This window comes from Kluyvera sp., from assembly GCF_047971185.1.
Taxonomy (GTDB): domain Bacteria; phylum Pseudomonadota; class Gammaproteobacteria; order Enterobacterales; family Enterobacteriaceae; genus Kluyvera.
The window spans coordinates 57,672-170,694 of the sequence record NZ_JBKDZH010000046.1 but is presented as its reverse complement, the minus strand read 5'-3'; the positions used below and the strand labels follow the sequence as shown (position 1 = coordinate 170,694).

The 113,023-nt window shown below is 56.3% G+C and carries 98 protein-coding genes and 1 pseudogene (1 of these 99 running past the window's edge); 54 read left to right on the top strand and 45 right to left on the bottom strand.

Annotated features, from left to right (window positions below):
• The 3 genes and pseudogenes from hcp to ACK5JN_RS13435 all read left to right on the top strand — a co-directional run.
• Window positions 1-784 (top strand): hydroxylamine reductase (hcp, locus tag ACK5JN_RS13445; protein ID WP_416870652.1); only part of this gene is annotated, 784 nt, incomplete at its 5' end.
• A gap of 10 nt (window positions 785-794) precedes the next feature.
• Window positions 795-1,763, top strand: a complete 969-nt coding sequence (gene hcr / locus ACK5JN_RS13440; protein WP_416870651.1) for an NADH oxidoreductase — start codon at window positions 795-797, stop codon at window positions 1,761-1,763.
• Window positions 1,764-1,821: 58 nt separating this feature from the next.
• Window positions 1,822-2,138: pseudogene (locus ACK5JN_RS13435) on the top strand (integrase core domain-containing protein); the annotation flags it as partial.
• Window positions 2,139-2,254: 116 nt separating this feature from the next.
• Here the strand turns inward: ACK5JN_RS13435 and ACK5JN_RS13430 are convergent.
• Complete coding sequence (locus tag ACK5JN_RS13430) at window positions 2,255-7,210, bottom strand: RHS repeat-associated core domain-containing protein (protein WP_416870650.1); 4,956 nt, start codon at window positions 7,208-7,210, stop codon at window positions 2,255-2,257.
• A gap of 69 nt (window positions 7,211-7,279) precedes the next feature.
• Window positions 7,280-8,476, bottom strand: a complete 1,197-nt coding sequence (locus ACK5JN_RS13425) for a hypothetical protein (protein WP_416870649.1) — start codon at window positions 8,474-8,476, stop codon at window positions 7,280-7,282.
• 715 nt (window positions 8,477-9,191) lie between these two features.
• Between ACK5JN_RS13425 and lysM the strand changes: the two genes are divergently transcribed.
• Window positions 9,192-9,641: a peptidoglycan-binding protein LysM gene (lysM, locus tag ACK5JN_RS13420; RefSeq protein ID WP_416870648.1), complete on the top strand. Its 450-nt coding sequence runs from the start codon at window positions 9,192-9,194 to the stop codon at window positions 9,639-9,641.
• A gap of 433 nt (window positions 9,642-10,074) precedes the next feature.
• Window positions 10,075-12,048, top strand: coding sequence for an alkyl/aryl-sulfatase (locus ACK5JN_RS13415; RefSeq protein WP_416870647.1), 1,974 nt, complete (start codon window positions 10,075-10,077; stop codon window positions 12,046-12,048).
• A gap of 43 nt (window positions 12,049-12,091) precedes the next feature.
• Here ACK5JN_RS13415 and ACK5JN_RS13410 read toward each other — a convergent pair whose 3' ends face one another.
• Complete coding sequence (locus ACK5JN_RS13410; RefSeq protein WP_416870646.1) at window positions 12,092-12,727, bottom strand: helix-turn-helix domain-containing protein; 636 nt, start codon at window positions 12,725-12,727, stop codon at window positions 12,092-12,094.
• A gap of 200 nt (window positions 12,728-12,927) precedes the next feature.
• Between ACK5JN_RS13410 and ACK5JN_RS13405 the strand changes: the two genes are divergently transcribed.
• Both ACK5JN_RS13405 and ACK5JN_RS13400 read left to right on the top strand, forming a co-directional pair.
• Window positions 12,928-14,904 carry an alkyl/aryl-sulfatase gene (locus tag ACK5JN_RS13405; RefSeq protein ID WP_416870645.1) on the top strand — a complete coding sequence of 659 codons (1,977 nt, stop codon included), beginning with the start codon at window positions 12,928-12,930 and terminating at the stop codon, window positions 14,902-14,904.
• A 245-nt stretch (window positions 14,905-15,149) separates the two neighbouring features.
• Entirely contained in the window at window positions 15,150-16,757 is a 1,608-nt protein-coding gene (locus tag ACK5JN_RS13400) for an FAD-NAD(P)-binding protein (RefSeq protein ID WP_416870644.1), read from the top strand.
• A 1-nt stretch (window position 16,758) separates the two neighbouring features.
• Here the strand turns inward: ACK5JN_RS13400 and ACK5JN_RS13395 are convergent, their stop codons facing one another.
• Window positions 16,759-17,193 carry a DoxX family protein gene (locus ACK5JN_RS13395; protein ID WP_416870643.1) on the bottom strand — a complete coding sequence of 145 codons (435 nt, stop codon included), beginning with the start codon at window positions 17,191-17,193 and terminating at the stop codon, window positions 16,759-16,761.
• A gap of 151 nt (window positions 17,194-17,344) precedes the next feature.
• Here ACK5JN_RS13395 and poxB point away from each other — a divergent pair, with 151 nt between their 5' ends.
• The 4 genes from poxB to ACK5JN_RS13375 all read left to right on the top strand — a co-directional run bounded on the left by poxB (window position 17,345) and on the right by ACK5JN_RS13375 (window position 22,656).
• Window positions 17,345-19,063: a ubiquinone-dependent pyruvate dehydrogenase gene (poxB, locus tag ACK5JN_RS13390; protein ID WP_416870642.1), complete on the top strand. Its 1,719-nt coding sequence runs from the start codon at window positions 17,345-17,347 to the stop codon at window positions 19,061-19,063.
• 38 nt (window positions 19,064-19,101) lie between these two features.
• Window positions 19,102-20,103 carry a low-specificity L-threonine aldolase gene (ltaE, locus tag ACK5JN_RS13385; protein WP_416870641.1) on the top strand — a complete coding sequence of 334 codons (1,002 nt, stop codon included), beginning with the start codon at window positions 19,102-19,104 and terminating at the stop codon, window positions 20,101-20,103.
• 9 nt (window positions 20,104-20,112) lie between these two features.
• Window positions 20,113-21,555, top strand: a complete 1,443-nt coding sequence (locus ACK5JN_RS13380) for a DUF2867 domain-containing protein (RefSeq protein WP_416870640.1) — start codon at window positions 20,113-20,115, stop codon at window positions 21,553-21,555.
• An 87-nt stretch (window positions 21,556-21,642) separates the two neighbouring features.
• Window positions 21,643-22,656, top strand: coding sequence for an NAD-dependent epimerase/dehydratase family protein (locus ACK5JN_RS13375; RefSeq protein ID WP_416870639.1), 1,014 nt, complete (start codon window positions 21,643-21,645; stop codon window positions 22,654-22,656).
• A 3-nt stretch (window positions 22,657-22,659) separates the two neighbouring features.
• Here ACK5JN_RS13375 and ACK5JN_RS13370 read toward each other — a convergent pair whose 3' ends face one another.
• On the bottom strand, window positions 22,660-23,499 hold the full coding sequence (locus ACK5JN_RS13370) for an N-acetylmuramoyl-L-alanine amidase (RefSeq protein ID WP_416870638.1): 840 nt from the start codon (window positions 23,497-23,499) through the stop codon (window positions 22,660-22,662).
• Window positions 23,496-23,819 carry a heavy metal-binding domain-containing protein gene (locus tag ACK5JN_RS13365; protein WP_065355648.1) on the bottom strand — a complete coding sequence of 108 codons (324 nt, stop codon included), beginning with the start codon at window positions 23,817-23,819 and terminating at the stop codon, window positions 23,496-23,498. The genes ACK5JN_RS13370 and ACK5JN_RS13365 overlap by 4 nt, the downstream gene beginning before the upstream one ends.
• A 192-nt stretch (window positions 23,820-24,011) precedes the next feature.
• Between ACK5JN_RS13365 and ACK5JN_RS13360 the strand changes: the two genes are divergently transcribed.
• From ACK5JN_RS13360 to artJ, 6 genes are all read left to right on the top strand, one after another.
• Window positions 24,012-24,527: a lipoprotein gene (locus tag ACK5JN_RS13360; RefSeq protein ID WP_416870637.1), complete on the top strand. Its 516-nt coding sequence runs from the start codon at window positions 24,012-24,014 to the stop codon at window positions 24,525-24,527.
• Between the two features lie 311 nt (window positions 24,528-24,838).
• Window positions 24,839-25,567, top strand: coding sequence for an arginine ABC transporter ATP-binding protein ArtP (artP, locus tag ACK5JN_RS13355; protein ID WP_416870636.1), 729 nt, complete (start codon window positions 24,839-24,841; stop codon window positions 25,565-25,567).
• A 17-nt stretch (window positions 25,568-25,584) separates the two neighbouring features.
• Window positions 25,585-26,316: an arginine ABC transporter substrate-binding protein ArtI gene (gene artI, locus ACK5JN_RS13350; RefSeq protein ID WP_416870635.1), complete on the top strand. Its 732-nt coding sequence runs from the start codon at window positions 25,585-25,587 to the stop codon at window positions 26,314-26,316.
• A 6-nt stretch (window positions 26,317-26,322) separates the two neighbouring features.
• Window positions 26,323-27,039, top strand: coding sequence for an arginine ABC transporter permease ArtQ (gene artQ / locus ACK5JN_RS13345; RefSeq protein WP_416870634.1), 717 nt, complete (start codon window positions 26,323-26,325; stop codon window positions 27,037-27,039).
• Window positions 27,039-27,707, top strand: coding sequence for an arginine ABC transporter permease ArtM (gene artM, locus ACK5JN_RS13340; protein ID WP_416870633.1), 669 nt, complete (start codon window positions 27,039-27,041; stop codon window positions 27,705-27,707). The genes artQ and artM overlap by 1 nt, the downstream gene beginning before the upstream one ends.
• A gap of 174 nt (window positions 27,708-27,881) precedes the next feature.
• Window positions 27,882-28,613: an arginine ABC transporter substrate-binding protein ArtJ gene (gene artJ / locus ACK5JN_RS13335; RefSeq protein ID WP_416870632.1), complete on the top strand. Its 732-nt coding sequence runs from the start codon at window positions 27,882-27,884 to the stop codon at window positions 28,611-28,613.
• Window positions 28,614-28,657: 44 nt separating this feature from the next.
• On the opposite strand, the gene ACK5JN_RS13330 is transcribed toward artJ, so the two are convergent.
• From ACK5JN_RS13330 to ACK5JN_RS13260, 15 genes are all read right to left on the bottom strand, one after another.
• Complete coding sequence (locus ACK5JN_RS13330) at window positions 28,658-30,130, bottom strand: ATP-binding protein (RefSeq protein ID WP_416870631.1); 1,473 nt, start codon at window positions 30,128-30,130, stop codon at window positions 28,658-28,660.
• Window positions 30,127-30,849, bottom strand: coding sequence for a response regulator (locus ACK5JN_RS13325; RefSeq protein ID WP_416870630.1), 723 nt, complete (start codon window positions 30,847-30,849; stop codon window positions 30,127-30,129). The genes ACK5JN_RS13330 and ACK5JN_RS13325 overlap by 4 nt, the downstream gene beginning before the upstream one ends.
• Before the next feature lie 84 nt (window positions 30,850-30,933).
• Window positions 30,934-32,418, bottom strand: coding sequence for a sulfatase (locus tag ACK5JN_RS13320; protein WP_416870629.1), 1,485 nt, complete (start codon window positions 32,416-32,418; stop codon window positions 30,934-30,936).
• A 10-nt stretch (window positions 32,419-32,428) separates the two neighbouring features.
• Entirely contained in the window at window positions 32,429-32,755 is a 327-nt protein-coding gene (locus tag ACK5JN_RS13315) for a PTS sugar transporter subunit IIB (protein WP_416870628.1), read from the bottom strand.
• 26 nt (window positions 32,756-32,781) lie between these two features.
• The gene (locus ACK5JN_RS13310) at window positions 32,782-34,125 is read right to left on the bottom strand and encodes a PTS sugar transporter subunit IIC (protein WP_416870627.1); all 1,344 of its coding nucleotides are present in this window, start codon (window positions 34,123-34,125) and stop codon (window positions 32,782-32,784) included.
• Between the two features lie 281 nt (window positions 34,126-34,406).
• Window positions 34,407-35,534, bottom strand: a complete 1,128-nt coding sequence (rlmC, locus tag ACK5JN_RS13305) for a 23S rRNA (uracil(747)-C(5))-methyltransferase RlmC (RefSeq protein WP_416870626.1) — start codon at window positions 35,532-35,534, stop codon at window positions 34,407-34,409.
• Window positions 35,535-35,576: 42 nt separating this feature from the next.
• Window positions 35,577-36,065 carry a YbjO family protein gene (locus ACK5JN_RS13300; RefSeq protein ID WP_416870625.1) on the bottom strand — a complete coding sequence of 163 codons (489 nt, stop codon included), beginning with the start codon at window positions 36,063-36,065 and terminating at the stop codon, window positions 35,577-35,579.
• Window positions 36,066-36,125: 60 nt separating this feature from the next.
• Window positions 36,126-36,971 (bottom strand): putrescine ABC transporter permease PotI, encoded by an 846-nt coding sequence (potI, locus tag ACK5JN_RS13295; protein WP_416870624.1) that lies wholly within the window; start codon window positions 36,969-36,971, stop codon window positions 36,126-36,128.
• Window positions 36,968-37,921: a putrescine ABC transporter permease PotH gene (potH, locus tag ACK5JN_RS13290; RefSeq protein ID WP_416870623.1), complete on the bottom strand. Its 954-nt coding sequence runs from the start codon at window positions 37,919-37,921 to the stop codon at window positions 36,968-36,970. The genes potI and potH overlap by 4 nt, the downstream gene beginning before the upstream one ends.
• 9 nt (window positions 37,922-37,930) lie before the next feature.
• On the bottom strand, window positions 37,931-39,064 hold the full coding sequence (gene potG, locus ACK5JN_RS13285) for a putrescine ABC transporter ATP-binding subunit PotG (RefSeq protein ID WP_416870622.1): 1,134 nt from the start codon (window positions 39,062-39,064) through the stop codon (window positions 37,931-37,933).
• Between the two features lie 123 nt (window positions 39,065-39,187).
• Window positions 39,188-40,300 (bottom strand): spermidine/putrescine ABC transporter substrate-binding protein PotF, encoded by a 1,113-nt coding sequence (gene potF, locus ACK5JN_RS13280; RefSeq protein WP_416870621.1) that lies wholly within the window; start codon window positions 40,298-40,300, stop codon window positions 39,188-39,190.
• A gap of 406 nt (window positions 40,301-40,706) precedes the next feature.
• Entirely contained in the window at window positions 40,707-41,189 is a 483-nt protein-coding gene (locus ACK5JN_RS13275; protein WP_416870620.1) for a YbjN domain-containing protein, read from the bottom strand.
• A gap of 128 nt (window positions 41,190-41,317) precedes the next feature.
• Window positions 41,318-42,220, bottom strand: a complete 903-nt coding sequence (gene rimK / locus ACK5JN_RS13270; RefSeq protein ID WP_416870619.1) for a 30S ribosomal protein S6--L-glutamate ligase — start codon at window positions 42,218-42,220, stop codon at window positions 41,318-41,320.
• 132 nt (window positions 42,221-42,352) lie between these two features.
• Window positions 42,353-43,075: a nitroreductase NfsA gene (nfsA, locus tag ACK5JN_RS13265; protein WP_416870618.1), complete on the bottom strand. Its 723-nt coding sequence runs from the start codon at window positions 43,073-43,075 to the stop codon at window positions 42,353-42,355.
• Window positions 43,059-43,337: a DUF1418 family protein gene (locus tag ACK5JN_RS13260; RefSeq protein WP_416870617.1), complete on the bottom strand. Its 279-nt coding sequence runs from the start codon at window positions 43,335-43,337 to the stop codon at window positions 43,059-43,061. The genes nfsA and ACK5JN_RS13260 overlap by 17 nt, the downstream gene beginning before the upstream one ends.
• 209 nt (window positions 43,338-43,546) lie before the next feature.
• Between ACK5JN_RS13260 and ACK5JN_RS13255 the strand changes: the two genes are divergently transcribed.
• Window positions 43,547-43,810 (top strand): GrxA family glutaredoxin, encoded by a 264-nt coding sequence (locus tag ACK5JN_RS13255; RefSeq protein WP_035894505.1) that lies wholly within the window; start codon window positions 43,547-43,549, stop codon window positions 43,808-43,810.
• A gap of 33 nt (window positions 43,811-43,843) precedes the next feature.
• Here ACK5JN_RS13255 and ACK5JN_RS13250 read toward each other — a convergent pair whose 3' ends face one another.
• Window positions 43,844-44,230, bottom strand: coding sequence for an inner membrane protein YbjM (locus ACK5JN_RS13250; protein ID WP_416870616.1), 387 nt, complete (start codon window positions 44,228-44,230; stop codon window positions 43,844-43,846).
• Between the two features lie 274 nt (window positions 44,231-44,504).
• Between ACK5JN_RS13250 and ACK5JN_RS13245 the strand changes: the two genes are divergently transcribed.
• Window positions 44,505-46,193 carry an aspartate:alanine antiporter gene (locus ACK5JN_RS13245; RefSeq protein WP_416870615.1) on the top strand — a complete coding sequence of 563 codons (1,689 nt, stop codon included), beginning with the start codon at window positions 44,505-44,507 and terminating at the stop codon, window positions 46,191-46,193.
• Window positions 46,194-46,468: 275 nt separating this feature from the next.
• Complete coding sequence (locus ACK5JN_RS13240) at window positions 46,469-47,266, top strand: SDR family NAD(P)-dependent oxidoreductase (protein WP_416870614.1); 798 nt, start codon at window positions 46,469-46,471, stop codon at window positions 47,264-47,266.
• Here ACK5JN_RS13240 and ACK5JN_RS13235 read toward each other — a convergent pair.
• Complete coding sequence (locus ACK5JN_RS13235) at window positions 47,259-47,813, bottom strand: TetR/AcrR family transcriptional regulator (RefSeq protein WP_416870613.1); 555 nt, start codon at window positions 47,811-47,813, stop codon at window positions 47,259-47,261. The genes ACK5JN_RS13240 and ACK5JN_RS13235 overlap by 8 nt on opposite strands.
• A gap of 81 nt (window positions 47,814-47,894) precedes the next feature.
• Between ACK5JN_RS13235 and ACK5JN_RS13230 the strand changes: the two genes are divergently transcribed.
• Entirely contained in the window at window positions 47,895-49,097 is a 1,203-nt protein-coding gene (locus ACK5JN_RS13230; RefSeq protein WP_416870612.1) for an MFS transporter, read from the top strand.
• Window positions 49,097-49,909, top strand: coding sequence for a Cof-type HAD-IIB family hydrolase (locus ACK5JN_RS13225; protein ID WP_416870611.1), 813 nt, complete (start codon window positions 49,097-49,099; stop codon window positions 49,907-49,909). Before ACK5JN_RS13230 ends, ACK5JN_RS13225 begins: the two co-directional genes overlap by 1 nt.
• Window positions 49,910-49,966: 57 nt before the next feature.
• Here ACK5JN_RS13225 and ACK5JN_RS13220 read toward each other — a convergent pair whose 3' ends face one another.
• Window positions 49,967-51,193 carry an MFS transporter gene (locus ACK5JN_RS13220; protein WP_416870610.1) on the bottom strand — a complete coding sequence of 409 codons (1,227 nt, stop codon included), beginning with the start codon at window positions 51,191-51,193 and terminating at the stop codon, window positions 49,967-49,969.
• 272 nt (window positions 51,194-51,465) lie between these two features.
• Between ACK5JN_RS13220 and ybjG the strand changes: the two genes are divergently transcribed.
• Window positions 51,466-52,074 (top strand): undecaprenyl-diphosphate phosphatase, encoded by a 609-nt coding sequence (gene ybjG / locus ACK5JN_RS13215; protein WP_416870609.1) that lies wholly within the window; start codon window positions 51,466-51,468, stop codon window positions 52,072-52,074.
• A gap of 70 nt (window positions 52,075-52,144) precedes the next feature.
• Entirely contained in the window at window positions 52,145-52,903 is a 759-nt protein-coding gene (deoR, locus tag ACK5JN_RS13210) for a DNA-binding transcriptional repressor DeoR (protein ID WP_416870608.1), read from the top strand.
• A 7-nt stretch (window positions 52,904-52,910) separates the two neighbouring features.
• On the opposite strand, the gene dacC is transcribed toward deoR, so the two are convergent.
• Complete coding sequence (gene dacC / locus ACK5JN_RS13205; RefSeq protein ID WP_416870607.1) at window positions 52,911-54,113, bottom strand: serine-type D-Ala-D-Ala carboxypeptidase; 1,203 nt, start codon at window positions 54,111-54,113, stop codon at window positions 52,911-52,913.
• Window positions 54,114-54,345: 232 nt separating this feature from the next.
• Between dacC and ACK5JN_RS13200 the strand changes: the two genes are divergently transcribed.
• Window positions 54,346-54,966: a glutathione S-transferase family protein gene (locus ACK5JN_RS13200; RefSeq protein ID WP_416870606.1), complete on the top strand. Its 621-nt coding sequence runs from the start codon at window positions 54,346-54,348 to the stop codon at window positions 54,964-54,966.
• A 5-nt stretch (window positions 54,967-54,971) separates the two neighbouring features.
• Here ACK5JN_RS13200 and ACK5JN_RS13195 read toward each other — a convergent pair whose 3' ends face one another.
• Window positions 54,972-55,982: a LacI family DNA-binding transcriptional regulator gene (locus tag ACK5JN_RS13195; protein ID WP_416870605.1), complete on the bottom strand. Its 1,011-nt coding sequence runs from the start codon at window positions 55,980-55,982 to the stop codon at window positions 54,972-54,974.
• Between the two features lie 145 nt (window positions 55,983-56,127).
• Between ACK5JN_RS13195 and ACK5JN_RS13190 the strand changes: the two genes are divergently transcribed.
• Both ACK5JN_RS13190 and ACK5JN_RS13185 read left to right on the top strand, forming a co-directional pair.
• Window positions 56,128-57,207, top strand: coding sequence for a 1,4-beta-xylanase (locus ACK5JN_RS13190; RefSeq protein ID WP_416870604.1), 1,080 nt, complete (start codon window positions 56,128-56,130; stop codon window positions 57,205-57,207).
• A 25-nt stretch (window positions 57,208-57,232) separates the two neighbouring features.
• Complete coding sequence (locus tag ACK5JN_RS13185; RefSeq protein WP_416870603.1) at window positions 57,233-58,519, top strand: ABC transporter substrate-binding protein; 1,287 nt, start codon at window positions 57,233-57,235, stop codon at window positions 58,517-58,519.
• A gap of 72 nt (window positions 58,520-58,591) precedes the next feature.
• Here the strand turns inward: ACK5JN_RS13185 and ACK5JN_RS13180 are convergent, their stop codons facing one another.
• Window positions 58,592-60,640, bottom strand: coding sequence for a beta-galactosidase (locus ACK5JN_RS13180; RefSeq protein ID WP_416870602.1), 2,049 nt, complete (start codon window positions 60,638-60,640; stop codon window positions 58,592-58,594).
• 232 nt (window positions 60,641-60,872) lie between these two features.
• Here ACK5JN_RS13180 and ACK5JN_RS13175 point away from each other — a divergent pair, with 232 nt between their 5' ends.
• Together ACK5JN_RS13175 and ACK5JN_RS13170 are read left to right on the top strand one after the other, a co-directional pair.
• Complete coding sequence (locus tag ACK5JN_RS13175) at window positions 60,873-61,955, top strand: LacI family DNA-binding transcriptional regulator (protein ID WP_416870601.1); 1,083 nt, start codon at window positions 60,873-60,875, stop codon at window positions 61,953-61,955.
• 255 nt (window positions 61,956-62,210) lie between these two features.
• Complete coding sequence (locus ACK5JN_RS13170) at window positions 62,211-63,452, top strand: oligosaccharide MFS transporter (protein WP_416870600.1); 1,242 nt, start codon at window positions 62,211-62,213, stop codon at window positions 63,450-63,452.
• Window positions 63,453-63,483: 31 nt separating this feature from the next.
• Here ACK5JN_RS13170 and ACK5JN_RS13165 read toward each other — a convergent pair whose 3' ends face one another.
• On the bottom strand, window positions 63,484-63,867 hold the full coding sequence (locus tag ACK5JN_RS13165; protein ID WP_416870599.1) for a biofilm formation regulator BssR: 384 nt from the start codon (window positions 63,865-63,867) through the stop codon (window positions 63,484-63,486).
• Window positions 63,868-64,111: 244 nt separating this feature from the next.
• On the opposite strand from ACK5JN_RS13165, the gene ACK5JN_RS13160 reads away from it, so the two are divergent.
• On the top strand, window positions 64,112-65,260 hold the full coding sequence (locus tag ACK5JN_RS13160) for a lipase family protein (RefSeq protein ID WP_416870598.1): 1,149 nt from the start codon (window positions 64,112-64,114) through the stop codon (window positions 65,258-65,260).
• Between the two features lie 156 nt (window positions 65,261-65,416).
• Window positions 65,417-66,748 carry a 30S ribosomal protein S12 methylthiotransferase RimO gene (gene rimO, locus ACK5JN_RS13155; RefSeq protein WP_416870597.1) on the top strand — a complete coding sequence of 444 codons (1,332 nt, stop codon included), beginning with the start codon at window positions 65,417-65,419 and terminating at the stop codon, window positions 66,746-66,748.
• 49 nt (window positions 66,749-66,797) lie between these two features.
• On the opposite strand, the gene ACK5JN_RS13150 is transcribed toward rimO, so the two are convergent.
• Together ACK5JN_RS13150 and ACK5JN_RS13145 are read right to left on the bottom strand one after the other, a co-directional pair.
• The gene (locus tag ACK5JN_RS13150; RefSeq protein WP_416870596.1) at window positions 66,798-68,177 is read right to left on the bottom strand and encodes an MFS transporter; all 1,380 of its coding nucleotides are present in this window, start codon (window positions 68,175-68,177) and stop codon (window positions 66,798-66,800) included.
• The gene (locus ACK5JN_RS13145; RefSeq protein WP_416870595.1) at window positions 68,174-70,228 is read right to left on the bottom strand and encodes a TIM-barrel domain-containing protein; all 2,055 of its coding nucleotides are present in this window, start codon (window positions 70,226-70,228) and stop codon (window positions 68,174-68,176) included. The genes ACK5JN_RS13150 and ACK5JN_RS13145 overlap by 4 nt, the downstream gene beginning before the upstream one ends.
• Window positions 70,229-70,476: 248 nt before the next feature.
• Between ACK5JN_RS13145 and ACK5JN_RS13140 the strand changes: the two genes are divergently transcribed.
• The 3 genes from ACK5JN_RS13140 (at window position 70,477) to ACK5JN_RS13130 (ending at window position 72,337) form a co-directional block, all read left to right on the top strand.
• On the top strand, window positions 70,477-71,481 hold the full coding sequence (locus tag ACK5JN_RS13140) for a LacI family DNA-binding transcriptional regulator (protein WP_416870594.1): 1,005 nt from the start codon (window positions 70,477-70,479) through the stop codon (window positions 71,479-71,481).
• Between the two features lie 149 nt (window positions 71,482-71,630).
• Window positions 71,631-72,011: a type II toxin-antitoxin system RelE/ParE family toxin gene (locus ACK5JN_RS13135; protein ID WP_416870593.1), complete on the top strand. Its 381-nt coding sequence runs from the start codon at window positions 71,631-71,633 to the stop codon at window positions 72,009-72,011.
• Window positions 72,008-72,337: a helix-turn-helix domain-containing protein gene (locus ACK5JN_RS13130; RefSeq protein ID WP_416870592.1), complete on the top strand. Its 330-nt coding sequence runs from the start codon at window positions 72,008-72,010 to the stop codon at window positions 72,335-72,337. The genes ACK5JN_RS13135 and ACK5JN_RS13130 overlap by 4 nt, the downstream gene beginning before the upstream one ends.
• 48 nt (window positions 72,338-72,385) lie before the next feature.
• Here the strand turns inward: ACK5JN_RS13130 and gsiD are convergent, their stop codons facing one another.
• From gsiD to iaaA, 5 genes are read right to left on the bottom strand one after another with little or no spacing between them, the layout of a single operon-like run.
• On the bottom strand, window positions 72,386-73,297 hold the full coding sequence (gene gsiD, locus ACK5JN_RS13125; protein WP_416870591.1) for a glutathione ABC transporter permease GsiD: 912 nt from the start codon (window positions 73,295-73,297) through the stop codon (window positions 72,386-72,388).
• A 1-nt stretch (window position 73,298) separates the two neighbouring features.
• Window positions 73,299-74,219 carry a glutathione ABC transporter permease GsiC gene (gene gsiC / locus ACK5JN_RS13120; protein WP_416870590.1) on the bottom strand — a complete coding sequence of 307 codons (921 nt, stop codon included), beginning with the start codon at window positions 74,217-74,219 and terminating at the stop codon, window positions 73,299-73,301.
• Window positions 74,220-74,270: 51 nt separating this feature from the next.
• On the bottom strand, window positions 74,271-75,809 hold the full coding sequence (gene gsiB, locus ACK5JN_RS13115) for a glutathione ABC transporter substrate-binding protein GsiB (RefSeq protein WP_416870589.1): 1,539 nt from the start codon (window positions 75,807-75,809) through the stop codon (window positions 74,271-74,273).
• 23 nt (window positions 75,810-75,832) lie between these two features.
• Complete coding sequence (gene gsiA, locus ACK5JN_RS13110) at window positions 75,833-77,692, bottom strand: glutathione ABC transporter ATP-binding protein GsiA (RefSeq protein ID WP_416870588.1); 1,860 nt, start codon at window positions 77,690-77,692, stop codon at window positions 75,833-75,835.
• Window positions 77,693-77,703: 11 nt separating this feature from the next.
• On the bottom strand, window positions 77,704-78,642 hold the full coding sequence (gene iaaA, locus ACK5JN_RS13105) for a beta-aspartyl-peptidase (protein WP_416870587.1): 939 nt from the start codon (window positions 78,640-78,642) through the stop codon (window positions 77,704-77,706).
• 178 nt (window positions 78,643-78,820) lie between these two features.
• Here iaaA and moeA point away from each other — a divergent pair, with 178 nt between their 5' ends.
• Complete coding sequence (gene moeA / locus ACK5JN_RS13100) at window positions 78,821-80,053, top strand: molybdopterin molybdotransferase MoeA (RefSeq protein ID WP_416870586.1); 1,233 nt, start codon at window positions 78,821-78,823, stop codon at window positions 80,051-80,053.
• Window positions 80,053-80,814, top strand: a complete 762-nt coding sequence (gene moeB / locus ACK5JN_RS13095; RefSeq protein WP_416870585.1) for a molybdopterin-synthase adenylyltransferase MoeB — start codon at window positions 80,053-80,055, stop codon at window positions 80,812-80,814. Before moeA ends, moeB begins: the two co-directional genes overlap by 1 nt.
• Window positions 80,815-80,957: 143 nt before the next feature.
• Here the strand turns inward: moeB and fsa are convergent, their stop codons facing one another.
• On the bottom strand, window positions 80,958-81,620 hold the full coding sequence (gene fsa, locus ACK5JN_RS13090; protein ID WP_416870584.1) for a fructose-6-phosphate aldolase: 663 nt from the start codon (window positions 81,618-81,620) through the stop codon (window positions 80,958-80,960).
• A gap of 133 nt (window positions 81,621-81,753) precedes the next feature.
• Between fsa and ACK5JN_RS13085 the strand changes: the two genes are divergently transcribed.
• From ACK5JN_RS13085 to ACK5JN_RS13070, 4 genes are all read left to right on the top strand, one after another.
• Window positions 81,754-82,656: a glycyl-radical enzyme activating protein gene (locus tag ACK5JN_RS13085; protein ID WP_416870583.1), complete on the top strand. Its 903-nt coding sequence runs from the start codon at window positions 81,754-81,756 to the stop codon at window positions 82,654-82,656.
• Window positions 82,657-82,660: 4 nt separating this feature from the next.
• Window positions 82,661-85,093 (top strand): formate C-acetyltransferase/glycerol dehydratase family glycyl radical enzyme, encoded by a 2,433-nt coding sequence (locus ACK5JN_RS13080; protein WP_416870582.1) that lies wholly within the window; start codon window positions 82,661-82,663, stop codon window positions 85,091-85,093.
• Window positions 85,094-85,315: 222 nt separating this feature from the next.
• On the top strand, window positions 85,316-86,125 hold the full coding sequence (locus ACK5JN_RS13075) for a Cof-type HAD-IIB family hydrolase (protein ID WP_416870581.1): 810 nt from the start codon (window positions 85,316-85,318) through the stop codon (window positions 86,123-86,125).
• A 101-nt stretch (window positions 86,126-86,226) separates the two neighbouring features.
• Window positions 86,227-87,492, top strand: coding sequence for a DUF1479 domain-containing protein (locus tag ACK5JN_RS13070; protein ID WP_416870580.1), 1,266 nt, complete (start codon window positions 86,227-86,229; stop codon window positions 87,490-87,492).
• Here ACK5JN_RS13070 and ACK5JN_RS13065 read toward each other — a convergent pair.
• A complete protein-coding gene (locus ACK5JN_RS13065; RefSeq protein WP_416870579.1) occupies window positions 87,459-88,562 on the bottom strand; it encodes a LacI family DNA-binding transcriptional regulator in 1,104 nt (367 codons plus the stop codon). The two genes, ACK5JN_RS13070 and ACK5JN_RS13065, sit on opposite strands and share 34 nt — an antisense overlap.
• A 299-nt stretch (window positions 88,563-88,861) precedes the next feature.
• On the opposite strand from ACK5JN_RS13065, the gene ACK5JN_RS13060 reads away from it, so the two are divergent.
• A complete protein-coding gene (locus ACK5JN_RS13060; protein WP_416870578.1) occupies window positions 88,862-90,163 on the top strand; it encodes an MFS transporter in 1,302 nt (433 codons plus the stop codon).
• Window positions 90,164-90,177: 14 nt separating this feature from the next.
• The gene (locus ACK5JN_RS13055; protein ID WP_416870577.1) at window positions 90,178-92,577 is read left to right on the top strand and encodes a TIM-barrel domain-containing protein; all 2,400 of its coding nucleotides are present in this window, start codon (window positions 90,178-90,180) and stop codon (window positions 92,575-92,577) included.
• Between the two features lie 72 nt (window positions 92,578-92,649).
• Here ACK5JN_RS13055 and ACK5JN_RS13050 read toward each other — a convergent pair whose 3' ends face one another.
• On the bottom strand, window positions 92,650-94,242 hold the full coding sequence (locus tag ACK5JN_RS13050; RefSeq protein WP_416870576.1) for an ABC-F family ATPase: 1,593 nt from the start codon (window positions 94,240-94,242) through the stop codon (window positions 92,650-92,652).
• A gap of 218 nt (window positions 94,243-94,460) precedes the next feature.
• Between ACK5JN_RS13050 and ldtB the strand changes: the two genes are divergently transcribed.
• Window positions 94,461-95,381 (top strand): L,D-transpeptidase, encoded by a 921-nt coding sequence (gene ldtB / locus ACK5JN_RS13045; RefSeq protein ID WP_416870655.1) that lies wholly within the window; start codon window positions 94,461-94,463, stop codon window positions 95,379-95,381.
• A 109-nt stretch (window positions 95,382-95,490) separates the two neighbouring features.
• On the opposite strand, the gene ACK5JN_RS13040 is transcribed toward ldtB, so the two are convergent.
• From ACK5JN_RS13040 to mntR, 4 genes are all read right to left on the bottom strand, one after another.
• The gene (locus tag ACK5JN_RS13040; protein WP_416870575.1) at window positions 95,491-96,207 is read right to left on the bottom strand and encodes a GntR family transcriptional regulator; all 717 of its coding nucleotides are present in this window, start codon (window positions 96,205-96,207) and stop codon (window positions 95,491-95,493) included.
• 15 nt (window positions 96,208-96,222) lie between these two features.
• Window positions 96,223-97,599 (bottom strand): glycoside hydrolase family 1 protein, encoded by a 1,377-nt coding sequence (locus ACK5JN_RS13035; RefSeq protein ID WP_416870574.1) that lies wholly within the window; start codon window positions 97,597-97,599, stop codon window positions 96,223-96,225.
• Between the two features lie 186 nt (window positions 97,600-97,785).
• Complete coding sequence (locus tag ACK5JN_RS13030) at window positions 97,786-98,898, bottom strand: anion transporter (protein ID WP_416870573.1); 1,113 nt, start codon at window positions 98,896-98,898, stop codon at window positions 97,786-97,788.
• On the bottom strand, window positions 98,895-99,368 hold the full coding sequence (gene mntR, locus ACK5JN_RS13025; protein WP_065355588.1) for a manganese-binding transcriptional regulator MntR: 474 nt from the start codon (window positions 99,366-99,368) through the stop codon (window positions 98,895-98,897). Before mntR ends, ACK5JN_RS13030 begins: the two co-directional genes overlap by 4 nt.
• Window positions 99,369-99,549: 181 nt before the next feature.
• Here mntR and mntS point away from each other — a divergent pair, with 181 nt between their 5' ends.
• From mntS to ACK5JN_RS13010, 3 genes are all read left to right on the top strand, one after another.
• Window positions 99,550-99,675 carry a manganase accumulation protein MntS gene (gene mntS, locus ACK5JN_RS13020; protein ID WP_064548484.1) on the top strand — a complete coding sequence of 42 codons (126 nt, stop codon included), beginning with the start codon at window positions 99,550-99,552 and terminating at the stop codon, window positions 99,673-99,675.
• 256 nt (window positions 99,676-99,931) lie between these two features.
• Entirely contained in the window at window positions 99,932-101,512 is a 1,581-nt protein-coding gene (locus tag ACK5JN_RS13015; RefSeq protein ID WP_416870572.1) for a phosphoethanolamine transferase, read from the top strand.
• A gap of 114 nt (window positions 101,513-101,626) precedes the next feature.
• Window positions 101,627-102,580: a nickel/cobalt transporter gene (locus ACK5JN_RS13010; RefSeq protein WP_416870571.1), complete on the top strand. Its 954-nt coding sequence runs from the start codon at window positions 101,627-101,629 to the stop codon at window positions 102,578-102,580.
• A 74-nt stretch (window positions 102,581-102,654) separates the two neighbouring features.
• On the opposite strand, the gene ompX is transcribed toward ACK5JN_RS13010, so the two are convergent.
• A complete protein-coding gene (ompX, locus tag ACK5JN_RS13005) occupies window positions 102,655-103,164 on the bottom strand; it encodes an outer membrane protein OmpX (RefSeq protein WP_416870570.1) in 510 nt (169 codons plus the stop codon).
• A gap of 354 nt (window positions 103,165-103,518) precedes the next feature.
• On the opposite strand from ompX, the gene rhtA reads away from it, so the two are divergent.
• The 5 genes from rhtA to glnQ all read left to right on the top strand — a co-directional run bounded on the left by rhtA (window position 103,519) and on the right by glnQ (window position 107,800).
• Window positions 103,519-104,406 (top strand): threonine/homoserine exporter RhtA, encoded by an 888-nt coding sequence (gene rhtA / locus ACK5JN_RS13000; protein WP_416870569.1) that lies wholly within the window; start codon window positions 103,519-103,521, stop codon window positions 104,404-104,406.
• 292 nt (window positions 104,407-104,698) lie between these two features.
• The gene (gene dps, locus ACK5JN_RS12995) at window positions 104,699-105,202 is read left to right on the top strand and encodes a DNA starvation/stationary phase protection protein Dps (RefSeq protein ID WP_416870568.1); all 504 of its coding nucleotides are present in this window, start codon (window positions 104,699-104,701) and stop codon (window positions 105,200-105,202) included.
• 363 nt (window positions 105,203-105,565) lie between these two features.
• Window positions 105,566-106,312 (top strand): glutamine ABC transporter substrate-binding protein GlnH, encoded by a 747-nt coding sequence (glnH, locus tag ACK5JN_RS12990; protein ID WP_064548477.1) that lies wholly within the window; start codon window positions 105,566-105,568, stop codon window positions 106,310-106,312.
• A gap of 109 nt (window positions 106,313-106,421) precedes the next feature.
• On the top strand, window positions 106,422-107,081 hold the full coding sequence (glnP, locus tag ACK5JN_RS12985; protein ID WP_416870567.1) for a glutamine ABC transporter permease GlnP: 660 nt from the start codon (window positions 106,422-106,424) through the stop codon (window positions 107,079-107,081).
• Window positions 107,078-107,800, top strand: a complete 723-nt coding sequence (gene glnQ / locus ACK5JN_RS12980) for a glutamine ABC transporter ATP-binding protein GlnQ (protein ID WP_416870566.1) — start codon at window positions 107,078-107,080, stop codon at window positions 107,798-107,800. Before glnP ends, glnQ begins: the two co-directional genes overlap by 4 nt.
• Window positions 107,801-107,841: 41 nt before the next feature.
• Here glnQ and rlmF read toward each other — a convergent pair whose 3' ends face one another.
• Window positions 107,842-108,768 (bottom strand): 23S rRNA (adenine(1618)-N(6))-methyltransferase RlmF, encoded by a 927-nt coding sequence (rlmF, locus tag ACK5JN_RS12975; RefSeq protein WP_416870565.1) that lies wholly within the window; start codon window positions 108,766-108,768, stop codon window positions 107,842-107,844.
• Window positions 108,769-108,864: 96 nt separating this feature from the next.
• Here rlmF and ACK5JN_RS12970 point away from each other — a divergent pair, with 96 nt between their 5' ends.
• Window positions 108,865-109,485, top strand: coding sequence for a flavin reductase family protein (locus tag ACK5JN_RS12970; protein ID WP_416870564.1), 621 nt, complete (start codon window positions 108,865-108,867; stop codon window positions 109,483-109,485).
• Between the two features lie 39 nt (window positions 109,486-109,524).
• Here ACK5JN_RS12970 and ACK5JN_RS12965 read toward each other — a convergent pair whose 3' ends face one another.
• Window positions 109,525-110,043: an REP-associated tyrosine transposase gene (locus tag ACK5JN_RS12965; RefSeq protein ID WP_416870563.1), complete on the bottom strand. Its 519-nt coding sequence runs from the start codon at window positions 110,041-110,043 to the stop codon at window positions 109,525-109,527.
• A 429-nt stretch (window positions 110,044-110,472) separates the two neighbouring features.
• On the opposite strand from ACK5JN_RS12965, the gene ACK5JN_RS12960 reads away from it, so the two are divergent.
• Entirely contained in the window at window positions 110,473-112,749 is a 2,277-nt protein-coding gene (locus ACK5JN_RS12960) for a catecholate siderophore receptor Fiu (protein WP_416870562.1), read from the top strand.
• 46 nt (window positions 112,750-112,795) lie between these two features.
• On the top strand, window positions 112,796-113,023 hold the beginning of the coding sequence (gene ybiX / locus ACK5JN_RS12955; protein WP_416870561.1) for a PKHD-type hydroxylase YbiX. 450 nt of this gene lie beyond the right edge of the window; the window shows 228 of its 678 coding nt (coding positions 1-228); the start codon lies at window positions 112,796-112,798; its stop codon lies off the right edge, out of view.

Here is a 113,023-nt window from a genome sequence, read left to right as displayed (position 1 = left end):
TGGTAACTACGGCAGCGGCTGGCAGAACCAGCAGGTGGAATTCGCTCGCTTCCCTGGCCCAATCGTGATGACCTCTAACTGCATCATCGACCCAACCGTGGGCGCGTACGACGACCGTATCTGGACCCGTAGCATCGTCGGCTGGCCGGGTGTGAGCCACCTCGAAGGCGATAACTTCGGTCCGGTTATCGCTCAGGCACAGCAGATGGCAGGCTTCCCGTACAGCGAAATCCCGCACCTGATCACCGTTGGTTTCGGTCGTCAGACGTTGCTAGGCGCTGCTGATACCTTAATCGACCTGGTCAGCCGTGAAAAACTGCGTCACATCTTCCTGGTCGGCGGTTGCGACGGCGCGCGCGGCGAACGTAACTACTTCACCGACTTCGCCACCAGCGTACCGGACGACTGCCTGATCCTGACCCTTGCTTGCGGTAAATACCGTTTCAACAAACTGGAATTCGGCGATATCGAAGGTCTGCCGCGTCTGGTCGATGCCGGTCAGTGTAACGATGCCTACTCTGCCATTATCCTGGCGGTCACCCTGGCAGAGAAACTGGGCTGCGGCGTGAACGATCTGCCGCTGTCGCTGGTGCTCTCCTGGTTTGAACAGAAAGCGATTGTGATTCTGCTGACCCTGCTGTCGCTGGGCGTGAAAAACATCGTCACTGGCCCGACGGCGCCTGGCTTCTTCACGCCGGACCTGCTGGCTGTGCTCAACGAGAAATTCGGTCTGCGTTCCGTGACCACCGTTGAAGAAGACATGAAGCAGCTGCTGAGCGCGTAAGGAGTTAACCATGACCATGCCAACCAATCAGTGCCCATGGCGGATGCAGGTTCATCACATCCATCAGGAAACGCCGGACGTATGGACAATTTCGTTGCTGTGCCACGACTATTATCCGTACCGCGCCGGGCAGTATGCACTGGTCAGCGTACGTAATTCAGCGGAGACGCTGCGTGCTTACACCATTTCATCTACGCCGGGGGTAAGCGAGTACATTACGCTGACCGTTCGCCGCATTGACGACGGTGCAGGTTCACAGTGGCTGACCCGCGACGTGAAGCGCGGCGACTACATCTGGCTGTCCGACGCGATGGGTGATTTCACCTGTGAAGATAAAGCGGACGACAAGTTTCTGATGCTGGCCGCCGGCTGCGGCGTGACGCCAATCATGTCGATGCGTCGCTGGTTGGCGAAAAATCGCCCGCAGGCCGATGTGCAGGTGATCTTTAACGTGCGCTCGCCGGAAGATGTCATCTTCGCCGACGAGTGGCGTCAGTATCCGGTCACGCTGGTAGCGGAAAACAACGCAACCCACGGTTTTGTCTCCGGTCGCCTGACCACCGAGCTGCTGAAAAGCGTGCCGGATCTGGCCTCTCGTACCGTGATGACCTGCGGCCCGGCGCCGTATATGGATCTGGTCGAGCAAGAAGTGAAAGCGCTGGGCGTGACGCGCTTCTTTAAAGAGAAGTTCTTCACCCCGGTTGCCGATGCGGCCACCAGCGGCCTGAAGTTCACCAAACTGCAACCGGCAAAAGAGTTCTACGCGCCGGTGGGCACCACGCTGCTGGACGCGCTGGAAAGCAACAAGGTGCCGGTAGTTGCCGCTTGCCGTGCGGGCGTATGCGGCTGCTGCAAAACCAAAGTGGTGTCCGGTGAATACACCGTCACCAGCACCATGACGTTAACCGACGCAGAAGTTGCCGACGGCTACGTACTGGCCTGTTCCTGCCATCCGCAGGGCGACTTAGTGCTGGCATAAGCGTTCAGTCCACGCGGTAATCAATAACCTCCGGCATTGTCGGAGGTTTTTCTCGTTGCATAACGTCCAGGGAAGCCAGAATACAGGGCTGAAATATCAATCAGTTCTCTGGCGTTACAGAATAAAACCAAGCGTCAGTCGACGGGAAACTGCTGGGATAACAGCCCTATGGAACGTTTCTTCCGTAGCGTGAAAACAGAATGGGTGCCGATGAAGGGTTACGCAGGCAAGGACGAGGCCAGGTAACAAATCAGCGGTTAAATTTTGAACTATTAAATGAGAGTCAGACCTCACCATTATGACTGTGGGCTGACACCCGAAGAGTCACAGAACAGAGACCATTTTTACTGTAAAACCGTGGCCAATATAACTTGACCACTACACTCGCCCTGAAAGGGAGCTGCTGTGCTGATTCGCGTTAAAGTTATTAACTCCCGCTAGCCTCAGCGGGAGTTACCTTTAGAATAAAGATGGCGGTAACTTACTGATATTTACCTTATCTGAGAAGTCACTAACCAGAAGTATTCGTCCTCCGAGTGAGTAAATAACTGCTTAACAGCGCTAGCCACTGTCCCTGCCCGAATTTTCCCCTCTGCCACAAGACGATCTGCATGCAAATCAATAATTTCGGCAGTAGACATAAATACATCTCCCGGCCCAGGACGAATCGTCGTTACTGTAGCATTAGGATTACTGCCCGCAAAGCGACTGGCGACCATAGGATCGGCGGAAAAAGACTGAATGCCACCTGCCGACCCACCTGAACTTGCAGTATGTTTAAGGGCCGCAACAAGTCTTTCATCCATTAACTCAGGACCTGGAGGGGTTTGGATCGGAAAAGCACTCCCTCGGTAAAAAGCATCAGGCTTAGATCTACCATGCGCATGTCTGGTGTAAAGTTCGTTACGCGACGCCCCATCAATGAACTCATTTAATGCTCGGTCGACTGTTGAATTTTTAATAACACGGGAAGGCTGACGCTTTAATTTAGAAGGCTTACCACCGGCGTGTTGTAACTTATATTGCCAGCTGCCAACAAACGACCCAGCCTTACGAGTTGCTTTCGAAGTCGGTGGGGTTACTGCAGAACCTAACCCAATAATACCTGTGCCAAGAGACACCCAACCCAGTATTGAGGACGTTTCCGGCGCTACACTTTCCAGAGCTCCTGACACAATTGCCGTAACATCAGAAACAACACTTATTGAGCCTAATATTAACGCTGTTGTTGAAGCGCTGCTCAATGCTGCAGAGAGGCTACCGGCAGCGGCAATAGATGCCCCCGCAGTTACACCAGCAAGCAGCAATCCTGCGATTCCGAGGCCAATACCTAGCCATGCTTGCCAACTAAGGTGCCCACTTGGGTCGGTAAAGTTTGCTGGATCACCATCACAATAGACATACGGGTTAATTCCGCCAGCCCCGAAAGGACTCATGTTATCTGGTGCAGTAAAACGCATAAGAATTGGACTGTAATCACGGTATCCATTGCCTAATGCGTAGTTTTTTGTGGCAGAATCTAAATGTTCGCCATTAAATCCTGGCAACATTCCCACCACTCGACCTTCTCCATACGCGCTCCAGAGATGAATCCTTCCCGTATTACTGTGTGTATCACGTGACCAAACCAGACTACCATTTTGTGCTGTTCCGCATAGGATGACTTCACTGTTACCTGTTACAGCCTGATTTACGCCACCGGCAACAACTCGGCGGGTAAAGACTTCACTACCCTGAACACGCTCCGTATTGAATCTGTCAGAAGTGTAGTAGCGCCCTATCGTCGTACCGTTAACATCCTGTTCAGAAGTTCTATTTATCGCATCGTAACGCCATTTGCTGATAGTGTTACTCCCATCAGACAGGTTCGTCAGTCTCCCCAGGGAGTCATAACTGCGTAACCGTCCAGCTTCATCGCTTGTGAGACGCCCATTCGCATCATAACTGAGGGTAATTCGAGCAGGATACCCACTATGAGTATGAGTCAGTGCTGTTAATTGTGTTGGATCTTGACTATTGGAATATTCAAACAACGCTTTATCTTCAGTGCCGTCGGAAAGTATCGTGACGACTTCTGTAGTATTCCCCAGAACGTCATAGCTGAATGTTTGTAAGCGCAGTGGATGACCATAATTATCCTCAGGAAGTTCACTGCCACTAGCGACCCACCTGGTCAGGCGATTTCTGACATCATAGGTGAACGACTCGGTACATACAGTACTATTATTTAACTGAGTTTCACGTGCATTCATGCGTCCATCGTTACGTCGGGACATTCGTTGCGTCAATGTACTGCCGCGACTGTCCGTGATGGTTCTGTTGAGTTCACGCCCCAGTTCGTCAAATTCAAGGGTTGTAGTGAGTGTCTCATTGGTTGCCTTATCACGGATAATGCTTTTGTTTGCACGGGCCAATCCATCATATTCGACTGAAATGGCGGCAGTAGGTTCTTCAACCAGAATGATTCGACCATAACTGTCGTACTGATATTGCCGTAAGGTCCCGTCATAATCCGTTTGCGTAAGATTAGCGCCCAGAAGGCTTGATGTACGGAATAATGAATATGTCTTCCCATCTGTCCCGGTCGTTGTTTCTTCTTTCATTTTCCCCGAAGTCAGATAGCTACGGGTCAGCGATGTACCCGTATTGTCCACGGCGCTAAGCATCAGGCCATTTTTGGGTGCGTAGCTGAAATGCTGATTGAGCGAACCACTCTTCAGGCTCTTTAATGCATTACCAAGTTCAGGAATATAGGTATAATTTATTGCATCTCCGGAAGGAACAATCGCTTCGGAAGGTGTATTTGAACTGTCAGAATATTTATATTTGGTTGTACGCCCCCCCACGGTTTCAGATATGAGTCTTCCCAGACTGTCCCAATCGCGTAAACCAATAGTCCAGTTTGTTGTTCCCTGCGTATTTGCCCCCTGAATTTTGATACTAATTGGGCAGTCATCAGTTAGCCACGGGGCGTAGCGACGTGTAATGATGGTTCCATCTGCCAGCGTCTTGCTGGTTTCACGATTATAAATATCCCAGGTGAAACGGGTGACATTACCTTCTGCATCTGTATAACGGCAAACTCGACCCAAGCCATCACGTTGGAATTTAGTAGAGGAAAGTAAATTACCATTATTATTCTGCACTGTTATCTCTAATGGTCGCCCGGAAATATCTAATTTCGTTAGCGTAACCCCAGAACTCAGAGCTGAATCGCCAGATTGTTGTTCTTCTTTTCGGATGAGTGTTACTGGAGATAACTCGTTTTTGCTGATGATGCCGTCACTGGAAATACTGTTGTTGATATTACCCCACCCATCAACAGAATTAGTTGTGCTAATACGAGCCGAGATAGGCCCCTTCACACCATTCAGTTGATGATCGCTCGCACTGCCTTCATACATGACATCTTGTGTATCCCAGGAGGCGGTACTGATTGTATACCATGTTTTTGTATTATCAGGATCGTAGCGTTCCTGAGAGGTCTGTCGTCCTAGTCCATCGAACCAGGTTCGAATACTCACCCCGGTATCCAATATTTCTGTTGTGCTTAAACCACTATCTGAAATGGCATACTGCCAGGTGGTTCTTTTCTCATACTGACTATTAACAGCATAATTCTTTTGAATTATCCTGCCGGATAGATCATAACTAAATTCAGTTTTAACATTCTGAATTGATGTTTCACTGAATTTCAGACCACTCAACGCTGAAATTTCCTGGGAGCTCACGGCAGTCAAACCGTCATGACCTTTGAATAAGGTAGACTGCTTAAGCCGACCGGAGCTTACCGTTGAGGTAATATCCAGTGATGAGGTATAACCTGTCGTACCATCCTCAGGGTCAAAAAGGGTATTGACTCTTTGTGTCAGACGCCCAAATTCTGAATTGCCAGCTACCGAGTTATAGTTATATAACTCAGAACTAATGTGGATATCATCGGAATAATTGTGTTGCTCTGTTAACACAATACAGGATGAGCTACCGAGTTTCTTATATTGTAACGTTGTCTTCTGCGTAGGTGTGTGAAATTCCGTTTTGGCTGGAGTCACAGTCTGAGACTTCATAAAGCGGACAAAGCCGTTTGGTTCAGCAGGGCATCCGGCTTCCCCCGTTGCCGCATACCAGACCGTTTCAGTAACGGCCCCGTCAGGCGCCTGCTCACGGGTTGGGTTACCGTAAATATCAAATTCGGTCAGTGTTATTTCGCTGCGGGTTTGCTGACCTGCAGGAAGCGATGTGTCGCTCCATGTCTTAGTCACTTTTTTCGGAAGCTGGAAATTCAGTGGCTGGTTTTCGAATGTGGTATTGACCAGAGCGTAATACTCTGTTTCAGTCAGATAACGTGTTGTTCCTGAGCGTCTGTCCTCAGAAATTTGTAGGTGGTAGTTATTATATCTGTAGGTAGTCGTTTCTGTATTAGAGCCTGAGCCAGTAGTGACTGTTGAACCGTAAATATAGGTGGATAACAATGATGAGTACGTATAATCGCTGTCAGCTGTCCATGTTCCGAAGTTACCGGTGTAACCTAAGAAGTTCTTGCTTCCCTCAACATCAAATTTCCAGTTGGCTGTAATCGCGGGTTGTCCAAAACCAGGTGCTTTTGTGTGGGTTGTGACAACGGGTAGCCATCCCAGTCCTGATGCAGGAGGATACATCAGACTATTGCCACTGTTAGTGGAGTATGTGACCTGTTCGATTAATCGCGTAGGGTAAGTTACTTTGGTTAATGTTGAGGTAGATGAAGGGCCTGTAAGGGTATATTCGAATAGCCAGGTCAAGGTTTCTGTTGCTGATACCTGCCGAGTAATACGGCTAAGCTGGTTGCTATTCTGCATATACAATGAGGTGACAACGGCTTCGTCCGTTTCCGGATATTGTGTGACGGTCACCAGACTGCTGCCATAAGTAACATTCAGAAGCGTGCTGTATTCATCATCAATAGCACGAAGATATGTTTTCCCGCTGTTGAGTAACCAGCTAAATGTCATTTTTCTCCCCAGTGGAGATTCGATTTTTTGCGTGACAAACTGATTGTTATTATAAGGAGATGTCAGTTCCTCCTTTGTCCCATCTTTCCACGTTATCCTGTAACCTAGAGATGCGTTGCCAGGACGAATAAATTCAAAAATAAATCCAATTGCTTTGCGATTTTTGATCTGAACTGTACCCGGAGTTACTTTGTATGTCTCCCCTGTATTCAGATATAATGTATTAGTGGAAGCATCAAACCTTGAAATGTTTATTTTAATTCGATTCCCAAACCCCATGTCTCCATCATTAAGAGGGGAATACGTTAGATTCAATTCTGCTATAGGGCCTAAATGGCGATTAGCTGATAAAGTGGCGAGGGAGTGGGTGAAGTTAAATTGTCCAGTTCTGGGGTCAACGTCGCTGCTTAGGGTATCAGTGAAATTAACCGCTTGTGTCGAAAATCCTGAAGCCATAGTTTTTTCCTTTCAAATGTCGAGAACATACCAGTGAAGATACTGGTATGTTTAGAGTAGATAAGTTAATCAAGATGCTTTAACTTCAATAGCTGGCCAGTTTTTAATTTCAAATTCAAACTTACCTGTATTACCAAAGTTGTCATAGAATGATACGGACGTAAAACTTGTCGAGTTACTCCAGGCCCACTGTGTTACCTGTGTAACAGTGGTCTCGAAGTTCAGTGCGGATATAATAATTTTTTTACTGTCCAAAGCGGGGCGGCATGCATACACATATGTGAATCGGTAATCAGCTGGTCCGACTAACAAGCAGTACTCATTGGTATATTTAGAATAAAATCTGGAGTTTGGATTAACACCAAGTAAAGATGCATCGACGCCATAGATAGTTGATTGGAAGTAACTTTTTGCATTGTGCCCCATAACATAATCAATGCTGTTATTAGAGGAGCCATCGGCATAATTGGCGTAGACTTTGAAATGACTCTGAGTGTATGAACCTTTTCTATTGTTATATGTTTTCTTTTGAATATGGTGATCTGGCAACGCGAGTGAAATAACAAGGGCTACATCAATTTTTTCTGCATTACCGTTAAAATTATTACCTTTACCGTTTTTGAGGATGTGCATATCTCCTACGGTACGTTTAAAGTCATCACGGTTATTGAGGTAGCTGATTACATTGTAATTAGCTCTATTACTGTAATCAACAGGCTGAATTCCTCTTAGGTTAATGTAGCTTGGATTTTTCCACGTGCCACCTGAACCATTTATGGATGATGTGCCATTTTCTGTGCTGTTATATGTTTTATTGCCAATTTTTACCTGAACTGCGACTAATTCACTTGATGTAACCTTACTGCAGCTGATATATCCTACAATTGTTTTGCTGCGAGGGATAATACTATCTTCGGTTAGTGAAGATTTATATTTATCGTACTCTTTCTGAAACGCCTCATCTTCAGATAATGATTCATCATCTGATAATCTTGTGAATTGCACTGCACCTACATAGTCGCCTTTTGTATAGCTAAAAGATAAATTAGATAAAGTACCTCCGGTTCGATATTGAACAATTGAAATCATTTTTTGCAGTTCTGAATCAGTATAATCAATATCTGTCCAGTCAGATTCATTCTTAAAGTTAACTGTGATGGCAACAGGAAGCTGGTTTCGACCATTCGCATAAATTATAGCCTGACTGGCATTGCTGCTTAAAAAATTGATTGAAAGTGTTTCCAGTACCGGAATGATATCAGCCATAATGTAATTTTCTCTATTTTAATTGACAATGTTGACCTATGAGTCCTTAGCATTGGGGAGGTGCGTAATCCAAATATTTGAATATGTGTGAACCTCCACACACTTCAATTATCTGGATTATTTGTTCGCCTTCCATCTTGCTATATCCTCAACGACTCGGTGTTTGTATTTATATAGGTGAATACTCGAGGTAGATAAAGTTATTTTTACCCTTTTATTTTTGTTGATTGATGAAGCGCAACTTTGGTGTTTATTGACAAAATGAAATTTAGCGTTAACCTTAAAATCAGGTTTCCTACTCCATGCTCATGCACCTAAGAGAATTCTTATTTATTTTACCCCTTCGAATTTCTGTAATAATTCAGCCGCCGCTACAAACAACAGGATGCCACGTTCCGCTGCGGGTCCGATCCGGCATAAATAACTGAAGCCCAGACCTCGAATGGGACGTGACCGTTGATCCTGACATCGAGCTTTGAGATTTTCGCTTTGTCCGGGAGGTAGGTAGATAGAACAGCTGCGGACCTGCTCATATAGTAATCAAGTAATATTGGCCACTACAGCAGATATCCGACAACCTGGCGATCATTAGATATACTTCAAACTGCGGGTGATGCGGTTATCACGACGCAAGCCAGCACACACCCTACATAGGCATCTATCGTGAGTAGAACGGATGAAATTTTTCATCAAGAACCAGTCATAGAGGTGGAAGATGGGATTATTAAGCTTTGTGAAAGAAGCGGGTGAGAAAATCTGGGATGCCGTATCCGGCGGCAGTAAGGAAGATCAGGCCGACAAGCTGAAGAAACATATTGATAGTCTTAATCTGCCTGGCGCCGAAAAGGTCAATATTGCGGTGGCTGACGATGGCACCGCGACGATCACGGGGGACGTCGGTTCCCAGGAAGATAAGGAAAAAATTCTGGTCGCGGTGGGTAACGTCACCGGGATCGGTCAGGTCAATGACAGCGTTAACGTCACGCAAAGCGGGGCTGAGAGCCGTTATTACACGGTAAAATCGGGCGATACGCTGAGCGCTATTTCAAAAGCGATGTACGGATCCCCCAACGACTATCAGCGCATTTTCGAAGCCAATAAGCCGATGCTGAAGCACCCGGATAAAATTTACCCCGGACAGGTGCTGATTATTCCGGCGAAGTAAATTTCTCTGCCTGATGCATAAATTTGCCCGCTGCACGCCTTATTCAGCGTGACAGAACGGCGGGCATCTCCTGGGGAAAAACGATAACCGCATGCGCATTAGCCAGTCACAGGACGCGTTCCTGTTTTTCACAATAACGCTATGACGTCATCGCTATTTTTGCCAGCTTCCGTCGCCGAACGCCTCGAATAAATCGAGCATAAGCACTTTATTACTCCGTAATCCATTCTTCTACACGCCCTGATATTAATTTTAATTCCTTTAAAATTAATCACATAAACCCTTATCGCCGTTTTTTCCTGAAAGTAGCGATCGTCACGACCTCTGTTGCGCAAAACTGGCTGAATGTGAATAACTTGTTATATTTATTTCAAGCTGTGAATCCGTGTAGGCCACACACCCCTTTTTACCGTCGTACCCAATAAGGAACTTTATGAAACTTAAACCGATTGCCATTAGTATGGCTATAGCAGGCATGCTAGCCACTATTTCACCCGGATGGGCTGATACCACGCCAAAAGAGGCCACAACAGCCACCAAAACCGCTAACGACGCACTCTATAACCAACTCCCCTTCTCCGATAACACCGATTTCACCAACGCCCACAAAGGCTTTATCGCCGCCCTTCCCACTGAGATCATTAAAGGGGAACAAGGGAATGTCGTATGGGATCCTCAGCAGTATGCTTTCATCAAAGAAGGTGAGAAAGCGCCGGATACCGTAAACCCTAGCCTGTGGCGGCAGTCGCAGCTGATTAATATCAGCGGCCTGTTTGAAGTGACCGATGGCGTTTACCAGATCCGTAATCTGGATCTCTCCAACATGACGATTATTGAAGGTAAAGAAGGGATAACCGTCGTCGACCCGCTGGTCTCAGCGGAAACGGCAAAAGTAGGTATGGATTTGTACTTCCAGCATCGCGGTAAAAAGCCGGTGGTGGCCGTGATTTATACCCACAGCCACGTCGACCACTACGGCGGCGTGCGAGGCGTCGTTGACGAGGCCGACGTCAAATCCGGCAAGGTAAAAGTGTATGCGCCAGCGGGCTTTATGGAGGCCGCGGTCGCAGAGAATATTATGGCCGGTAACGTCATGAGCCGTCGCGCCAGCTACATGTACGGCAACCTTCTGAAACCTTCCGCCACCGGCCAGGTTGGCGCAGGGCTCGGTACCACCACCTCCGCAGGTACCGTAACCCTGATAGCGCCGACCAATATCATTGAAAAAGACGGGCAAAAAGAGGTCATCGACGGCCTGACCTATGACTTCATGCTGGCACCGGGTTCAGAAGCCCCTTCGGAAATGCTGTGGTATATCGAAGAGAAGAAACTGATTGAATCCGCAGAAGATGTGACGCACACGCTGCATAACACCTACTCGCTACGCGGCGCGAAAATTCGTGAACCGCTGCCCTGGTCGAAATACATCAACGAGGCGATCGTGCGTTGGGGTGATAAAGCCGAAATTATCATGGCGCAGCACCACTGGCCGACCTGGGGCAATGAAAATGTGGTGAATCTGCTGAAGAGCCAGCGCGATCTGTATCGTTATATTAACGATCAGACTTTGCGTATGGCCAACGAAGGTTTGACCCGCGATGAGATTGCCGCCAACTTCAAACTTCCGGATAGCCTGGCCAATACCTGGGCTAACCGCGGCTATTACGGCTCGGTAAGCCACGATGTTAAAGCGACCTACGTGCTGTACCTCGGCTGGTTCGACGGCAATCCAGCAACCCTTGACGAACTGCCGCCAGAGGAAGCCGCCAAAAAATTCGTTGATTACATGGGCGGCGCCGACGCCATCATCAAGAAGGCGAAAGAGGATTACGAACAGGGCAACTATCGCTGGGTTGCTCAGGTTGTCAGCAAAATAGTCTTCGCCGATCCGAACAACCAGGAAGCGCGTAATCTGGAGGCGGATGCCCTCGAGCAATTAGGCTATCAGGCTGAGTCCGGCCCGTGGCGTAACTTCTATCTCACCGGCGCGCAGGAACTGCGTAACGGCGTGGTGAAAGGCCCGACGCCGAACACCGCGAGCCCGGATACCGTGCGCGCAATGACCCCGGAAATGTTCTTCGATTATCTGGCGGTACACATCAACGGCGAGAAAGCGGGTAACGCGAAATCGGTCTTCAACATCGATCTCGGCGACGACGGCGGTAAATATAAGCTGGAGCTGGAAAACGGCGTACTCAACCACACCGCTAACGCGGAAGCCAAAGATGCCGACACCACAATCACCCTTAATCGCGCCACCCTGAATAAAATCATCCTCAAAGAGGAGACGCTGAAGCAGGCGGCAGATAACGGTGATGCGAAAATTACCGGCAACGCCGATAAACTCAATGAAATGCTAGGCTATATGGATAAATTTGAATTCTGGTTCAATATCGTTACGCCTTAACCACTCTCTCCCGCGGCGCGCTGTCGCGGGAGTTTTCGTTTTATCAGTACTCTTCAGGCAGCGTCCGGTCAATGGAAACCAGCTTACCGCGCTTCATGGTGATATATCCCCCGGCTTTCAGATCGGCCAGCACGCGAAAGACATGCGTCCGCGAGAGGTTGGTGCGCTTAATAATAAACAGCGCCAGCCCTTCGTTTTCCCCTTTGAGCGTATTCTGACGATAGAGATAGCGAAACAGCATCGGCCTGATGGTCTGGTAGCTGGTCATCTGTCGGCGTTCGTTATGCAGATCGATAGTAAAAATCGACATATAGGTCAAAATCGTCGCCAGCTCCTGCACCCGCTCAGGCCCGCCGTACAAAAATATATCGTCAAAGGTGCCGTAAGATATTTTAATCAGTTTAACCGTTGCGCTGCCGCTATATTCAAACTTCGCCAGCGGGCAATATCTTTCCATAAGCCCTATCGGCATATACTCGATGGTATTACCAATATTAAGGCCATCGTCTGGCATCAGAATCGACAGCGAACCTTCGGTGCAAAAATAGAGATACCCAGGCTGGATATCTAATTTTTTATTTGCAGCAACCGTGATGGTCTCTCCGTTCGCTATTATTTGCGGGAAAAAAGCATCTATCTTCAGCTGCTGATAATAACTATGGATATCCTGAAAATTCACGCCACGCCCCTCTCTGCACCGGCTGCTGTCGCTTCAAGTATAGCAGCGAAGGCGCTCAGGATTCGAGATGTTTATTTTTACGCTGATGGCCAGTCCCATATGGGACTATCAACTCGAGATATTCGCCTTACAATGGTCAGTAATTAATCCGGGTTTAAATATTCCTTTAATTAAATATTGCTGATCTTAGAGGCCACTCCATGAATTTAAATCAGATAGCGAAACACCTGGCACTGGCCGGTGTTTTAACATCAATATCTTTTTCCGCACTGGCGGCTAACCAGCCCCAGGATGCGACGCCCGCAACGCAGCAGGCGAATAACGCACTTTATAATAAATTACCCTTTGCCGATAAAACTGACTTTGATAATGCGCATAAAGGCTTTATCGCCCCACTGCCGCCAACGATGATCAAAGGTAAAGAAGATAACGTTATCTGGAATCCAGCAAAATACAATTTTGTGAAAGAAGGGGTTAAAGCGCCGGATACCGTTAACCCCAGCCTGTGGCGTCAATCGCAGCTGATTAATATTGGCGGCCTGTTTAAGGTGACCGATGGCGTTTACCAAATCCGTAATCTCGATCTCTCCAACATGACCATTATTGAAGGTCAGAAAGGGATCACGGTTATCGATCCGCTGTTGAGCGCCGAACCGGCCAAAGAAGCGCTGGAGCTCTACTACACTAACCGCGGCAAAAAACCGGTGGTCGCCGTCGTCATCACGCACAGCCACGTTGACCACTACGGCGGCCTGCGCGGTGTGGTTGACGAAGCTGACGTGAAATCCGGCAAGGTGAAAATCTACGCCCCTGAAGGCTTTATGAAAGAGGCCGTTTCCGAAAACATTATGGCCGGTACCGCCATGAGCCGTCGCGCCAGCTATATGTATGGCAACCTGCTGAAACCGGATGCCAAAGGGCAGGTTGGCGCCGGGCTGGGGACCACAACCTCGGCGGGTACCGTTACGCTGCTGCCGCCGACCAACTACATTACCCACACCGGTCAGCAGGAAGTGATCGACGGCTTAACCTACGACTTTATGATGGCGCCGGGCTCGGAAGCGCCGTCGGAAATGCTGTGGTACGTCAAAGAGAAGAAAATGATCGAAGCGGCAGAGGATGTAACCCATACTCTGCACAACACCTACTCCCTGCGCGGCGCGAAAATTCGCGATCCGCTGGCCTGGTCGAAATACATTAACGCCGCTATCGAGCGCTGGGGCGACACCGCCGAAGTGATTATCGCCCAGCACCACTGGCCGACCTGGGGTAACGACAACATCGTCAAGCTGATGAAAGGCCAGCGCGATATGTATCGTTATATCAATGACCAGACGCTGCGCATGGCCAATAAAGGCCTGACCCGCGACGAAATCGCCGCCAACTTCAAACTTCCGCCATCGCTGGAGAAACAGTGGTCCAGCCGCGGTTACTACGGTTCCGTCAGCCATAACGTGAAAGCGACCTATGTCTACTACCTTGGCTGGTTCGACGGCAACCCGGCAACCCTTGATGAGTTACCGCCAGAAGAAGCGGCGAAGAAGTTCGTCGAATATATGGGCGGGGCGGATGCCATCATGCAAAAAGCGAAGGCCGACTACCAGCAGGGTAATTATCGCTGGGTGGCGCAGGTAACCAGTAAAATTGTCTTTGCCGACCCGCAGAATGCACAAGCGCGTAACCTCGAAGCCGATGCGCTGGAACAGCTCGGTTACCAGGCGGAAGCCGGTACCTGGCGAAACTTCTACCTGACCGGTGCGCAGGAATTACGTAACGGCGTACAGCCGCTGCCTACGCCAGACACCGCCAGCCCGGATACCGTGCGGGCGATGACGCCGGAAATGTTCTTTGACTATCTCGGCGTACATATCAACGGTGAAAAGGCGGGAGCGGCGAAAGCGGTCTTTAATATCGATCTGGGTAAAGATGGCGGGAAGTACAAGCTGGAGCTGGAAAACGGCGTACTCAACCATACCGCCAATGCCGAAGCGAAAGAGGCCGACACGACGATTACGCTCGATCGCGCGACCCTGAATAAGATCATCCTCAAAGAGGAGACGCTGAAACAGGCGCAGGATAAAGGCGAAGTGAAAATCAGCGGAAATATCGCGAAGCTGGAAGCGTTGCTGGGCTATATGGACAAGTTTGATTTCTGGTTCAACATTGTCACACCGTAATCCAGTCGGCAGGCCTGAGCCCAGTGATTAACTGGGCTTACACTTTCCTATCTCCCCCACCTTACCTGCGCCGCAGACACACTTCGGCGCAGGCCAAATATACATGGGTTACGGACGACCACGTCCCGCAAAATCAGACAATTTCGCACCTCAATCGCCCGCATCGCCTCCCCGACTCGCCATTTATCGACCACACTTAGTATCACGCGACCACCGCGTCGAGCCTGATAAAAAAAGAGATTAAGATGAAAAAAGTGGCCATCGTCGGCGTCGGCCCCACCGGGATCTACACCTTACACGCCCTGGTTGAGCACGGAGAACCGCTGGCAGTTCAGCTCTATGAGCAAGCCGAAGAGGCGGGCGTCGGTATGCCTTACAACAGCGACAATACCTCGCCGCATATGCTGGCAAACATTGCCAGCATCGAGATCCCCCCCATTTACATCACCTACCTCACCTGGCTGCAGAACCAGAGCGATGACTATCTGGCGCAGTTTGGCGTTGAGCGGACCTCACTGCATGAGCGGCAGTTTTTACCGCGCGTGCTGCTTGGCGATTACTATCGCGATCGCTTTCTGGCGGTGATGGAAAAAGCGCGGGAGACGGGGTTTGACGTTAGCCTTTATGAATCAAGCGAAGTCACCGACCTGCGAGCGGATGACCATGGCGTCGGCCTGTGGGTGAATCACGCCCCCCAGCCGGTGCTGGTTGATTTCGCCGCCATCGCCACCGGCCATCTGTGGCCGGAGGAAGACACCTCGTCGCGGCCCTATTTCCCCAGCCCCTGGACGGGGCTGATGGACGCCGCGATCCCCGCCTGTCGCGTCGGCATTCTGGGAACGTCGCTTAGCGCGATTGACGCGGCGGTGGCGGTGGTATGTCAACACGGCGCGTTCACCACCGATGCGGACGGTGAGCTGCATTTTCAGCGCCGCCCGCAAAGCCAGAATCTGACGCTCACCCTGATGTCCCGTACCGGCGTGCTGCCGGAGGCGGATTTTTACTGCCCTCTGCCGTATGAGCCGCTGGATATCGTGACCGACGCGGCGCTGGAGCAGGCGATCGCGCAAGGGGCGAAAGGGTTGCTGGATCGCGTCTTCTCGCTGATCGTTCAGGAGCTTCAGCACACCGCGCCGGGCTGGTGCGAGCAGATAGCGCTGGAACAGCTAACCGCCGACACCTTCGCCGACGCCTGGTTTGCCGAGCGGAAAAAACACGATCCTTTTGCCTGGGCGCGGCTTAACCTGCAGGAGGTGGAACGCAACAAACAGGTCCAGCACACGGTGCCGTGGCGCTATGCCCTGCTGAGGCTGCATGAGGTCATTGAAGAGGTGGTACCGCATCTTGAGGACCACGATCGGATGCGCTTCAAACGGGGGCTGGCGCGCGTATTCATCGATAACTACGCGGCGATCCCGTCCGAGTCCATCCGCCGTCTGCTGGCGCTGCACGAGGCGGGGTTAATGGAGATCCTGGCGCTGGGCAACGAATACGAACGTTACGATGAGCCGACCAAAACGGTGATTGTTCACCATGGCCAGCGCCGGGAATACGATATCTTCATCAACGCGCGCGGTCAGAAACCGCTGAAAAGCAAAGATATTCCTTTCCCCAGCCTGCGTCATCAGCTGCTGGCCTGCGGCGATGACATTCCGGATATCGGCGAGGATTACACGCTGCTGGCGCCGGAGGCCGCCCGGGGCCGTATCGCCTTTGGCGGGCTGCCGTGGCTGATGCACGACCGGCCGTTTACGCAAGGGCTCACGGCCAGCGCCGATATTGGCGCGGCCATGGCCCAGGCATTAATCAAGCCGACGCTCAACCGGCGGCGCAAGCTGTGGGAGGAAGCGTAAACTAACGCCAGGCCGAGCGGCCAGCCAGCGCAAAGCGGCCCGCGCCCAGGAAGGCAATCGCCAGCGCGGCAACAAAGAAATAGACCAGGCTCTCAATTGCCCAGGCGCCGGTTTTATCCAGCGCCGCGGTTTTATCGAGGCCGACCATCAGCCAGGCCACCACCATGGTAAACGCCAGCACCAGCGCCGCCGGGCGCGTTAGCACGCCAAGGATCAGCAGGATCGGGGCCACCACTTCGCCCACCAGCACGCCGTAGGCGATAAAGCCCGGCAGCCCTTTGGCCACCAGCATGGCGCTAATCCCGTCGACGCCGTCGAAAAGCTTGTGCAGCCCGTGGAACAGCATCAGCCCTCCCACCGCCAGACGCAGCAACAGCTTGCCAAAATCGTCGCACGACAGCGTACGGTTTAGCGCATTTAAGAATGTTGTCATCATTTTCATTTTCCCTGTTTTATCCCTGTTGAACATCACGTTACTGCTTCTCATTTGCAAATTATACCTGCTGAAAATAGGGGTATTTTCCCAGCGAAACGACAGGATTCATCTAAACTTGTAACCGGTATCACAATTCAGGAGATGGAAAACCATGAAACAAACCGTGGCTAACTACATTGCCAAAACGCTCGAACAGGCCGGCGTGAAACGTATCTGGGGCGTGACGGGCGATTCGCTCAACGGCCTGAGCGATAGCCTCAACCGCATGGGCACCATTGCGTGGATGCCGACGCGGCATGAAGAGGTTGCCGCTTTCGCCGCTGGCGCAGAGGCCCAGCTGACGGGCGAGCTGGCGGTGTGCGCCGGGTCATGCGGGCCGGGAAACCTGCACTTAATCAACGGCCTGTTTGACTGCCACCGTAATCACGTGCCGGTGCTGGCTATCGCGGCGCATATTCCGTCGAGCGAAATCGGCAGCGGCTATTTTCAGGAGACGCATCCTCAGGAGCTGTTCCGTGAATGCAGCCACTACTGTGAGCTGGTCTCCACCCCCGAACAGATCCCCCAGGTGCTGGCGATCGCGATGCGAAAAGCGGTGCTGAACCGTGGCGTGTCGGTTGTTGTCCTGCCGGGCGACGTGGCGCTGAAGGCCGCGCCGGAAAGCGCCAGCAGCCACTGGTATCCGGCTCCGCATCCTATCGTTACGCCACCGCAAAGCGAGCTGGAAAAACTGGCCGAGCAGCTGAAATCATCGCGCAATATTACGCTACTGTGCGGCAGCGGCTGCGCCGGGGCGCACGACGAGCTCACGGCGTTTGCTGAAAAACTGAAATCACCGATCGTTCACGCGCTGCGCGGTAAAGAGCACGTCGAGTACGATAACCCTTACGACGTGGGCATGACCGGGCTAATCGGCTTCTCCTCCGGCTTCCACGCCATGATGAATGCCGATACGCTGATTCTGCTCGGCACACAGTTCCCGTACCGCCCGTTCTACCCCACCGAAAGCACCATCATTCAGATAGATATCAACCCTGCCAGCATCGGTGCGCACAGCAAGGTGGATATGGCGCTGGTCGGCGACGTGAAAACCACGCTGGGGGCGCTCTTACCGCTGCTGGACGAGAAGACCGACCGCAGCTTCCTCGACAAAGCGCTGGAGCACTATCGCAGCGCGCGCAAGGGTCTCGACGATCTGGCGAAGCCCAGCGACAAAGTGATTCACCCGCAGTATCTGGCGCAGCAGATTAGCCATTTTGCCGCCGAAGACGCCATTTTCACCTGCGACGTTGGCACGCCGACGGTATGGGCCGCCCGCTATTTGCAGATGAACGGCAAGCGCCGCCTGCTCGGCTCCTTCAACCACGGTTCAATGGCCAACGCCATGCCGCAGGCGCTTGGCGCACAGTCGACCGAGCCGGGTCGTCAGGTGGTGGCAATGTGCGGCGACGGCGGCTTTAGCATGCTGATGGGCGATTTCCTGTCGGTGGTGCAGATGAAGCTGCCGATCAAAATCGTGGTCTTTAACAACAGCGTGCTGGGCTTCGTGGCGATGGAGATGAAGGCCGGGGGTTATCTGACCGACGGCACCGAGCTGCACGACACCAACTTCGCACGTATTGCCGAAGCCTGCGGTATCACCGGCATTCGCGTCGAGAAAGCCGCCGACGTTGACGAGGCTTTACAGCGCGCCTTCAGCATCGATGGCCCGGTGCTGGTTGATGTGGTCGTCGCCAAAGAGGAGCTGGCCATTCCGCCGCAGGTCAAACTGGAGCAGGCCAAAGGTTTCAGCCTGTATATGCTGCGCGCCATCATCAGCGGGCGCGGCGATGAAGTGATCGAACTGGCGAAAACCAACTGGCTCAGGTAAAAATGGAGGCATTCTTCTGCATTTAAAAAGGAAATGCCGTGATTGACCTCCGCAGTGATACCGTAACCCGCCCGACGCGCGCCATGCTCGAAACGATGATGGCCGCGCCGGTCGGCGATGACGTCTATGGCGACGATCCAACCGTTAATGCCCTACAGCAGTACGCCGCCGAGCTGGCGGGTAAAGAGGCGGCGCTGTTCCTGCCCACCGGCACCCAGGCCAACCTGGTGGCGCTGCTCAGCCACTGCGAACGCGGCGAAGAGTACATCGTCGGCCAGGGCGCGCATAACTATCTGTATGAAGCGGGCGGCGCGGCGGTGCTGGGCAGCATTCAGCCGCAGCCGATCGACGCGGCGTCCGACGGCACGCTGCCGCTGGATAAAGTCGCGGCGAAAATTAAAGCCGATGATATCCACTTCGCGCGCACCAGGCTGCTGAGCATTGAAAATACCCACAATGGGAAGGTCCTGCCGCGTGAATATCTGAAAGCGGCATGGGACTTCACCCGCGAGCGCGGGCTGGCGCTGCACGTCGACGGCGCGCGCATCTTCAACGCGCTGGTCAGCTACGGCTGCGAGCTAAAAGATATTGCCCAATACTGCGACTCGTTCACCATCTGCCTGTCGAAAGGGCTGGGCACGCCGGTCGGCTCGCTGCTGGTCGGCAATCATGACTACATTAAGCGCGCCAACCGCTGGCGGAAGATGACCGGCGGCGGCATGCGCCAGGCCGGTATTCTGGCGGCGGCGGGGCTGTATGCGCTGCAACACAACGTCGCACGGCTCCAGGACGATCACGACAACGCCGCCTGGCTTGCGGCCGAGCTGCGCGAGATTGGCGCTGACGTGATGCGTCACGACACCAATATGCTGTTCGTGCGCGTGGGCGAAGAAAACGCCGCCGCGCTGGGCGAGTTTATGCAGGCGCGCGGCGTGCTGATGAACGCCTCCCCCATCGTCCGCCTGGTCACGCATCTTGACGTTAACCGCCAGCAGCTGGCAGACGTGGTAGCCCACTGGAAAGCCTTTTTAGCGCGTTAAGGAGACGACGTGTCACAGTCAATTCTGGTCTTTGGCGCCAGCGGCTATATTGGCCAGCATCTGGTGTCGGCATTAAGCCAGCGCGGCCATACCGTGCGGGCGGTGGCACGTCGCGTTGAACGGCTGCAAAAGCTCCAGCTTCCCGGCGTGACCTGCCATTCCGTCGACCTGGAAAAAGACGGCGATCTCGCCCGACTGTTGGACGGCGTGGAGACCGTCTACTATCTGGTCCACGGGATGGGTGAGAGCAAAGATTTTATCCAGCACGAGCGCCGGGTGGCGGAGAACGTGCGCGACGCGCTGCGCGCGACTCCGGTTAAGCAGCTGATCTTTCTCAGCTCGCTGCAAGCGCCGGAGCACCAGCAGTCGCCGCACCTGCGCGCCCGTCAGCTCACCGCCGATATCCTGCGCGATGCGGGCGTGCCGGTCAGCGAACTGCGCGCCGGGATCATCGTCGGCGCCGGGTCGGCGGCCTTCGAGGTGATGCGCGACATGGTCTACAACCTGCCGGTGCTCACGCCGCCGCGCTGGGTACGTTCTCGCACCACGCCGATTGCGCTGGAGAATCTGCTGGTCTATCTGGTCGAGCTGCTCAACCACCCGGCCTCTGAGCACCGCGTGTTTGAAGCCGCCGGGCCGGAAGAACTGACCTACCAGCAACAGTTCGAACATTTTATGGCGGTCAGCGGCCGCCACCGCCCGCTGATCCCGATCCCCTTTCCCACCAGCTGGATCTCGGTATGGTTCCTGAACGTGATCACCTCGGTACCGCCGACCATCGCCAAGGCGCTGATCCAGGGCCTGAAGCACGATCTGCTGGCGGACGATCGCTCACTGCGCGCGCTGATCCCGCAAACGCTGATCCCCTTCGATGAAGCGGTACGCCGTACGCTGGAGGAGGAGAAAAAGCTGGCCAACTCCAGCGACTGGGGCTACGACGCCCAGGCTTTCGCCCGCTGGCGGCCGGAGTATGGTTTCTTCGCTAAACAGGCGGGCTGCACCGTCAGCACTCAGGCCAGCCTGCCGGCGCTGTGGCAGGTGGTCAACCAGCTGGGCGGCAAAGAGGGCTATTTCTTCGGCAATATTCTGTGGAAAACCCGCGCGGCGATGGACCTGCTGGTGGGGCATCGGCTGGCGAAGGGCCGCCCGGAGCAGGCGCTGCTGCAGGTGGGCGATACCGTCGATAGCTGGAAAGTGATTATCGTCGAGCCGGAAAAATCGCTCGCGCTGCTGTTTGGCATGAAGGCCCCCGGCCTCGGTCGACTGTGCTTTACGCTGGTGGATAAAGGCAGCCATCGTGAACTTGACGTCCGCGCCTGGTGGCATCCGCACGGTATGCCAGGATTAATCTACTGGCTGTTGATGATTCCAGCACATCTGTTCATCTTCCGCGGCATGGCGCGGCGTATTGCCCGCCTGGCAGAAGAAGTCACAGGAAAAAGTGCGCAATAACCCTTTTTCGTTTTAGTTTCCCATTGCATACGAGTGAAATAAACGGAAGAATGCGCACGAAACTCTTTTTTTACACTGTGGATGATTATGAAGGTACTGGTTACCGGCGCCACGAGCGGATTAGGCAGAAATGCCGTTGAATATCTGTGCCGTAAGGGCATTAGCGTCAGAGCGAGCGGTCGCAATGAAGCGATGGGCAAACTGCTGGAGAAAATGGGCGCGGAGTTCGTCCATGCTGACCTGACCGAACTGGTCTCCTCTCAGGCTAAGGTGATGCTGGCCGGCGTTGACACCCTTTGGCACTGTTCAAGCTTCACGTCGCCGTGGGGCACACAGGCCGCCTTCGACCTGGCGAACGTTCGCGCGACGCGTCGCCTCGGGGAATGGGCCGTAGCCTGGGGCGTGCGTAACTTTATCCATATCTCTTCACCGTCGCTCTACTTTGACTATCACCACCACCGGGATATCAAAGAAGATTTTCGTCCGCACCGTTTCGCTAACGAATTCGCCCGCAGCAAAGCCGCTGGCGAAGAGGTGATTCAGCTGCTGGCGCAGGCCAACCCCAATACGCGCTTTACCATTCTGCGTCCGCAAAGCGTCTTTGGCCCGCATGATAAGGTGTTTATCCCGCGTCTGGCGCAGATGATGCACCACTACGGTAGCGTGCTGCTGCCGCGCGGCGGCCACGCGATGGTTGACATGACCTACTACGAAAACGCCGCCCACGCCATGTGGCTCGCCAGCCAGCCGCGCTGTGGCGATTTGCCTTCTGGCCGCGCCTACAACATCACCAACGGTGAACCACGCACGCTGCGCAGCATCGTTGAGCGGCTAATCGACGAGCTGGACATTGCTTGCCGAATTCGTTCAGTGCCTTATCCGATGCTGGATATGATTGCCCGCAGCATGGAGCGCTTTGGCGATAAGAAAGCCAAAGAACCGTCGCTGACCCACTACGGCGTGTCTAAGCTGAACTTCGACTTTACGCTCGACATCAGCCGCGCGCGCGAAGAGCTGGGCTATGAACCGATTGTCTCGTTAGACGACGGCATCGTGCGCACCGCCGCCTGGCTTGAGGATCACGGCAAGCTGCACCGCTAGGGCTTAGCCCTGGCCATATTTCTCCAGCAGCGCTTCGGCAATCGCCAGACTTTCCATATCCGCTACGCCGTCATAGCGCGTCGGGCGGAAGTGCATCTGGAAGGCGGCAATCACCCGCATCTTCTGGAGCTGGGTCATATTCGGTTTGACGTCATAGCCATAGCGCGCCAGCAAATCCAGCAGGGTATACGAGGCTATCGGCGCATTCGGCGAGCGGCCGTTCAGATAGAAGGCCACGCGGCTGGCATCCGGCCACGCGCCGATACCCTGCTCCGCCAGCGACTGCCACGGGAATAACGGGCCGGGATCGTCCTTACGCTGCGGCGCAATATCGGAATGCCCGACCACGTTTTGCGGTTCGATGTTGTAGCGTTTGATGATGTCCTTCACCAGCGGCACCAGCGCCTGGATTTGCGCCGGTTCAAACGGCGTGAAGAACTTCGTCCCCTCCGACTTCTGCCAGCCGCGGTTTTCCAGCTCGATACCGATAGAGGTATCGTTGATGCGGGTTGCCCCGCGCCAGAAACTCGGCCCCGCGTGCCACGCCAGCTCGGACTCCGGCACCAGCTGCCAGATGCGCGGCTTGCCGCGTACCAGCGGCGGCACGGCGGGAATCAGATAATGCACGCTGACATCCTTACCCGTCAGCGCGGTGAGCGAGACGTCAAAATCATCCGCCGTGTAGTGGATCACCAGCATTTTAATACGCGGATACGCCGCCGGGGCCGAACGGCTGGTATCGAGCACATAATCCGGCTTCTCAATAACCGCCTTTTTCTCATCGTTACTGGCGCATCCCGCCAGTAACACCGCCAGCATGGCGATCGTCAAAAAACGTTTCATCTGCGCGTTTTGACCGCCGTACCGCTGACGCTCACCATCAACATACTGCTGTCTTTACCTACAGTTTCATAATCTATATCGATGCCGACAACCGCATCGGCGCCCAGCGCCGCGGCCTGCTCGCCGAGCTCTTTAAAGGCGATTTCGCGCGCTTTGCGCAGCTCTTTCTCATACGCCCCCGAGCGGCCGCCGACGATGTCGCGGATGCCGGCGAAGAAATCACGAAAAATATTGGCGCCTAAAATCGCTTCCCCGGTCACCACGCCGCAGTATTCGACAATCGGTTGGCCTTCAAGAGTGGGGGTGGTTGAAAATTGCATGGACAGCTCCTTCGTTAACGTTCAATGCCTTAGCTCTCAGCGCTAAACGCATTATCGGACCGATACGCTATGCTTGAAAAGGGATTACTTCATTATCGTATACGTAAATCGCGCCCGCTGCATGGCGGCGGTTGCTACGCCCGTCGACGGCGTAGAAGCGACTAATGTTGAGACTGCTAACAAGGAATCACTATGCGTTACACCAACCTTGCACTTATTCTTCCCGCTGCGCTATTGCTGAGCGCCTGCACCACCGTAACACCCGCCTACAAAGATACCGGCACGCGCGTCGGGCAGTGCGTTGAAGGCGGCCCGGATACCGTGGCACAAAAATTTTACGACGACCAGATCCAGCACCGGACTAGCGATATCACCGCCCTGCGCCCTTACCTCAGCGACGGCCTCGCCAAACTGCTGAACGAGAGCAGTCAGGATGCCAGCAAGCGTTCGCTGATGCAGTCGGGGCTGTTCTCCAGCAGCGCCACGGCACCTGATTCGGCAAGCGTGGCTAGCGCTTCGACTATCCCGAATACCGATGCCCGCAACATTCCGCTGCGCGTCGATGTAAAACAGGGGACCCAGAGCTGGAAAGATGAAGTGCTGATGATCCGCGAAGGCCAGTGCTGGGCGGTGGACGACGTGCGCTATCTTGGCAACAACAGCCACGCGCCAGCGGGTACGTTGCGTCAATCTCTCGAAAAACGTTAATAAAGTGTAAACAAATCCTGCTAAATCATTTATCCCGGCAAAATGTCTGGCATTCCCCCAGGAATGCCGACATTTATACCCCGCGCCCACCCCGACCGTTATTTTGTGCTAACTTTAAAACAAAAGTTGGTTTATATTTAAGTTTTAACGCACAAATATTGCATAACTATTCTGTCAAAGGTACTATTTGCGGCCTCAATTGCTGATAATTCCTCTACGGCTGATACCTTCAGCGGGGAAATGTAAGAGCGGCAGCAGAGTAAGCACCTGGCATTTCCAGGGCGAGGACAACTCTTTCGTGACGGGTATCAATGAGCATTAAATTAGACGGCATTAACTGCTTTTATGGCGCACATCAGGCGCTGTTCGACATCACGCTGCAGTGCCCGGAGGGCGAAACGCTGGTACTGCTTGGCCCTAGCGGCGCGGGCAAAAGCTCACTGCTGCGCGTGCTGAATCTGCTGGAGATGCCGAAGTCCGGTACCCTGGCGATTGCGGGTAACCATTTCGATTTTGCCAAAACCCCGTCAGATAAAGCGATTCGCGAACTGCGTCAAAACGTGGGTATGGTCTTCCAGCAGTACAACCTGTGGCCTCACCTGACGGTGGTACAGAACCTGATTGAAGCGCCGTGCCGCGTGCTGGGCTTAAGCAAAGAAAGTGCGATGGCCCGCGCCGAAAAACTACTCGAGCGTTTACGCCTCAAGCCGTTCAGCGACCGCTATCCCCTGCACCTTTCCGGCGGCCAGCAGCAGCGTGTGGCGATCGCCCGCGCGCTGATGATGGAACCGCAGGTACTGCTGTTTGACGAACCGACCGCGGCCCTCGACCCGGAAATTACCGCCCAGATCGTCAGCATCATTCATGAACTGGCGGAAACCAACATTACCCAGGTGATCGTCACCCACGAAGTGGAAGTGGCGCGTAAAACGGCCAGCCGCGTGGTGTACATGGAAAACGGTTATATCGTCGAACAAGGCGATGCAAGCTGCTTTAACAGCCCACAGACCGATGCATTTAGAAGTTATCTTTCTCACTGAGATTCAGGACAATGACGATGAAAAAAGTACTGATTGCCGCGCTGCTTGCTAGCGTCAGCCTCTCCGCAGGTGCTGCTCAGACTATCCGTTTTGCTACCGAAGCTTCCTACCCTCCGTTTGAGTCCATGGACGCCAACAACCAGATCGTCGGCTTCGACGTGGATCTGGCCAACGCGCTGTGTAAAGAGATCGACGCCACCTGTACCTTCAGCAACCAGTCTTTTGATAGCCTGATTCCAAGCCTGAAGTTCCGCCGCGTCGACGCGGTGATGGCCGGTATGGATATCACTCCGGAGCGTGAAAAGCAGGTGCTGTTCACCACCCCGTACTACGACAACTCCGCGCTGTTTGTCGGCGTGAAGGATAAGTTCACCGGCATCGACCAGCTGAAAGGCAAAAAAGTCGGCGTGCAGAACGGCACCACGCACCAGAAATTCATCATGGATAAACATCCGGAAATCACCACCGTGCCGTACGACAGCTACCAGAACGCGAAGCTGGATCTGCAAAACGGCCGTATTGACGCCGTCTTCGGCGACACCGCCGTGGTCACCGAATGGCTGAAGGCCAACGACAAGCTGGCCGCCGTGGGCGACAAAGTGACCGATAAAGGCTACTTCGGCACCGGGCTGGGCATTGCCGTACGTCAGGGCAACACCGAGCTGCAGCAGAAATTCAACGCTGCGCTGGAAAAAGTGAAGAAAGATGGCACTTACGAAACCATCTACGCTAAATGGTTCCAGAAGTAAGACTTGATGAACGAAATGTTTCCTTTAGCAAGCGCCGCCGGCATGACCGTCGGCCTTGCGGTTTGTGCGCTGATTATCGGCCTTGCGCTGGCGATGTTTTTCGCGGTGTGGGAGTCGGTGAAATGGCGCCCTATCGCCTGGATTGGCTCCGCGCTGGTCACGGTGCTGCGCGGCCTGCCAGAAATCCTGGTGGTGCTGTTTATCTACTTTGGCTCATCGCAGCTGCTGCTGACGCTGTCCGACGGCTTTAACATCAACCTCGGTTTCGTGCAGATTCCGGTGCAGATGCAGATCGAAAACTTCGACGTCAGCCCGTTCCTGTGCGGCGTGATTGCCCTCTCCCTGCTGTACGCCGCCTACGCCTCGCAAACCCTGCGCGGCGCGCTGAAAGCGGTGCCGGTCGGCCAGTGGGAGTCCGGCCAGGCGCTGGGGCTGTCGAAAAGCGCGATCTTCTTCCGCCTGGTGATGCCGCAGATGTGGCGTCACGCGCTGCCGGGGCTGGGCAACCAGTGGCTGGTGCTGCTGAAAGATACCGCGCTGGTGTCGCTGATAAGCGTGAACGATCTGATGCTGCAAACTAAAAGCATCGCCACCCGTACCCAGGAGCCGTTTACCTGGTACATCGTGGCGGCGGCCATTTATCTGGTGATTACCCTGCTCAGCCAGTACATCCTCAAACGCATTGACCTGCGTACCACTCGCTTCGAACGGAGACCAGGCTGATGCTCGAGTATTTACCGGAACTGATGAAAGGGCTGCACACCAGCCTGACGCTGACCGTCGCCTCCATCGTGGTGGCGCTGGTGCTGGCGCTGATTTTCACCATCATCCTGACGTTAAAGACGCCGGTGCTGGTGTGGCTGGTGCGCGGTTATATTACGCTGTTTACCGGCACGCCGCTGCTGGTGCAGATCTTCCTGATTTACTACGGCCCAGGCCAGTTCCCGACGCTGCAGAACTACCCGATGCTGTGGCATCTGCTCTCCGAGCCGTGGCTGTGCGCGCTGATTGCCCTATCGCTGAACAGCGCCGCCTACACCACGCAGCTGTTCTTCGGCGCTATTCGCGCCATTCCGGAAGGCCAGTGGCAGTCGTGTAACGCGCTGGGGATGAGTAAGAAAGATACGCTGGCGATCCTGCTGCCGTACGCGTTTAAGCGCGCGCTCTCCTCCTACTCTAACGAAGTGGTGCTGGTGTTCAAGAGTACCTCTCTGGCCTACACCATTACGCTGATGGAAGTAATGGGCCACGGGCAGCTGCTGTACGGCCGTACCTACGACGTGATGGTGTTTGGTGCCGCCGGGCTGGTTTACCTCGTCGTCAACGGCCTGCTGACGCTGCTGATGCGCCTGATTGAGCGTAAAGCGCTGGCCTTCGAACGCCGCAACTGATTTTTGCATAATCACCAAAACACAAAACGGATAAGTCGCTGGCTTATCCGTTTTTTTCACATCAATAAAAAATAATTACTCAAATATATTGCATACAAATTCACTTAATGGCATTGTAGATTCATGCCACACGCAGGGCAGCACCCCATAAGCGAGACAGACAGGAGCTCATCCATGAAAAAATTAGTACTGGCCGCCTTACTGGCCACCGTTGCCGTCGGCGCTCAGGCCGCAGAAAAGATCAGCTTCGGCGTTTCCGCAACGTACCCGCCATTTGAATCCATGGATGCCAGCAACCAGATTGTCGGCTTCGACATCGATCTGGCTAACGCGCTGTGCAAGCAGATGCAGGCCGAATGTACCTTCACCAACCATGCGTTCGACAGCCTGATTCCGGCGCTCAAGTTCAAGAAATATGACGCGGTGATTTCCGGTATGGATATCACGCCGGAGCGCAGCAAGCAGGTGGCGTTTACCGACGCCTACTACGCCAACTCGGCGCTGGTGATTGCCAAAAAAGGCGAGTTCAAAAGCTTTGACGACCTGAAAGGCAAACGTATCGGGATGGAAAACGGCACCACCCACCAGAAATACCTGATGGATAAGCACCCGGAAGTAAAAACCGTGGCCTATGACAGCTACCAGAACGCGATTATCGACCTGAAAAATGGCCGTATCGACGGCGTATTTGGCGACACCGCGGTGGTTAACGAATGGCTGAAAACCAACCCGCAGCTGGGCGCAGCCACTGAGAAAGTGACCGACCCGCAGTACTTCGGCATTGGCCTCGGCATCGCGGTACGCCCGGATAACAAAGCGCTGCTGGAGAAACTGAACGGCGCGCTGAAAGCGATTAAAGCCGACGGCACCTACCAGAAAATCAACGATAAGTGGTTTGCTGAGTAAGACGTCACTTCCCGGTAAGCGCCCTGCTTACCGGGTTTATTGCTTTACAACGGTACGAAAAAGCGAAAACACGCCCCCGCCGCCGCATCAACCAGACGAATACTGCCGCCGTGCAGCTCCAGCATTCTGCGCACGATCAGCAGCCCCAGCCCGCCGCGATTTTCCCGCGCGCTCTGTGGACTTAACGCGGAAGGCCGCAGGAACAGCTGTTCACGCAGCGCATCCTCCACGCCCGGCCCACTATCGGCAACCTCCACCTGCAACCGTTCATTTTCCTGCCACACCCGCAGCATCACCGTACCGCCCGGCGGCGTATGGCGCACCGCGTTATCGAGCAGGTTAGTGACCACCCGCTCCATCATGGAAACATCAGCGTTCAGTAACGGTAGTGACCGCGGAATATCCACCTTCAGCGTCAGGCGACGCGTTTCAATCGCCAGATCGAACTTTTGCGCCACGTCCTGCAGCAGCTCGCCGATGGCAAACGGTTCCCGCTGCGGCTTAATCCCACCGTGCTCCAGCTTCGCCAGCTCAAACAGCTGCTGCGACAGATGGCGCACCTTGTGACCCTGGCGCAGGGCAATCGCCAGATACTGGCGGTTATCCTCCGGCGTCAAGGTATCGGCCTTCAGCGACAGCGTCTCCAGATAACCCAACAGCGAGGTCAGCGGCGTACGCAGGTCGTGGGAGATATTGGCGATAAACTCCCGGCGCTGGCGATCGCTGTCCGAAAGCTGATCCCACTGGCCGGCAATTTTCCGCGCCAGTTCGATAAAGGTATTGCGCAGTATCGCCACCTCGTTCGAGGTAGCGCTCTCCAGCGGCTGCTGCGCCAGCTGGCGGATGGCGCTGATGCTGTCCTGGTCCAGCCACTCAACGTCGGCGGTGAGCTGGCGCACCGGGCGGGTGACCCAGTACCAGACCATCCCCCCTGCCAGCAGGCCAAACAGCGTCACCAGCAGCAGCGACCAGACAACGGTGCTCCACAGCGTTTTCTGCCAGGCGCTCTCCGCCAGCGCGTTGAACGTTTCCCCTTCGAGAACGATATAAAGATAGCCGTGCAGATTGCCGTTCAGCATCACCGGCGCGGCGCTGAACGCCTTACGTTTAGTCAGATCGCGCGGATCGTCGCCGTACACCGGCCAGGAGGCGTCGCTGAGAAAGGCTTTTACCGGTTCAATGTCCAGTTGCTGGCGCTTGATGTGTCCGGGCGGCGCGGCGTCGGCAATAATCGTGCCTTCGGGCGACAGAAGATAGAGTTCAACGCTGGGGTTGAAGGTCATCAGCCGGTCAAACAGCATTTTCAGCGTCTGGCGGTTCACTTCACCATGCGTTTCCAGCAGCGGCTCGCGGTTGACGATCTGCTGGGCCAGCCCGGCGGAGAGCCGCTGGACCATCGCGTTGCCGTACTGGTTGCTGTTATAGAGCTGCACGCTACAGGTGGCAATCGCGCACAGCAGCAGGATGGCGGTGAACACCAGCGTCAGGCGCTGGCTGAGGCTGAGCCGCCGGTTCATAACGTCGGCCCCCGTTTGTCGGTGGCGAACTTATAGCCTTTGCCCCACACGGTGAGAATAATTTCCGGCTCGGCGGGGTCGCGCTCAATTTTGACCCGCAAACGGTTGATGTGAGTATTGACGGTGTGTTCATACCCTTCATGCTGATAGCCCCAGACGTTTTCCAGCAGCGACAGGCGCGAGAACACCTCGCCGGGATGGCGGGCAAACCAGTACAGCAGGTCGAATTCGCGCGGCGTCAGCTCCACCGCCTCGCCGCGCAGCTGTACCTGGCGGGAGAGTGGGTCAATCGTCAGGCCATGGCAGGCAATCGTGCCGCTCTCCAGGCGAATGCTCTGCCCCATCGCCTCCTGGCGGCGAAACAGCGCCTTCACCCTGGCAATCAGTTCAAGCACGGAAAACGGCTTCGGCAGATAGTCGTCAGCCCCCATCTCCAGCCCCACCACCCGCTGCGTTTCGCTGGTGCGGGCGCTAATGATAATCACCGGCAGGTAGCGGGTCATTTGCCGGATGCGGCGGCAGATCTCCAGCCCGTCGACGCCGGGCAGCATCAGGTCCAGAATCACCGCATCCCACACGTTCTGCTCAAGCTGAAGCAGCGCGCGTGCGCCGTCGGCCTCATGCACAATCTGATAGCCCTCGTCCTGAAGATTCAGGCGCAGCAGGGTTGCGATGTCCTGGTCGTCTTCCACCAGTAAAATTTTCTTTGCGCTATTCATGACGCTCCACCTACGCTTTTTTTCAAGCTTAACTCAGGCGAGCGTCGCGAGTTATCACATTTTATTTAAACTTCGCTCAGTCATTCAGCGACAGATACCCAGGCGCGTAAACTGCTCCTCCGGCGCATCGTTTTCCGCCATCAGCCGCGAGAGTACGGCCAGCATATGTTGCTCAAGCGCCTCATCCTGTATGGGATCAAGCTGCTGCGGATCGCGCTTGAGGTCAAACAGCAGGTGGCCAAACTGGCTCAGCCCGCGGTATTTCTCCCGCGCCGGGATACGCAGCGTCTGTAACCCTTTGCTAAACCGAAACGGCGGTGCCAGCGCAATATCCCGTAGCTCATCCGGCGTGAAGCGGCAGTTCATTTTGATCGGCATCAGGGTGTAGTTGGCCAGCAGCGCTTCATTGCCCGGCAGCGCCGCGCGCATATAGACATAGCGCCCGTCGGTGACATTCACATGGCCGCTGAAGACGCCAAACAGCGCGGCATCGCGTACCGGGGTGTCATCGGCGATGGTGTTCGCCAGCGCTTTGCCCTGCATATCCGGCGGGATGGGCTGGCCAAAGAAATCCAGCACCGTCGGCGCCCAGTCAATCATCTGTACCAGCGAGGCGCGCCGCTCGCCCTGCACGGCGCTGCGCGGATCCCAGATAAACAGCGGCGTATTCGCGACTTCGTTGTAGTACGGCATCTGGTTTTTCGCCCAGTAGCCGTGCTCGCCCAGCAGAAAGCCGTGATCGGTACCGACGATCAGCATCGTGTCACGCCACAGATCGTGCTCGTCCATCAGGTCGAGAATACGGCCCAGGTTTCTGTCGCACATCGAGACCAGCGCGCGATAGCGGCTGCGGATATGGGCGATCGCCTCGTCACTTTCGGCTACCTTGCCGCGCGGCCAGTCGTAATGCGGGCCTTCCCAGCCATCGTCGTATAACGCCAGGTACTCTTCGGTGGTATAGAACGGTTCGTGCGGATCGAAGGTCTCCACCTGCAACAGCCAGTTATCCTGCTGGTGATTATTGGCGATAAACTCGCAGCCGGTGTCAAACACCTGGGTCTGCGGAAAATCGGCCTCCTGCTGGATGTACTGGCGGTTCACCCAATCATGCCGCCATAGCCCGGAGACCCCGCCGCCGGTCTGTTTTTGCGGCACGCTTAGCACCGGCGGGATGGGCGGTTCAGCGACGCTGCCCTTCCAGTGGTCTCCCTCCTGGCCGCGCACAATTTCCCACGAACTGTAGCGATTGTGATAGTTACCGCCGCCGTCTTCCCAGTAGTGCAGGTGGTCGCTGATCAGGTGGGTATAAATTCCAGCCTGTTTTAGCAGCTCCGGCATTGAGTCATCAAACGGCTCCAGCGGCCCCCACTCCCGGTGTAAAAAGTTATAGCGCCCGCTGTGCAGTTCGCGGCGGGCGGGCATGCAGGGCATGCTGCCTACGTAGCTGTTATCAAAGGTTGCCGCCCGCTCGGCCAGACGCCGGAAGTTAGGCGCCTGGGTTATCGGGTCGCCATACGGCGGCAGATAGTGTTTATTCAGACTGTCGAACAGCAGAATAATCGTCTTCATGACGGTTTCCTCAGGCGTCTTTTTTCAACAGGTGCGGGAAATGCTTTTCGACCACCTCATAAATCTGGGCACCTATTTTTTCACCATCCATAATATTCTCGATAGGAATCAAATATTGCCCGTGACGCGGGTCAAGGCTCACCACATCAATCAGCTTTTTAGAAATAGCGTAGATATGCGCCCAGTCGGTAAAGCCGCCCACTTCACCGGCAGCGGTGTGCTCCATATCAAACGCAAAATCATATTTCGCTAACGCTTTTTGCACCACGGTTTGCAGCATTACGCTGCTGCCAACGCCGTAACCACAGACAAACAGAATATTAATTTTATCGTTCATTTTTCAGTCCTTTAAACGTTAATTATTTATGCCGCGAATGGGCCTAGATGGAACGTTGATGCAATAAATTTAAGTACTTCACAAATGGCCGGCCACAGGGTTGCCCAGTCAAAAATACCGGTCCAGCCGACGCCGTCTTTCGCCAGCCCGGTTAATGGAATCGCCCATACGGTGCCGAAGGTTTGAATCATGCCGAGAAGGAAGGTGCAGATAATCACCGAACGGTAGCCGCCCATACGGTTTGCCAGCACGCCTATCGGGCCGCCGGAGAAAAAGAGCGGAACAAAGCCGGGTAGCACCATAATCGGGCTTTTAAACAGCAGCAGCAGGCCCATGGAGAATATGGTGCCAAAGGTACAGAAAATAAAACCGAGGGTGGCGGCGTTCGGAGAGAACGGTAATAACGCGGCAACGTCCACGGCGGGAATGGCGTTGGGAATAAAACGATCCTGCCAGCCTTTAAAGGAGCCGTTAATTTCCCCCACCATCATGCGCACGCCCTGCAGCAGAATGACCATATACATCGAGAACTGGAGGCCGAGGTTGATAATGTAAATATACCAGGGTTTACCTTTGGCCATTAGCTGGACGTTATCAATGCCGGTCGCCAGTAAAAAACCGCCGACGAACAGGGTCATGATAATGGCTATCGAGGTAACGTTATGGTTAAAAATCGCCAGCCACCCCGGCAGCTTGAGGTTCTCTGCGTCGTGCTTTTCCGGGTCGCCAAATTTATGGGCGAACTTAGAGAAAAACCACAGCCCAATCATTTGGTTGTGCGCGATGGTGAACCCGGCATTGTTGGTGATTTTAGCGATCGGTTTAACGATTAACGTGGTTGAGAAAGCCCAGAATATCCCGGTGAGTACGCCGGCAATCACAATCGACTGCGCCCAGCCAAAGCCCAGCCAGAAGACAATCAGCCACAGTACCGCCTGGGAATGGGAAACGCCGGTGTTACCGGTCAGAAATATCCCCTTCGCGCCGGTAAAACGCCCGAACAGCACTAAGATCAGGTTGGTGAAAAAAGCCAGCACAAAAACGTAGCCGACATAGCCAAAATTATCCCCCAGCGCAATCTGCGTCGCCGCTTTCATGGCATAGGAATCCATTAAATAGCCATGGACGCCGTAGGCTTTGCTGACCGCTTCCGCCACCGGTTTAAAGGTGGCCGAGAATTGAAAACCACCGAACAGCACCATCATTAAACCGACCATCGCACTGACCATGCCGGTAATAATTTTGATCGGGGATTTTTTATCAAGCGTATAACCGACACCCACCAGCAGGCCAATTAATATTGCCGGTTCGGTCAGGAATGTCTGAATAACATCTATAAACCTGGAAAACATCGTTCGAACGCCCTCCATAAGCGAATGAATTCACGGTCTGGAATACGACCGTTGCGGGTATTAATGACGACTTCCTTTCTGAGTTCGACTTACTCGATAATCGTGGCCTCTGCTAATTGTCCTTAGCCGCACTCTATTAATCAAATTAAGTCATTAAAAGATTAAATGTGATTATATGTGATTTGTTTTGCAAAAATAGACGTAAAAATAAATGCAATCAATTAATTAACTGATCGCATTTATTTTAAAGATATTAATTATGAATTAATTAAGACGTGATATTTATTAAATAAATATATTTAGCGTTTCACCAGCAGCGTTAATACTTCGTAATGCGCGGTATGCGGGAACATATCAAACAGCTGTACTTTTTCGATGCGGTATCCCGGCAGGTGGATAAAGTCTTTCGCCATGGTCTGCGCGTTGCAGCTGGAGTAGATAATCGCCTCCGGCGCCATCTCGCTTAAATAGTCGCACAGCGCTTTACCAATACCCCGACGCGGCGGGTTGACCAGCACCAGCTGCGGGATGTCCGCCTGAGCGGTAGCAAACTGGGTGGAGTCCAGCGCCTGGAAATGCAGCTTGTCCAGCCCCAGTTCCGCCGCCGACTGCTTCGCACAGGCGATGGCCTCCGGCGCAATCTCAATGCCGGTCAGGGTCATCTCCGGCGTGGCGCAGTGCAGGCCAAAACCGCCGACGCCGCAGAACAGATCCCACATGTGGTTCACCGGCAGCGCGCGCACCCAGTCGCGCGCGGTGGCGTACAGCGCGCTGGCAACGGTCGGGTTGGTCTGGAAGAAGCTTTGCGGACGGATCCACAGCGGCACGCCGTTAAAACGCTCCGCCAGCGCCTGCTGTTCGGTGAAGAAAATTTCCTGCTCGCCTTCCATAATCGCCATATGGACCGGCTGAATATTGGCGGTGATCACCTTCAGCTGCGGCAGCTGTTCCTGAAGCCACGGCAGCGCGGCGCGGAGTTGTTGCAGCTTATTATCTGAACGCAGCACAAAGCGCAGCATCATACCGCCGTCGAGCTGGCTTTCGGTGAGCAGCAGATACTTCAGCTCACCGCGCCTGCGCGCCACGTTGTACGGCGTCAGCCCGGCGCGGGCGATAAACGGCTTCAGCGCGGCAAAGACCGGCGCAAAAGAGGCGGGATACAGCGGGCAGTCGGTTAAATCCTCCGGCGTGCCGTCGCGGTGCAGCATGCCGAGCAGCGGGCGCTCTACGCTGCCGCTAACCACCATTTTGGCTTTATTACGAAAGCCCTGCTCCGGGCCTTCCACCGGTGCGCACCATTTGGCAACGGGAAAATCCGCCAGCAGCGTCTGGAGATCGGCCATTTTGGCGGCGAGCTGTTCGGCGATCGGCCGCTCAATCCACTGACAGGAACGGCAACGGTCGGCATCATAAAGTGCGCACTGCATAGAAAAACCTTGAGACAAATGGGGGCGTGGATTGTATCACCGTTATTGTAAGCGGAAAAATCGCCGTGAGGAGGCGGGAACAAAAAGCAGGCACAGCACCAGCAAATCCGGCATTTTTTGCATCACCAGCGAGTGGAAGATTTCCCGCTTCGATTCACCGGCAATGCTGAACAGCTCCGGGTAGCCGTAGCCCAGCGACGCCGCCCACAGATAGCTGGCGGCAATCACCTGCGTCAGCAGATAGACCCAGCGCGCCCAGTTGCGCCCTTTGATCAGCGAAAATGCGCAGGCGATTTCGACAAACACCAGCACCAGGCTGGAGAGGAACACCAGCGTCAGCGTCCAGGTCTGTACGCTGCGATGAATAAATTCGCCCATCCCATTCAGCCCCAGCAGGTTGATCACCATCAACAAGTCGAGGCAGCGGATTAAAATAATGGCGAGCGCGGCCACCTGCACCAAAGCAGGGACATTCAGGCGAGCATGCGACCGACGGCTTCGAGTAAACAGTTCCAATGTATTGCCTTCCATGAAAACGATGCCGCGAATATTCGCGGCATCGACTGCATATCCGTATCGATTTTAAGTGGATTATCCGCGTCTTGCACGTTGGATATCACGCACCCGCTGTTTTTCCGCGCGCGCCATCAAATACCAGGCGATAAATCCGACAATTCCGACCACCCCGAGGATCAGCGACGCCAGGGCGTTAATCTCCGGATTCACCCCCATGCGGACGCTGGAGAACACCAGCATCGGCAAGGTGGTCGCGCCCGGGCCGGAGACAAAGCTGGCGATCACCAGGTCATCTAAGGACAGTGTGAAGGCCAGCAGCCAGCCGGAAATCACCGCCGGCATGATCATCGGCAGCGTGATCACGAAAAACACCTTCAGCGGCGTCGCGCCAAGATCCATCGCCGCCTCTTCAATCGAGCGATCCAGCTCGCGCAGCCTTGAGGAGATCACCACCGCGACATAAGCGGTACAGAAGGTAACGTGCGCCAGCCAGATGGTGAGCATGCCGCGATCCCCCGGCCAGCCGATACTGTGGGCCAGCGCGACAAACAGCAGCAGCAGCGACAGCCCGGTGATGACGTCCGGCATGACCAGCGGCGCGGTGATCATAAACGCAAAGCCGTTGGCGCCCCGGAAGCGGCCAAAGCGCACCATCACCATCGCCGCAATGGTGCCGAGCACCGCCGCCATGGTGGCGGCCGCCGCGGCGATGGTCAGGCTCAGCCCCACCGCGCTCATCATCGCATCGTCGCGGAACAGCTCGCCGTACCAGCGCGTCGACCAGCCCGCCCAGACGGTGACCAGCTTCGAGCTGTTAAACGAGTAAATCACCAGCATCAGCATCGGCGCATACAGGAAGGTAAAGCCGATAACCAGAATCAGGACTCGCCACGGCGAGCGGACGACCGGTAGGTTATTCATCCGTGATCCCCCATCTGTTTTTGCTGATATTTATGGAACCACATGATCGGCACGATCAGCAGCAATAGCATCACGATCGCCACCGCCGACGCCACCGGCCAGTCGCGGTTGTTGAAGAACTCCTGCCACAGCACGCGGCCAATCATGATGCTGTCCGGGCCGCCGAGCAGTTCCGGGATCACAAACTCCCCTACCGCCGGGATAAACACCAGCATCGACCCGGCGATAATCCCCCCTTTAGTGAGCGGCACAATCACGCTGAAGAAGGTTTTCAGCGGGCGCGCCCCGAGATCCAGCGACGCCTCGACCAGCGAGTAGTCGATGCGGGTCAGCGCGGTGTAGATCGGCAGCACCATAAACGGCAGATAGGCGTAAACAATGCCGATATAGACCGCCAGATTGGTGTGCAGAATGGTCAGCGGCTGATCGATAACCCCCAGCCACATCAGAAAGTTATTCAGCACGCCGTTGTTTTTCAGGATCCCCATCCACGCGTACACGCGGATCAGGAACGAGGTCCACGACGGCAGGATCACCAGCAGCAGCAGAATATTGCGCGTCGAGGGCTTGCTGTGCGCCACCGCCCAGGCCAGCGGATAGCCGAGCAGCAGGCAGCAGATCGTCGAGATCGCCGCAACCTGTAAAGACTGGAGATAGGCTTCAAAATAGAGCGGATCGTCGGTCAATTGCAGGAAATTGCCGAAGTTCAGCGCCACGGTCAGCTGACCGTCGGCCCACTCCATTAAGTTGGTATACGGCGGAATGGCGCGCGCCATCTCCGCGAGGCTGATTTTAAAGACAATCAGGAACGGCAGCAGAAACAGCAGGATCAGCCATACATACGGCAGCGCAATCACCAGCTTGCGCCCGTGCTTCATATTGACCCGCGCCAGCCACAGGGCGAAGCCGCCCGGTTTGTGCGGGCGGGCCGGTGGTTCATAGATACTCATCGCCCCTCCTTAAACCGTCAACACCACGCAGCTGTCGGCTTCCCAGCACAGACGCACCTCATCGCCCCAGGTCGGTAACCCTTTCTGGTAGCGATGCGCGTTCTGTAGCTGCGCGCTGATCATCTGCCCGCTCTTCAGGCGGACGTGATAAATGGAGAGATCGCCGAGGTAAGCGATATGCTCAACCTCCCCCACCGCAAAGTTGTAGCCATCGGCCGGCGGCGCCTCGCAGAGCATGATTTTTTCCGGGCGCAGCGCGACGTACACCGGCACGTTGTCGACCACCGAAGCATCGGCATCCACCTTCAGCGGGTGCACCAGCCCCGGGGATTCAATCACCAGCCCGTCTTCATCACGCGCTTTCAGCAGCCCTTCAAACACGTTGACCGAGCCGATAAACTCGGCGCTGTAGCGGGTGGTCGGGTGTTCGTAGATTTCTTCCGGTTCGCCAATCTGCACGAATTTACCGCGGTTCATGATGGCGATACGGCCAGCCATGGTCATCGCCTCTTCCTGGTCGTGGGTCACCATCACGCAGGTCACGCCGACGCGCTCAAGAATATCCACCACTTCCAGCTGCATGCGGTCACGCAGCTTTTTATCCAGCGCGCCCATCGGTTCATCGAGCAGCAGCAGCTTAGGCCGCTTGGCAAGGCTGCGCGCTAGCGCCACGCGCTGGCGCTGGCCGCCGGATAGCTGGTGCGGCTTACGCTTCGCAAACTCCTGCATATGCACCAGCGCCAGCATTTCGGCGACGCGGGCGCTGATTTCCGCTTTCGGCAGCTTGTCCTGCTTCAGGCCGAAGGCGATGTTTTGCTCCACGGTCATGTGCGGGAAGAGCGCGTAGGACTGGAACATCATGTTAATCGGGCGCAGATACGGCGGCACGTGCGCCAAATCCACGCCATCCAGCACGATCTGCCCGGCGGTGGGCTGCTCAAAGCCCGCCAGCATACGCAGCAGCGTAGACTTGCCGCAGCCGGACGCGCCCAGCAGCGCAAAGATTTCGCCTTTATAGATAGTGAGGTTAACGTCATCCACGGCGTGCTGGCCGTCGAAGGATTTGGTCAGGTTACGGATTTCCAGCAGCGGGGTCAGCGCTTTGCGGGTTTTCGCCTGTGGGCGGGGAATAGCGTCGTTCAATCGGGTGCTCTCCGGCAAAAAACGAATATCGATATGACCCGGTTGTCATATCAACCTCTGGACACCCGCCGGGCAGCCGGTGTCCAGATTGGGGCAGCTGCACTGCCCCGGTGCATAACTTACTTATTTCCCGCTTTTCACTTTGGTCCACGCGCGCGTTCTGACGCGGTCGATTTTCGGTTCCTGGACTTTCAGCGTGAACAGCTTGGCGAAAACGTCCGCCGGCGGATAGATAGCCGGGTTATCGCGCACCTCGGCGCTGATCAGCGGCGTCGAGGCCTTGTTACCGTTGGCGTAGAACACGTGGTCGCTGATGTGCGCAATCACGTCCGGACGCATCAAGTAATTCAGGAACTGATAGGCTTCGTCTTTGTTTTTCGCATCGGCTGGCATCGCGAAGACATCAAAGAATGCCAGCGCCCCCTCTTTCGGAATGAAGTAGGAGACGTTCACGCCGTTCTTCGCCTCTTTCGCGCGGTTCGCCGCCTGCCAGACGTCGCCCGCCCAGCCGATGGCCACGCAGATGTCGCCGTTGGCCAGATCGTTAATGTACTGCGAGGAGTGGAAGTAGCGAATATTCGGGCGCAGCTTCAGCAGCAGATCGGTCGCCGGGCCGGTGTAATCATCAGCCTTGCTGCTGTTCGGATCTTTCCCCAGGTAGTTCAGCACGGTGGCGAACACCTCTTCCGGAGCATCGAGGAAGGAAACGCCACAGCTTTTCAGCTTCTCCAGGTTTTCCGGCTTCATCACCAGATCCCAGCTATCCAGCGGCGCATCTTTGCCCAGCACGGCTTTAACTTTATCGACGTTATAGCCAATCCCGGTGGTCGCCCACAGGTACGGGAAGGCATATTTGTTGTCCGGGTCGTGCTTCGCCACCAGCTTCAGCACTTCCGGGTCGAGATTTTTCCAGTTCGGCAGCTTGCTCTTGTCGAGCGGCTGGAACACGCCCGCGGTGAGCTGGCGTTCCAGGAAGCTTGCCGACGGCACCACCAGGTCAAAACCGGTGCTGCCCGCCATCAGCTTGCCTTCCAGCACTTCGTTCGAGTCGAAGACGTCGTACACGACTTTAATCCCGGTCTCTTTCTCAAAATTCGCCACCGTATCCGGCGCGATATAGTCGGACCAGTTATAGACATGCAGCGTTTTTTGTTCTGCAGCGAGCACGCTTGCCGAGGCAGCCATCAGCGCACCCGTCACCAGACCTGTTAACCATTTTTTATTTAAGGCGACCATATCTCTTATCCTTCTCGTCGCCCGTTAACAAACGGGCAAAATATACGCAATTTAGAGTATGCAGAAATCATGCATATTTTTTCGTACTGCATGAAAGAGAAGAGACCGGGCTCCCCTGCAGTCATTGCTCGCGCTATCGATGCAAAATTCTCGCCAACAATGAGTATTGCCAGCAATAATTAGGGGGTGCAGCGATATGTCGCAAGAATAACTGTAGCCCGCGCCGGAGGCTATAGGTCAGCGTAAAAAACGCCTTTTATCAATTTTTTATGCAGGATCACTCTATCTGATAAGCCAAAAGCACCAATCAGGTAGTGAAAGAATCTTTAAAAATAGGTTAAATGAAGAATAAAAGCGTGTAATACGCAGCCACCATGGCAGTGACTGCGCTATTTAGCGGGAAGGATTAGTGAAGAAAATGGTATTGGATATCTTCCGGCGGCTGCTCTTCGTCTTCCTCTGCCTTATACAGCAGCTGATGAGCAAACGCCTCCAGGATCACCATCGAGACCTGCTCTTCGCTTTGCTGCACGAAGGCGGCAAACTGTTCAAAGCTAATCCCCACCGCGGCGGATAAAGACTGGCAAACCACCAGCTTTGGCAGATTATCATCCTGCATATCAAGAAACGCTTTCACGGTCAGCGAGCTGGCGTTAATCGCCGACAGATCGGCCCCCAGCGCCAGCAGCGCGGACGGCTTAACCTCGGCCAGCGCCGAGAAGAGCACGACGTTATCAATGAGGTCAATTTTGGCATCGAAGACGCCATCAAAGTTTTGCATATGCGGCAGGTGCAGCGCCTGACAGGTGTCGCACTCAAAAAAGCTCATGCCCATTTCGTCGAGCCACTGACGTAACGTATCCAGGCTCGGGACGACGAGAGAATCCATATTGCCTATGACCTCATGCGGTAAAGTAACATTTCATAAAACACTAACGGCCGGGACACAGCCCGGCCAGAGTAGCCGATTGGTCTATAGCTTACGCAAAAATAGCCGTACATACCATGAAAGCCGCACTAACCACCGATTTTCAGGCAAAAACCAGGATGCGCCTGGCGCTCGATCCACGCGATCATTTTCCCGGCGATATCCACCCCGGTGGTGGTTTCCACGCCTTCCAGCCCCGGCGAAGCATTCACTTCCATCACCAGCGGACCGCGCGCGGCGCGCAGGATATCCACGCCCGCCACCTCAAGGCCCAACGTCTGTGCGGCTTTGATCGCAATCTCGCGTTCGGCGGGGGTGATATCGGCGACGGTCGCTACGCCGCCGCGATGCAGGTTAGAGCGGAAATCGCCCTCCTTCGCCCGGCGCTCGATGGCCGCCACCACCTGATTGCCCACCACCAGGCAGCGAATATCGCGCCCTTTGGCCTCTTTGATGTACTCCTGCACCAGAATATGCGCGTTCAGCCCGCGAAAGGCGTCAATCACGCTCTCCGCCGCCTGCCGCGTCTCGGCCAGCACGACGCCAATCCCCTGAGTGCCTTCCACCAGCTTCACCACCAGCGGCGCGCCGCCGACCATGTCGATCAGATCGCTGGTATCATCCGGCGAGTGGGCAATGCCGGTCACGGGAAGATCGATCCCCTGCCGCGCCAGCAGCTGCAGCGAACGCAGCTTGTCGCGGGCACGGGTAATCGCCACCGACTCGTTGAGCGGGTAGCTGCCCAGCATTTCAAACTGGCGCAGCGCCGCCATACCGTAATAGGTAATGGCCGAGCCGATACGCGGGATCACCGCGTCATAATGCGGCAGCTGACGCCCTTTATAGTGAATGGACGAAGCCGACGGATTGATATTCATGTAACACGAAAGCGGGTCGAGTATTTCGACGATATGGCCGCGGCGAAGGGCTGCCTCGCGCAGGCGCTTGCACGAGTAGAGCGTTCCATCCCGGGATAAAATGGCGATTTTCACCCTTTACCTCTCCAAAAAGACCGTAAAAAAAGCCGGCGTATCATACCGCTTTACCGTGGCCGAATGTATGCGCCCTGACAAAGATTCGGCCCGCTAACGCTGCGTTTATCGGGCCGACGAAAGACGCGTTTCTTAGCGCGTCGCCCAGCCCTGCTTGTGCAGATAGTCCAGGATAAACGGTCGATTTTCTTTAATCAGCGTGCGGCGAATATGGTCGCTCCAGGTGTCGCGGCGCGCGTTGGTGCTGCGCGACAGATAATACTGCGCCAGCTGTTCGTCGTACTGCGCCAGCACTTCGCTATCCATCGGCTGATAGCGGTTTTCATGCACCAGCAGCGAAGCGGGCAGGCGCGGCTTGAGATCCGGATGGCTTGCCGGCCAGCCCAGGCACAGGCCAAACAGCGGCAGCACGTGCTTCGGCAGCCCCAGCAGCTCGGTCACCGTTTCAATGTTATTGCGCAGGCCGCCGATATACACGCCGCCCAGCCCCAGCGATTCCGCCGCCGTCAGCGCGTTTTGCGCCATCAGCGCGGTATCCACCACGCCCAGCAGCAGCTGCTCCGCCAGGCCCAACTGGGCATCCGGGCAAATCTGTAAGTGACGGTTGAAGTCGGCGCAGAACACCCAAAACTCCGCCGCCTGCGCCACGTGCTGCTGACCGCCGGTCAGGCCAACCAGCTGCTCGCGCAGCGCCTTATCGGTAACGCGGATAATTGACGTGCACTGTAAAAAGCTGGAGCTGGACGTCGCCTGGGCGCTGGCGATAATCGCCTGACGCTGCTCCTCGCTAATCGGCTCATCGGTGAATTGACGAATGGAGCGATGGTTAAGCAGAACCTCAATGGTCGGTGTCATCTTTGTTTTCCTTTTTTCGCGACGGGTCAGGATTCATCAGCTGCGGCGCTACGGTACGAGCAATCCCGAGAAACAGCACGCCAGCGGCAGGCAGCATCAGCGCAATTCCGACGAAGATCATCACCACCGCCGCCAGCGGGCTGGCAAACGGCTCGGGCAGCGTCACGTACTGATTCAGCGATAGCCATGCCACCGCCAGCACGATCATGCCGATGGTCTCCAGAATTAAAACGCTTTTCGGTAATGCTCCCAGCGAACGCATCCTCTCCTCCTGTGAACCTTGCGCGTATTTTTATAGCCAATTTACGTCGAGTATAACGGTAAGCGGGTAAAAAATAATTAGCCAAACATAGCCTTGATGAATCAGAGCAACAGGCACAACCTTCTTTCCCGCGGGCGTCCGGCGCGGCATGATAAGCGCCATTCGCCGACAGGCACGTTGATTATCCCGCTCGTTTGAGGAGAGACACTATGTTTACCGTAATTTTTGGTCGTCCGGGCTGCCCTTACTGCGTTCGTGCAAAAGAGCTGGCGGAGAAACTGACTCAGGAGCGTGACGATTTTAACTACCGTTACGTGGATATCCACGCGGAAGGCATCACCAAGGCCGATCTGGAAAAAACGGTGGGTAAACCGGTTGAGACCGTGCCGCAGATTTTCGTCGATCAGAAACACATCGGCGGCTGCACCGATTTTGAAGCGTGGGCGAAAGAGAATCTGGGCCTGTTTGCCTGATTCGCTCCGCTGACCGTTGCACAACGCCCGCCCTTAAAGCGGGCGTTTGTCTTCCCGGCGTTTGTCGTGCAGCATGGAGCTGACGAACAGATAGCATAGCGCGCCGAGCGCACACCAGAAGATAGCGCTGAACAGCCATGCCAGCTCCTGCCAGAAAGAGCCGTGATTCTCTAAAAATAGTCGTGTCAGCAGCAGGCACAGCGGCGCGGCCAGAATCGCGCCCACCAGCGGCAGCATGACCCGACGACGCGAAGAGATAAAGCTGGATACGGCGCCTGGAATAATAAAAAACAGCAGGCCCAGTTCAGGATTTCCGGAAGCGCGAAACGCGCCCTTCACATGCAGAACCAGTGAAAAAAAGACCACTATAAAAAGGATAAAGCAGCAAATTATACCGAGCCAACCGCGTTCAGTTTTCACACACATCTCCTGAAAAACGCTCTATCAAACCCCATTCACCGCCCTTAAGGACGCCCAGTCAGATAAAGTTTTTGGCTTTCCTTGCCAAAACACTTCGGTGCTAAAAGCGATTGTTGCTAGCCGTAGCTTTCAGGAACGATTAAACTACTGACCGCTATTTTCTGGTTATTTTTTGGGTACAGGATAGCGTCAAGCCAACCATCGCCCTTGGTCAACAGTAGACCAAATAGCCATTTCTTTCAACACGTTACTGGTAAACGATAAGTTAGATTCCGTGAATATAAACGTCGCAGATTTGTTAAACGGGAATAACATCCTGTTATTATTCGTGGTATTAGCGCTGGGGCTTTGTCTTGGCAAATTACGTCTGGGCTCAATCCAACTTGGTAATTCCATTGGCGTTTTAGTCGTCTCCCTCTTATTAGGGCAGCAGCACTTTAGTATTAACACCGATGCGCTAAACCTGGGCTTTATGCTATTTATTTTCTGCGTTGGCGTTGAAGCCGGACCCAACTTTTTTTCTATTTTCTTCCGCGACGGTAAAAATTATCTGATGCTGGGGCTCGTGATGGTCGGCAGCGCGCTGCTGATTGCGCTGGGCCTCGGTAAGCTCTTCGGCTGGGATATCGGCCTGACGGCGGGTCTGCTCGCCGGCTCCATGACCTCCACCCCGGTACTGGTGGGCGCGGGAGATACGCTACGCCACTCCGGCATGGAAGGCAGCCTGCTGGCGCAGGCGCAGGATCACCTGAGCCTCGGCTATGCCCTGACCTACCTGATTGGCCTGGTCAGCCTGATCGTCGCCGCGCGCTACATGCCAAAATTCCAGCATCAGGACCTGCAAACCAGCGCCCAGCAGATTGCCCGCGAGCGCGGTCTGGACACCGACACCAATCGTAAAGTCTATCTGCCGGTGATCCGCGCCTATCGCGTAGGGCCAGAGCTGGTGGCGTGGGCCGATGGCAAAAATCTGCGCGAACTGGGCATCTATCGCCAGACCGGCTGCTACATCGAGCGTATCCGCCGCAACGGCATTCTGGCTAACCCGGACGGCGACGCGGTGCTGCAAATGGGCGATGAAATTTCGCTGGTCGGCTACCCGGACGCTCACGCCCGCCTGGACCCCAGCTTCCGTAACGGTAAAGAGGTGTTCGACCGCGACCTGCTGGACATGCGCATCGTCACCGAAGAGATCGTGGTCAAAAACCACAACGTAGTGGGCCGCCGCCTGGCGCAGCTGAAGCTGACCGACCACGGCTGCTTCCTCAACCGCGTGATCCGCAGCCAGATTGAAATGCCGATCGACGATAACATCGTGCTCAATAAAGGTGATGTGCTGCAGGTCAGCGGCGACGCGCGCCGCGTAAAAACCGTCGCCGACCGCATCGGCTTCATCTCCATCCACAGCCAGGTGACCGATCTGCTGGCCTTCTGCGCCTTCTTTATCGTGGGCCTGATGATCGGTATGATCACCTTCCAGTTCAGCAACTTTAGCTTCGGCGTCGGCAACGCCGCCGGGCTGCTGTTTGCGGGCATCATGCTCGGCTTCCTGCGCGCCAACCACCCTACCTTCGGCTACATCCCGCAGGGCGCGCTGAACATGGTGAAAGAGTTTGGCCTGATGGTGTTTATGGCGGGCGTTGGCTTAAGCGCCGGTGGCGGCATTGGCAATAGCCTCGGCGTGGTTGGCGGCCAGATGCTGGTCGCCGGTCTGTTCGTCAGCCTGATCCCGGTGGTTATCTGCTTCCTGTTCGGTGCCTACGTGCTGCGCATGAACCGCGCGCTGCTGTTCGGCGCCATCATGGGCGCACGTACCTGCGCGCCGGCGATGGAAATTATCAGCGACACCGCGCGCAGCAACATTCCGGCGCTCGGCTATGCGGGCACCTACGCGATCGCTAACGTGCTGTTAACCCTCGCCGGTACGCTCATTATCATCATCTGGCCGGGGCTAGGCGGCTAGCCCTGACAGGGGAAACAAAGAAAAGATAAATTTTTTTTGCGCAACGCAGAACTTTTCCATCAGGCGCGAGTCTTAATTAGTGCCACTGCTTTTCTTTGATGTCCCCATTTTGTGGAGCCCATCAACCCCGCCATCTTTGGTTCAAGGTTGATGGGTTTTTTGTTGCCTGAAATTCAGTTACACCAAGAAAAATCAATAGCTTAAAACCGCTTCGCTTGCATCCCCTCCCCCCTATTCCATACTGAAAGAACACGCACCGAATCACGAGGTGACCTATGTTATTAGCAGGTAAAGTCGCGATTATCTTCGGCGGCAGCGGTGCCGTTGGCGGCGCGGTGGCGCATGCCATGGCGCGTGAGGGGGCGCTGGTGCATCTCGCGGCCCGTCATCAGGAGAAGCTCGACGCGGTGGCAGAAAGCGTTCGCGCCCAGGGCGGCACCGTCAGCACCTTGACCGTTGATGTACTCGACGAACAGGCGACACAGCGGCGGGTTGCGCAACTGGCCGAGCAGGCGCACGGGATCGACATCGTGGTTAACGCCACCGGCTTTATGCATCAGCAGGGAAAACATCTGGAGCGGCTCCCCCTTGCCGAGTTCAGGCAGGGTATCGATCCGTTTCTGGCAGCCCAGTTTATTATCGCCAAATCCACCGCGCCCTATCTCGGCGGCCGCCGTCAGGGGGTGATGCTGACCGTTGTCGCACCGGCCGCCGCCATGGCGATGCCGGGGCATCTGGGGCATATCGTGGGCTGTGCCGCCATGGAGTCCTTTATTAAAGCGCTGGCGAGCGAGCTGGGGCCGCGCAATATCCGCGTGCTCGGCGTGCGTTCACACGCGATTATCGGAGCGGTAGAAGCGGGATCGTATACCGGCGAAATCTTTCGCCAGAAGGCGCAGGCGATGGAGCTTACGGTGGATGAATGGCTGGGCGGCGCGGCGCAAGGGACGATGCTCAAGCAGTTGCCGACGCTTGAGCAGGTGGGCGGAGTGATCGCCTTTCTGGCTGCCGATGCCGCCGGCGCGATGACCGCGACAGTGGTCAACGTCACCGCAGGCGCGACCTTTAGCTAGCGGGATTCTCCCCGGCAATGCGCCCCACCATTTTGCGGATCGCTTCACGCGCCAGCGGCTGGCGGTCGGTGACAAAATGCAGGGTCATGCCTTCAATAAACGCATCCAGCGCGCGGGCGGTCGCCGGGTCGAACCACTGCTCCAGCGTCTGCTGGCTGCGTTGCATCCAGCTCTGCATGATCGCCTTCATCGACGGCGTGCTGCTCGCCAGCGCGTAAAGCTGGTACATCAGGGTCATGTTTTTCGGCGTGGTCACCTGGCTGCTGAAGATAATGCCGGCCACGGCATCGCAGGCTTCGGAGGTGGTGGTCACCCCGGCGAAAAATCCCGCGTACTCTTCCGACATGCGCTCGGTGAAGGTGCGAAACGCCTCGCCCAGCAGCGCATCAATGCCCGCAAAATAGTAGGTCATCGACCCCAGCGGCACATCGGCGCAAAGGGCGATTTTACGGTGCGTGACCGCGCTAATGCCGTGCGTGGCGATAGTCTCCAGCGTGGCATCCAGAATGCGCTCCCGGCGCTGCGGATCGTTCGGTCGGCGAGCCATAATTCTCCTCATTCAAGTTATGTACAAATGTACACAACCTTGTTAGTGTTGTCTGCACACTTTCCGACCCGACGCGAATGGATGACAACGTTAACCTCCCGTAAAGCCCTGCAACTGCGGATGTGGGCGCTCTTTATGTTCTTCTTTTTACCCGGTTTATTAATGGCCTCCTGGGCTACGCGTACCCCGGCGATCCGCGATATTTTATCGGTTTCTACCGCCGAGATGGGCATCGTACTGTTTGGCCTGTCGATTGGCTCGATGAGCGGCATCCTTTGCTCCGCCTTTCTGGTGAAACGATTCGGGACCCGCGCGGTTATTCGCACCACCATGTCGTGCGCCATCTTCGGGATGATGATTCTCAGCCTGGCGCTGCACTTCAGCTCCGCGTGGATCTTTGCCATTGGCCTCGCCATCTTTGGCGCGAGCTTCGGCTCGGCTGAGGTGGCGATTAACGTTGAAGGCGCGGCGGTCGAGCGCGAAATGAAAAAAACCGTGCTGCCGATGATGCACGGTTTTTACAGCTTCGGCACGCTGGTCGGCGCCGGGGTCGGCATGGCGGTCACCGCCTTCGGTTTACCGGCAATGTGGCACATCCTGCTGGCAGCGCTGGTGGGCATTGCGCCTATCGCTATCGCCATTAAAGCCATTCCCGACGGCACGGGTAAAAACGCGGCGGAAGATGCCCAGCATCAGGAAAAAGGCCTGCCGTTCTGGCGCGATATGCAGCTGATGCTGATTGGCGTGGTGGTGCTGGCGATGGCGTTCGCCGAAGGGTCTGCCAACGACTGGCTGCCGCTGCTGATGGTCGACGGCCACGGCTTCAGCCCGACTTCCGGCTCGCTGATTTATGCCGGGTTCACGCTGGGGATGACCGTCGGGCGCTTTACCGGCGGCTGGTTTATCGACCGTTACAGCCGCGTCGCCGTGGTGCGCGCCAGCGCACTGATGGGGGCGCTCGGTATTGCGCTGATTATTTTTGTCGATAGCGCCTGGGTGGCTGGCGTATCGGTTATCCTATGGGGACTGGGCGCATCGCTTGGCTTCCCGCTGACCATTTCCGCCGCCAGCGATACCGGCCCGGATGCGCCAACCCGCGTGAGCGTCGTCGCCACGACCGGCTATCTGGCGTTCCTGGTCGGGCCGCCGCTGCTCGGCTTCCTCGGCGAACATTACGGTCTGCGCAGCGCAATGCTGGCCGTTCTGGCGCTGGTTCTGATTGCCGCTCTGGTGGCGAAAGCGGTGGCTAAACCCGAGCCCCGCGTTGTAATGGAGAGTCATTGATGAGCGTTAAACTGATCGCTGTCGACATGGATGGCACGTTTTTAAGCGACAAGAAAACCTATAACCGCGAGCGCTTTCGTCAGCAGTATGCGCGGATGAAAGACCAGCAGATCCGCTTCGTGGTGGCCAGCGGCAACCAGTATTACCAGCTGGCGTCGTTCTTCCCGGAGATTGTCGATGAAATTGCTTTCGTCGCCGAAAACGGCGGCTGGGTCCGCGACGCGGGTGAGGATGTCTTCAACTGTTCAATGCCGCGTGACCACTTCCAGCAGATTGTGGCGTTCCTGCAAACGCGCCCGGAAATTGAAATTATCGCCTGCGGTAAGCAGAGCGCCTACACGCTGAAGCACTACGACCAGCGCTTCCACGACATCGCGGTGCACTACTACCATCGTCTGGAACTGGTGGAAAACTTCGATAACCTCGACGATACCATCCTCAAATTCGCCCTGAACATCCCGGACGACAAAGTGCCGCAGATGCAGACGCTGCTGGATAACCAGCTCGGCCATATGCTCACCGCGGTCACCACCGGCCACGGCAGCATCGACCTGATTATTCCCGGCGTGCATAAAGCCCACGGTCTGAGCCTGCTTCAGGCGCGCTGGGGCATTGGTGACGAAGAGGTGGTGGCGTTCGGCGACAGCGGCAACGATATCGAAATGCTGAAGCAGGCGGGCTACGGCTTTGCGATGGCCAATGCGTCGGAAGCGGTGAAAGCGGTGGCGAATTATCGCGCGGCGCACAATAACGACGAAGGGGTGCTGGAGATTATTGATAAGGTGTTAAACGGCGAAGCGCCGTTTGCCTGATTGAGCAGGATTCTGCCTCTTCCGGGTTCTCATCGTTGCCCGGAAGAGGCGCACTGACTACTGCGGCTGCAGGCCGCTACCGACCGTTTTATCCCGCAGGAACATCACCATCAGCACCAGCCACAGCAGGCCAGCGGCCAGGTTGAACAGGCTGAATAAGCCAATGCCTCCCAGCACGTACATGTGTTTACTCAGCTCAATGCCAACGGTAAAGATCAGCATTTGCAGCATGCCCATCGCCGCAGAGACCGTCCCCTTGCTCATCTCGCTGGCGAACAGCGTCAGGCGCACCAGCCCGGCGTTAGCCAGGCCAATCCCGAAGGCGTAGAAGCTCAGCCCGGCGGTCATCCACAGATAAGCGTGGGACGACACCACCGTCGCGGCGGCGGCCAGAAGCAGACCAAACATGATCGGATAGCCGCCGGCAACGATCAGCGCGCGTACCGTCCGGCGTGACGTCAGCCGCGCCAGAACCAGGTTACCGAGGATCAGCGCGCCAAAAATCGGCACCTGCAACAGGCCGTATTCATAGCTGCTGGCCCCCTCGCCGCTGATAATAATAACCGGAGACTGGGCAATCCACGCCAGCAGCGGCAGGCTGACAAACCCCGTCGCCAGCGCGCCCGCCACGAAGCGGCCGTTTTTCAGCACTTCACGATAGTCGCGCCCCAGCTCTTTTAACGACAGCTTCTCGCCAAGGCGGGTCGCCGTTTCCGGCATCTCTTTATGCAGCCCGATATAGGCCAGCGCCGCGAAGAGCACAAACATCCCTTCCCAGCGCGCGACGTGGATCCACGCGGCCCCCACCAGTGGCCCCAGCAGCGGCGCAATCAGCGCCACGTTGGCCATCAGGGCGGTTATTTTGATACAGGTCGCCTCGTCGTACGACTCCTGAATTGCCGCATAGCCCACCGCGCCGATAAAGCACAGGCTCACGCCCTGTAAAAAGCGCAGGAAGGTGAACTGTTCGATATTCTGCACCAGCAAAATCGCCAGGCAGGTCACGATAAACCAGATAACCCCGGTGAGCATCACTGGGCGGCGGCCAATGCGGTCCGACAGCGGCCCCAGCAGCCATTGCAGGAACATGCCGCCGGCAAGGTAGGCGGTCATGGAGGTTGGCACCCACTCGTCGCCAGCGTTGAATTCCTTCACCACCGCGAGCATGCCGGGCTGGATCATATCGTTGCCGATATAGGTAGAAAACTCATACAGCACGAGGCAAAGCGGGAACAGAATCGCCTTGCGCCCTAAGCGTTTCCGGGAAGAAGAGGAAGTGTCCATATGACTCGCATCCATTATAAAAACGCGCAAGTTTAATCAATGCGCGGTAGTGGTGATAGTGAATTATCACGTGTCTCAACAATTTCGCACAAATTGATGTCGTTAAGATTGGCTTAAGGTAGTGGACGCTATACTCTACGCCATGCGATATGCCACCTTAATTTCAGAGACTTGTGTGTTAGTAGCGGGAATCAGACAATGCCGCTTTACGCTCCAGGCCAGGCTTTTTAAGGTAGCTGTCATATAAACGTCATCTATTAAGCCGGAACGTTATGCTGGAAAACCTGAACAACTCGCTGTTTTTGCTCATCAACGCCACCCCCGCCTCGGCGGCGTGGGAAATCGCCCTGGCGACCTTCATCGCCCAGGATCTGATACTGATTGTTCCGCTGCTCGCCGCCGCCATGTGGCTGTGGGGCGAACGTAAACAGGTGCATGCTCAGCGCCATCTGGTTATCAAAGTAGCGCTGGCGATTGCCGTCAGCCTGATGCTGTCGTGGACGATTGGCCAGCTGTTCCCGCACGAGCGTCCGTTTGTGGAGAACGTTGGCCATACCTTCCTGCATCACGCGCCGGATAACTCCTTCCCAAGCGACCACGGCACGGTGATTTTCACCTTCGCGCTGGCATTCCTGTTCTGGCATCGTCTGTGGTCCGGGCTGGTTCTGATGATCGTGGGCGTGGCGATTGCCTGGTCCCGCGTTTACCTGGGCGTGCACTGGCCGATGGATATGCTCGGCGGTTTCCTCAGCGGCCTCGTCGGCTGCCTGGTGGCACAAATGCTGTGGCAGTACAGTGGCGCGACGGTTTATCCGCGCCTGCAGCAGCTTCACCGTATTATCTTCTCCCTGCCCATCCGCAAGGGTTGGGTGCGTGACTAGCCGTGCGCTCGCAGGTAAAATACCGCGTTGACCCCGGCATCGTGGCCGGGGCATGTCCACCAGAGGCACTATGGAAACACGACGCGACGAGCGAATTGGTCAACTGATTCAGGCACTGAAACGTAGCGATAAGCTGCATCTTAAAGAAGCGGCGGCGCTGCTTGGCGTTTCTGAAATGACGATTCGTCGCGATCTTAATAGCGAAAGCGGGCCGGTCGTGCTGCTGGGCGGCTACGTGGTGCTGGAACCGCGCAGCGTGCCGCACTACTTACTGAGCGACCAGAAAACCCGCCTGGTGGATGAAAAGAAGCGGGCGGCGCGCCACGCGGCAAAGCTGCTGAAGGCGCACCAGATGGCGTTTTTCGACTGCGGCACCACCACGCCGTGGATTATCGATGCCATTGATAACGACCTGCCTTTTACCGCCGTCTGCTACTCCCTCAACACCTTCCTCGCGCTGCAGGACAAGCCCCACTGTCGGCCGATCCTCTGCGGCGGCGAGTTCCACGCCAGCAACGCCATTTTCAAACCGCTGAGCGAGCAGGATACGCTGTCGCACCTGTGCCCGGACATCGCGTTTTATTCCGCAGCGGGTATCGACATTGAGATGGGGGCAACCTGTTTTAATCTGGAAGAGCTGCCGGTGAAACACTGGGCGATGCGCCAGGCGCGCTACCACGTGCTGGTGGCGGATCACAGCAAGTTTGGCAAGGTACGCCCGGCCCGCATGGGTGACCTGACGCGCTTTGATGTGATTGCCAGCGACACCTGCCCAGATGAAGAGCTGGTGACGCTGGCGAAACAGCAGCAAATCTCGCTGCTGTATTAATCAGGTATTAAGAGAACCAGCTGCCGAACCACTCGTGGAACTTCATCAGCACGAAGTCCATCATCCGGCTAAAGAACCCGCCCTCTTCGACCGCTTCCATCACGATCAGCGGGCGCTGTTCGATGGTTTTGTCATTGAGTTTAAAATCAATGGTGCCCACCACCTGCCCTTTGGTTAGCGGCGCGGTCAGCTGCGGCTGGGTGAGGCTGAAGCTGGCCTTCAGGTTTTTCAGCTGGCCCTTCGGAATAGTAACGGAACCGGCTTCCCCTGCCCCCAGATTGACTTCGCTTTTATCGCCAAACCATACGCGCTGGCTGACGAAGGTGGCATCCGGCTTAATGGGGGTGACGGTTTCATAGAAGCGGAAGCCCCAGGTCAGCAGCTTTTCCGACTCGTTAAAACGCACGCGGTCGCTCTTGGTGCCCAGCACCACGGCAATCAGGCGCATATCGCCCTGAGTGGCCGACGACACCAGGTTGTAACCTGCGCCCGCGGTAGTCCCGGTTTTCACGCCGTCAACGTTGAGGTTGGTGCTCCACAGCAGGCGGTTGCGGTTCGGCTGGCGGATATTATTGAAGGTAAATTCTTTTTCTTTATGTACCGCGTACTCTTCCGGCACATCGTGAATCATGGCTTTGGTCAGCAGCGCCATATCGCGCGCGGTGCTGAACTGCCCCGGCGCATCCAGGCCGTGAACGGTTTTAAAGGTGGTATTCGTCAGGCCAATTTTCTGCGCGTAGCCGTTCATCAGGCTCACAAAGGAGTCCTGGCTACCGGCGACATAGTCGGCGATGGCGATGCTGGCGTCGTTGCCCGACTGGATAATCACCCCTTTATTGAGGTTTTCAACCGAGACCTGCTCGCCCGGCTTGAGGAACATGACCGACGAACCGCGCAGCGCCGGGTTACCGGTGGCCCACGCGTCGCGGCCGATGGTGACCATATCGGTCAGCTTAATTTTGTTTGCTTTCAGCGCCTGGCCGACCACGTAGCTGGTCATAATTTTCGTCAGGCTGGCCGGATCCAGCTTCTCATCGGCGTTGCCTTCGGTCAGCACCTTGCCGCTGGCATAGTCCATCAATATAAATGCGCGCGCGTCGATAGCGGGCGCCGCGGGCATCTGCTCCGCCGCCTGCACCGCCGGTGCAATCAAAAGTAAGAGCGCTGAGCCTGCCATCAGGCTCTTGAAGGAGCTAGCGTTACACATCATAAAAACCACCCAAGTATCCATTCCCAAAAACACGCCACGACAGTGCCGTGCTGCACCAGGCCGTGAGTAATAACGTAGAAACTCTCTCAAAGAAACAGTGAGTTGGTAAAGTTTTTTAAGTTTACGCAAGATCCCCAACTTGTGCTTAAAACCTGACATTTTTTTTGATCAAGATTGCGTATCCGTTTACTTTGCCGCACATTGAACCTTCGCTAAAAAAACGGGAGTGGTTATGGTTACGCTGTGGGGACGAAATAATTCAACGAACGTGAAGAAAGTGCGCTGGACGCTGGCCGAACTCAAGCTGCCCTACGAGCAGATTATGGCCGGCCAGAACTTTGGCGTAAACCGCGACGCGGCTTACCTGGCGCTCAACCCGAACGGCCTGGTGCCGATGCTGAAAGACGGTGACGATGTGCTGTGGGAGTCCAATTCCATCGTGCGCTATCTGGCGGCGCAGTATGGTGCCGAGAGCCTGTGGCAGGCCTCGCCGATTCAGCGCGCGAAAAGCGAAAAATGGATGGACTGGGCCAACGAAACCCTGTCGCCGGTGCATCGTAAGATTCTGTTCGGGCTGGTGAGAACCCCGGCGGAACAGCGCAATATGGCGGAGATCGAAGCGGCAATCGAAGCCTGCGAGCCGCTGCTGGCCATTCTGGACGACACGCTGGCGAAACAGACGTGGCTCTCCGGCGAGACGTTCGGCGTGGGCGATATTGCCGTGGCGCCGTTCGTCTATAACCTGATGGAAACCGTCAAAACCTGGCAGCCGCACCCGCACCTGGCGCGCTGGTATCAGCAGCTAGCCGATCGCCCGGCGTTTCGCGACGTGGTGATGATCCCGGTCAGCTAATTGACTCAGGTGCGTAGGCTGCTGCCGCGCACCTGCAGTTTCCCCACCAGCCGGATATGCGCGGCGGTATCGTCGCCATCGCACAGGTAGCTCACCGCCATTCTGCCCAGCTCGTTGTAGGCCAACTGCACGCTGGTCAACGCAGGGGTCAGCTGATGCGCAATCCGCTGATCGTCATAACCGCACACCAGCACGTCTTCCGGAATCGACACGTTTAGAGTGGCCAGCGCCTGATAGCAGCCGAGCGTCATCCAGTCGCTGGCGCAGAAAATGGCCTGCGGCGGCTGCGGTAGGCGCATCAGCTCCAGCGTGGCTTTAAAGGTGGCGTCCAGCGACCAATCCGTTTGTTTGATCAGCGCCTCATCAACCGCAATGCCCGCCTGTTCCAGCGTCTGCCGATATCCTTCCAGGCGCAGCACGCTGGCGTCCATCCACTCATCGCCCATGATGTGCGCGATGCGCGTCACCCCCTGTGCCAGCAGATGGTTAACCGTCTGGCAGGCGTTGGCCCGGTCGTCCGGCAGGAACGTCGGCAGCAGCGGGCGGTTAGGATCGTACTGATTTAGCAGCACTACCGGCTTATTCAGCAGCGCCTCAAAGGGCGAAAAATCAAAAGAGCGCGTCACCGAGCTGGCGAGGATCACCCCGGCGCAGTTGCGCTGCTCCAGCTGACGCAGGATCTGCCCGGCCAGCTCCATATCATCGCCGTAGTCGTAGACGGTCAGCAGCGTATCGCGCTGCCACGCGGTGCTGCTGGCCTCGCTGATGGCATCGACAAAAGGATCGTAGTTCGGCATACCGCACAGCAGCAGCGCAATCTCCTCCTGCCCGTCCTGACGGTGCGGCACGATAATTTTTTGATAGCCCAGCGCCTGCGCGGCGGCGTACACCCGCTCGCGCGTGGCGTCGCTCAGGCGAATCGCCCGGCTATTATTGAGCACCAGCGAAACGGTGGCCTGAGAAACACCGGCTTCCCTGGCGATATCACTCATCGTTATCTTATTTTTTTTCTGCATGATTACTCCTTGACGCCGCCGACTATACCACAGTTATCCCCCGCTTTTTTTGTGAACAGCCCAGCAGAATGGCAGCTTTGGGATTGCGTAGCCCTCACCAGTTAATAAATATTAGCTAATAATTATTAGTGATGGAGAAACAGAAATGCATTCGCAATGGACCGAATCTCAGGCGCAAGCGTGGTTTCAGCAGCACGGCTGGGCCTGTGGCTTTAACTATTTGCCGCGCAGCGCGGTGAACTGGACGGAAATGTGGCAGGCCGAGACTTTCGACGCCACAACGATCGATCAGGAATTAGGCTGGGCGCAGGAGTACGGCTACAACGCCCTGCGCACCAACCTGCCGTTTATCGTCTGGGAAGCGGATCGTGACGGCCTGCTGGCGCGAATCGACACCTTCCTCGCCCTCGCCGCGAAGCACAACATTCAGGTGATGCTGACGCTGATGGACGACTGCGGCTTCTCCGGCGACGAGCCGTACCTCGGCCCGCAAAAGCCGCCCCGTGAGGGCGTCCACAACAGCCAGGCCGCCGCCAGCCCCGGCCGCGCCATCGTGATGGATCCCCAACAATGGCCGCGCGTGGAAGCCTACGTGCGCGACGTGCTGACCCGCTTTAAGGACGACGCGCGCATCACCATCTGGGATCTCTACAACGAACCGGGCAACCGTGGGATCAACCTCTCACCGACGGAATCGATGGAGTACAGCGAAGCGCTGGAAGGCTTCGCGCTGGAGCTGATGATTGCCACCTTTGGCTGGGCGCGCGACGTGGGCCCAACGCAGCCGCTAACCGTCGGCGCCTGGCATATCGATCACGAGAAATACGGCACGCTGGAGCACCCGATCGACAGCGCCGCGATGGATCTGTCGGACATCATCACCTACCACAACTACAACACCGCCGCCCGTCAGCTGAGCGTGCTGGAAAGCCTGACCGCGCGCAATCGGCCCATCCTGTGTACCGAGTGGCTGGCTCGCCATATGGACTGCGTCTTTAGCGAGCAGCTCCCGCTGTTTTGCGCCTTTGATACCGGCTGCTACCAGTGGGGCCTGGTGCAGGGCCGCACTCAGACCTGGATCCCGTGGACCAGCGTCAATAAAAACCACCCGGATCCGCAGTCGCTCTGGTTCCACGACGTTTTAACGCCAGACGGCAAGCCGTGGTGCGAGCAGGAAATGCAGCTGGTGAAAGGTTTAACCCGCTGGCGTCGGCAGTCCCGCTAACTCTTTTTACACGGAGGATTCATCCATGAAAAAGTCACTCTTGTTCCTGCTTGCCTGCTGCAGTTTCGGCGCGATGCCTATCGCGCATAGCGCCGATCAGGTGGAACTCCGTTTTGCCTGGTGGGGCGGCAAAGCCCGTAACCAGGCGACCTTAAAAGCGCTGGAAGCGTTTGAGGCCAAATACCCCAATATCAAAGTGAAGGCAGAATACACCGGCTGGGACGGCTTCTACTCGCGCCTGACCACCCAGATCAACAGCAATACCGAAGCCGACGTGATCCAGACTAACTGGAACTGGCTGACGCTGCTGTCGAAAACCGGCGACGGTTTTTACGATCTCAACAAGCTGGCAAAGCCGATCGGTCTCGATCAGTTTTCTCCCGAGTCGCTGGCCAGCACCACGGTGAACGGCAAGGTCAACGCTATCCCGGTTTCTGCCAACGTGATGCTGTTTTACTACAACGCGGCAACGTGGAAAAAAGCGGGCGTCGACCTGCCTGATTCCTGGGAGGCGCTGCTGAAAGCCGGGCCGGTGTTCAAGGAGAAGCTGGGAGATAACTATTTCCCGCTAATCCTCACCGAGCAGGACGCGCTGCTGCTGCTGAACTCGTACGTCTATCAGGGCAACCAGAAACCGATGGTGGATGAGAAAACCCGCAAGCTCGGCTGGAATCACGCCGATCTGGTCGAGGCCTTCACCTTCTATCGCCAGCTGGTCGAAGCCCACGCGGTACAGGACGCACGTACCATGGCGTCGAGTGGAAAAGGCGTGCCCTACGAGATGAAGCCGTGGATTAACGGCGAATGGGGCGGCGTTTATAACTGGAACGTGCTGTACACCGCCGAGTCGCAGAACCTCGCCAATCCGTCGGATCTGGTCATGGGGCCGTACCCGATGCGCGAAGGCGCGAAAGACGCCGGTCAGTTCCATAAAACGGCGCTGATGCTGTCTATCAGCAAAAACACCCGCCACCCGGAGGAAGCGGCCACGCTGATTAACTTCCTGATGAGCGAGAAAGAAGGCGTTATTCCTGTGGCGCTGGAGCGCGGCGTGCCGCTGAGCAAATCGGGCGAGAAAATCCTGCGCGACGCGGGGCTGCTGACCGACGACGACCCGGTGATTTCCGGGCTGCTGCAGTCCGCATCGCTGCCGAATAAATCGAAGGCGCTGCCGTATCTGGAAGATCCGCAGTTTGGCGCGCTGTTCAGCGCCGCGCTGCAAAGTATCGATTACGGCAAGGCAACGATTGACCAGGCCGCCACCGAGTTTGAGGAGCAGGCGAACCGCATTTTGCGGCGGATTATGCGCTAACGGAGGCTTTTCGACGCTACTGATGTTTGCCCGGGCGACGGTTGTCGCTCGGGCCGACGAACGCTATCAGCGCTACAATGCCCGCACCAGCACCTCACAGCCCCACGCCGCCAGCATCACTGTATTTTCCACCCGTTCGCCCGACACCGCATTGTGGAACCGATCGGCCAATGCGATGCTCTGCTCACGGTCGGTGTAGTTTTGCACAAATATCCACTCCCACTCGCCGTCTGTACGTCGGGTAGTGACAACGCCCGTGGGCAGATTCGCCTCCAGCGCGCGCGGCAGCTTTAAGGCCTTAACCAGCATCGCGGTAAAGGCCTGATGGAAATTATCATCATTACGGGAGGCCACATAAAAAGCCTTGCCTTTGCCGACGAGGTTTTGCGTCAGTGCCGGGTAGCCAGCATAGAAATCATCGGTGTAACAGGCGAGGACCTCCGCGCCTTGCGGATGAATCACCTCACACAGCTCACGCGCCCGCCAGCGCCCCCGCAAACCGCTATCCGGCAGCGCTTCAACCTCATTGCTTTGTGAGTCCGTGAGGCTATCAATCTCCTCCGCCCAGACGCCGAGCAGCGGACGCAGCGGGCCGGGGAAGCCGCCGAGGTGACAGAGATCGGTCTCATTGACAATCCCCGACCAGTAGGTAGTGACAAAATATCCCCCCTCGCGAACGAATGCCTCCGCGCGTTGAGCAAAACCGTCACGCACCATATACAGCATGGGCGCTATCACCAGCGCATAGCCGGAGAGATCGCAATCGGCATTAATAACATCGACGGCGATCCCCTGCTCCCAGAACGGGCGATAGTGATCGACCACCGTTTGCTCATAGTGAATGCCGCAGTTGCGCGGCCCGGCGGCATCGTTTACCGCCCACCGGTTCTCCCAATCAAAGACGATCGCCACTTTCGCCTGAGTTTTTGCCCCCACCAACGGGCTTAAGGTCGTTAACATCTCCCCCAGACGCGTCACTTCGCGCCCGGTACGGGTGTTGAGATGACCAACATGGTCAACAACGGCACCGTGGAATTTTTCAATGGAACCACGGCTTTTACGCCACTGAAAATACTGCACGGCATCAGCACCGTGGGCGACAGCCTGAAGCGAAGAGAGAATATGCATTCCCGGCTTCTTTAACTTGCTGGTGGGCTGCCAGCTGGTCTGGCTGGGCGTCGACTCCATCAGTACGAACGGCTTGCCTTTAAGCGTGCGCATCAGATCATGATACATCGCCGTTTTACAGGCTACCGTTCGCTCATCCTCGTGCTTATGCCACATGGGGTAACTGTCCCAGCTGACAAAATCCACCACATCTTTAAGCTGCCAGTAATCATAATCGTTGAAATACCACATAAAGTTGGTTGTCGCGGGTAGCTCAGGGCGCTCGGCTTTCAGCGGCGCAACTTCTGTCTGATAGAACGCTTTCACCTGCGAAGTGACAAAGCGTCGCCAGTCGAGATTCAGCCCGTGGTTGGACATCTCTCCTTGCGGCGCGGGGGATTCAATTTGCGACCAGTCGCTGTAGGTGTGGCTCCAGAATCCGGTCCACCAGGCGTGATTTAACGCATCCAGCGTTTGATACCGCACCTTAAGCCAATCGCGAAAATCCTGCTGGCAGCGTTCGCAATGGCACTCGCCGCCATATTCATTGTTAATGTGCCAACCCAATAGCGCGGGATGGTGCGCATAGCGCTGCGCCAATTTTTGGTTTATCTGCGTCACTTTTTCCTTATACACCGGCGAAGAGGGGCAGTGGTTATGACGCCCGCCATGCAGCGCTTTCACTCTATCGGCGCTAACGCGTAACGTTTCTGGATAACGCGCGGCCAGCCATGCCGGCTTTGCGCCGCCCGGCGTCGCCAGGAAGACGGAAATGCCGCCTTCGTGGAGCTTATCCAGCACCGTATCCATCCACTCAAAGGTGTAGCATCCCTCCGTAGGTTCCAGCGCTGACCAGCTAAAAATCCCCACCGACATCACGTTACAGCCCGCCTGTTGCATCATCGCGATATCCTGCTCGAGGATCCCCGGTACATGCAGCCATTGTTCAGGGTTGTAATCGGCACCGTGCAAAAGCCACGGCGCGCGAGGGTTTATCGGCAGATGCTTGTCCATGTCGGCTCCTTTATGTCATAGCAAGACAAAAAATGTTATTCGTTCACATACCGAGACTTCTACGCGCCTTCCCCCTTCTGCTGCAACCAGAAGCACTAAAAAATGTGACTCCCCACGCGTTTTCGAGGCGTTATGCAGCAAATACACCGCTAGCGGCTTCGGCAATGTGCGCATAAGTGATACGTCCAACAACGGCTCGGGTATACTGGAACAAACTTTTGATGGGGCGAGTATGAAAACCAAAGCAGCAACCCTCGCGGATGTGGCGCGTCACGCCGATGTCTCTTATCAGACCGTCTCCCGCGTCCTGAACAATTCGGCAAACGTGTCGGCAAAAACCCGTAAGAAGATCGAGCTGGCGATAGCGGAACTGAAATATGTCCCGAACCGCGTGGCCCAGCAGCTGGTGGGCAAAGAGAGCAAAACGCTGGGGCTGGTGACCACGTCGCTGGCGCTGCATGCGCCGTCGCAGATTGCCGCTGCGGTGAAGAAATACGCCGGAGAGCAGGGATATCAGGTGTTGATTTCAATGATTGATGACGACAACGACGACGCTATTCAGCACGCCATCAATGAACTGAAATCGCAACGCGTTGAGCGCATCATCATCAATGCTCCACTCGAGACCCCGGTAGCCGAAAGCCTCGTCGACGAGAACCCCGACGTACAGTGCCTGTTTCTGGACGTTGACCCATATAGCTCGGTTTTCAACGTCACCTTTAATCCCGCTGAAGGCGCACGCGCCAGCGTCAAATATCTCTACGATCTGGGCCACCGCCAGTACTGTCTGCTTTCAGGGCCGGAAGACTCTGTGCCCGCACGCCTGCGCCTGAACACCTGGCGCGACACGCTTGCGTCTTATCAAATCAGCCCGCTGGCGGTACACCACGGGCAGTGGGATGCGCAGAGTGGCTATCTGGCAACGCTGCAAATGCTGCGAGAAACGCCGCAGGTGACCGCCCTGCTGGTAGCCAATGACCAAATGGCGTTAGGTGCGCTCAGCGCCCTGCACCAGCATAAACGTAAAATTCCCCAGGATATTTCACTGATTGGCTATGACGACACCTATGAAAGCGCCTTCTTCGAGCCCGCGTTAACCACCGTCGCCATCGATTTTGATTTACAAGGAAAAATGGCGGTACAGCAGCTTTTGCAATCAGCAGACTCGCCGCTGGCTGCGCGCGCCTCGACGATCCTGCCCAGCCGTTTAGTCGTTCGTCATTCCGCCGGGCCGCTACACAGCCCTGAAACCAATCTCCAGGATATTGCCGAAACGCTACGGGCGCTGGCCGATCAGCTGACGGCAAAAAGATAAAAAAGTTATACGTTCCCAAAATTGATTAAGTGATCTTTATCGCTAATCAAAACGAAAACACATCCAGATATGTGAATCAAATCGCAATTAATCGCTATGGGCATTGCTTGTCCATAGCGTTCGGATGTCAGATTAAAACAGAAATTGTTAACGTATGACATTTTAACAACAAGACATACCAAAACAATTTTCAGTGGACACCATGGCATCACCCTGTGCCTGGAGAATGATCTGATATTTGATGAGGATGTGGCGATGCTACTACCCGGCAAGCGTAATTATATTCTGCTCAGCATTTTCGATTTTCTGTACCTGTTCGCCTGGTCTTCAACCATGGCGTTCTTCGTTATCTGGACCACCCAACATCTCGGCATTAGCGCCACACAAACCGGGCTGCTCTATTCCATCAACGCCTTTATCGCGCTGCTGATGCAGCCGTTCTTTGGCTTTATTTCCGATAAGTTTGGCCTGAAAAAACAGCTTATCTGGATTATTGTCGCCCTGTTGCTGCCCGTCGGGCCGTTCTTTATCTATGTCTACGCCCCTTTACTGACGCATAGCTTCTGGCTTGGGGCCGTTCTGGGCGGGGTTTATCTCGGTATTATCTTTAACTCTGGCTGCGGCGTGATCGACTCCTATATCGACAAAATTTCCCGCCGTTACGGCTTCGAGTATGGCCGCGTACGAATGTGGGGTTCGCTAGGTTGGGCGGCGGCGGCGTGGATCGTTGGCAGATATATCGATACGCTGCCCAACCTCTCCTTCTGGCTGGCAAGCTGCGCTATCGTGGTGGCGGCGCTGTGCTTTATGATGACCAAAATTGAGCTGACCGATGCGGAGATCCAGAAAACCAACTCGCTAAAAGCGGTTCACGCGCTGGAGCTGGCAAAAAACGGTCAGTTCTGGATGCTGCTGATCTTCACGCTATTCGTCACGCAGATTTACGACACCTACGATCAGCAGTTCGCCCAGTATTTCTCGATGCAGTTCCCAACAAAAGAAGAAGGCAACCACTGGTACGGCATCCTGGCATCCATTCAGGTGTGCGGTGAGACGCTGTTCCTGTGCCTGATGCCATGGTTTGTTAACCGGACGGGGGCCAAATGGGCGCTGATTATTGCTGGCACGATCATGTCGGTCCGTATCGCGGGCTCTGCCGTCCAGCTCGGGCCGGTATGGATTGCCGCAGTGAAAATGCTGCACGCCATTGAAAAACCGCTGATTCTGGTATCGGTATTTAAATTTATCTCCGCCAACTTCGACAACAAGCTACTGTCAACGGTCTACCTGCTGGTGCTATTTGTGGCCTCAATCGCCACCGCCATCTACTCGCCGATTGCCGGCTATCTGTATGACACGATTGGCTTTGCCGATACCTATCTTATTCTGGGCGCGATTGCCGGCTGCTTTACGCTGCTTTCCGTCTTCACGCTACGGGATGCACGTGCGGAGAAGCCCATCGCCGCGCAACCAGAGGGGACAACCCAGGCAGGATAATCAGGACAGGGGGACGAACGTCCCCCTGGTTTCAGACCTGAGCCACAGAGGACTCAGCATCCAGCTTACGAATGCTTTTCGTCAACGCCGCCAGGCAGCGATCGAGCGTCTCTACGTTAACCGCAATATAAGAGGGGCAATCATAGCGCCCGCTCATCAGGCAAACCGCAGCAGAGGCCATCGCCTCGCCCGCCTGCCGCATCAGTTCCAGTTCGGTCAGCGAAGTGCACAGCTTCAAGGCTACCGCGTTATCGCGCAGCTCGCTGCACAGTTCAAGCAGGTTAGTACGCAGATGATCGTTTTCACCGACTGACATATACCCCTTTGCCTTTCTCAGCTGCAAATAGGCATCAAGGTCAATTCGCGCGTTGATGAGCCGCCTCACCAGTTTGCGTTTCAGTTTGCTTTCCGTCATGCATTTACCTCCCTTGCCACCCATTGGCATTATCATTATGAGATTAATTAACGTACAAAATGCTGCGCGATATCAATAATTCATCATTAGCAACATTTTTAACAATCAAACAACCTCAAATGATTGATATCCCTGAGCTACGCCCGCGCTGCGTTCCTCCCCGGTATCCCCCTTTCATTGACCCTGCGTTCACTCACCGGCGACTACACTGTAACGAGTCAGAGTACAGAAAAGGATATTGTGTATGTTATTTCAGGAAAGACTGCGGGTGACCGCGTCTGCATTAATGCTGTTGTCCGCGAGCCTCTCCCCGGCGATTGCCGCCACGACGGAGGCCAAAAACCAGGACACCGCCGCCGCCCTGGCAGCCAGCCACGGGCTTAGCGAAGCCGCACAGCAGTATCTGATCCATTACCCTTCACGCAGCGGCGTCGATGGGCACACGCCGCGCGTGGATTCCGCGGCGGTATTTATTCCGCAAGGGACGGCACCGGAAGGCGGATGGCCTGTGGTGGTCTGGGCACACGGCACCGTTGGCGTGGCCGAGCAGTGCGCGCCCTCGCTCAACGAACGTACCGCGCGGGATAAGCAGTATCTCAACACCTGGCTTTCGCTGGGCTATGCCATTGTCGCCCCCGACTACGCCGGTCTGGGGTCAGAAGGGGTACACCATTATCTGAACGCGCGCGGAGAAGCGTGGAGCATCCTGGATGGCGTTCGCGCCGCGCTGCGCCAGTTCCCGCTGAAAAATGACCTGATTCTGGTTGGCCAATCGCAGGGTGCCCACGCGGCGTTCTCCAGCGCCGGATTCCAGCCTCAGTACGCCCCTGAGCTGAACATCCGCGCCACCGTTTTAACCGGAACACCGTATTTTGCCACCGGCACTACCGCCGCCGATATTCTGCCGCCGGTACAAGGGGGGAATCCGAACGCTGCGGATCCTAAAATCCCGTATATCTTCTATATCTACCTTGCCGCCGCCGACGCCAACCCATCGCTGAAGGCGGAAGATTATTTCCAGGCCGGCGCGCTGCCTCTGCTGGAACAGGCCAAAACCCTGTGCATCACGCCGCTGACGCAAAAAACCATGCAGGCCGGTCTTAACGCCAGCAACACGCTCAAACCCGCAATAGAATCCGTGTTAAGCAATGGCATCAACACCATGCTGTACCCGACCCTGAATATTCCGCACCCGGTCTTTATCGGCATTGGCAGCGTGGATATCAACGTGCCAACCGCCATGCAAATGCGTTTTGCCGACGCCGTCAAAGCGGCAGGTACGCAGGCGGAAGTGCATGTTTATGAAGGGCTTGATCACAGCGGCGCCGTCAACCCATCGCTGCGCGATTCCGTTCCTTTTCTGTTGCGCAGTGAGGCAGTGCAGAAACCGTAAGATTCCACCGCGCTGAAGTTAACGTGCGGCAAAGAATGCAGGTGCTTTTTCAGGCCTGCATTCACACGCACGAAGCGTATTATTGGCGTATCGTTTTTATGGCGTCATGGATATAATCCCCGCTTTTCTTAGCCCCATTTTTTGAGCAATGTAGATATGTCCAATAACACCCCTCATCGCCAACCGACGATTGGCTTTGTTTCTTTAGGCTGCCCGAAAAACCTGGTCGATTCTGAACGCATCCTTACCGAGCTGCGCACCGAAGGTTATGACGTGGTGCCAACCTACGATGGCGCCGATATGGTCATCGTTAATACCTGCGGTTTTATCGACAGCGCGGTCCAGGAATCCCTGGAAGCCATCGGCGAAGCGCTACAAGAAAACGGTAAGGTCATCGTGACCGGCTGCCTGGGTGCCAAAGAAGATCAAATTCGCGAAGTGCACCCGAAGGTTCTGGAAATCACCGGTCCGCACAGCTACGAGCAGGTGCTGGAGCACGTGCATCACTATGCGCCAAAACCGCAGCACAACCCGTTCCTGAGCCTGGTGCCGGAACAGGGCGTGAAGCTGACGCCGCGCCACTACGCCTATCTGAAAATTTCCGAAGGCTGTAACCACCGCTGCGCGTTCTGCATCATCCCGTCGATGCGTGGCGATCTGGTCAGCCGCCCGATTGGCGAAGTGCTCGCCGAAGCGAAACGGCTGGTCGACGCGGGCGTGAAAGAGCTGCTGGTGATCTCGCAGGACACCTCCGCCTACGGCGTAGACGTGAAGCATCGCACCGGTTTCCACAACGGCGAGCCGGTGAAAACCAGCATGGAAAGCCTGTGTGAACAGTTGGCGAAGCTCGGCGTCTGGGTTCGTCTGCACTACGTCTATCCGTATCCGCACGTTGACGATGTGATCCCACTGATGGCGGAAGGCAAAATCCTGCCGTACCTCGATATCCCGATGCAGCACGCCAGCCCGCGCATTCTGAAGCTGATGAAGCGTCCAGGCTCGGTCGACCGCCAGCTGGCACGCATCAAACAGTGGCGTGAAATCTGTCCGGATTTGACCCTGCGTTCGACCTTTATCGTCGGCTTCCCGGGCGAAACGGAAGAAGATTTCCAGATGCTGCTCGACTTCCTGAAAGAAGCCCGCCTCGACCGCGTCGGCTGCTTCCAGTACAGCCCGGTTGACGGTGCCTCCGCCAACGACCTGCCGGATCAGGTGCCGGAAGAGGTGAAAGAAGACCGCTGGAACCGCTTCATGCAGCTGCAACAGCAGATCTCCGCTGAACGCCTGCAAGAGAAAGTGGGTCGTGAGATTCTGGTGATGATCGATGAAGTGGACGAAGAAGGCGCGATTGGCCGCAGCATGGCCGACGCCCCGGAGATCGACGGCGCGGTGTACCTGAACGGCGAAACGAAAGTGAAGCCGGGTGACGTGGTTCGCGTGAAGGTGGAAAACGCCGACGAGTATGATTTGTGGGGTAGCCTGGTCTAAATAATCCATGCCTTTCCCCTGCGGGGGAAAGGCATTTTTCACCGCTTATCTAGCGTCCTAATGCTTTTTCCATCGTGGCAACCAACTGATTATCGATCCGGAAAAATGCGACCGTCAGGGCGAGCAATAAATGCAGGCAGCCGGGAATCACCGTTGACAAGAGCGTAATCCCCGCCAGAGAAGATGACGTTTGATTTTCCATGCCCGACTGATATGAAACCACCATCAGCGTGACGCTGATAATCACCCCAGCAACCGCCCACGCCAGCTTCACAAAGAATAAGTTAAAGGCAAAATTCATTCCCGAAGAACGCCGCCCTGATTTCCATTCACCGTAGGTATCTGCAAACGTCACCAGCGTAAAGTGCATGGGAAGAATAAAACCCAGCACCAGACAACACAGAAACACCAGCACCAGCCAGACTGTCGCTGCGCTACCGGGGACAAACCAGACGGCAAAATGCGCCAGGCCAAGCACTACGTTTACCCAAAAATAGATGCGGCGAATCTCAAAAATACGCGTCAGATACTGCACTAACACCGACCCAACAATGCCGCCGAGCATAGCCAGACCGAAAAACAGCGATGTGTAGGCCGCATCACCGTGCAGGACATACGTGATAAAGTACATCGCCGCCCCGCCCTTTGTATTAAAAATACTGATGATGAGCAGAGACATCACAAAGGTCAGCAGCAGTTGATCGTTGTGCCGAATACTCTTTAAGCTCTCTTTTAAATTAAAAGCATGATTGCTTCGCGCCGCGACACGCTCTTTTACCCCGTAAAAGCAGCACAGGAACATCACCACGGCAAATAGCGCTAATATACCGACTCCCCACTGATAGCCCAGCGCCTGATTATCACCGCCAAAGTGTTTTACCATAATCGGTAAACCGACCGAGACGGCAAACCCCGCAACGCCGCATAATGCAAAACGCCACGATTGACAGGACACCAACTCAACAGGGTTGGCGGTAATTTTCGTAATTAATGCGCAGTATGGAACGTTATTTAATGAATAAAGAACCGACAGAGCAAAGTACGTAATAACCGCATAAACAATTTTCCAGTGGTAGGCTAAATCAGGTACGCTAAATGTTAAAAAGGCTATCAGGCCAAGCGGTATAGCCGTCCACAAAATAAACGGTCGAAACTGCCCCATTTTAGTTGCCGTTCGGTCGGCCACCATCCCGATGAGCGGGTCAGAAATAGCATCAATCACCCTCAGGACTAAAAATAACGTGCCGACAATCGCTGGCGTCAGGCCAAAAATATCGGTATAGAAAAAGGTTAAAAAGTTGGAAATAAGACCGGTGACAATCGTTCCTCCAGCATCACCTAAGCCATAACTTATTTTTTCAGCCACCGTTAAACGCGCCAGCGTCGTGGCGGGAGCGACAGAATGGTTCGCGCCAGATATCTCACTCATTTTTCCGTCTCCCTAATCATATCCAGCACCTCTGCCCCTTCGCGAACAAACAGCGGCAGCACGGAGAGCGGCGCGGAAACCGTCACAACCGCGCCTCCGTTGTATCGCTGCCCGGAATTCACATCAACCCAGACATCGTCAGCGGGCAACCAGACGTCGCGAACTGTCTGCCCGGCATGAACAACCGGAGCGACCAAAACGTCTGGGCCAAAAAGATACTGATCGTTGATTTCCCAGCTCGGCTTTTGCCGTGGATAGTGATAGAACATCGGGCGCATGAGTGGCTCTCCGCTTTCATGCGCCGTACGCATTAACTCACGCAAGTAAGGCCGAAGCGTTTCGCGTAGCGCCGTAAACCGTTTTAGAATCGCAAACGTATCGTTGCCAAAACTCCATAGCTCATTTCCCGCGCCGCTATTGCACTGGGCTATGCCGTCGCGCCATGGAATCTCTGGTTCAACAATCGGGTCGCGATGGCCGTGCATCCTGAGTACTGGGCTAAATACCGCCCACTGGAACCAGCGAATCAATAATTCATGGAATTCGGGATCGTCAATATTACCGCCGTGGAATCCCCCGATGTCCGTTGTCCACCAGGGAATTCCCGCCATCCCCATATTTAGACCCGCGCACAGCTGATTGCGCATCGATTCAAATGAGGAGTGAATATCACCGGACCAGACCAGTGCGCCATAGCGCTGACTACCTGCCCATGCACACCGCACCAGACTGACCGGATTTTCCTGTCCTGACTCACGCAGCCCTTCGTAAAATGCCTGGGTGTAGTTGAGGGGATAAATATTACCAACCTCCTGAGTATTGCCCGCATGGTAGCGATAATTATCAAAATCATAAACGCCGTATTCTGGCTCCGCTTCGTCTAGCCAGAACAGATTCACGCCTTGATCAAAATAATTTTTCTTGCAGACCTGCCAGACAAATTTGCGCGCATCCGGATGCGTCGGGTCTAAAAAACGGGTGTTGCCCAGAAAATCGAAATTGATGTTGAGACCTTTGCGGGTATTCACCAAAAATCCCTGCTCATTCATCGCCGCATAGTTTTCGCTTCTGACGTCCACCGTCGGCCAGACGGATACCATCAACTCCGTCCCCATCTTACGCAGCTCCGCCGTCATGGCAGCGGGATCGGGCCACTCTCTTTCATCAAACCGCCAATCGCCTTGAATCGGCCAGTGGAAGAAGTCGGCAACAATGACCGCCAGCGGAATACCTTCATCGCGATAGCGCCTGGCCACCGCTAAAAGCTCTTTCTGATTACGATACCGCAGCTTGGACTGCCACAGCCCCAACGCAAATTCAGGCATCAGCGGCGGCTTTCCGCTCACCGCTGCGTACTGTCGAACTATCTCCTGCGGTGTGTCGCCCGCCGTAATCCAGTAATCAATACGTGCCGTTGCGTTAGCATGCCAGCGGGTTTCGTTGTGTGCAAAAATAGCTTCACCAACGGCGGGGTTGTTCCATAAAAAACCATAGCCCAGACTAGAAACCATAAACGGCACGCTAGCCTGCGAATTACGCTGCGCCAGCTCAATGGCACAGCCTTTTAGATTAATAAAAGGCTGCTGATACTGCCCCATGCCGCATATTTTCTCTGCCGGGTTACTTTCAAACCTGACGTTCACCTCAAATGCATCACCCGCCAGCGGCTTGCACTCTCTGGCAGAAATTTTCAGCGCGCTGATTTTCTTTTGTGGCTGCTCGCCCACATCCCAGAAATGCTCGCCATTATCTCGCTGTCGCCACATCTCCTCCAGCAGACACTCTTTTTTCTGATTATAAAATATCACTCGCCCTTGTATATCGACACAGGCGCGAACATTGCCATTAATTATCGTTATTTGTCTCTCTTCCTGATAAAAATCAGGAATGATTTCGGGAGCAGCAAGTAATGCATAATCAGGAATTTCCGCATCATCTGGCTGCCAGCCAGAAATAATTCTAAGGCTATGCACACCCCACGGCATTATTCTTAAATACTGACCATTCCACGCCCAGCACAGCGTATTGTTTTCGATTTTCAATGTATTCATGTTCACCTCAGAGAAATGTTAGTCATGATTCCGGAAACGTTTCCGATCCTGGTAAACATTGAACTACCTGTCAATTATGAAAATAATCATTTTTGCAAAAGATAAATGTTTTTGTGATCTCCGATTTAAATTCAGGCGTTTTCGGAAGCGCTATGATATATTATTGCGGGCATCGTCCCAGATAGATGAATTGAGCAGCTCACGATATAAACACAGCGATATTGTCCATATTCAGCGGAAGGAACTTAATGAATATCAAAGCATTGGCGAAAAAATTAAATCTCTCTATCGCTACCGTATCTCGTGCGCTCAACAACCATCCGGAAGTCAGTGCCGCCACGCAAAAAAGAGTTCGTGAAGCCGCTGATCTCTACGGCTATCTACCTAACGCCGCGGGTCGTAATTTACGTAAAGGCAAAGTGAATACCGTGGCCCTGCTGCTTCCTTCCGGCGAGGGCGATAACTTCTATACCGCCTCGTTCTTTATGCGCGTTGCCGCAGGTCTGCAGGCCCATCTTCGTAAACAGGATATTGATACGATCCTACACCTGGCGTTTGATGATGCCGACGAACAACTCTGGCTGCAAAAGATTATTGAGCAACGCAAAGCGGATGCGGTGATATTGACCAACACCACGCTTAACGATCCGAGGATTGATTATCTTAGTCGCCATGATTTTCCTTTTGCGACACTGGGTCGCAGTCACAGCTTAGGGGGAACATTTAATTGGGTTGATCTTGATTTTGCGTATATCGCGAAAGTGGCTATTGAGCGCGGGCAAATGGCAGGATATAAACGTTTCGCGCTGGTGACGATTGGCCACCAAAGCACGCAGGGCGATATTTTTGCAAGAACGTGGCGTGATGAACTGCGTAGCCGGAGCCTGCCAGTTAACGACGACTACCTCTACTACGGTGAAATCAGCGAGGCATCCGGGTTTGAGGCGCTGCAACATTTTCACTCACTCCCCACCCCTCCTGATTACGTCGTATTCCTGAGTGACCTACAGCTGTTAGGCGCAAACGCCTATTCACAACAGCATCGCTGGCATATTCCTTTTTTTGCGGGGGTATTCAGTAGTGACATGTCGTCCTTCCTGCCAACAAAACCAACCGGGTTTGAGATCCCCTATCAGCAGCTTGGCACCGCGTTAGCGCTCGCCGTTTTAAATGCCATGCAGCCGGGAAACGATCCGCTGCAATCTCTGCCTGAACTGACGTTTGTCGAACATAGGCAACACGTTATGCGCTAGCAGTGATTCCCACCCATTCGCTTTCTGGTCGGGATACTGGTTACGGTAGCTCGGCTATATTCTGAATTTCCCCCTTTCGCCCCCTCCTTTCCTTGTATGAAAAAATCGTAATCTTTACTATAGTAATAGTTACCAGGTTGAGGTGAATCATGGCTATCTATAAGGCAAAACGATTCAACCAAAACACCAAAAAGCTTGGCATCACGGACGACGTGCTATTGAAAGCTGCCGAAGATATCAAACAGGGTGTTTGGGAAGCGAATTTAGGCGGAGGGGTAATCAAAAAGCGCCTACCCCTACAGCAGGGCAAAAGTGGTGGCGCAAGAACCGTTATTTTTTTCAAATACGATCGGCATATTTTTTTCTACGATGGTTGGGCGAAGAATAGTGTCAGTAGTGGAAATGGTAAGGAAATAGAAGATGACGAACTTATTGCTTATCGAAAACTGGCTAGCACATTTTTAGCATTTTCCGACATGGATATCGCAAAACTCCTGACCACCGGTTTTTTAGTTGAGGTAGACAAATGACTAACAAACTAAAAGCAATGCTTGATGACGCTAAAGAGCTTAACGCACTTGGCCTTATGCCAGAGAGCGATGTTGCTGAAATCAGTAAGCTTTTAAAAGCGCGCGAGCTGAAAACACGCATCGCCGCCGTTAAGATGATGTCTGGTGAAGAGATTAAGGCGGTTCGTGTTCGTTTTGGCATGTCCCAGTCTATACTGGCGCACACGCTGGGAATGTCCAAAGAGAGCGTGTCCAAATGGGAGCGCAACGAAATCAAACCCAGCGGCCCAGCGTTACGTATTCTCAATACTTTGGCCGCCAAAGGCCCGGAAGTCTTCACGAAGTAAATCAACGCTAGCCCGGCCAGGTATTGCAAGGCCGGGCTCTCACATTGACTACCCTTTCAATTTCGGATCCAGCGCATCGCGCAGTCCGTCCCCCAGCAGGTTAAACGCCAGCACCGTCAGGAATATCGCCAGCGCCGGGAACACCGCGACGTGCGGGGCCATCACCATATCGGCGCGCGCTTCATTGAGCATCGCGCCCCACTCCGGCGTCGGCGGCTGGGCCCCCAGGCCGAGGAACGACAGGCTAGCGGCGGAGATAATCGATACGCCGATGCGCATGGTGAAATAGACCACAATCGACGACACCGTGCCCGGCAGAATATGCTGGAAAATAATCACCCTATCGCTGGCGCCGATGCTGCGCGCCGACTCGATAAAGGTCTGCTGCTTGAGCACCAGCGTATTGCCGCGCACCAGCCGGGCGAACGCCGGAACGGAGAAGATCGCTACCGCGATAATGACGTTGGTCATGCCGCTGCCCATAATCGCCACCACCGCAATCGCCAGCAGAATGCCGGGAAAAGCGAACAGCACGTCGCAGATACGCATGATGATGCGGTCCCACCAGCCTTCGTAGTAACCCGCCACCAGCCCCAGCACCGTCCCGATAAGCGAGCCTATCAGCACCGCAAAGACGCCAGCGGTGAGGGAAATCTGCGCGCCGACCAGCACGCGGCTGAAAATATCGCGGCCCAGCGAGTCCACGCCGAACCAGTGGATTAGCGACGGCCCTTCGTTAAGCCGGTCGTAGTCGAAATAGTTTTCCGCATCGAATGGCGCAATCCACGGCGCCACCACCGCAACCACAATCAGCAGCAGCACAAAAATACCCGACGCCATCGCCACCGGCTGCTGGCGAAAGCGCCGCCAGAACTCCCGCCACGGCGTGCGCTGCGGCGCTGCCTGCATCACCGGCATGGCGTTAAGTACGGCCTGTCGACGCCAGTTGAATAATCGCACGTTATTTATACCTGATAGCCGGGTTAATGGCGGCGTAGAGCACGTCCACCACTAAGTTGATAAGAATAAACTCCAGCGAAAACAGCAGCACCTCGGCCTGAATCACCGGGTAGTCGCGCATCTCCACCGAATCGACCAGCAGGCGTCCGAGCCCCGGCCAGTTAAACACTTTCTCGACCACGATCGAGCCGCCTAGCAGAAAGCCAAACTGCAATCCCATCATGGTGACGACGGGAATCATCGCGTTGCGCAGCCCGTGTTTGAGCACCACCACCTTTTCGCTGACCCCTTTGGCGCGCGCGGTGCGCATGTAATCTTCGTTCAGCACGTCAACGAATGAGGCGCGGGTAAAGCGCGCCATCACCGACGCCACGGCGGCCCCCAGCGTCAGCGAGGGCAAAATATAATGCTGCCAGCTGTCGGCGCCAACGGTCGGCAGCCAGCCCAGCTCGACGGAAAATATCTGCATCAGCAGCATGCCCAGCGCAAAGGCCGGGAACGAAATACCGGTGACAGCCAGCGCCATGCCAAGGCGGTCCGGCCAGCGGTTACGCCACACGGCGGCGGCAATCCCGGCCGCCATACCAAACAGCACCGCCCAGACCATGCTCGCCAGCGTCAGCCACAGCGTGGGTAAAAAGCGGCTGGCAATCTCTTCCGATACCGGGCGGCGCGACACCATCGAGGTGCCAAAATCGCCCTGCACCGCGTGGCTGATATAGTGCCAGAACTGCACGTACAGCGGCTGATCGAGCCCCAGCTGCTGGCGCACCATGGCAATCACCTGCGCATCGGCCTCCGGCCCGGCAATCAGCCTGGCGGGGTCGCCGGGCAGCATATGGACAAACAAAAACACCAGCACCGCCACGATAAACAGCGTGGGGATCAGGCCGAGCAGGCGTTTAATCACATAGTTGAGCATGACTCTCCTTGCCGATATCTCCCTGCCCCCGATGAGGCAGGGAAACGTCGCTTACTTCAGATCCGCATCGTCAAAGCTAAAACCGGTATCCGGCATAATATAGAAACCAGTCAACGATTTGCTGTGCGCCGACACCAGTTTCTCGACCACCAGCGGCACCCACGGCGACTCTTTCCAGATCGTATCCTGTGCGTCCTTATACAGCCGCGCTTTTTCCTTGTTGTCGGTGGTTTGCAGCGCCGCCGTCAGGTCTTTGTCCACCTGCGGATTGCTGTAGAACGCGGTGTTGAACTGGGTCGGCGGCCAGTTCGACGAGGCGAACAGCGGCGACAGCGACCAGTCGGCTTCGCCGGTCGAGGCCGACCAGCCGGTATAGAACATCCGCACGCCGCTCTCTTTCTGCCCTTTGCCTTCTACTTCCGCCGCGCGCTGACCGGCGTCCATCGCCGTCACCTGCGCCTTAATGCCCACCTGCGCCAGCTGCTGCTGGGTAAATTGCAGCACCTTCTGCGCGGTGCTGTGGTTGTGCGATGACCACAGCGTAGTGCTGAAGCCGTTCGGATAGCCCGCCTCTTTCAGCAGCTCGCGCGCTTTGGCCGGGTCATACGGCCACGGTGTGTACTGCGTCGAGTAGGCAATCGACGGCGGCACCACGCCGGTGGCTGGCGTCGCGTAGCCCGCGAAGGCCACCTTCACCAGCGCCTGACGGTTAATTGCGTAGTTGATGGCCTCGCGTACCTTCGGGTTATCAAACGGTTTTTGCGTTACGTTCATGCTGATGTAGCGCTGCATAATCGACGGGCTGGCCACCAGCTCCAGCTGGCTGTTTTTCGCCAGCAGCGACGCCTGCTCATAGGGGATCGGGAAGGCAAACTGCGCCTCGCCGGTTTGCAGCATCGCCGCGCGGGTATTGTTGTCGACCACCGGACGCCAGGTAATGGAGTCCAACTTCGGCAACCCTTTCTGCCAGTAGTTGGCGAACTTGCTCACCTTCACGAAATCGGTCTGGTTCCAGGTTTCCAGCTGATACGGCCCGGTGCCCACCGGATGGAAGCCAATTTCGTTGCCGTATTTCTTCAGCGCCGCCGGGGAGATCATCGCCGTCGCCGGGTGGGCGAGAATATTGATAAACGCCGAGAACGGCTGCTTGAGGGTGATTTTCACCGTCTGCGAGTCAACCACCTCGGTGTTATCGATATTCTTGTACAGGTTGTAGCGTTTGAGGTGGCTCTCCGGGTTGCTGGCGCGATCGAGGTTCACCTTCACCGCCTCGGCGTTAAAATCGGTGCCGTCCTGGAACTTCACTCCCTGACGCAGCTTGACGGTGTAGACCTTGCCGTCATCGGAGACGGTGTAGCTCTCGGCCAGCACGTTCTTGAGCTTCATCTCTTTATCAAGGCCAAACAGCCCCTGATAGAACGATTTCGCCACCGCCTGCGACAGCGTGTCGTTGGCGTCATACGGGTCGAGGGTGGTGAAGTTCGAGCCTACCGCCACCACCACATCTTTAGCCGCGAACGCGGGCGCAGCGGCCAGCGCCGAGGCGACCCCCAGTGCAACCAGCCATTTACCTGAAATGCGTTGTGTCATGTTGTCCCCTGCCTGTGATTTTATTATCGGTTGGTCAGCGCGCTGCTTGCCGGTTCACGTGCCACATAGTGCCCCGGCGAAACCAGCTGCAGACCGATCGGTTCTACCTCTTCACCCCGCTTGTAGATATTGCCCGGCAGCTCGTCGGACAGCAGTACGCGCTGCGGTCGTCGGTGCGCCGGGTCGGCCACCGGCACGGCGGCCAGCAGCTTGCGGGTATACGGATGCTGCGGATGCTCAAAAATAGCGCGGCGTGGGCCAATCTCCACGATGCGCCCACGGTACATTACCGCCACGCGGTGGCTGATGCGCTCCACCACCGCCATATCATGGGAGATAAACAGGAAGGCAATGCCCATTTCGCGCTGCAATGAGAGCAGTAAATTGATGATCTGCGCGCGAATAGAAACATCGAGCGCCGACACCGACTCATCGGCAATCACCACCTTCGGCTCCAGCGCCAACGCGCGGGCAATGCAGATACGCTGGCGCTGGCCGCCGGAAAACTCATGCGGATAGCGCCAGGCGTGCTCCGGCAGTAACCCAACCCGCTGCAATAGCCACGCCACTCTCTCCTCCAGCGCCTTGCCCTTCAGCACGCCGTGCACGCGCAGCGGCTCCATAATCGAAAAACCGACGGTGTGACGCGGGTCGAGGGAGGCGTAAGGGTCCTGGAAGATGATCTGGATATCGCGGCGCAGCGGCTGAAGCTGGCTTGTGGAGAGCTGGTCAATCCGCTCACCGTTGAAGGTGATGGTCCCTTTTTGCGACTCGACCAGCCGCAGCAGCGCGCGCCCGGTGGTCGATTTACCGCAGCCCGACTCGCCGACCAGCGCCAGCGTCTCGCCCGCCCACAGATCAAAGCTGACGTTCTCTACCGCGTGCACTTCGCGGGTCACGCGATTGAGCAGGCCGCCACGCAGCGGAAAACGCGCCACTAGATTGCGTACTTTGAGGATCGGCTTCCCCGCAACCACCGTGTCCTGCTGCAACGGCGTACTCTCCGGGGCGTTGAATTCCGGGAAGCTTTGCGGGAAATCACTACCGCGCATCGCCCCCAGTTTTGGCACCGCCGCCAGCAGACGACGCGTGTAGGGATGTTTGGGCGCGTTAAAAATCTCCTCCACGCTGCCGGTTTCTACCGCTTCACCCTGGTGCATCACCAGCACCCGGTCGGCGATTTCCGCCACCACGCCCATATCGTGGGTAATAAAAATCACCCCCATCGACATCTCTTTTTGCAGCACGTCGATCAGTTGCAGGATTTGTGCCTGAATGGTCACGTCCAGCGCGGTGGTTGGCTCGTCGGCAATCAGCACCGCCGGGCGGCAGGAGAGCGCCATGGCGATCATCACCCGCTGACGCATGCCGCCTGAGAGCTGATGCGGATAGCGCGACAGCATGGTCTGTGCTTCGGGAATACGCACTTTATCGAGCGTTTTTTTCGCTTCGACCAGCGCCTCTTCGCGACTCAGTCCCTGATGCAGACGGATCGACTCAGCAATCTGCTCGCCGACGGTAAACACCGGGTTGAGCGAGGTCATCGGCTCCTGAAAAATCATCGCGATGTCCGCACCGCGCACGCCGCGCATCTGTGCGGGCGTTTGCTCCTGCAGTTCGATCACTTCGCGATTGCGCCGCCGTAGCAGCATCTGGTCGCACCGCATCTGGCTGTTGGACTGCTCCAGCAGCCGCATCAGGGCCAGCGCCGTCACGGACTTGCCGGAACCGGACTCGCCGACAATCGCCAGCGTCTCGCCCCGATTGAGATGAAAAGAGAGCTGATGCACGGCGCGCACGGACTGCTTATCCTGGCGAAACGCCACGTCCAGATTCTGCACGCGCAGCACCTGGGTTACATCAAGCTCATCGGAATGCGGCACGGTGACTCCTTCTATTCGCGATAAATGCCAATGGTAGGGGTATCCCCGGCGTAGGCCCAGGCGCGATACATCCCTTCACTGTTAAACGGCAGCACCACGTTGCCTTCGCGGTCGATGGCAATCAGGCCGCCGCTGCCGCCGAGCGCGGGCAGTTTTTCCATCACCACCCGCTCGCAGGCTTCCAGCAGGCTGAGGTTGCCATACTCCATTAATGCGGCGATATCGTAGGCCGCCAGCGTGCGGATAAACACCTCGCCGCTACCGGTACAGGAGACGGCGACGCTGGCGTTATTGGCATAGCATCCGGCCCCGACCAGCGGGCTGTCGCCGACGCGGCCGGGCAGCTTATTGGTCATCCCGCCGGTTGAGGTGGCCGCCGCCAGGTTGCCGTTGATATCCAGCGCCACGGCACCAACGGTGCCCATCTTCTGGCGCTCATCGAGCGGCGCGTCGTGGTCGAGAATAAACGCGCCGTTGCTGCGCGCCTCGACAAGCTGCTGAAAACGCGCGTCGGTGGAAAACAGCGAATTATCCACCCGCTCCATCCCCTGCTGGTAAGCAAACGCTTCGGCGCCTTCACCAATCAGCATCACGTGCGGGCTGTTTTCCAGCACCAGCCTGGCCGCCAGTACCGGGTTACGCAGATGCTTTACCCCGGCCACCGCCCCGGCCTGCAGCGAGTTGCCGTCCATTACGCAGGCGTCAAGCTCATGGGTTTCATCGGCGGTAAACACCGAACCCATCCCGGCGTTAAACAGCGGGCACTCCTCCAGCTGGCGCACCGCTTCGGTCACCACATCCAGCGCGCTGGCGCCGGACTCCAGCATCCCCTGCGCATGTTCAACGATGCTGGACAGCGCGGTTACGTACTCGCGCTCTTTTTCCACCGACATCTGCTGGCGGCTAATCGCCCCCGCCCCACCGTGAATAGCAATAACTGCCTTGGCCATTCGTTATCCCTTACGTCATTTTATTTATAAATATCATTATAGTGACTCTGTTCCTATATCAATTTTGAATATAGAAAGAGCGCCCGGAAATGTCAGGGTACACCACAGGTGGCATACAGTCTGCCGGGGTTTTCTGCCATAATGTGCGGATTCGAACGTTTCCCGCAGGAGTTTACCCATGGATTTTACCGCCGGACTGATGCCGCTTGATACCGCGCTAGAACAGATGCTGAATCAGATTACCCCGCTGCGCGACAGCGAGTCGGTGCCGCTGCTTCAGGCGTTTGGCCGTATCACCGCGCGCGATATCGTCTCCCCGCTGGATGTGCCGGGTTTTGATAACTCGGCGATGGACGGCTACTCGGTACGTCTGGCCGACCTGGCGGCGCAGGTGCCGCTGGCGGTCGCGGGGAAAGCCTTTGCCGGGCAGCCGTTCCACGGTGAATGGCCCGCCGGAAGCTGCGTGCGCATTATGACCGGCGCGCCGATTCCCACCGGCTGTGACGCGGTGGTGATGCAGGAAGAGACCGAGCAGACCGACGCCGGCGTGCGTTTCACCGCCAGCGTTAAGCCGGGGCAGAATATTCGCCGCCGCGGCGAAGATATCGCCAACGGCGCGGTGGTCTTCCCTGTCGGTACGCGCCTGACCGTCGCCGAGCTACCGGTGCTGGCCTCGCTCGGCATCGCCGAGGTGGAAGTAGTGCGCAAGGTGCGCGTGGCGCTGTTCTCCACCGGCGACGAGCTGCAGCTGCCGGGCCAGCCGCTGGGCGACGGGCAAATCTACGACACCAACCGCCTGGCGGTGCACCTGATGCTGGAACAGCTGGGCTGCGAGGTCATCAACCTCGGGATTATCCGCGACGACCCGGAACAGCTGCGCCAGACCTTTATCGCCGCCGACCAGCAGGCCGACGTGGTGATCAGCTCCGGCGGCGTTTCCGTCGGCGAAGCGGACTACACCAAAACCATTCTCGACGAGCTGGGGGAAATCGGCTTCTGGAAGCTGGCGATAAAGCCGGGCAAACCTTTCGCCTTCGGCAAACTGAGCCACAGCTGGTTCTGCGGCCTGCCGGGCAACCCGGTTTCCGCCGCGCTCACCTTCTACCAATTGGTGCAGCCGCTGCTGGCAAAACTCAGCGCGGGCAGCAGCACCCAGGCGCCGCGCCTGCGCGTTCGCAGCGCCGACCGGCTGAAAAAATCGCCGGGCCGCCTCGATTTCCAACGTGGTCTGCTGAGCCGCGACGCTAACGGCGATCTCACCGTTTCCACCACCGGCCATCAGGGGTCGCACATTTTCAGCTCCTTCAGCCAGGGCAACTGCTTTATCGTGCTGGAGCGCGAGCGCGGCCACGTTGAGCCGGGGGAATGGGTTGAGGTGGAGCCGTTTAACCATCTGCTGGGAGGCCTGTAATGGCCGTCGAGCTCAGCGACAGTGAGATGCTGCGCTATAACCGACAAATCATCCTGCGCGATTTTGATTTTGACGGTCAGGAGCAGCTGAAGGCCGCCCGCGTGCTGGTGGTCGGGCTTGGCGGGCTGGGCTGCGCGGCGGCGCAGTATCTGGCGGCGGCGGGCGTCGGGCAGCTCTCGCTGCTCGATTTCGATACCGTGGCGCTCTCTAACCTACAGCGCCAGACGTTGCACAGCGACGCCACGCTCGGCCAGCCGAAGGTGGACTCCGCCCGCGACGCGCTGGCGCGCATTAACCCGCACGTCACGCTGGTGACCCACAACGCGCTGCTGGAAGAATCGGCGCTGTGGGCATTGATTGCAGAGCACGAGCTGGTGCTCGACTGCACCGATAACGTTACCATTCGCAATCAGCTCAACGCGGGCTGCTTCCGGCATAAAGTGCCGCTGGTTTCCGGCGCGGCGATCCGCATGGAAGGGCAGATTTCGGTCTTTACGTATCAGCAAGGCGAGCCGTGCTACCGCTGCCTGAGCCGCCTGTTCGGCGAGAACGCGCTGACCTGCGTGGAAGCGGGCGTGATGGCCCCGCTGGTAGGGGTGATTGGTGCCATGCAGGCGATGGAAGCAATTAAGGTGCTGGCCCATTACGGCACGCCGGCGGCGGGGAAAGTCGTGATGTACGACGCGCTGCGCTGCCAGTTCCGCGAGATGAAGTTAATGCGTAACCCGACGTGTGAGGTGTGTGGGGAGGCTTCGGCGTAACCCTCTCCCCGGCGAGGAGAGGGAACCGATCGTGCCAATCGGGAAAAACGAAATCGATCGTAGCCCGGCCGAGCGAATGCGACGCCGGGAATCGGCTCCGAGCCGCCCCGGGGTCGGCATCAATGCCTCGCCCGGGCTACGCGCTACAGCGACGTACGGCCAAACGCCGTCTGCCAGTCCTGCTCAAACTTCGCCACCGCCGCGTCCACCGCTGGGTAGCTAATCAGTTGCTGCGCCACGTCCAGCGGCAAGGTGATAGATTGGCAGCCCGCCAGCAGGCAGTCCAGCGCCTGACGCGGCGTCTTAAAGCTCGCCGCCAGCACCTTCGACTGCGGCGCATGCAGAGTCAGCAGATCCTGTAATTCACACACCGTCTGAATACCGTTGCCGCCCTGGGCGTCGACGCGGTTAACGTAAGGCGCGACATACTCCGCCCCCGCCAGCGCCGAAAGTAACCCCTGCGCCGCGCCGTAAACGGCGGTCCCCAGCGTCGGGATACCTTCTTCTTTCAGCAGCTTAATCGCCGCCAATCCTTCTGCCGTCACCGGCACTTTCACCACCAGGTCCGGAATAATCGCCCGCAGCTTACGCGCGTCCGCCACCATCCCGTCGGCGGTGGTCGCCATCACCTGCACGAACAAGCGCCCTTTACCACCCATCGCCTCAAGCAGTTCCGGCAGCAGCACGTCCAGCGGCGTTTTACCGGCGGCGACAATACTGGGGTTGGTGGTGACGCCCGCCAGTGGAAAAACGCGGGCCAGTTTTTTCACTGCCGCGACGTCAGAGGTGTCGAGATAGAGTTCCATGATGATTCCTTAAACCGTGATAGTAAGCATGGAATAACACTACCACAGCAAAACCGCTGCTTAAGTTGACGCACATCAAAATAACTTTCATTCGAAAGTATTTTAATCTTTATACGAAAGATGAGGGCAGCATATGATTTTCAACATTCAGCGCTATTCCACCCATGATGGTCCAGGCATTCGCACCGTGGTCTTCCTGAAAGGCTGCTCGCTCGGCTGCCGCTGGTGCCAGAACCCCGAAAGCCGCGCCCGCGAGCAGGATCTGCTGTTCGACCCGCGCCTGTGCCTGGAGGGCTGCAATCTCTGCCAGCAGGCCGCGCCGTCGGTCATTGAACGCGCGCTTAACGGGCTGGTTATCCATCGCGAGAAGCTGGAGCAACCCCATCTCGACGCGCTGGCAAACTGCTGCCCGACCCAGGCATTAACCGTCTGCGGCGAAGAAAAAAACGCCGACGAGATTATGGCGACGGTCCTGCGCGACAAACCCTTTTACGATCGCAGCGGCGGCGGCATGACGCTCTCCGGCGGCGAACCGTTTATGAACCCCGATCTGGCGCTGGAACTGCTGAAAAGCGCCCACCAGCAGGGCATCCACACGGCGGTGGAAACCTGCCTGCACGTACCGTGGCGCTATCTGGAACCGGCGCTACCTTATATCGACCTGTTCCTTGCCGACCTGAAGCACGTGGACGAAGCGCGTTTCAAGCAGTGGACCGACGGTTCGGCGAAGCGCGTGCTGGATAACCTTAAGCGCCTTTCGGCGGCGGGCAAACAGGTCACCCTGCGCGTACCGCTGATTCAGGGCTTTAACGCCGATAAAGATTCCATTAAAGCGATTACCGATTTTGCCGCCGAGGAGATGCCCGGCGTACACGACATTCACTTTTTGCCGTATCACACGCTGGGCATCAACAAATATAGCCTGCTTGGCCTCCCCTACTTTGCACCCGACAAGCCGCTGAACGACCCGGCGCTGCTGGATTTTGCCCAGCAGTACGCCTGCGAGAAAGGGTTAACGGCGACACTACGAGGATAACAACATGACCACTCTGAAACTCGATAAACTGACCGACCGTATCACCGCGCACAAAACCGCGCTGATTCATATCGTGAAGCCGCCGGTGTGTACCGAACGCGCGCGCCACTATACCGAAGCGTATCAACAGCACCTCGATAAGCCGATTCCGGTACGCCGCGCGCTGGCGCTGGCGCATCACCTGGCGGAACGCACTATCTGGATCAAGCACGACGAGCTGATCGTCGGCAACCAGGCGAGCGAAGTGCGCGCCGCGCCGATCTTCCCGGAATACACCGTCAGCTGGATTGAAAAAGAGATCGACGACCTGGCGGATCGTCCGGGCGCGGGCTTTGCGGTCAGCGAAGAGAACAAGCGTATCCTGCACGAAGTGTGCCCGTGGTGGCGCGGCCAGACCGTCCAGGATCGCTGCTACGGCATGTTTACCAACGAACAAAAAGCGCTGCTGGCAACCGGCATTATTAAAGCCGAAGGCAACATGACCTCCGGCGACGCCCACCTGGCGGTGAACTACCCGCTGCTGCTGGAAAAAGGCCTCGACGGGATGCGCGCCAAAGTCGCCGAGCGCCGCACCCGCATTAACCTGACGGTGCTGGAAGACCTGCACGGCGAGCAGTTCCTGAAGGCGATTGATATCGTGCTGGAAGCGGTAAGCCTGCACATCACCCGTTTCGCCGAGCTGGCGCGCAAAATGGCTGCCGAAGAGTCTCGCGCAAGCCGCCGCGACGAGCTGCTGGCGATCGCCGAAAACTGCGACGTGATTGCCCATCAGCCGCCAAAAACCTTCTGGCAGGCGCTCCAGCTGTGCTACTTCATCCAGCTGATTTTGCAGATTGAGTCCAACGGCCACTCGGTGTCGTTTGCCCGCATGGACCAGTATCTCTACCCATACTACCGCCGCGACGTGGAGCTGGAGCAGTCGCTGGATCGCGAGCACGCCATCGAGCTGCTGCACAGCTGCTGGCTGAAGCTGCTGGAAGTGAACAAAATTCGCTCCGGTTCACACTCGAAAGCCTCCGCCGGTAGCCCGCTGTACCAGAACGTCACCATCGGCGGCCAGAAACTGGTTAACGGCGAAGCGCAGGATGCGGTCAACCCGCTCTCCTACGCCATTCTTGAGTCCTGCGGTCGTCTGCGCTCCACCCAGCCGAACCTGAGCGTGCGCTACCACGCCGGAATGAGCAACGACTTCCTCGACGCCTGCGTGCAGGTGATCCGCTGCGGCTTTGGGATGCCGGCGTTTAACAACGATGAAATCGTGATCCCGGAATTTATCAAGCTGGGCGTGGAGCCTGAAGACGCCTACGACTACGCGGCCATCGGCTGTATTGAAACCGCGGTCGGCGGCAAGTGGGGCTACCGCTGCACCGGCATGAGCTTTATCAACTTCGCCCGCGTCATGCTGGCGGCGATGGAAGGCGGACGCGACGCCACCAGCGGGCAGGTTTTCCTCGCGCAGGACCATGCGCTGTCGAAAGGCAATTTCGCTAACTTCGAGCAGATGCTCGCCGACTGGGATACTCAGATCCGCTACTACACCCGTAAATCGATTGAGATTGAGTACGTGGTCGACACCATGCTAGAAGAGAACGTGCACGATATTCTCTGCTCGGCGCTGGTTGACGACTGCATTGAGCGGGCGAAAAGCATCAAGCAGGGCGGCGCGAAGTACGACTGGGTTTCCGGCCTGCAGGTGGGTATCGCTAACCTCGGCAACAGCCTGGCGGCGGTGAAAAAGCTGGTCTTCGATCAGGGGCTGATTGGGCAGCAGGAGCTGGCAAAAGCGCTGGCGGAAGACTACGACGGCCTGACCCACGAGCAGCTGCGCCAGCGTCTGATTAACGGCGCGCCGAAGTACGGTAACGACGACGATAGCGTCGATACCCTGCTGGCTCGCGCCTACCAGACCTATATCGACGAGCTGAAGCAGTATCACAACCCGCGTTACGGCCGCGGCCCGATTGGCGGTAACTACTACGCGGGCACCTCCTCCATTTCGGCGAACGTGCCGTTTGGTGCGCAGACCATGGCCACCCCGGACGGCCGTAAGGCAAAAACGCCGCTCGCCGAAGGGGCCAGCCCGGCTTCCGGCACCGACCATTTAGGGCCAACGGCGGTGATCGGCTCCGTCGGCAAGCTGCCCACGTCAGCGATTCTCGGCGGCGTGCTGCTTAACCAGAAGCTGAACCCGGCGACGCTGGAAAACGAGAGCGACAAGCAGAAGCTGATGGCGCTGCTGCGCACCTTCTTCGAGGTGCATAAAGGCTGGCATATTCAGTACAACATCGTGTCGCGCGAGACGCTGCTGGAAGCGAAGAAACACCCGGACCAGTATCGTGATTTAGTGGTGCGCGTGGCGGGGTACTCGGCGTTCTTTACCGCGCTGTCGCCGGATGCGCAGGACGATATTATTGCGCGTACTGAGCATACGCTTTAAGTCGGCGCATTTCCCCCTCACCCTAACCCTCTCCCCTCAGGGGAGAGGGAACCGATCGGTGCCATTGGTCAATCCCCCTCTCCCTTCCAGGGAGAGGGCCGGGGTGAGGGTCCAACGCGCACAGCGACCCACCGCCTTTCTTTCGAATGAAATAAAATTTGTGCTTTAGCTCACATTGTAATTAAATTGTTTCTGGCCGGAGTTACACCAGGAGCATCTTGTATGACCGTTAAAGTTATCGTCACAGACATGGACGGAACTTTTCTTAATGACGCCAAAACCTACGACCGTTCGCGGTTTCTGGCGCAGTTTGAACAGCTTCAAGCACGTGGCATTGAATTCGTTGTCGCCAGCGGCAACCAGTATTATCAATTAATGACCTTTTTCCCCGAGATCCGCGACCGCATCTCCTACGTCGCTGAAAACGGTGCGTTGGTGTATGAGCACGGTCAGCAGCTGTTCCACGGCGAGCTGACGCGTCATGAGTACCAGGTGGTGCTCGGTGAACTGCTGAAAGATCCGCAGATGCATTTCGTCGCCTGTGGCCTCGAAAGCGCCTATATCAGCGACCGCGCGCCGGCAGAGCTGGTTGCGCTGATGTCGAAACACTACTATCGCCTCAAGCGAGTGGCCAATTTCCACGACGTTGACGATAAGATGTTTAAGTTCTCGCTGAACCTGCCGGACAGCGATATTCCGCAGCTGGTCGATAAACTGCACGTTTCCCTCGACGGCATCATGAAGCCGGTAACCAGCGGTTTTGGCTTTGTCGATTTAATCATTCCCGGCCTGCATAAAGCCAACGGTATCAGCCGCTTGCTCAAGCGCTGGCAGCTCTCCCCGCAGCAGTGCGTGGCGATTGGCGACAGCGGCAACGACGCGGAAATGCTTAAGCTGGTGAAATACGCTTTTGCCATGGGTAATGCCGGCGAACATATTAAAGCCATTGCCGACTATCAGACCGACGATAACAACCACGACGGTGCGCTGAACGTGATTCAGGCCGTGCTCGACGGCACCTCCCCCTTCTGATCCCCGTAGCCCCAACACTTTAAACTTGCATTAACTTTATTTTAACTCAAAGTATCAACTGTAAGCCAAATTACTTTCGAACGAAAGATTGCGAGGTTGATATGACGGTTACCTTTACCCACGAAACGCTCCCCACCGACCCAAAAGCGGCCATTCGTCAGATGAAGCAAGCGCTGCGCGCGCAGATTGGCGACGTGCAGGCGGTGTTCGACCGCCTGAGCGCCACCATTGAAGCTCGCGTGGCGGAAATTAACGCCCTGAAGGCGCAGGGGCAGCCGGTGTGGCCGGTGATCCCGTTTGCCGATCTGGCGGCGGGCAAGGTCAGCGACGCCACCCGCGCCGAGATAAAACGCCGCGGCTGCGCGGTGATTAAAGGCCACTTCCCGCGCGAGCAGGCGCTGGCGTGGGACCGTTCGATGCTCGACTATCTCGACCTCAATCATTTCGACGACGTGTATAAAGGGCCGGGCGACAGTTTCTTCGGCTCGCTCGACGCGTCGCGCCCGGAGATTTACCCCATTTACTGGTCGCAGGCGCAGATGCAGGCGCGGCAGAGCGAGGAAATGGCGCTCACGCAGTCGTTCCTCAACCGCCTGTGGCAGGTGGAGAGCGACGGTAAGCAGTGGTTCAACCCGGATATCAGCGTGATTTATCCGGACCGTATTCGCCGCCGTCCGCCGGGCACCACTTCAAAAGGGCTGGGGGCGCATACTGACTCCGGCGCGCTGGAGCGCTGGCTGCTTCCGGCTTATCAGCAGGTGTTCGCCAGCGTCTTTAACGGTAACGTCGAGCAGTACGATCCGTGGAACGCGGCGCACCGCACCGAGGTGGAAGAGTACACCGTGGATAACACCACCAAATGCTCGGTATTCCGCACCTTCCAGGGCTGGACGGCGCTGTCGGACATGATCCCGGATCAGGGGCTGCTGCACGTAGTGCCGATTCCGGAAGCGATGGCCTACGTGCTGCTGCGTCCGCTGCTTGACGACGTGCCGGAAGACGAGCTGTGCGGCGTGGCGCCGGGGAAAGTGCTGCCGATTTCAGAGAAGTGGCACCCGCTGCTCATCAGCGCCCTCACCTCTATTCCGGCGCTGGAAGCCGGTGATTCGGTATGGTGGCACTGCGATGTGATTCACTCGGTCGCGCCGGTGGAAAACCAGCAGGGCTGGGGCAACGTGATGTATATCCCCGCCGCGCCGATGTGCGCCAAAAATCTCGCCTACGCCCATAAGGTGAAGGCGGCGCTGGAACGCGGCGCGTCGCCGGGGGATTTCCCGCGCGAAGACTACGAGGCCGGCTGGCAGGGGCGCTTTACCCTCACCGACCTCAATATTCACGGCAAGCGCGCGCTCGGCATCGACGCCTGATTGTCGTACAGCCCTTCCCGTTCTACGGCGGTGTGCCCTTTTCCGGGGCGCACTCGCCGCACCGATTCCCGCACCGCCAGACGCCCGTGCAGCAGCAGTGAGCCCATCGGCGCGTCCGGGCGAATCAGCCGCTGTTGCAGCATCTGCACCGCCTCAACCCCCAGCTCATCGCGCGGGACGTGAACCGCCGTAAGCGGCACGTCCTCGATGGCCGCCAGATTGAAGCCATCGATACTCATTACCGAAACGTCCTGTGGTACCCGCAGCCCGCGCTGGCGCAGGGCGTTGACCGTCCCCGCCGCCATAAAGTCGCCGCCGACCAGAAACGCGGTTGGCATCGGCCGACTCCCCAGCGCATCCAGCCACGCCCCGACCTTCTCTTCGGCCCCTTTAGCACTGAAACTGCTGATGTTGAGTAAATCGCGCTCGTGTTGAAACGCCAGATTATGCTGCCGCCACGACTCTTTGATCCCCGCCAGCCGCTGCTCCATGGTGTAGCGGCGCAGGCACATCACGTTCATCACCTCGCGGTGGCCCATCTCAAACAGGTAGCGAGCGGCAAAAGCGCCAATCATGCGGTGATCCGGCGCAATGGCCGGCAGCCGCATCCGATCGTCGCGGCAGTTGATCAAGACGCAGGGCTTGCCGAGATCGGCCGCCAGATCGTGAATGTGCGGATCGTCAATGCCCAGCAGGATCGCCGCCTGAGTTTCGGGTTCGTTCATCCGCGACAAAAACAGCGCCGGGTCGCTGTCGTTTTCGTCCAGCGCACAATAGCGCAGGCGCACCTCGTGCGGCGCGAGCGCCTTGCTGATGCTTTGAATCACGCGGTAGTAAAAGATGTCGGACCGCTCGTCAAACGCCCTCGGCGGCGCGAAGACAATCAGGCTATTAAGCAGCATTCTTCCTGCCGCCATGCCGTCCATCACCCCCAGCTCGCGCGCGCAGGCCAGCACCTGCTCACGGGCACGAACGCTGGTGTTAGCTTTCCCCGCCAGCACCCGCGAAACGGTGCTGGCAGACAGCCCGGTACGCCCGGCGATTTCGGCGATTTTCAGCTTCTTTTCCATTCTGTGATCTGCCTCTAATTCAGAAATGAAAGAATTTTCATGAGAAAAAATCCTTATCCTGCCTGGCCTGAAATACGTAGACGTACTGTATATCAGCACGCTATGAAAAAACGTGCACAAAACTCGCTTTCCCGGACTTTTTTTGTCTCTTAAGGTGGATTGGTAGAACAACTTCCATACAAGCACGGCGGAAGTGAATAACAACAAAAGTAATAACTATCAAAATCTTACCAAAAGTGGTGTGACAACTCTCCGCACGGTTGCCCCACCGTTCCCGACATTATCCTGTGGAGATCCCTATGAGCCAGGGTATCAATAATGAAATGACGGCCAGCAAGACCCGCCGTGTCGTCAAAAACCTGCGCTGGTGGATGCTGGTGCTTTTTTTACTCGGCGTCACCGTTAACTACATCACCCGTAACTCGCTGGGGATCCTGGCACCGGAGCTGAAAACCAGCCTCGGCATCACCACCGAACAATATTCGTGGATCGTCGGCGCCTTCCAGATTGCCTACACCCTATTCCAGCCGCTGTGCGGCTGGCTGATTGACGTCATTGGCCTGAAGCTGGGCTTTATGATCTGCGCCAGCCTGTGGGCGCTGGCCTGCCTGCTGCACGCCGGGGCCGGTAACTGGGTACACCTGGCGCTGCTGCGCTTCTTTATGGGCGGCGCGGAAGCGGCGGCGACCCCGGCCAACGCCAAAACCATCGGCGAGTGGTTCCCGAAAGCGGAGCGCCCGGTCGCTGCGGGCTGGGCTGGCGTAGGTTTCTCAATTGGCGCGATGCTGGCGCCGCCAATCATCTATTTTGCCCACGCCTCCTTCGGCTGGCAGGGCGCATTTATGTTTACCGGCGTTCTGGCGGCGGCGTGGGTCGTGCTGTGGTGGGCGTTCTACCATAACCCGGATAAACACCCGAATCTGGGCAAAGCCGAGCTGGACTATATCCGCCAGGACAACGAAGCGCCGCCGGTGAAGCTGCCGTTCCTCACCGCGCTGAAAACCGTGGGGAAAAACAAACGCTTCTACGGTATCGCCATCCCGGCCTTTATGGCGGAGCCGGCGTGGGCCGTCTTCAGCTTCTGGATGCCGCTCTACTTTGCTAAGCAGTACAACATGGATCTCAAGCAGATCGCCCTGTTCGCCTGGCTGCCCTTCCTGGCCGCCGATCTCGGCAGCGTGGCAAGCGGCTATTTAACCCGCCTGTATGTGCGCCTGTTCGGCTGCTCGCGCGTGAACTCTACCGTGGCAAGCTCCGTCACCGGGGCCTTCCTGATGGTGTCGCTCGCCATCGTCGCCGTCACTAAAGATCCGATCATCGCCGTGGTGCTGATGTCGATTGGCGGCTTCGGCCACCAGATTATCTCCTGCATGCTGAGCGCGCTGGTGGTGGAGTCGTTCGACAAAGGCCAGATGGCCACCGTCAACGGCATGCGTGGCTCTGCCGCGTGGATTGCGAGCTTCCTGTTCTCACTGATTATCGGGGTGACCGCCGACAAAATCGGCTTCAACCCGCTGTTTGTCGCCATGGGCTTCTTCGACCTGATTGGCGCTGTCTTCCTGGTTGCCTTTATTGCTGAACGCCGCGCGAAACGCGCCTGATAGTGGATGTAAATATGAAAACGTTGAAAAACTGGACCCTGCAAAAACAGTCAACCCATCACGTCGAACTGCGGGTCGACGGCCAGCACACGCTGTGCCTGTACGTACTGGAAGAAAATCTGTTTCGCGTGCTGTTAAAACGCAAAGGCGAACTGGCGCTGGACCGCACCTGGAGCATCGCCCCCGCGCAGGATGTGCCCTGGGAAGGCCGCAGCCGCGAGGATCTCAGCGGCTTTAGCCTGCCTGCGTGGACGCTGAGCCAGCAGGAGGATAGCGTGATTATCGCCACCGACTCCCTGCGCGCCACCGTCCACCAGCCGCTGTGGATCGAGTGGCACTACCGCAACGCCGAAGGCGAGTGGCAGGCGCTGGTCAACGACCGCCCGACCAGCGCCTATCTGGTCAACGCCCACGGCGACGGCGTGGCGCACTATCAGAGCCGCCGTAAAGACGAGCGTTTTTATGGCCTGGGCGATAAGGCAGGCGATTTGCAGCGTAACGGCAAACGCTACGAGATGCGCAACCTCGACGCCATGGGCTACAACGCGGTCAGTACCGACCCGCTGTATAAGCACATTCCGTTTACCATTACCCGCCGCGACGATATCAGCTTCGGGCTGTTTTATGACAACCTCAGCAGCTGCTGGCTGGATCTCGGCAACGAGATCGATAACTACCACACCGCCTACCGCCGCTGGCAGGCGGAAGCCGGTGATATCGACTACTACCTGTTTACCGGCGAGCGGGTGCTGGACGTTACCAAAGCTTTTGTCCGCCTGACCGGTAAAACGCTATTCGGGCCGAAGTGGAGCCTCGGCTACAGCGGCTCAACCATGCACTACACCGACGCGCCGGACGCGCAGAACCAGCTGATGAACTTTATCCGCCTGTGCGACGAGCACGCGATTCCGTGCGATTCGTTCCAGCTCTCCTCCGGCTATACCTCGATTAACGGCAAGCGCTACGTGTTCAACTGGAACTACGACAAAGTGCCGCAGCCGAAAGTGATGAGCCAGGCGTTCCACGATGCCGGGCTGCACCTGGCCGCCAACATCAAGCCGTGCTTATTGCAGGATCACCCGCGCTACGGCGAGGTGGCGGAGCAGGCGCTGTTTATTCGCGATTCAGAAAGCGACGAGCCGGAGCGCTCCAGCTTCTGGGACGACGAAGGTTCGCACCTTGACTTTACGAACCCGAAAACCGTGGCGTGGTGGCAGGACGGCGTAACCACCCAGCTGCTGGAAATGGGCATCGATTCCACCTGGAACGATAACAACGAATTTGAAGTGTGGGACGGCGAAGCGCGCTGTTACGGCTTTGGTCAAGAGATTGCCATTAAGCATATTCGCCCGGTAATGCCGCTGCTGATGATCCGCGCCTCAATGGAAGCGCAGCAGCGTTTCGCGCCGCACAAGCGCCCGTATCTGATTTCCCGTTCCGGCTGCGCCGGGATGCAGCGCTACGTGCAGACCTGGAGTGGCGACAACCGCACCAACTGGGACACGCTGCGCTATAACATCCGCATGGGACTGGGCATGAGCCTCTCCGGCTTGTATAACCTCGGTCACGATGTCGGCGGCTTCTCCGGCGATAAGCCGGACCCGGAGCTGTTTGTCCGCTGGGTACAGAACGGCGTGATGCATCCGCGCTTTACCATCCACTCGTGGAACGATGACCAGACGGTCAACGAGCCGTGGATGTACCCCGGCGTGACCCCGGCGATCCGCAGCGCGATTGAGCTGCGCTACCGCCTGATGCCTTATCTCTATACCCTGCTGTGGCAGGCGCACGCCGACGACGAGCCGATGCTGCGCCCGACCTTCCTTGACCACGAGCACGACGCGCAAACCTTTGAAGAGTGCGACGACTTCCTGCTCGGCCGCGATATTCTGGTGGCGAGCGTGGTAGAGGCCGGCGAGCGCCAGCGTCGCGTCTGGCTGCCGGACAACCAGACCGGCTGGTACGATTTCTATACCGGCGCCTGGTTCAGCGGCGGCCAGTGGATCACCCTCGACGCGCCGCTGGAAAAACTGCCGCTGCTGGTGCGCGCTGGCGCGGGCCTACCGCTGAGCGAGCGTATTAGCTACGTGAAAGCAGAAGAAGATACCTCGCGTGAGCTGAAGCTGTTCCCGGTTAAGGGCGTGGGCCGTTCTACCGGTATGCTGTTTGAGGATGACGGCGAGTCGTGGGGATATCAGGAAGGTAACGCGCTGTGGCTGGAGTGGGAGATGGTTTGTTCGGCGACAACTATCGATCTGCGGGTGAACGCGCGCGGCGACTATCGTCCGGCGTGGAAAGCGTTGCAGGTGACGCTGCCGGAAGGAGAGAAACGTCGGCTGTTGATTAACGGCGAAGAGAAAAGCGCGTGCGATAATGGGGTGATGCTGGCACCGGGATTCCCGGCGTCGGCGTAAACGCCTCGGCCGGGCTACTCAATCATGTAGCCCGGCCGAGCAACGCGACGCCGGGAAAGCGCCGCAGAGGAATTACTCCACGCCTTTACTGCGCAGGTAATCTTCGTAGTTACCGCTGAAGTCCACCACGCGCTCCGGCGTAATTTCGATCACGCGGGTCGCCAGCGAGCTGACAAACTCACGGTCGTGAGAAACGAAGATCAGGGTGCCCTGATACATTTCCAGCGCCATGTTCAGCGATTCGATCGATTCCATATCCAGGTGGTTGGTAGGTTCATCCATCACCAGAATGTTCGGTTTCTGCATCATCAGTTTGCCGAACAACATACGGCCCTTCTCACCGCCGGACAGCACCTTCGCCGGTTTTTTGATATCGTCCTGGCTGAACAGCAGACGGCCCAGGAAACCGCGCACCACCTGCTCGTCGTCGCCTTCCTGCTTCCACTGGCTCATCCATTCGAATACCGTCATGTCGTTTTCGAATTCGTATTCATGATCCTGCGCATAGTAGCCAATGCTGGCGTTTTCAGACCACTTCACGGTGCCGTTATCCGGAGTCAGTTCGCCGACCAGGGTTTTCAGCATGGTGGATTTACCCACGCCGTTGGCGCCGATAATGGCAATCTTCTCGCCCACTTCCATCATCAGGTTAAAGTTCTTAAACAGCGGACCGTTTTCAAATCCTTTAGCCAGCGCTTCCACTTCCAGCGCGTTACGGAACAGCTTCTTATCCTGCTCAAAGCGGATGAACGGGTTCTGGCGGCTGGAGGCTTTCACTTCGTCGAGCTTGATCTTGTCAATCTGACGGGCGCGAGACGTTGCCTGGCGAGATTTCGAGGCGTTGGCGCTAAAGCGGCTGACGAAGGATTGCAGGTCAGCAATCTGCGCTTTTTTCTTGGCGTTATCGGCCAGCAGACGCTCGCGCGCCTGGGTGGCAGCGGTCATGTATTCATCGTAGTTACCGGCGTACACGCGCAGCTCGCCGTAGTCGAGATCCGCCATGTGGGTACACACCATGTTCAGGAAGTGACGGTCGTGCGAGATGATTATCATGGTGCTATCGCGTTCGTTCAGCGTCTGCTCCAGCCAGCGAATGGTGTCGATGTCCAGGTTGTTCGTCGGTTCATCGAGTAGCAGGATGTCCGGGTTAGAGAACAGCGCCTGCGCCAGCAGGACACGCAGCTTCCAGCCCGGCGCAACTTCGCTCATCGGGCCATAGTGCTGCTCCAGCGGAATGCCCACGCCCAGCAGCAGTTCACCGGCGCGCGCTTCCGCGGAGTAGCCGTCCATTTCGCCGTACAGCACTTCGAGGTCCGCGACTTTATAGCCGTCCTCTTCGCTCATTTCGGCCAGGCTATAGATGCGGTCGCGCTCTTGTTTGACTTCCCACAGTTCGCTGTGACCCATGATCACGGTATCGAGCACCGAGAACTCTTCAAAGGCGAACTGATCCTGGCGCAGCTTACCGATGCGCTCGTTCGGATCGAGGGAGACGTTGCCCAGCGTCGGCTCTAAGTCGCCGCCGAGAATTTTCATAAAGGTGGATTTACCGCTCCCGTTGGCGCCAATCAGGCCGTAACGGTTGCCGCCGCCAAATTTGACGGAGATATTTTCGAACAGCGGCTTACTGCCAAACTGCATAGTGACGTTGCTGGTAACTAACACGGGAGTATCCTGAAGAATGTGACAAACTCCCTATTCTGCCACAATTCCGAATAAAAAGCGCCCGCCTTTGCCAACGGCTAAACTGTAACGCAAGTGAAAAAAATGTGATTTCGTACACATCCGAATTCCCTGCGACAAGGAATGCACATATAATGCGCTCCTACCAACAGTCTGAATTCCCAAACAACCGCTGTAATGGCACTGATACCTCGCACAACATGAACATGAAATTAACAACGCTTTTCGCTGCGGCGCTCGCTGTCGTAGGTTTCTGCAATTCGGCCTCAGCGGTGACCTATCCGCTGCCGACCGACGGTAGCCGTATTGTCGGCCAGAATCAGGTCATCACCATTCCTGACGACAACAAACAGCCGCTGGAGTACTTCGCCGCCCAGTACCAGATGGGTTTGTCTAATATGCTGGAAGCTAACCCGGGCGTCGATACCTATCTGCCGAAAGGCGGTAGCGTGCTGAATATCCCTCAGCAGCTGATCCTGCCGGATACCGTGCATGAAGGTATCGTCATCAACAGCGCCGAAATGCGTCTGTATTACTACCCGAAAGGCACCAACACCGTGATCGTGCTGCCAATCGGTATCGGCCAGCTGGGTAAAGATACCCCGATTAACTGGACCACCAAGGTAGAACGTAAGAAAGCGGGCCCGACCTGGACCCCGACGGCGAAAATGCACGCGGAATATGCGGCAGCGGGTAACCCGCTGCCGGCAGTGGTTCCGGCTGGCCCGGATAACCCGATGGGCCTGTACGCGCTGTACATTGGCCGTCTGTATGCCATTCACGGTACCAACGCCAACTTCGGTATCGGCCTGCGCGTGAGCCACGGCTGCGTGCGGCTGCGTAACGAAGACATCAAATTCCTGTTCGAGAACGTGCCGGTCGGCACCCGCGTCCAGTTTATTGATGAGCCGGTGAAAGCCACTACCGAGCCAGACGGTAGCCGCTTTATTGAAGTGCATAACCCGCTGTCGACCACCGAAGCGCAGTTCGAAGGCGGTGAAACGGTACCGGTAGTCCTGAATAAGGCCGTTCAGGCGGTGACCAGCCAATCTGACGTTGACCAGAGCATCGTTGACCAGGCGGTGAAAAACCGTTCCGGTATGCCGGTTCGTCTGAACTGATAATAAAAGTATCCCGGCCGAACGCAGTGACGCCGGAGAGATCCCGGCGTCGCCGCTGATGCGGCTCGGCCGGGCTACAAAAAGGGCGGGTTAATCACCCGCCCTTTTTTTATCCATTATTGACGATCACAATCCCCCCGTGATCGTAGCGATAGTGGCAGTGCGCATACTCCAGCGGCGTACCGTCGTCCAGGTAAATCACCTGCTCCACCTCCAGAATCGGGTCGCTCGCTTCGCACTGTAGGTGCTGCTGGTCCAGATCGCTGGGCTTCAGCGCGCGCACCACGCGGTAGGAGCCCATCATCTTCAGCCCCAGATTTTCCTGCACGTAGCGGAACACCGAACTTTCGAGATGCGCCTTGCTTAAGCCCGGTACCAGCGACACCGGCATCACCGTGATATCCAGCGATAGCGGCTCGCCGTTGAGCAGCCGCAGACGCACAAAATCATACACCGGCGCGTCGGCGTTAATCAGCAGCGAAGCCTGTTCCTTTTCGCTGGGAAAGCGCAGCTCGAAGCGAATCACCTGGCTTTCCACCGTGCCCAGGTGCTCCCAGGTTTCGGTCGCGCCAGCATAGTCGCTGCCGTGGATATCCCACTGGGAGAGCTGGAGGAAGTTTTTACGAATAAACGTTCCCTGCCCCTGACGGGTATAGACCAGCCCTTCCACAATCAGCTGGCGCATCGCCTGCTGAATGGTCATCCGGCTGGTGCCAAATTCGGCCGCCAGCGCAAACTGGTCGGGCAATGGCTCCGCGGCGGGATACTGCCGACTGATGATCCGTTTTTTAATTTCCCGCGCTATTGCCACGTACTTCGCTGCCATCACCCGCTCCTGTAATTACATCTCTTCGCCGTTACTATGGATGGCGCGTTTTAGCCAGGCATAGCTTTTCTTCGGCACCCGCTTAAGGTCTTTTAAATCGTGGTTTTCCCGGTTGACGTACACCACGCCGTAGCGCTTACGCATATCGCCCTGCGAGCTGAGAATATCAATCAGCCCCCAGCCCAGATAGCCAATGACCTGCGCGCCGTCTTCAAAAATCGCCTCTTTCATGGCGTTAATATGGTCGCGATGATAGGCGATGCGGTAATCGTCGGCGACCGGATTTTCCCCGTCCCACTGCTCAATGACCCCAATGCCGTTTTCAATCGGGAACACCGGCAGACGCCAGTCATTGTAATAGCGGGTAATGATACTGCGAAAACCGAGCGGATCGATCTGCCAGTTCCATTCGGTGGCCTTCAGATGCGGGTTAGGCTTATCGCCGAATAGCATGTAGTTGTTGACCGGCGTGCCTTCCGGGATCGGGTCGCTGTCCAGCGTGCGGCTGGCGTAGTAGCTAAACGCCATATAGTCGTTTTTCATGGTCGCCAGCACCGCCAGATCCTCCTCACGGTAGATATCGCTGAAGCCCGCCTGCTTCACAAAGTGCAGCACTTCCGGGCTATAGCCCTCGCCCGCGAAGGCGCGCAGCAGGTTCTGGTTGAAGAATTCATCCAGCTGCTGGGCGCAGAACACGTCGCGCGGTTTACAGGTGGCCGGATACACCTGCGCGTGCGCCAGCATGCCGCCCATCAGCTTGCCCGGTTTGGTTTCGTGCAGATAGTTGGTCAGATGCGCATGCGCCATCATCACGTGATGCTGAATTTCATACAGCTCACGTAGCGTTTTCTCGCCGCGCATATAACCGGAGATCAAAAACGTTTCCGGCATATGGTAGAGATTCTGCTCGTTGAACGTCAGCCACCAGGTTACCCGGTCGCCAAAGCAGTCGATCATCTTTTTCCCGTAGCGGATAAAGGCTTCCATCACGCGGCGATCGGTAAAGCCGTTGTATTTTTCCGCCAGCGCCAGCGGCATGTCGAAGTGGTAGAGGCAGATCATCGGCTCAATACCGCGTTCGATAAGGCCGGTAATAAAGCGCTCGTAGAAGGCAATGCCCTCCTCGTTGAACTCACCGTCGCCCGTCGGGCACACGCGGCTCCAGGCAATCTGGAAGCGGTAGCAGTTCATGCCCAGATCTTTCATCAGGTCGAAATCTTCTTCATAGCGGTGGTAGGAGTCGGTCGCCACCTTCCAGTCGGACGCAAACTCTTTTGGCTCGCGGATATCGTACACCGACATCCCTTTTCCGCCCTCGTTCCAGGCGCCTTCGGTCTGCATGCTCGAGACGGAGTTGCCCCACAGGAAGTTGGCGGGCAGTGATGGTTTCATGATTCGGCTCCTATATGACTAGTCATTTAAATTTCATGACTAGTCATATGCCGCAAAGCCGAAAAAGCGCGCAACCGGGAAGATCGTTTTTTGTGAGTCAGAGAGATTTTTTCCCGGCGGCGCTTCGCCTGGCCGGGCTACGGTTCAAATGTAGCCCGGGCGAGCGTACGCGACCCCGGGAAAGATTCAGCGGAGAATCAACAGCAGCCCATACCCCACCGCCGCTGCCCACAGCAGCATCGGAATAGAGTACAGATGGAAGCGCCACCAGATGCGCCTGTCCGCCGCCATGCGCAGCGCAATCAGGTTCGCCAGCGAGCCGGGCAGCAGACCAAAGCCGCCGACGTTGACCGCCCACGCCAGCAGCATCGACGGCGGGACATAGTTCAGCAGCAGGATCGTTGACGGCACGTTGCTAATCACCTGCGACAGACCAATCGCCGTCAGCCACAGCGGCGCGCCGGACAGCGTACCGACGCCGCCGAGCACCTGCTGCAATATCGGCAGCTGCGTCAGCAGGTGCACGTCGATGAACATCGCCATAAACACCAGCAGCAGCGACCAGTCCACGCTCCACACCACGCGGCGGGCCAGCAGCAGGAAGCCCGCGGCGACCAGTACCAGCCCCCACAGTTCCTGCTTCATCTCCAGCGCGGCGAGGAAAATCAGGTAAAACGCCAGGCAGCTCCATACCAGCAGCGGCTGCCACTCCGGCGTACGATCGCTGCTCTGAAACACCAGCTTTTTCGCCGGGAAGCAGCACCAGCACAGCACCAGCAGCGTCGCCATCATTGCCAGCGCCAGCGGCAGCATCTGTAGCGTGAAGGCCGGGAACGACATCCCCGAGCGCCCCCACAGCAGGATGTTCTGCGGGTTACCGATCGGCGTAAGCAGCGAACCGGCGTTCACCGCCAGCGCCTCAAAGATAATCAGCCGGTTAATCGGCAGCGCGCACCACTTTTTCAGCGTCAGGGTTAGCGGCACCACGATAAACAGCGCCACGTCGTTGGTCAGAAAGGTCGAGAGCAGCGCCGCCGCCAGCACCATAAAGATAGCTAACTGGCGTTCGGTCACGAACCGGCGCGCCATTTTGCGCCCCAGAACATCAAAATATCCGCTCTGCTCAACGCCTTTGGTCAGCAGCATCAGCCCGCTCAGGGTGATAATGGTGTGCCAGTCAATGGCCGCCGGCCAGCGCGCGGGAGCGAAAGGAACAAACAGGCTCAGCAGAACGCCGACGAGGATCAGCAGATGGAGAAAACGGTCGCGCGCCAGCGACCGAATAAAAGGAAGATTCATTCCACGAATTGCCCGTGCTTCAGGGTAAACTGCCGGAACATGTCCAGCGTCTCTTCGCTGACATGGTGTTCAATGCCTTCCGCATCGCGACGGGCGGTATCCGCGCTGACGCCAAGTACCAGCAGGAAGTTCTCCACCACCTGATGGCGCTCGCGGCTCTCCTGCGCCAGCTTCTCCCCTTCCGGCGTCAGAAATACGCCGCGCCACGGGATCTGTTCAATCAGCCCCACGCCGGCCAGGCGCTTGAGCATTTTGGCCACCGTCGGCTGGGAAACGCCCAGACGTGCCGCCATATCGACCTGCCGCGCCTCGCCCACTTCGCGAATCAGATCGGAAATCAGCTCGACATAGTCGTCAATCAGCTCCCGACGATGCGCTTCACGCACCTGGCGAAATCCTTCAACGTGCTCTTCAACGTTAACCAGCTGCGTCACTTTTTTTGTTATTGGCGTACCTGCGCGACGGCCCATAAAGCTTCCTCATCTGTGTGACGCCGGAACGCGTCATATCAAGTGCGCCCATTGTAATGGATTGTGACCCAAGCACAAAAATTTAACGTTTTAGCCATAGCTATAAAATATAGCCTGTGCTATATCTGTATGTAATGCAAACGCTCATCACGGATTGACGGGCCAGAAAGCAGGAGGAACCATGAACGAATTCAAGAGGTGTATCAGCGTGTTTAGTCACTCTCCTTTTAAAGTACGCTTGATGTTGATCGGTATGCTGTGCGACCTGTTCAACAACAAATCCCAACAGGACACCCCGTCCCGCTAAGCGGCGTCGCGACGCCGCTTCATCACGCTGTCATCATTTGCTGGCAACCTACCCGTTTGCGCCCAAAAACCCCGCCTTTTTTCTGGTTTTGTAATCGCCCTCCCAAAACAATTCGTTATCAGTAGTTGACCCAACAATAAGCTCGCTTTATCTTCTTGCAGCCCTGTACTTTGCTTTCCCCTCTTTACGCATCGTCTGGCCGATAAAGACCCCTTGACGCCAGGGGACGCACATGGCGTTTTACTCGTTGTTATCTATGAATCTAACCCTGAAAGACACTCTCGCCGCACGTGGGCTGGCCGTTAGCCCGTGGACGGGATTTTATTTTTTACAGTCGCTGCTGATAAACCTGGCGCTGGGCTATCCGTTTAGCCTGCTGTATGCGGTCGCGTTTACCGGCGTGCTGCACCTGCTGTGGCGCACGCTGCCCAACGTGCAGAAGGTGCTGCTGGGGGTTTATTCACTCGTCGCCGCGCTCTATTTCCCGTTCAGCCAGGCCTACGGCGCGCCAAACTTCAATACCCTGCTGGCGCTGCATTCCACCAACGTGGAAGAGTCGACGGAAATCTTTACCATCTTCCCGTGGTACAGCTACCTGGTGGCGGTGTTTATTTTTGCGCTCGGCGTCATTGCCGTGCGACGCAAAGCCGCGGCGAAAACCCGCTGGGGCCTGATGGACACCCTGTGCCTTATCTTCTGCGTCGGCGTGTTCTTCGTTCAGCCGATTCAAAACAAGATCGATGGCTGGGGGTTTAAGCTGAAAGATAGCGGCTACCCGGCCTTCCGCTTCGTGAAAGACATCATCGTGAATAACAGCGAGGTGATTGACGAACAGCGGCGCATGGCTGAGCTTTCCAACATGAAAGACACCTGGAACGTGGTCGCGGTGAAGCCGAAGTACCATACCTACGTGGTGGTGATCGGTGAAAGCGCGCGTCGCGATGCGCTGGGCGCTTTCGGCGGCCACTGGGACAACACGCCGTTTGCCAGCTCGGTCAACGGCTATCTGTTTACCAACTACATCGCCGCCAGCGGGTCGACGCAGAAATCGCTGGGGCTGACGCTAAACCGCGTGGTCGACGACAAACCGCAGTTCCAGGACAACTTCGTGACCCTCGCCAACCGCGCCGGTTTCCAGACCTGGTGGTTCTCCAATCAGGGGCAGATTGGCGAGTACGATACGGCCATTGCCAGTATCGCTAAGCGCGCCGATGAAGCGCACTTCCTGAAAAGCGGCGACTTTGAAGCGGATAAAAACAGCCGCGATGAAGACCTGCTGAAGATGACCGCCCAGGTGCTGTCCACCACGCGTAGCCAGCCGCAGCTGATCGTGCTGCATATTATGGGCTCGCATCCGCAGGCCTGTGACCGTACCCAGGGTAAGTACGCGCAGTTCGTGCAGTCGAAAGAGACATCCTGCTATCTCTACAGCATGACGCAAACCGACAGCCTGCTGAACCAGCTCTACGATCAGCTACGCCGTAACACCGACAGCTTCTCGCTGGTGTACTTCTCCGACCATGGGCTGGCGTTTAAAGAGCGCGGCAAAGCGGTGCAGTATCTGGCGCACGATGATAAGTATCAGCAGAATTTCCAGGTGCCATTTATGGTGCTTTCCAGCGATGACAAAGCGCACAAGGTGATCAAAGCGCGTCGTTCGGCCAACGATTTCCTGAGCTTCTTCTCGCAGTGGACCGGGATCCAGACCAAAGAAATCACGCCGAAGTATCGCTTTATCTCGTCGCAGAAAGCGGGCAAGGTCTACATCACCAACTTCCAGTTACAAAAAGTCGATTACGACACGCTGAAAACCGATCTATTTGATCCGAAAAGCTAATTTCCCCACACTCTCCCGCCATCCGTTGACCGTTAACCGCGGTAAACGGATGGCGGATCGCCCCGCCGTTGCATTACTATACTGTCCTCACGACCTTCTGATGCAGGCTATACGATGATCGCACAACGTCTCACGCGCGACTGGCGCCTCCCTACCGCCGGGCTAATGATACTGCTGCTGCTCGCCGCCGCCTTTACGCTGCACGCGCACTGGAACGCGTTTATACAGTGGTGCCTGGCCACCCAAATCACCCTGCACCGTTATCTGGTGATGTACCTGTTGCAGCTCAACAATCATGAATACAGCGGCGGCGTATGGCTGCTGGTTGGCGCATTTTTTTATGGCGTGCTGCACGCTATCGGGCCGGGGCACGGTAAATTTATCGTCACCACCTACCTGAGCACGAACCAGGAGAGCCTGCTCGCCGCGCGCGTGGTGCCGTTTATCGGCAGCCTGATGCAGGGCGTCAGCGCGATTCTGTTTGTCTTTATCCTGGCGGTGGGCTTTAACCTGGCCTCCGGCGATCTCAGCACCAGCCGCTGGTATATCGAAAAAATCAGCGCGGTGATGATTGGCGCCTTCGGCCTGTTTGTGATTTATCAGGCGCTTAGCAGCCTGCGCCCGCGGAAATTGACGATTTCCGCGCTTAAACCGCTGCATCAGCATGACCAAAGCTGCGGCTGCGGTCACCACGGCGTGGGGGCCTCTCTGGTACAAAGCGACTGGAAAACGCGGCTTGGCGTCATTCTGGCGATTGGTGCGCGGCCGTGCAGCGGCGCCATCATGATTTTGCTGTTCGCCAACGCGCTGGGCATTGTGACATGGGGCATTGCCGCAGTGATGACCATGGCGCTAGGGACGGCGCTGTCGATCCTCGGGCTGTCGCTGGCGGTACGCTACGCGCGCGAACGGACCATGGCCCTGTTTGGCGGCGCATCGGGGCAACGCTGGGTTATGCCTGCAGTAAAAATCGCCGGCGGCGTAATGCTGATGCTGTTTGCTACGGTGCTGTTTCTGACGGTGATTCCGATCAGCGCTAACGGTGATTATATTGCGGCGGGGTGTTGAATCGGGCGGGAAATGGCGTTACAAAGGGCATTAAAAAAGGGGTCATAAGACCCCTTTTTGTATCACCTGAGTGATTAGAAGCGGTAGCCGGCACCAACGATCCAGGTACCAACGTCAACGCTACGAATACGAGACTGTTCGTAAGATACGTCCAGCGCTACGTTTTCGATCGGGTTGAACTGCAGACCAGCACCGTAGGAGAAACCGTAGTCGCTGGTGCTGTCGTTGTTCGGGAACTGGTTGCCCTGTGCTTTACCGTAGCCAACACCGACTACACCGTAGATGCTTGCCCAGTCGTTCAGACGGTAAGCCGGACCCGCGGTGATGCCGTAGTACTGACCTTTGGTGTACACGCCGTTCTGGGTGTCACTTTTTTCAGTGTAGGTGAAGGAGCTGATCACACCCAGCGGGCTGTTGTCTGCTTCGTAGCGATATTTCAGGTTGAAGCCGCCAGCTTTGTTAGCGACGCCCTGCATATCACTCTGAGCGTAACCACCGGTAACGGTGGAGGTTGCAGCTACTGCGGTACCTGCGGAAACAGCCAGAACAGCGGCCAGTGCTGAAAGACATGCAATTTTTTTCATAACCACCTCAAATGTGCTTCTAATAAATCCGTAAGTTTTAAATATATCAAAAATTGTTAAGAAACTCTTTGGAACTGATGATGTCTAAGTTCACCTTTGATGTAACAAAAGTTTTCCACCAATGACTATCACCTTCATTTTAAACGCATTTTTACGTTAAATCTTATGTTCATCACGGTAAAATTTACGTTTAAATTTCCAGATAATTCCTAATTTTGTAGACGAAATATCCATCGACTCGGTAAATTCTACTCGTTCCGGCACGATTTTTTTTCAACAATACCTCAACCGTGGCCGACTATTTCCATTACACTGCCGCTTTTACCTCTTTTGACAAATACTGACAGGAAAAAGATGTCCAGCACGCGCCGCAAGTTACCCGCATGGTTACCGATACTCGTCCTTCTGATCTCAATGATCTCCATTCAGAGCGGCGCATCGCTGGCTAAATCGCTGTTTCCACTGATTGGCGCCCCCGGCGTTACCGCGCTGCGTCTGGCACTGGGTACGTTAATCCTGGTGGTCGTGTTTAAGCCGTGGCGACTGCGCTTCTCGAAAGAGCAGCGTCTGCCGCTGCTGTTCTACGGGCTGTCGCTCGGCGCAATGAACTATCTCTTCTATCTATCGCTGCAGCGCATCCCGCTGGGCATTGCGGTTGCGCTGGAGTTCACCGGGCCGCTGGCGGTGGCGCTGTTTTCTTCACGCCGCCCGGTCGACTTTATCTGGGTGATTCTGGCGGTCATGGGCCTGTGGTTCTTGCTGCCGTTGGGACAGGACGTCGCGCACGTTGACCTGACCGGGGCGCTGCTGGCGCTGGGCGCCGGGGCCGGCTGGGCGGTGTATATTCTGAGTGGCCGCCGCGCCGGTGAAGAGCATGGCCCGGCGACGGTGGCGATGGGTTCGCTGATTGCCGCCGTCATCTTTGTCCCGCTGGGCGCGATCCAGGCCGCCGATGCACTTTGGCACTGGTCGCTGCTACCGCTGGGCCTGGCAATTGCCGTGCTCTCTACCGCACTGCCCTACTCGCTAGAGATGATCGCCCTGACGCGTCTGCCCACGCGCACCTTTGGGACATTAATGAGCATGGAGCCCGCTTTAGCAGCGATGTCCGGCATGGTTTTCCTTGGCGAGACGCTGACCTTTAGCCAGTCGATGGCGCTGGGGGCCATTATTCTGGCGTCTATGGGTTCAACATTAACCATGCGTCAGGAAAGCAAAATAAAACAGGTCGATGTGGGTTGATTTTTCTTATTTATGCATAGTGCGAGCCACTATGCATAATATCAATCATAAAGTGCATAAATTCTTATTTTTTATCAAAAAAATAATTTTAAAAAATATATACAACTCGAGTAAAAAATATATCTAATTGTTTTTAAACGACTTATATAGACATCTTCGCGTTCCTATCAAACCTATAGGCAGAATCAGAAAATACCGTCTCGCTCACGGTGCTATACTTGTTTTCGTTAATTCATGAGGACGCAGATACATCCGCTGTAATAGGTGTATCGGATCAAGAGGATATATGATTATGAGTACTGCAAAACTGGTTAAAACCAAAAACGCCCAACTTCTCTATACGCGTAACGACGTTCCGGAAAACGAAAAGCAGGCTACCGTTGCGTTACTCAACCGTCAGGTTCTTCAGTTTATCGATCTGTCGCTGATTACCAAACAGGCGCACTGGAATATGCGCGGCGCCAACTTTATTGCCGTGCATGAAATGCTCGACGGCTTCCGCACGGCGCTGACCGATCATCTCGACACCATGGCAGAACGTGCCGTGCAGCTGGGCGGGATTGCGCTGGGTACCACTCAGGTGATTAATGCCCAGACGCCGCTGAAAAGCTATCCGCTGGATATCACCAGCGTTCAGGATCACCTGAAAGCGCTGGCCGAGCGCTATGCGATTGTCGCTAACGACGTGCGTAAAGCCATCGGTGAAGCCAAAGATGAAGACACCGCCGATATCTTCACCGCCGCTTCCCGAGACCTCGATAAATTCCTGTGGTTCATTGAGGCCAATATTGAATAACCCATAGGAAAATCTTATCTCCCTCCGGTCCCTCCACCGGAGGGATTTGCACCACAAAAGTGCAGTCATCCGAACAGAAACCCCACCAAAGTAAACAATTTGTAATAACCACCTCACACAATCGTTAATAAAAGATTGTTTTCTCCTCTGCGTTTGCGCTAAAAAACGCCATACTTAACAACGCACTTTTTGCGCACCGCTTTGGTGCCCCAATCTGGTGCAAACCGGTAGTTATTTTTCCGATATTGTGCAATCGAAAAGGCATTTTTTGTTAAGAAACAACTGATTGTGAAGTTGGCACGATTTTTTCATAAGCCGTTTGTTATCGCAGGGGATTGCCCCGTGGATATAAAAGGAAATGCTATGAAGTCAATGTTTAAAGTTTCACTGGCTGCACTCACTCTGGCGTTTGCAGTCTCTTCTCAGGCTGCTGAAAAACAGCTGGTTGTAGCAACGGATACGGCCTTCGTTCCGTTCGAGTTCAAGCAGGGTAATCAGTATGTCGGCTTTGACATCGATCTGTGGGCGGCAATTGCGAAAGAGCTGAAGCTGGACTACACCCTGAAGCCGATGGATTTCAGCGGCATTATCCCGGCGCTGCAGACCAAAAACGTCGATCTGGCGCTGGCGGGCATTACCATTACCGACGAGCGTAAAAAAGCGATCGACTTCTCCGACGGCTACTACAAAAGCGGCCTGCTGGTGATGGTGAAAGCCAACAATAATGACATCAAGAGCGTGAAAGACCTGGATGGCAAAGTGGTGGCGGTGAAAGGCGGTACCGGCTCGGTTGATTACGCGAAAGCGAATATCAAGACCAAAGACCTGCGCCAGTTCCCGAACATCGATAACGCCTACATGGAGTTAGGCACCAATCGCGCTGACGCGGTGCTGCACGATACGCCAAACATCCTCTACTTCATCAAAACGGCCGGTAACGGTCAGTTCAAAGCGGTAGGCGAATCGCTGGAAGCTCAGCAGTACGGTATTGCGTTCTCTAAAGGCAACGACGAACTGCGCGAAAAAGTGAACGGCGCACTGAAAACGCTGCGTGAGAACGGCACCTACAACGAAATTTACAAAAAATGGTTCGGTACTGAACCAAAATAATAAGCCACACCTCTCCACAACCGCCGGCGGCGTTGCCCCGGCGGTTTGTTGGCGTTTCCCCGGCCCGGCGCTGGGGATTTGTTTTTCACCACGGTAACAGGAACGTATTATGCAGTTTGACTGGAGTGCCATCTGGCCCGCCATTCCGCTACTGATTGAAGGCGCTAAAATGACGCTGTGGATTTCGATCCTCGGCCTCATCGGCGGCCTTGTCATTGGTCTGGCCGCAGGCTTTGCCCGTTCATTCGGCGGTTGGATCGCCAACCACATCGCGCTGGTGTTCATTGAAGTCATCCGCGGAACGCCGATCGTCGTACAGGTGATGTTTATCTACTTCGCCCTGCCGATGGCGTTTAACGATTTACGCATTGACCCCTTCACCGCCGCAGTGGTCACCATCATGATCAACTCCGGCGCCTATATTGCGGAAATTACCCGTGGCGCGGTGCTGTCAATTCATAAAGGCTTCCGCGAAGCGGGCCTGGCGCTGGGGCTGTCTCGCCGTGAGACCATCACCCACGTGATCCTGCCGCTGGCGCTGCGCCGCATGCTGCCGCCGCTCGGTAACCAGTGGATCATCAGCATTAAAGATACCTCGCTGTTTATCGTTATCGGCGTTGCCGAGCTGACGCGTCAGGGCCAGGAGATCATCGCCGGTAACTTCCGCGCGCTGGAAATCTGGAGCGCCGTCGCCGTCTTCTACCTGATCATTACGCTCGTGCTGAGCTTTATTCTGCGCCGCCTGGAAAGAAGGATGAAAATCCTGTGATTGAATTTAAAAACGTCTCTAAGCACTTTGGTCAAACCCAGGTGCTGCATAACATCGACCTGAACATCAAGCAGGGTGAAGTGGTGGTGATTATCGGGCCTTCCGGCTCCGGGAAATCGACGCTGCTGCGCTGCATCAACAAACTGGAAGAGATCACCAGCGGCGATCTGATCGTCGATGGGCTGAAGGTGAACGATCCGAAAGTCGACGAGCGCCTGATTCGGCAGGAAGCCGGCATGGTGTTCCAGCAGTTCTATCTGTTCCCGCACCTGACGGCGCTGGAAAACGTGATGTTTGGCCCGGTTCGCGTACGCGGTCTGAAAAAAGACGCGGCGGAGAAGCTGGCTAAAGATCTGCTGGCGAAAGTGGGACTCGCGGAACGCGCGCACCACTACCCTTCCGAGCTTTCCGGCGGCCAGCAGCAGCGCGTGGCGATTGCCCGTGCGCTGGCGGTGAAGCCGAAAATGATGCTCTTCGATGAACCCACCTCGGCGCTGGACCCGGAGCTGCGTCATGAAGTGCTGAAGGTGATGCAGGATCTGGCGGAAGAAGGGATGACGATGGTCATCGTCACCCACGAAATCGGCTTTGCTGAGAAGGTGGCTTCGCGCCTGATCTTTATCGATAAAGGCCGGATTGCCGAAGATGGCAACCCGCAGGAGCTGGTGAAGAACCCGCCAAGCCAGCGTTTGCAGGAGTTCCTGCAGCACGTTTCCTGATGTATCGCCGTTTATCCCAGCCGGGGTAAACGGCGTTTTTGTTAGCGCTTGCGGGCGAGGAAACGACGGCGCTGTTCGTCGTCCATAAATGACCACGCAATAAAGCGGCTCTGCTTCTGCCCCTGGGCCATCTCTTTTTTCACCACCTTCACCGCACCAACGTCGGTTAACGCCCGATACAGCGGCGGCAGGTTTTCCCCTTTCGACACCAGCGACGTAAACCACATCACCTGACGGGCAAAGCCTTTGCTCTCGGCAATCATTTGTTTGATGAACGCCACTTCCCCACCTTCACACCACAGCTCCTGCTGCTGGCCGCCAAAGTTCAGCGCATCATCGCGATCCTGCCCCAGGTTGCGGCGCTTACGCTCGCTCCCGGCGCGGGCCGCTGCTGCGGAGTCGTGGAACGGCGGGTTGCACAGGGTGGCATCGTACTGCTCGTTTTTGTGGATCACCCCGTTGAACATCGCGGTGGTATCTTTCTGACGGCGCAGGCGAATCATACGGTTCAGTGATGGGTTGGCGCTAAGAATCGCCTGCGCGCTGGCAAACGCCTGCGGATGCGTTTCGCTGCCGGTAAAGCGCCAGCCGTATTCGTGCGCGCCAATCAGCGGGTAAATGCAGTTAGCGCCGACGCCGATATCCAGAATGTTGGCACCTTTCACCACGTTGCCGTTTTCATCGCTCAGCAGGTCGCCCAGGTGATGGATATAGTCCGCGCGGCCGGGTACCGGCGGGCAGAGAAATCCTTCCGGGATATCCCACTCTTTTACCGCATAAAAGTGCGCCAGCAGGGCTTTATTCAGCGTCTTCACCGCCTGCGGATCGGCAAAATTAATGGTTTGCTCCCCAACCGGGTTGAGGGTAATAAAATCGCTCAGCGCGGGACAGGCCTGACGCAGCGCGTCCAGATCGTAGCGGCTGTGATGGCGGTTGCGCGGATGCAACCCCGGTTTTTGGGTACTCATGACTTTCTCCTGTCGTAATGCGGCGTAAGATACCCGTTGACGGCGGTGCGGTAAATAAGGGAGTCTGGATTCCTGCTTATTAATGACTGGTGCGCCATGTACTTTTATCAACCTGCCCACGGCCACGGACTGCCGCACGACCCGCTCAACGCTATCGTTGGGCCACGCCCTATCGGCTGGATCTCGTCCGTCGATCCCGCAGGGCGACGCAATCTTGCACCCTACAGTTTCTTTAACTGCTTTAACTATCGCCCACCGATCATCGGTTTCGCCAGCAGCGGCTGGAAAGATAGCGTGCAGAATATCGTTGAGACCAAAGAGTTCGTCTGGAACCTGACGACCCGCCCGCTGGCGGTGGCGATGAATGAAACTTCCGCCTCCCTGCCCCACGGCGACGACGAGTTTGCCCGCGCCGGGCTGACCGCCGCCCCGAGCCAGCTGGTCAACGCGCCGCGCGTGGCGGAAAGCCCGGTGAACTTTGAGTGCCGGCTTTCACAGTGCATTCAGCTTACCGGCGCCGACGGTACCGCGGTGGAAACCTGGCTAGTGCTCGGCGAAGTGGTTGGCATTCATATTGATGAATCTCTGCTTGAAGAGGGCATCTACCAGACCGCGCGCGCCCAGCCGGTGCTGCGCGCCGGTGGCCCGTCCGCCTACTACACCATTGATGAGAGCCATCGTTTCGATTTAATTCGCCCCGACGCGCGCCGGGGGTGATTCTCTCTACCCGGGGTCAGCGTGAACGCCTCGCCCGGGCTACAAATTGGGTAGCCCGGCCGAGCGCAGCGACGCAGGGAAAGCCCGCTCCCCCACCGCCATATCGACATCTTTCCCACCCCAGTCCGCCGGATAACATCCGCGCCGGACATCCCGATGAAACGACGAAAACGGCCACTCTGCCACACGCTTCACCCAACCGTGTTTTACCGGATTGAAATAGCAATAATCACAGTGCCGCTGGTAATCGACTGCGTCGCGAATCGTATGCTCCCAGAAGCGTGGCTGCCAGAGATCGCGCTGATTAATCGCCAGCGTAAAGCGCCGTTTTATCTCCCGCCAGCGTAGCGAAAAGTCCGCGTCATCCGGCGGCAAGGTCCAGATACAGTGCATATGTTCCGGCAGCACCACCCATGCATCGACCGTAAAAGGTCGCACGCGCTGGCTTTGGCGTAACGCCGCGATATGGCGAGTGAGAAGATAGCGACGCCGGTTTCTCAGATTGACGGTAAAGAACCAGGTGCCACCACAGAGGTAATGACGACGGTAATGAACCATACGACCTCCTGCATTGGATTTGGTGACGGGGAGCGTAAACATGGGCGTAAGACGCAGCAAGTTAAGCGTTTTGAATATGGATAACGGCACGCAAAATTTTGTTTTAGCCGCCCCGGGGTCGGCATGGATGCCTCGCCCGGGCTACATATTGGGTCGCACGAGCGAGCCCAGGTAGCCCGGGCGAGCGCAAGCGACCCCGGGAAGCCCACAAAATGTAAGCTCAACGTATAAAAAACATTAAAACTGTAAATCAATGTATTTATTTTTAACTCAATGAGTGATAAAAAGTTACGCGTTTTGATAATGCTTCTCACAATCATTATCAACATCATTTAATAAAAATGAAGAAACCTGCAGTGGCAAAGGGGACGAGACGATCCCTATTGTCATTTTTAATGGCTTTTTAAAAATTATAAGATGCTCATTGATATGGAAAAAAATCGCACCACCCCGTTCAGTAACCTGAGTTCTCTCACCTTCTTTACCGGCCTGTGCCTTGGGCTAACCCCCGCCGCTCAGGCGGATGAGGGCAAAGAAAAAAGTACCGGTGATACGCTGGTTGTTGAAGCGCAGGTACCTTCACTGTATGCCCCAACGCAGTCGGCTGACCCGAAATTCAGCCGCCCGATTGCCGACACCACCCGGACGGTCACCGTGATTTCCGAGCAGGTACTCAAGGATCAGGGCGCCACTAACCTGACCGACGCGCTGAAAAACGTGCCGGGCGTGGGGGCCTTCTTTGCCGGGGAAAACGGCAGTTCGTCGACGGGTGATACCATCTATATGCGCTGCGCGGATAACTCTAACAGCATCTATATCGACTGCATTCTTGATATTGGCAGCGTGACTCGCGATACCTTCAACACCGAGCAGGTGGAAGTGATTAAAGGGCCATCGGGTTCCGACTACGGCCGCAGCGCGCCAACCGGATCCATCAATATGATCAGCAAGCAGCCGCGTCTGGACTCGGGCATCGACGCCTCCGCCAGCGTTGGCAGCGCGTGGTATCGACGCGGCACGCTGGACCTGAACGAAGCGATTGGTGAAACCAGCGCTGTTCGTCTGAACCTGATGGGCGAAAAAACGCACGACGCCGGACGTGATAACGTCAAAAACGAACGCTACGGTATTGCGCCGTCCATCGCGTTTGGGCTTGGGACGCAAAACCGTCTGTATCTCAACTATCTGCACGTCAGCCAAAACAACACGCCGGACGGCGGCGTACCAACCGTCGGCCTGCCGGGCTACTCCGCGCCTGACGCTGCGACTTCTGCGCTGAACAGCTCCGGCAAAGTGGATACCCATAACTTCTACGGCACCCGCTCCGACTACGACGACTCCACCACCGACACGGTGACGATGCGTTTTGAGCATGACGTCAACGACAGCACCACCATCCGTAACACCACCCGCTGGTCGCAGATCAAGCAGGATTACATGATGACGGCGATCATGGGCGGCGCGAGCAATATTGGCCGACCGAACCCGGCCGACGTCAACAGCTGGACCTGGACGCGCAACATCAACACCAAAGATGTCAGCAACAAGATCCTCACCAACCAGACCAACCTGACCTCGAAGTTCTATACCGGCGCTATCGGCCACGATATCAGTACCGGCGTAGAGTTTACCCACGAGCAGCAGACCAACTACGGCGTGTACCCGTTCACCGCGCCGCCGGTTAACCTGTATCACCCGGACAGCAATGTCTCATTGGGCAGCCTGCAACGCAGCGGCGCCAACGGCCAGACCGATACGTTCGGAATTTACGCCTTTGATACCCTGCAAATCACCCGTGATTTCGAGCTGAACGGCGGTATTCGTCTGGATAACTACCATACCGAATACAACAGCACCTCACTGTGCGGCGGCACCGGGCGCGGCGCGATCGCCTGCCCGGCGGGCGTGGCGAAAAACTCGCCGGTCACCACCGTGGACGCAACCAAGTCCGATAACCTGGTGAACTGGAAGGCCGGCGCGCTCTACCACCTGACGCAGAATGGCAACGTCTACGTCAACTATGCCATCTCCCAGCAGCCTCCGGGCGGCAGCAACTTCGCGCTGGCGGCGGGCGGTACCGGCAGCAGTGCCAACCGTACCGACTTCAAACCGCAGAAGGCGAAAACCAGCGAAGCGGGTACCAAGTGGGAAATTCTGGATAAGCGCCTGCTGCTTTCCGCGGCTATCTTCCGCACCGACATTGAAAACGATGTGGAAGCCAACGATGACGGCACCTACTCCCAATACGGCACCAAGCGTGTCGAGGGCTATGAGCTGTCCGTCGCGGGTAACATCACCCCGGAATGGCAGGTGATTGGCGGCTTTACCCAGCAGCGTGCGACGGTGCGCGATGGGGCCGACGTGGCGCAGGATGGAAGTGATTCTCTGCCGTACACGCCGGAGCATGCCTTTACGCTGTGGAGCCAGTACCAGGCGACCGAGGCCCTTTCGGTCGGCGCAGGCGCACGCTATATCGGCAGCATGCATCGTGGCAAAGATGGCGCGGTGGGCACGCCAGATTCAACCGATAGCTACTGGGTCGCCGACGCGAAGCTGGGCTACCGCGTCAACAGCAACCTTGACCTGCAGCTGAACGTTTACAACCTGTTTGACACCAACTATGTTGCCTCCATCAACAAGAGCGGCTATCGCTACCATCCGGGCGAACCGCGCACCTTTGTGTTAACGGCTAACGTTCACTTCTAAATGACAGCGTGGGGCGAAAGCCCCACTTTTTTCAGGAGACACCGCCATGATGTACCGAATTCCCGGCGTGCTGAGCGCAGACGAGGTGCGTGACCTTATTGAAGAACTCGACCAGGCAGCGTGGGTGGATGGCCGGGCGACCGTCGGCGCACAGGGCGCGCAGGTGAAAAACAATCAGCAGGTTGATACGCGCAGCGAACGCTATAGGGCGCTTCAGGCCCGCGTGCTGGAAGCGGTGAATCGTCACTCGCTGTTTTTTGCCGCCGCGCTGCCG

Excerpts from the sequence above, each read along its gene's own strand:
- ACK5JN_RS13315 (WP_416870628.1), bottom strand. The coding sequence starts at position 32,755 with ATGAACGATAAAATTAATATTCTGTTTGTCTGTGGTTACGGCGTTGGC.
- ACK5JN_RS13330 (WP_416870631.1), bottom strand. The coding sequence starts at position 30,130 with ATGAACCGGCGGCTCAGCCTCAGCCAGCGCCTGACGCTGGTGTTCACC.
- ACK5JN_RS13360 (WP_416870637.1), top strand. The coding sequence starts at position 24,012 with ATGCGTTACACCAACCTTGCACTTATTCTTCCCGCTGCGCTATTGCTG.
- glnP (WP_416870567.1), top strand. The coding sequence starts at position 106,422 with ATGCAGTTTGACTGGAGTGCCATCTGGCCCGCCATTCCGCTACTGATT.
- ACK5JN_RS13085 (WP_416870583.1), top strand. The coding sequence starts at position 81,754 with ATGATTTTCAACATTCAGCGCTATTCCACCCATGATGGTCCAGGCATT.
- rlmC (WP_416870626.1), bottom strand. The coding sequence starts at position 35,534 with ATGCAGTGCGCACTTTATGATGCCGACCGTTGCCGTTCCTGTCAGTGG.
- deoR (WP_416870608.1), top strand. The coding sequence starts at position 52,145 with ATGGAAACACGACGCGACGAGCGAATTGGTCAACTGATTCAGGCACTG.
- ACK5JN_RS13130 (WP_416870592.1), top strand. The coding sequence starts at position 72,008 with ATGACTAACAAACTAAAAGCAATGCTTGATGACGCTAAAGAGCTTAAC.
- nfsA (WP_416870618.1), bottom strand. The coding sequence starts at position 43,075 with ATGACACCGACCATTGAGGTTCTGCTTAACCATCGCTCCATTCGTCAA.
- ACK5JN_RS13010 (WP_416870571.1), top strand. The coding sequence starts at position 101,627 with ATGATCGCACAACGTCTCACGCGCGACTGGCGCCTCCCTACCGCCGGG.
- ACK5JN_RS13070 (WP_416870580.1), top strand. The coding sequence starts at position 86,227 with ATGACGGTTACCTTTACCCACGAAACGCTCCCCACCGACCCAAAAGCG.
- ACK5JN_RS13300 (WP_416870625.1), bottom strand. The coding sequence starts at position 36,065 with ATGGAAGGCAATACATTGGAACTGTTTACTCGAAGCCGTCGGTCGCAT.
- ACK5JN_RS13075 (WP_416870581.1), top strand. The coding sequence starts at position 85,316 with ATGACCGTTAAAGTTATCGTCACAGACATGGACGGAACTTTTCTTAAT.
- ACK5JN_RS12970 (WP_416870564.1), top strand. The coding sequence starts at position 108,865 with ATGTACTTTTATCAACCTGCCCACGGCCACGGACTGCCGCACGACCCG.
- ACK5JN_RS13190 (WP_416870604.1), top strand. The coding sequence starts at position 56,128 with ATGCATTCGCAATGGACCGAATCTCAGGCGCAAGCGTGGTTTCAGCAG.
- ACK5JN_RS13275 (WP_416870620.1), bottom strand. The coding sequence starts at position 41,189 with ATGGATTCTCTCGTCGTCCCGAGCCTGGATACGTTACGTCAGTGGCTC.
- ACK5JN_RS13185 (WP_416870603.1), top strand. The coding sequence starts at position 57,233 with ATGAAAAAGTCACTCTTGTTCCTGCTTGCCTGCTGCAGTTTCGGCGCG.
- artJ (WP_416870632.1), top strand. The coding sequence starts at position 27,882 with ATGAAAAAATTAGTACTGGCCGCCTTACTGGCCACCGTTGCCGTCGGC.
- ACK5JN_RS13260 (WP_416870617.1), bottom strand. The coding sequence starts at position 43,337 with ATGCGTTCGCTGGGAGCATTACCGAAAAGCGTTTTAATTCTGGAGACC.
- ACK5JN_RS13220 (WP_416870610.1), bottom strand. The coding sequence starts at position 51,193 with ATGGACACTTCCTCTTCTTCCCGGAAACGCTTAGGGCGCAAGGCGATT.
- ldtB (WP_416870655.1), top strand. The coding sequence starts at position 94,461 with ATGAACATGAAATTAACAACGCTTTTCGCTGCGGCGCTCGCTGTCGTA.
- lysM (WP_416870648.1), top strand. The coding sequence starts at position 9,192 with ATGGGATTATTAAGCTTTGTGAAAGAAGCGGGTGAGAAAATCTGGGAT.
- dps (WP_416870568.1), top strand. The coding sequence starts at position 104,699 with ATGAGTACTGCAAAACTGGTTAAAACCAAAAACGCCCAACTTCTCTAT.
- ACK5JN_RS13405 (WP_416870645.1), top strand. The coding sequence starts at position 12,928 with ATGAATTTAAATCAGATAGCGAAACACCTGGCACTGGCCGGTGTTTTA.
- ACK5JN_RS13395 (WP_416870643.1), bottom strand. The coding sequence starts at position 17,193 with ATGATGACAACATTCTTAAATGCGCTAAACCGTACGCTGTCGTGCGAC.
- ACK5JN_RS13015 (WP_416870572.1), top strand. The coding sequence starts at position 99,932 with ATGAATCTAACCCTGAAAGACACTCTCGCCGCACGTGGGCTGGCCGTT.
- ACK5JN_RS13160 (WP_416870598.1), top strand. The coding sequence starts at position 64,112 with ATGTTATTTCAGGAAAGACTGCGGGTGACCGCGTCTGCATTAATGCTG.
- ACK5JN_RS13310 (WP_416870627.1), bottom strand. The coding sequence starts at position 34,125 with ATGGAGGGCGTTCGAACGATGTTTTCCAGGTTTATAGATGTTATTCAG.
- ACK5JN_RS13055 (WP_416870577.1), top strand. The coding sequence starts at position 90,178 with ATGAAAACGTTGAAAAACTGGACCCTGCAAAAACAGTCAACCCATCAC.
- ACK5JN_RS13320 (WP_416870629.1), bottom strand. The coding sequence starts at position 32,418 with ATGAAGACGATTATTCTGCTGTTCGACAGTCTGAATAAACACTATCTG.
- ACK5JN_RS13065 (WP_416870579.1), bottom strand. The coding sequence starts at position 88,562 with ATGGAAAAGAAGCTGAAAATCGCCGAAATCGCCGGGCGTACCGGGCTG.
- ompX (WP_416870570.1), bottom strand. The coding sequence starts at position 103,164 with ATGAAAAAAATTGCATGTCTTTCAGCACTGGCCGCTGTTCTGGCTGTT.
- ACK5JN_RS13200 (WP_416870606.1), top strand. The coding sequence starts at position 54,346 with ATGGTTACGCTGTGGGGACGAAATAATTCAACGAACGTGAAGAAAGTG.
- ACK5JN_RS13425 (WP_416870649.1), bottom strand. The coding sequence starts at position 8,476 with ATGGCTGATATCATTCCGGTACTGGAAACACTTTCAATCAATTTTTTA.
- rhtA (WP_416870569.1), top strand. The coding sequence starts at position 103,519 with ATGTCCAGCACGCGCCGCAAGTTACCCGCATGGTTACCGATACTCGTC.
- ACK5JN_RS13145 (WP_416870595.1), bottom strand. The coding sequence starts at position 70,228 with ATGAATACATTGAAAATCGAAAACAATACGCTGTGCTGGGCGTGGAAT.
- ACK5JN_RS13150 (WP_416870596.1), bottom strand. The coding sequence starts at position 68,177 with ATGAGTGAGATATCTGGCGCGAACCATTCTGTCGCTCCCGCCACGACG.
- mntS (WP_064548484.1), top strand. The coding sequence starts at position 99,550 with ATGAACGAATTCAAGAGGTGTATCAGCGTGTTTAGTCACTCTCCTTTT.
- ACK5JN_RS13370 (WP_416870638.1), bottom strand. The coding sequence starts at position 23,499 with ATGAAACGTTTTTTGACGATCGCCATGCTGGCGGTGTTACTGGCGGGA.
- ACK5JN_RS13175 (WP_416870601.1), top strand. The coding sequence starts at position 60,873 with ATGAAAACCAAAGCAGCAACCCTCGCGGATGTGGCGCGTCACGCCGAT.
- ACK5JN_RS12965 (WP_416870563.1), bottom strand. The coding sequence starts at position 110,043 with ATGGTTCATTACCGTCGTCATTACCTCTGTGGTGGCACCTGGTTCTTT.
- fsa (WP_416870584.1), bottom strand. The coding sequence starts at position 81,620 with ATGGAACTCTATCTCGACACCTCTGACGTCGCGGCAGTGAAAAAACTG.
- ACK5JN_RS13030 (WP_416870573.1), bottom strand. The coding sequence starts at position 98,898 with ATGAATCTTCCTTTTATTCGGTCGCTGGCGCGCGACCGTTTTCTCCAT.
- gsiB (WP_416870589.1), bottom strand. The coding sequence starts at position 75,809 with ATGACACAACGCATTTCAGGTAAATGGCTGGTTGCACTGGGGGTCGCC.
- mntR (WP_065355588.1), bottom strand. The coding sequence starts at position 99,368 with ATGGGCCGTCGCGCAGGTACGCCAATAACAAAAAAAGTGACGCAGCTG.
- potH (WP_416870623.1), bottom strand. The coding sequence starts at position 37,921 with ATGAGTATCTATGAACCACCGGCCCGCCCGCACAAACCGGGCGGCTTC.
- moeA (WP_416870586.1), top strand. The coding sequence starts at position 78,821 with ATGGATTTTACCGCCGGACTGATGCCGCTTGATACCGCGCTAGAACAG.
- ACK5JN_RS13415 (WP_416870647.1), top strand. The coding sequence starts at position 10,075 with ATGAAACTTAAACCGATTGCCATTAGTATGGCTATAGCAGGCATGCTA.
- ACK5JN_RS13135 (WP_416870593.1), top strand. The coding sequence starts at position 71,631 with ATGGCTATCTATAAGGCAAAACGATTCAACCAAAACACCAAAAAGCTT.
- ACK5JN_RS13325 (WP_416870630.1), bottom strand. The coding sequence starts at position 30,849 with ATGAATAGCGCAAAGAAAATTTTACTGGTGGAAGACGACCAGGACATC.
- ACK5JN_RS13140 (WP_416870594.1), top strand. The coding sequence starts at position 70,477 with ATGAATATCAAAGCATTGGCGAAAAAATTAAATCTCTCTATCGCTACC.
- ACK5JN_RS13365 (WP_065355648.1), bottom strand. The coding sequence starts at position 23,819 with ATGCAATTTTCAACCACCCCCACTCTTGAAGGCCAACCGATTGTCGAA.
- potF (WP_416870621.1), bottom strand. The coding sequence starts at position 40,300 with ATGGTCGCCTTAAATAAAAAATGGTTAACAGGTCTGGTGACGGGTGCG.
- gsiC (WP_416870590.1), bottom strand. The coding sequence starts at position 74,219 with ATGCTCAACTATGTGATTAAACGCCTGCTCGGCCTGATCCCCACGCTG.
- ACK5JN_RS13165 (WP_416870599.1), bottom strand. The coding sequence starts at position 63,867 with ATGACGGAAAGCAAACTGAAACGCAAACTGGTGAGGCGGCTCATCAAC.
- artM (WP_416870633.1), top strand. The coding sequence starts at position 27,039 with ATGCTCGAGTATTTACCGGAACTGATGAAAGGGCTGCACACCAGCCTG.
- ACK5JN_RS13230 (WP_416870612.1), top strand. The coding sequence starts at position 47,895 with ATGACAACGTTAACCTCCCGTAAAGCCCTGCAACTGCGGATGTGGGCG.
- ACK5JN_RS13235 (WP_416870613.1), bottom strand. The coding sequence starts at position 47,813 with ATGGCTCGCCGACCGAACGATCCGCAGCGCCGGGAGCGCATTCTGGAT.
- artI (WP_416870635.1), top strand. The coding sequence starts at position 25,585 with ATGAAAAAAGTACTGATTGCCGCGCTGCTTGCTAGCGTCAGCCTCTCC.
- ACK5JN_RS12960 (WP_416870562.1), top strand. The coding sequence starts at position 110,473 with ATGGAAAAAAATCGCACCACCCCGTTCAGTAACCTGAGTTCTCTCACC.
- ACK5JN_RS13375 (WP_416870639.1), top strand. The coding sequence starts at position 21,643 with ATGAAGGTACTGGTTACCGGCGCCACGAGCGGATTAGGCAGAAATGCC.
- ACK5JN_RS13430 (WP_416870650.1), bottom strand. The coding sequence starts at position 7,210 with ATGGCTTCAGGATTTTCGACACAAGCGGTTAATTTCACTGATACCCTA.
- ACK5JN_RS13035 (WP_416870574.1), bottom strand. The coding sequence starts at position 97,599 with ATGAAACCATCACTGCCCGCCAACTTCCTGTGGGGCAACTCCGTCTCG.
- poxB (WP_416870642.1), top strand. The coding sequence starts at position 17,345 with ATGAAACAAACCGTGGCTAACTACATTGCCAAAACGCTCGAACAGGCC.
- iaaA (WP_416870587.1), bottom strand. The coding sequence starts at position 78,642 with ATGGCCAAGGCAGTTATTGCTATTCACGGTGGGGCGGGGGCGATTAGC.
- glnH (WP_064548477.1), top strand. The coding sequence starts at position 105,566 with ATGAAGTCAATGTTTAAAGTTTCACTGGCTGCACTCACTCTGGCGTTT.
- ACK5JN_RS13255 (WP_035894505.1), top strand. The coding sequence starts at position 43,547 with ATGTTTACCGTAATTTTTGGTCGTCCGGGCTGCCCTTACTGCGTTCGT.
- ACK5JN_RS13180 (WP_416870602.1), bottom strand. The coding sequence starts at position 60,640 with ATGGACAAGCATCTGCCGATAAACCCTCGCGCGCCGTGGCTTTTGCAC.
- ACK5JN_RS13080 (WP_416870582.1), top strand. The coding sequence starts at position 82,661 with ATGACCACTCTGAAACTCGATAAACTGACCGACCGTATCACCGCGCAC.
- moeB (WP_416870585.1), top strand. The coding sequence starts at position 80,053 with ATGGCCGTCGAGCTCAGCGACAGTGAGATGCTGCGCTATAACCGACAA.
- ACK5JN_RS13240 (WP_416870614.1), top strand. The coding sequence starts at position 46,469 with ATGTTATTAGCAGGTAAAGTCGCGATTATCTTCGGCGGCAGCGGTGCC.
- ACK5JN_RS13400 (WP_416870644.1), top strand. The coding sequence starts at position 15,150 with ATGAAAAAAGTGGCCATCGTCGGCGTCGGCCCCACCGGGATCTACACC.
- dacC (WP_416870607.1), bottom strand. The coding sequence starts at position 54,113 with ATGATGTGTAACGCTAGCTCCTTCAAGAGCCTGATGGCAGGCTCAGCG.
- ACK5JN_RS13040 (WP_416870575.1), bottom strand. The coding sequence starts at position 96,207 with ATGGCAGCGAAGTACGTGGCAATAGCGCGGGAAATTAAAAAACGGATC.
- ybjG (WP_416870609.1), top strand. The coding sequence starts at position 51,466 with ATGCTGGAAAACCTGAACAACTCGCTGTTTTTGCTCATCAACGCCACC.
- ACK5JN_RS13195 (WP_416870605.1), bottom strand. The coding sequence starts at position 55,982 with ATGCAGAAAAAAAATAAGATAACGATGAGTGATATCGCCAGGGAAGCC.
- rlmF (WP_416870565.1), bottom strand. The coding sequence starts at position 108,768 with ATGAGTACCCAAAAACCGGGGTTGCATCCGCGCAACCGCCATCACAGC.
- ACK5JN_RS13225 (WP_416870611.1), top strand. The coding sequence starts at position 49,097 with ATGAGCGTTAAACTGATCGCTGTCGACATGGATGGCACGTTTTTAAGC.
- ACK5JN_RS13170 (WP_416870600.1), top strand. The coding sequence starts at position 62,211 with ATGCTACTACCCGGCAAGCGTAATTATATTCTGCTCAGCATTTTCGAT.
- artQ (WP_416870634.1), top strand. The coding sequence starts at position 26,323 with ATGAACGAAATGTTTCCTTTAGCAAGCGCCGCCGGCATGACCGTCGGC.
- hcr (WP_416870651.1), top strand. The coding sequence starts at position 795 with ATGACCATGCCAACCAATCAGTGCCCATGGCGGATGCAGGTTCATCAC.
- potI (WP_416870624.1), bottom strand. The coding sequence starts at position 36,971 with ATGAATAACCTACCGGTCGTCCGCTCGCCGTGGCGAGTCCTGATTCTG.
- ACK5JN_RS13060 (WP_416870578.1), top strand. The coding sequence starts at position 88,862 with ATGAGCCAGGGTATCAATAATGAAATGACGGCCAGCAAGACCCGCCGT.
- rimO (WP_416870597.1), top strand. The coding sequence starts at position 65,417 with ATGTCCAATAACACCCCTCATCGCCAACCGACGATTGGCTTTGTTTCT.
- artP (WP_416870636.1), top strand. The coding sequence starts at position 24,839 with ATGAGCATTAAATTAGACGGCATTAACTGCTTTTATGGCGCACATCAG.